Below are 111,733 nucleotides of genomic sequence, written 5' to 3'. Positions count from 1 at the left end.
ATCCGGCTTGAAGTCATCAAGTATCTTCCGAACACCGGGATACGATCTGATTTTTGACCTTATCCAAAAAGGTGCAATTTTTCTGTACGGAAGCCTTATTACACGAGCACCATCAGAACCTATATAATCACCAGTATCTGTATAACTTATTTTTCCGTTTTCATCGTATATTTCTGTAGAAGCAACAACAAGGACATTGTGACCATCCCTTACATGTTGATCAACAAGTTGATTTTCCTGATATGCAAGATCATCAATATAAAAATTAGACAAGCACGCATGCACTATTTTCATGCAAAATTCCCACATTCACTAGGGCGATGAGGCGGAAATGTTCCGCCACGCTGAAAATCAAGCGGATGTGAAGCCCCGCCTATGGTCACGCCATTGGCGATCGAACAATAGGCGCCAATCTCGCAGTCAATGATCGTGCAGTCATAGGCACAATAGGAATGACGACCCATATCCACATCGACAAGCTGGCAACCCGACTGATGCATGGCGCCGTGCGCCAGCCTCGTGCGCAGCAGCGCGCTTGGGCGCAGCTTCTTCGCCAGCCGGCCGATGCCATAGCGCAGCCGCCCCGCCATGCCGCCCCCCCTGTCCATCTCCGAACTCATGCCCTTCCTTTTCCGCTTTCAGCCACAAGGGCAAGGTTGGCAGCCCTGTGCAGGCCAAAGCGCACCCCATAGCCCGCCAGCATCACGAGCGCTGCCCCCAGAAGCGCCATCCAGGCAGGCTGCCCGGCGCGCGCCAGAACTGCAAAGACAAGCGCCGATGCCGCCAGGGCCATAAGATCGGCCCAGAGCTGCCAATGCTGCTTTCCATAGACCATCAGGTGCGTGGTAGGGCTGAAAACGATCATGCCGACAAGAAAGGGCGTGATGGCGGCCAGCAGGTGCCCGGCACCGCTCCATTCCTCCCGCCCGAACAGGGCAGGAATGTATAGAGGAGCCGCGATAAATACGGGAATGGCAAGTGCCGCCAGCACCGAAAGCCGTTTCACCGAGCCAAGATAGAAACGCCAGAGCTTCTCCGGATCACGGCGGGCGAGATCGGCGGCATCCGCCCAGAAGCTCATGGAAACCGCAGTGGTGACTATCCCGATGGGTGCTGTCGCTACCCTGAAGACAAGCCCGTACCAGCCGACGATGACATCGTCATAGAAAAGTATGAGCAGAAGTGTCGGCGCTGAGAGGAAGGCTGTATTAGCAAGCGCAAGGCCGGTCGATGCCGACATCAGACGCCGCTTTCCGGCCAGCGCACGCGACACCCCGGCGAAACCATGGCGAAACAGGGCATCAAGCCCCGCAAGCAGATCCTTGCGGAGCATCAGCACAAGCATGAGAAGCCCGCAGACATAGCCAAGCACGAGGCCATTGCCCGACGGCAGCATGAACCCGAGCGCGACGCTCACCGCAAGCGTGGTGACAGCCTGCCCAAGGCGCGCCAGATTCACGGGCGCCAGCCTTCCGCGCCGGACATTGCGGGCCTGCAGCAGCAGATGAAGCCCGCCAGCCAGCAGCCCCGCCGCGAGAAGCGGAACCATTCCCTGCCCTGCCGGCAGACCGACCCGCGGGGCGGCCACATCCTCAAGCGCAAGGCCCGCCAGAAAAAGGATGAGGATATTGCCGAAAAGCAGCAGCATTCCGGCAGCAACCAGCCTGTCGGCTGCCCCGTCGGAACGGCTGTTGGGCACGAGCCATTCCACCCGGAAGGTCACCAGGGCCAGCCCCAGTCCATGGACGAGCGTGAAGGCCGCCAGAATGGCGAACTGTTCGGGCGCATACAGGCGGGACAGCAGCGGCAAGGATGCCAGCCCGATGAACTGCGCGGCAAGATTCGCGGCAGACGCACCGAAGACATTGCGGCGGAAACGCGCGCTTCCGCCGAGAAGCTTCTCCATCAGGGACATGGCTGTCCTTTGTTGGTGCCGGCTTGCCTGCCCTGCCCCGCCCCACGCAGTGCCGGGCGGCAAGGCATGTCAGCCATGAGAGGCTATTGCAGCCACAACCCGGTCCATCTGGCTGTCGGTCATTTCCGCGAAGATCGGAAGTGACAGGATCCGGGACTGGTTCGCATGCGCCACCGGAAAATCCTCGGGCTTGTGCGCAAAGCGCGCATAGGCCGGCAGGAAAGGCAGGGCTACCGGATAGTTGATCACGGTCTGCACGCCTTTGGCTTCCAGATGCGCCTTCAAAGCATCGCGCTGCTCGCTGCGCACTACGAACAGGTGCCACACATGCTCCCGGTCGGGCATTACCTGTGGCAGGCGCAGCCCTGAAAGGTGCGCCAGCTTCTCAAGATAAGTAGCGGCCAGCCGCTGACGGGCGCGGGTCCAATCTGGCAAGTGGCGAAGCTTGACGGACAGGATCGCCGCCTGCAGCCCGTCGAGCCTGCTGTTGATGCCCTCGATCCGGTGATCGCCCTTGCGAAGGCCGCCATGCCGGGCGAACATCGCCATGCGTTCTGCAAGCGCCGTATCGGCCGTGACAATCGCGCCGGCATCGCCCATCGCCCCGAGATTCTTGCCCGGATAGAAGGAAAAGGTGGCCGCAGCCCCGAATGTGCCGACCTGCCGGCCCTTGTAGCGTGCAAGGTGCGCCTGCGCGCAATCCTCGATGACCCACAGATTATGCCGGCTGGCGATCTCCATGATCGGGTCCATATCGGCTGGCTGGCCATAGAGATGGACCGGAATGATCCCGACCGTGCGCGGCGTGATTTTGGCGGCGATCTGGTCAGGGTCGATGGTGAAGCTGTCCGGCAGCGTATCGACGAAAACGGGGACGGCGCCTGCCTGGCTGATGGTTTCCGATGTGGAAATCCAGCTGTGCGCAGTCGTGATGACTTCGTCGCCCGGCTTCACGCCAAGCGCATGCATGGCGATGTAAAGCGCGTCAGTGCCGTTCCCGCAGGAAACGCAGTGCGGGCGATCGACGGCAGCGGCAAACTCTTCCTCGAAGCGCTCGACATGCGGGCCGCGGATGTAGGCGGAACTGGCAATGACATCGGCGATGGCAGCGTCGATATCGCCCTTGATCGAAAGATATTGTGCGTGAAGATCTGCGAAAGGAACAGTCACGGTCATCCCCTGAATGCGGTCAGCCGGCAGCCGGCTCGAGAGAGCGGATCAGCCTGGCGGGATTGCCGGCATAGATGCCGGGCTTGTCAATCGAACGCGTGACCACGGCACCGGCCCCGATCACGACATCGTCACAAATGCTGACAGGCAGGATGGTGGCATTGCTGCCGATGGAAACACGGTTCCCGATCCGGGTTTCCTCCCACAGTTCCTTGCGGCCGCGGGCCGGCCCGCCTGTTGCGAAACGGTCGTTCACGAACATCACGCCATGGGCGATCATGCAATCCTCGCCGATGGCCACGAGCTCGCAGATGAAGCTGTGGGACTGGATGCGGGTGCGGGCACCAACGACAACGCCGCGCTGGATTTCCGTGAAGGGGCCGACGAAGCAATTGTCGCCGAGTTTGCAGCCATAGACATTGGCTGGCTCCACGATCACGACACCCGAACCGAAATGGACATCGCGGATGCCTGCCACCCGCAACTCGGGCGCGTTGGTCACGCCGGGCGCTCCCCCAGCCGGCAAAGCTTGGGCTGGAACCTCAGGTCGACATCCCGGCCTGTCTCGATCGATTCATAGATCGCCGATATCAGTTCCAGGCTCTTGCGGCCCTCCAGCCCGTCAACGAGGGCGGCCCTGTCATTCCTGAGGCAATCGAGCACATGCTCGTAATAGGCCTGATGCCCAAAGCCATAGACGTTTGGCGGATTGGTGGAAAAACGCTCCATCACTTCCGAATCCCCCGGCTCTTCGGAAGCGAACTGCCAAGTCTGCATCCGGTTGACGGCAAAGCCACCGATCACGACGGCGCCGTCGCTTCCAAGAACGGACAGCGAGCCCTCGAGATCCTTGGGGCGCGCGGCGTTCGTTGCCTCGATTATGCCCAGCGCGCCATTACGGAACCTGAGCGTCGCAACCGCCGTGTCTTCCGCCTCGATATCGACAAGGGCCGTGATGCCGCGTGCATGCACGCTTTCGACCGGCCCCATGAACCATTCCAGAAGATCGATGTGATGGCTGGCCTGATTGGACAGAACGCCGCCATCCTGTGCCCAGGTTCCGCGCCAGCTGTCCTGATCGTAATAGGATTGCGGCCGGCACCAGCGCACGCGCACGGTGCCCATCACCAGCTTGCCGAAACGCCCGGCATCCAGTGCCTCGCGCGCCTTCAGCACCGGCACGTTGAAGCGGTTCTGCTTCACTACGAAAAGCTTGACCTTGGCCCGGTCGCAGGCCTCGATCATGGCGTCGGCATCCTCGAGCCTGAGCGCCATGGGCTTTTCCACCACGACATGCTTCCCGGCGCCTGCGGCGGCGATCGCATGCTCGGCATGCATGCCGCTGGGCGTGAGGACAGAAACCGCATCGACATCGGAATGGGCAAACATGTCGTTCATGTCGAGGAAGTGGGGAACGCCATATTTTTCACCGAAGGCGGCTGCCCGTTCAGGCTTCACATCGCAGACCGCCACAAGCCGCGCACCGGGGATCTGCCCGCTGGACAGGACATCGGCATGGCGGCTCGCAATCCGCCCACATCCCAGAAGGGCAAATCCAATCATCTTGAAACATTGCTCCTGATAAACGGCAGTCGACCCCCGGAACGTATCACGGACTTCTCCATACCAGATTCCGGCAGGTCACATGACGCCGCCAGAAAGGACTGGCAAGCCCCCTAACTAACGTTCTAGCGAACGGAATTAACCATCCAGCGACAGAAGGCTCGCATTGCCGCCGCTCGATGTCGTGTCAATGCTGACAGCGCGTTCGGTGGCGAAACGGGGCAGATAATGGGGGCCGCCGGCCTTGGGGCCGGTGCCGGAAAGGCCTTCGCCGCCGAAGGGCTGGGCGCCGACGACCGCGCCGATCATGGCGCGGTTCACATAAAGGTTGCCCACCCGCGCCGTGCGCCTGACAATCTCCGCGGCGCCCGCGATCCGGCTGTGCAGGCCCATGGTCAGGCCATAACCATTTGCATTGATGCGCCGCACCAGCGTCTCCAGCTCCCCGCTTTTCCAGGTCGCGACATGAAGGATCGGGCCAAACCACTCCTCGCCCAGTTCCTCCGGCGCATCCAGCCTTATCAGGGTTGGCGGCACGAACCAGCCGTCTTCCGGCACATCCAGCTGGTGGATGATGCGCGCGGCCTGGCTGCCCGCATAGCCCATCAGCCTGTCACGCGCCTCCCGGTCGATCACCGGGCCGATGTCCGTTCTGCGGTCGAGGGGATCACCGATCACGAGGCAGTCCATCGCGCCCTTCAGCATGTCGAGGATGGCGGGCGCGACCTCCTCCTGCAGCATCAGCAACCGCAGCGCCGAGCAGCGCTGACCGGCGGAACGGAAAGCCGAAGTGATGACATCGGCCACCACCTGCTCGGGCAGGGCCGTGGTGTCGACGATCATGGCGTTCACGCCGCCGGTCTCGGCGATCAGCGGCACGAGGGGGCGCGTTTCATCCGCCAGCAGGCTGCGGGCGATCCGTCGCGCCGTGCGGGTCGAGCCAGTGAAGGCGACGCCCGCCGTCCGCCTGTCGGCGGTGAGCGCTGCGCCCACTTCGCCACCCCCGGGAAGATACTGCAGCACATCCGCCGGGATCCCGGCCGCATGGGCATGGCGGATCGCGCGCATGGCAATCAGCGGGGTCTGCGGCGCCGGCTTGGCGATGACGGCATTGCCAGCAACAAGGGCGGCCACCGACTGGCCTAGGAAGATCGCCAGCGGAAAGTTCCAGGGGGCGATGGTCACGAAGACGCCACGGCCGGCAAGTTCGAGGCTGTTTGCCTCACCGGTCGGCCCCGGCAAGGCCATTGGGGCGAACAGACGCCGCGCCTCGACGGCATAATAGCGGCAGAAATCCACGGCCTCGCGCAGGTCGGCGACGGCATCGGCCAGTGTCTTGCCGGCCTCTGCCTGCAACAGGGCGAGGAAGGGCGTCTGGTCGGCCTCCAGCCTGTCGGCGAGCCGTTCGAGGGCAGCTGCCCTGTCGGCGACGGGGGTCGCGGCCCAGCCCGGGGCGGCTTCCACCGCGATCGCAAGGGCGCGCTCCACATCGGCGGGGCCGGCTTCCACCACATGCCCGATTTCGCGTGTGGGGTGGGCCGGCATGAACAGCGGGCGCGCCACGCCTTCGACCAGCCTGCCCCCGATTAGGGGCGCTGCCGCATGGCGTTCCGTGAGGCTCGCGTGAACATCCGCTTCCAGCCTGTCCAGTTGCTCCGGGTCAGCAAGATCAAGACCGGAAGAGTTGCGGCGACCGGGAAAGATATGGACCGGCAGCGGAATGGAGGGATGCGGCGCGCAGGCGGTGACCGCAACCTTCTCGACCGGATCGGCGAGCAGTTCCTCCTCGCCGATGCTGCTGTCCGCCAGCTGGTGCACGAAGCTGCTGTTGGCGCCATTCTCCAGCAGGCGGCGGACAAGATAGGCCAAGAGGTCGCGGTGGCCGCCGACGGGCGCATAGAGGCGGCAGCTGTAGCCCTCCTCGCGCACCATTCGCTCGTAAAGGCCGGCGCCCATGCCGTGCAGGCGCTGGAATTCGAAATCGCGCGAACCGCCGGCCATTTCGGCGATGGTCGCCACTGTCAGCGCATTGTGGCTGGCAAACGCCGGGCGGATATTGGGCGCATCGAGCATGGCGCGGGCGCAGGCAAGGTAGGAGACATCGGTGGCCGCCTTGCGGGTGAAGAGCGGATAGCCCTGAAGCCCCTGTTCCTGCGCGCGCTTGATCTCGCTATCCCAATAGGCGCCCTTCACCAGCCTGACCTGCAGGCGGCGGCCGCTCTCCTCGCCCAGCGCCTGCGCCCAGTCGATCAGGGGGCGGGCGCGCTTGCCATAGGCCTGAGCAGCCATGCCAAGCCCGTCCCAGCCGCGCGTCGCTTCATCCCGGGCCAGTGCCGCGATGATGTCGAGCGACATGAGAAGGCGGTCCTGTTCTTCCGCGTCGATGGTGAAGCCGACGCCCAGCTCCGCCGCACGGCGGGCCATGGGCAGCAGGCAGTCCACCAGAAAGGGCACGGCCTCGGCGGCCTGGGCCGTTTCGTAACGGGGGTGCAGGGCGGACAGCTTAACCGATATGCTGTGCCCGCGCCTGTTGCCGCCCCGGCCGACGGCCTCGAGGGCGGCTGCATAGGCATCCAGATAGCGCCGCGCATCCGTCCTTGTGCGCGCGGCTTCGCCCAGCATGTCGAAGCTTGCCGAAAAATCGCGATAATCCCTGTCGTCGGCGCGCTTCAGGGCTTCATCGATGGTGCGGCCCATCACGAAGATCTGCGCCATCAGCCGCATGGCGGCCCCCACCGCACGGCGAACGAAGGGCTCGCCGGCCCGGCCAAGCAGCCGCCGCAGCGCCCCGCCCTCTTCCTTTACCAGCGCCCGCGTGACGACAAGGCCCCAGGTCGCCGAATTGACCAGCGTCGATTCGGACTGCCCCGCGAAACGTTCCCAGTCGGTCTCGCCCAGCTTGTCCCGGATCAGCAGGTCGGCCGTCTCGCTGTCGGGCACGCGAAGGAAGGCTTCCGCAAGGCTCAGCAGCGCCTTGCCCTCATCCGTATTGAGCCGGTATTGCTGCATGAAGCGGTTGACCCAGCCCTCCATGTCGGCAGCGCGGATCTCGGCCAGCAGACCCGACGCGCGGGCCACGGCCGCTGCGCGGGCATCATCCGGCACGCGGGCCTCTTCCAGCAGCGGGGCAAGCACATCCGGTTCCGGTGCGCGGTGAAAGGTGCGCATCCGGGTCAGCGGATCAGCGGATATCTGGGTGTGGGCCATGGTATCGCCTGCTCCCGGAATGAGGCCGGAGAGGAAACTGGACCAGCTATTGGCCCCTGGTCAAGCTGGAGGGCGGCCAAGCGGGGCGGTCGAATTCGAAAAGGTGAGCGGCACGCCCCGGCGCTCTGGCAGGGTCATGCGCGGGCGATCAGGCAGCCGCCGCGCTCAGCGGCTGGCGATGATCGCGAAAACCATTGCCAGCATGTCGTACACATAGGGCGCCATGCCCGCGACAGACACGGCGACAAAGGCCGCGAGCAGGCCATATTCGGTGGCTGTGGCGCCGCTGCAGTCCCGGCCTAGCCGCTTCAGGATTGGCAGGACAGTCCTTGCACCCATGGCGTCTTCTCCCCGGGGCGCAAGGTAGCGCCCCCGTCAGATAACGGCGCGATAGCCGGATCATTCAGCGCCGGATTGCAAGGATGCTGGCGGGCTGGCCTCAGCCGCCGGAGACGGCGCGCAGAACGGCCTGTGCCACGCAATCGGCTGCCCGGGTGCCGAGTTCGGCCAGCAGCAGAGGGTCGACCATGGCGGGTGTGTCTTCGTGCAGGCCCATCACGAACAGGCTGTCACCATCGAAGGGCGTGTGGATGGGGCGGATGGTGCGCGCCAGACCATCATGCGCCATCATCGCGATGCGCCTGGCCGCCACGCGGTTGATGGCCACATCCGTCGCGATCGCGCCAATGCAGGTGCTGGCGCCCGCAAGCTTGCGGCCGGTGTCGCGCTTGGGCATGGGCACCGGCCCCGAAAGCGGCGGACCGCCGGGCACGACTTCGCCGAAACTGTTGACCGCGACGAGCGCCGCGACCGTGCCGCCATCATCGAGCCTGGCCGTGGCGAAACCGACCCCACCTGCCCTGCTTCCCGCGCGCGCGCCATGGCCGGCACCGACAGGCCCTTCCGCGACCTCCGGCCCCAGTGCGGCATAGGCGGCGCGCGCCAGCGCCCGATAGGGCGGCTCGCCGCCGCCGGCGCGCGCCCAGCCCTTGTCTCCGCCATTGACGAGATCGAAGAGGATGGCGGCGGGCACCACGGGCACGCTCAGCGCACTCGCTCCCTCGCCCATGGGAAGCCCATGCCCCGCGCGCGCCAGCAGCAGCGCCAGTTCATCGGCGGCGGCGAGGCCGAAGACGCTGCCGCCGGCAAGCACAAGGCCATGCACGCGCTCGACCAGATTGGACGGGTCGAGCGCATCCGTTTCCCGCGTCCCGGGGCCGCCGCCGCGCACATCCGCCGCCATGATGACGGGCCTTTCGGGCACCAGCACGGTCACGCCCGTCCTTGATTCGGGGCAATGGGCGTGCCCGACCGAAAGGCCCGCAATCATCAGGCGAAGAAGCCGACGGCTTTGCGCACGTCGCGCATGGTTTCGCGGGCCGTTTCGCGCGCCCGCTCGGCGCCTTCGGCCAGCGCGCGGTCGATCAGTTCGGGGCTGGCCAGCAGATCGCGGAAACGCTGATTCATCGGTGCGAGATGCGCCACCACCACATCGGCCAGCGCCGGCTTGAACTGGCCGAAGCCGTGCCCGCCGAAGCGGCCGAGAACCGCGTCCACGCTTTCGCCCGAAAGCGTCGCGTAGATCTCGACGAGGTTGCGCGCCTCAGGCCTGCCTTCCAGCCCGGCAGCCGTTTCGGGCAGCGGCTCCGGGTCGGTCTTCGCCCGCTTCAGCTTGTTGCGGATCTCGTCCTCGCTGTCGGTCAGGTTGATGCGGCTCTGGTCCGACGGGTCCGATTTCGACATCTTGGCGCCGCCGTCGCGCAGGCTGCGCACGCGCGGGCTGGATGGCGGGATCGTCGGTTCGGGCAGCGGGAACAGCTCGACGCCATAATCCGTGTTGAACTTGGTGGCGATGTCGCGGGCCAGTTCCAGATGCTGCTTCTGGTCGTCGCCCACGGGCACATGGCTTGCCCTGTAGAGCAGCACATCGGCTGCCTGCAGGACAGGATAGGTATAAAGGCCGACCGAGGCGCCCTCCCGGTCCTTGCCGGATTTTTCCTTGAACTGCGTCATCCGGTTCAGCCAGCCGATCCGCGCCGTGCAGCCCAGCACCCAGGCAAGCTCGGCATGCTCCGGCACGCGGGCCTGGTTGAAGAGGATGGAGCGCGCCGGATCGATTCCGGCAGCCATGAGGGCGGCCGCGATCTCGCGGGTGTTCTGCCGCAGTTCAGCCGGTTCCTGCCGGAGCGTGATGGCATGAAGGTCGGCGATGAAGAACCAGGCCTGATCGCCCGCGTTCAGCGCATCCTGCATCAGCACCCAGTTGCGGATGGCCCCCAGGTAATTGCCCAGGTGCAGGCTGCCCGTCGGCTGGATTCCGGATACGATGCGCATGTCATTTGCCTCTGCGAACTGCATTGATAAGCTGGCGCGGATTATAGGCCCCCAGAAGGAAGCCGGCGCCGAAATAGACGATGATGCCCCCGCCGATCAGCCCGGCAAGCGTGGCTGCCCTTTCAAGGCTGCTGCCGGCCGCCCAACCCATCACATGGCCCGACGCAAGGGCGAGTGCTGCCGCCATCAGGGCGCCGGCGGCTGCCATGCGCGGCACCGCGCGCCTGAGGGCGGCATCGGCGCTGTAATCGCCCCGGCGGCGAAGGAAAAGCCACAGGAGGCCGACGTTGAGCCATGCCGAAAGCGCCGTTGCCAGCGCGATGCCCACATGCTGGAACCACCAGATGAGGGTGAGGTTGCCGACCAGGTTGGCGGCTATGGCGACAAGCGCGATGCGCATCGGCGTGCGGGTATCGCCGCGCGCATGGAAGCCCGGTGTCAGCACCTTGATGAGAACATAGGCGGGCAGCCCCAGCGCAAAGGCCTGCAGCGCAGTATAGGTGCCGATGCTGTCATCCCGGCCGAATTCCCCATGCTGGAGAAGCGCCGTGATGATCGGCTCTGCGGCGGCCACCAGCGCGAAGGCCGCCGGCAGCGACAGCAGCAGCACGAATTCGATGGCGCGGTTCTGCTGGTGGATGGCGGCCCCCGCGTTCCCGGCCCCCAGAAGCCGGGACATGGTGGGCAGGAGCGCCACGCCCATGCCGACCCCGATCATCCCCAGCGGCAACTGGTTCAGCCGGTCGGCATAGTAGATGAACGAGACCGAACCCTGCGGCAGCAGCCGTGCCGCAATCATCGTGGACACCAGCAGGTTCACCTGTGTCGCCCCGGCCCCAAGCGCGCCCGGCCCGATCCGCCCGAGCAGCGTGCGGACTTCAGGGGTCATGCGCGGCCAGCGCAGGCGTGGCAGCATTCCGGCCTTGTGGCACCCCCGCGCCAGCCACAGAAGCTGGAGCACGCCGGCAATCGAAACGGCAATCGCCAGCGCCCGCGCCGTTTCCAGCGCAGTGTCGCCGCTGAAGAACAGAAGTGCGGCAATCAGCGCGATATTGAGCAGGATGGGCGCCGCCGCATTCACCCAGAAACGGCCCACCGCATTCAGCAGCCCGCCCAGCAGGGCAACGAGCGAAATGAGCGTGAGATAGGGAAAGGTAAGCCGCGTCAGTTCGGTCGTCAGCGCAAGCTTGGCCGGGTCGCGATCCTCGAACCCACCGGTCATCACCATCACGATCGGTCCGGCGGCCAGCATGAAAAGCGCTGAAAAGAGGATGAGCACGGGAACGAGGAAGGCCAGCGCCTGTTCGGCGAAATCCATGGCCGTCGCTTTCTCGCCGCCCCTCCCGTCTTTCCCCAACCGGGAAGAGACCATCGGCACGAACGCGGCCGCAAACGCCCCCTCGGCAAAGAGGGAGCGAAAGAGATTGGGCAACCGGAAGGCAACCAGAAAGGCGTCGGATGCGAACCCCGCGCCCAGATAGCGCGCCATCAGCAGGTCGCGGGTGAAACCCGCGAACCGCGACAGAAGGGTGAAGCCCCCGACAGTGGTGGCGGCGCGAATCAGCGACATGGATAAGGATCAGCCGCCAGCAGCTGGATCGGGCGTTAATTCAGACGCTGGTTCAGGCGTTGCCCATGGGCTGCTCGCCCTCGCCCTGGCGCGCATCGAGCTGCTGCAGATAGAGGCCGCCGAAGTCGATCGGCTCCAGCATCAGCGGCGGGAAGCCCCCATCGCGCACGGCGTCGGCGATCACCCTGCGGGCGAAGGGGAAGAGGATGCGCGGCGCTTCCACGATGAGGAACGGCTCGATCGCTTCCTGCGGCGCGCCGGCGAGACGGAACAGGCCAGCGTACAGCAGCTCCACCTGGAAGGCGATGCGATCATCCTGGCCACGGGCGGTGGCGTCGATCTTGAGTTCGACTTCGTACATGTCCTGCCCGCCGGAGCGCGCGTTGACATTGACGTTCACCTCGATCTTCGGCTGCCCCTGCATCTGCAGCGAAGCCGGCGCATTCGGGTTCTCGAAGGAAAGATCCTTCACATATTGGGCGAGAATGCCGGCCTGGGGCGCAAGATCGGCGCCATTGGCAAGCGCTTCGGCTGCTTCCTGGGAAATCTCGTTCATAATCTCTCTCGTCTGCTCGGGAAGCGCCGCCCGCGCGGGCGGCCTTCATGCCCCACATGATCGGCTGAAGCGGCTAGCAGGCGCGGCCAGCAGCCGCAAGCACGGCCTTGCGCCCCGGCCCGCAACGCCTATCTGGAACAGCACGGTTGCATATGTCACCCCGGCACCCGTAAACCGGCAACAGGGCCTTCACGGCCCATGGGGCATGAAGGCCGGCACAGGGGGTGCCAGCGGAAATGAGGCAGCGGATCATGCAGAGCGGTTGGGTCGAAATCTTCTTTCTGGCGATGCTTGCCGGGTTCATCGGCCTGCGCCTCTATCATGTCCTCGGGCGGCGCACCGGTCCGGACAAGCCGGTCAGTGATCGCCTGCGCCCCGTTGGCACCGATGTCGCCCCGGCAGCGGGCCGCCCCCAGCGCGAGCCCGAAGCCCCCATCGTGATCGACCTTCCGGCCGACATCGCGCCCGAAGTGCGCCCCGGGCTCGAAGCCATCGCCCGCGCCGATGGCGGTTTTTCGCCCGAACGCTTCCTGGCCGGGGCGCAGGGCGCCTATGCCATGGTGCTCGAATCCTTCTGGAAGGGCGAAGCCGACAGCCTGCGCGAGCTTGTTTCCGATGAAATGCTCGCCAATTTCCGCGCCGCCATCGAGATGCGCCGCGAATCTGGCGAAACGCTCGACAACCGCCTGCTCCAGGTCGACAACAGCCGCATCGTCAGCGCCGCGATGAACGGCACCATGGCCGAAATCACCGTATTGTTCGATGCCGAGATCGTGAGCGTCACCCGCGATGCCGAAGGCCGCGTGATCGCGGGCGACCCGGCCAGCACCGTGCAGACCCACGACCTCTGGACCTTCAGCCGCCACACCGCCTCGCCGGATCCGGCGTGGATTCTCGTGGCGACCGACGAAGAAGCGTGAAACCCGACAGGCGGCGCCACCTGCCGCATCGGCGCTGGCATCTTCCGCTTCTGGCGGCGCTTGCCCTTGCCTCCTGCGCCGCGCCCGAGCGCCCTGCCCCCGAAGCCGCGCGCCTGGTGCCCGAAGCGCCGCCGAAGCCTGTCGCGCGGTTGCTGCCCCCGGATGAAGCGCCCGCGATCCTGGCCGATGCCAGGGCACTCGAAGCATTCCGCCGGGCCTGCCCGCGCCTTTCGAGGCGTGTGGATGCCTCCGGCCTGACCCGGCCGGAAGACTGGGCCGCCGCCTGCGCCGACGGGGAAAGCAACCCAGCGGCCTTTTTCGCACGGCATTTCCGCGCTGTTCGCCTCAATGATGGCCGGGGCCTCGCGACCGGCTATTTCGAGCCGGAAATCCCCGCCCATGACCGCGCCGTCGAAGGCGCGGCCCCCATTCTTGCCCGGCCGCCGGAACTGGTGGACATCAGGCTGGCGGATTGGGGGATCGAGGGCGGAACGCTGCGCGGCGTGGTAAAGAGGAACCGGATCCTCCGCGCGCCAGACAGGGCCGCCATCGAGCGGGGCGCCCTTGCCGGGCGCGGGCTGGAACTGGCTTGGGCCGCCAGCCCCGTGGACCTCTTCTTCCTGCAGATACAGGGATCGGGCCGGCTGCGCATGGCTGACGGCTCGGTCATGCGAATCGGCTATGATGGCCAAAACGGCCATGCCTATGTGCCGATCGGACGACTGCTGCGGGAAAGAGGCCAGCTCGAAAAAGCCGGCATGGCCGAAATCCGCGCCTGGATCGCCGCCAACCCCGAGGGTGGCGCGGCGCTGATGCGGGAAAATCCCAGCTACATCTTCTTCCGCCGCCTGCCGGACACGCTGGATGGCCCGATCGGTGCGCTTGGCGTGCCGCTACTGGCCGAAGCCAATGCCGCCGCCGATCCCGCCACCCTGCCGCTTGGCACACCGGTCTGGCTTGAAACGATGGTCGAGGGGCAGCCCTTCCGCCGCCTGCTCGTGGTTGCCGACACGGGCGGCGCCATAAAGGGGCCCAATCGCTTCGACATCTTCTTCGGCCCGGGCGAAGCAGCCGGGCGCAAGGCCGGCGCACTCGCCGCCCCCCTGCAGGCAACGCTGATGCTGCCCATGGCCGCCGCCGCCCGGCTGGCTTCGCCGCCAGAGCCAAGACCAGAACCATGATCAGGCGCCTCGGGGCCGAGGAGGAAGCCCTCTGGGCCCGCGTGACGGCCACGGTTCGCCCGCTTCACCCGGCGCGCCCGGCGCCGGAAAGGCCGGCCGGCGCGGAACCGGCCCCTCCCCTTGCGCCACGCCGCAGCGCCGGCCCGACCCTTATGGGTCATGGAAAAGGCAGCGCCCTGCCGCCGGCACAGCCTGCCACAAGGCCACGGACCGGATCGCTTCCCGCAAGGGAAGAGCTTCAGGGCGAAAACCTCGACGGCGCGTGGGACAGGCGGCTTTCCAGCGGCCGTGTCCACCCCGAAATGGTCATCGATCTGCACGGCATGAACCGCGAGGCAGCGCGGCATCTTCTCTACAGGCGGGTGCATGATGCCGAGATGCGTGGCCTCAGGGTCATCCTCGTGATCACCGGCAAGGGTCACCAACCCGGCCCCGCCGCCGCCGATCTCATGCCGGGCCTTGGCGGCCAGGGGGCAATGCGCGGCGCGATACGGGCCGACCTGCCACGCTGGATAGGCGAGGAAGGGCTTTCGACGCGCATCGCCGCCATCCGCCGCGCCCATCCCCGCCATGGCGGCGCGGGCGCTGCCTATCTGATCCTGAAGCGCAGGCGCGCCTGATGCACGGGCAGTCAGCAACAAGGCCCTGATCCGGCAATTTCAGCGCAGCAGGAACTGCATGAAAGCCATGTGCCAGGCGCGAGGACCAGCCCGCTTGCACCACCATGGGGGCCATGCTAGGGCGCACGCCCAAGCGGCGGGGGCCAACCCTTTGGTCCCGGCCGGCTACCTGTTTCATGCCTGGGCGCCCGTTTTCCGCTGGTGCTCACATGGGCTCGGACCATCCGCCTGCCGGTAATATGGTGTCAGGCGGGCAGAAGATGAGGCTGCTGGTGGATTTGACGAACATGCGCGTTTCGGTTGCTGCGGCTGGCCTGCCCGGTCGCTATGCGGCCGCCCTGTTCGATCTGGCGCAATCGGCGAATGCGCTCGATGCGACTGCATCTGACATGGCGACCCTGAAGGCAGCCCTTGCCGAATCAGCTGATTTCCGTGCGCTGGTCGGTGCGCCGCAGCTTGGACGTGATACAGCCCGCAAGGCGGTCACTGCTGTTGCCGGGCTTCTTGGCCTTGGCGATCTTGGCCGCAATTTCCTCGGCGTGCTCGCCGGCAATGGCCGCCTGTCGGCCCTTCCCGCCATCATCCGCCAGTTCGAATCCATGCTGAACGCCCATCGCGGCAGCGCCACGGCAGAGGTCATCAGCGCCCATCCGCTAACGGCCGCCCAGACGGCCGAGCTTGAGGCGAAACTGAAGGCGCGCACTGGCAGCGCCATGTCGGTCGACCTCACGGTCGACCCTTCCATTCTGGGCGGGCTCATCGTCCGCATCGGTTCCGAACAGATCGACAGCAGCGTCAAGACCCGCCTCGAGCGGCTGGGTCAGCAAATGAAAGGCCAATAAGAGATGGACATCCGCGCCGCGGAAATCTCCCGCGTTATCCGCGACCAGATCGCCAGCTTCGGCACCGAGGCGGAAGTTTCGGAAGTCGGTCAGGTCCTTTCGGTCGGTGACGGTATCGCCCGCGTCCATGGCCTGGACAAGGTGCAGGCTGGTGAAATGGTCGAATTTCCCGGCGGCATCAAGGGGATGGCCCTCAACCTCGAGGCCGACAACGTCGGGATCGTGATCTTTGGCTCCGACACCACCATCAAGGAAGGCGACACGGTCAAGCGTACGGGAACCATCGTCGACGTTCCCGTCGGCCGCGGCCTGCTGGGCCGCGTGGTCGATGCGCTCGGCAACCCGATCGACGGCAAGGGCCCGATCGAAGCCGCCGAGCGTCGCCGCGTCGAAGTGAAGGCGCCCGGCATCATCCCGCGCAAGTCAGTGCACGAGCCGATGCAGACCGGCCTGAAGGCGCTCGACGCCCTCGTCCCCGTCGGCCGTGGCCAGCGTGAGCTCATCATCGGCGACCGCCAGACCGGCAAGACCGCCGTCGCGCTCGACACCTTCATCAACCAGAAGGCCGTCAACGCCTCGGGCGATGAATCCAGGAAGCTCTACTGCATCTATGTCGCCGTGGGCCAGAAGCGCTCGACCGTCGCCCAGATCGTCCGTGCGCTCGAAGAAAACGGCGCCATGGAATATTCGATCGTGGTCGCCGCAACCGCTTCCGAGCCGGCGCCGCTGCAGTTCCTTGCGCCCTACACGGGCTGCACCATGGGCGAATTCTTCCGTGACAACGGCATGCATGCCGTCATCGTCTATGACGATCTGTCGAAGCAGGCCGTGGCCTATCGCCAGATGTCGCTGCTGCTGCGCCGTCCGCCGGGCCGCGAAGCCTATCCGGGCGACGTCTTCTACCTGCACAGCCGCCTGCTCGAGCGCGCCGCGAAGATGAACGACGACAATGGCGCCGGCTCGCTGACCGCCCTTCCCGTCATCGAAACGCAGGGCGGGGACGTGTCGGCCTATATCCCGACCAACGTCATCTCCATCACCGACGGCCAGATCTTCCTGGAAAGCGCGCTGTTCTACCAGGGCATCCGTCCGGCCATCAACGTCGGTCTTTCGGTCAGCCGCGTCGGCTCCGCGGCCCAGACCAAGGCGATGAAGAAGGTCGCCGGCTCGATCAAGCTCGAGCTTGCCCAGTATCGCGAAATGGCGGCCTTCGCCCAGTTCGGCTCTGACCTCGACGCTTCGACGCAGAAGCTGCTGGCGCGCGGCGAGCGCCTGACGGAACTGCTGAAGCAGCCGCAGTATCAGCCGATGCCTTTCGAGGAACAGGTCATCTCGATCTTCGCCGGCGTGAACGGCTTCCTTGATACCATCCCGACTTCGGCCGTTGGCCGCTTCGAGGCGGGCCTGCTGGCGGACATCAAGGCCAATCACCCTGCAATCCTCACCGACATTCGCGAGACCAAGGACCTGTCCGACAAGACTCGTGACGCGCTGAAGGATGCCATCGCCGCCTTCGCCAAGACCTTCGCATAAGGGTTAGACCATGCCTTCGCTGAAGGATCTGAAGGTCCGCATCGACTCGGTGAAATCCACGCAGAAGATCACCAAGGCGATGAAGATGGTGGCAGCCGCCAAGCTGCGCCGGGCACAGGAGCGGGCCGAACAGGGCCGCCCCTATGCCCAGCGCATGGACGCCGTAATCGCCAGCCTCGCGACCAAGGTGAAGCCGGGTCCGCAGACCTCGCCCCTGCTTGCCGGCACCGGACGCGATCAGGTGCACATGCTGGTTGTCGCCACCGCAGAGCGCGGGCTCTGCGGCGGCTTCAACACCAACATCGTGCGTGCGGCCCGCCGCCGGGCTGATGAACTTGTCGCCCAGGGCAAGACGGTGAAGCTCTACCTGATCGGCCGCAAGGGCCGCGCGGTCCTTATCCGCACACACCGGTCCGCCATCGTCGAATCTGTCGACCTGAGCGGTCACAAGCAGGTCGGCTTCGACGTTGCGCAAGGCATCGCTGCCGATCTGATCGCCCGGTTCGATGCCGGCGAATTCGATATCGCCACCCTCTTCTATTCGCAGTTCCGCTCCGCCCTGGTGCAGGAGCCGACGGCGCAGCAGATCATCCCGGTGAAGATTCCCGAAGTTCCGGCAGCAACCACCGCCGGCGCCGTGGTGGAATATGAACCGGACGAGGAAGCAATCCTTGTCGACCTGCTGCCTCGCAACGTGGCGGTCCAGCTCTACCGGGCGCTTCTCGAGAATGCTGCATCCGAACAGGGCGCGCGCATGACCGCGATGGACAACGCCACACGCAACGCCGGGGACATGATCACCCGCCTGACCCTGACCTACAACCGCACCCGTCAGGCCGCGATCACCAAGGAACTCATCGAAATCATTTCGGGCGCCGAAGCGCTCTAACCGACAGGAAGACCCATGGCCACGCAACCCACCACCAACAACATCGGCCGGATCACCCAGGTGATCGGCGCCGTCGTCGACGTCGCCTTCGAGGACAGCCTGCCTGAGATCCTGACCGCGCTCGAAACGCAGGTCGAGAGCCGCCGCCTCGTGCTCGAGGTTGCCCAGCACCTCGGCGAGAACACCGTCCGCACCATTGCCATGGACTCGACCGACGGTCTCGTCCGCGGACAGGAAGTGGTCGACACCGGTTCCCAGATCCGCGTTCCGGTCGGCCCCAAGACCCTTGGCCGCATCATGAACGTGGTGGGCGAGCCGATCGACGAACGCGGCCCCATCGGCGCTGCCCAGACATCGCCGATCCACGCCCCTGCCCCGGAATTCGTCGACCAGTCGACCGAATCCTCCATCCTTGTCACGGGCATCAAGGTCGTCGACCTGCTCGCCCCCTATGCACGGGGTGGCAAGATCGGCCTGTTCGGCGGCGCCGGCGTCGGCAAGACCGTGCTCATCCAGGAACTCATCAACAACATCGCCAAGGGTCACGGCGGCTATTCCGTGTTCGCCGGCGTCGGCGAGCGGACCCGTGAAGGCAATGACCTCTATCACGAATTCCTCGACGCAGGCGTCATCGCCAAGGACGCCGATGGCAATGCCATTCCGGAAGGCTCCAAGGTTGCCCTCGTCTTCGGCCAGATGAACGAGCCGCCGGGAGCCCGTGCCCGCGTCGCGCTTTCGGGCCTCACCATCGCCGAATATTTCCGCGACGTCGAAGGCCAGGACGTGCTCTTCTTCGTGGACAACATCTTCCGCTTCACCCAGGCAGGCTCGGAAGTGTCCGCCCTTCTTGGCCGCATTCCTTCGGCCGTGGGCTATCAGCCGACTCTCGCCACCGACATGGGCGCGCTTCAGGAACGCATCACCACCACGACCAAGGGCTCCATCACCTCGGTCCAGGCCATCTACGTTCCCGCCGACGACCTTACCGATCCGGCGCCGGCCACCTCCTTCGCCCACCTCGATGCCACCACCGTGCTGTCGCGCCAGATCGCCGAGCTCGGCATCTACCCTGCCGTGGACCCGCTGGATTCGACCAGCCGCGTTCTCGAGCCGCGCACCGTCGGCCAGGAGCATTATGACACCGCCCGCGCCGTCCAGTCGGTGCTGCAGAAGTACAAGTCGCTCCAGGACATCATCGCCATCCTCGGGATGGATGAACTGTCCGAAGAGGACAAGCTGGTCGTCGCCCGCGCGCGGAAGATCCAGCGTTTCCTGTCGCAGCCCTTCCATGTGGCCGAAGTGTTCACCGGCACGCCCGGCGTGTTCGTCCAGCTCGAAGACACCATCAAGGGCTTCAAGGCCATTGTGAACGGCGACTACGACCACCTGCCGGAAGCCGCCTTCTACATGGTCGGCACCATCGAGGAAGCCGTCGCCAAGGCCCAGAAGCTGGCGGAAGCGGCCTGATCCGATGGCTGACCTTCACTTCGAGCTCGTGAGCCCGGAAAAGCTCATCCGGTCCGGCAGCGTCCACATGGTGGTCGTGCCGGGTTCGGAAGGCGATTTCGGTGTGCTCGCGGGTCATGCCCCGATGATGAGCACCATCCGCCCGGGTGAAATCGCCATCTATGCGACCGCTGGCGCCACGCCGGAACGCGTCCGCATCGAAGGCGGCTTTGCCGAGGTCAATGAAAAGGGGCTCACCATCCTCGCGGAAAAGGCCGAGCCGATCACGACGCACTGATGCCAGCCCGGCATCAGGCCTGACATCAGGGGCGGACCGGTCATTCCCGGTTCGCCCCTTCTGTTTTCGCCCCCTGGTGTTCGAACATGCCTGCAGCCCCGCGAGGGGTCCGCCGCGCGGCGCATGGCCGCATGGTGCGCAGGCTGCCAACCCGAACAGGTTGACCACGCCGCCCGCTGTGGCAATCGCTCCAGGCAAAGGAGACAGACATGCTCGACATCAGCCGCCGCACCGCCTTCAACGAAGACCACAACGCCTTCCGCGACCAGGTCCGCAAATTCTTCGCCAAGGAACTCGTCCCCAACCTCGACCGCTGGGAAGAGGAAGGCGTGGTTGACCGGAACTTCTGGCGCGCCTGCGGCGACGCCGGCCTGCTCTGCCCCACCGTGCCGGCCGAATATGGCGGCCTTGGCCTCGACTTCGGCTACAACGCCGTCATCGACGAGGAACTGGCCTATGCCGGTTCGTCGGCCGGCATCACGCTCCAGTCCGACATCGTGGCCGACTATATCGTCAACTATGGCTCGAACGAGCAGAAGGCGAAGTATCTGCCCAAGATGATCTCGGGCGAATGCATCACCGCCATCGCCATGACCGAGCCGGGCACCGGCTCCGACCTGCAGGGCATCCGCACCACCGCCAAGCGCGACGGCAATCATTATGTGCTCAACGGCTCCAAGACCTATATCACCAATGGCCAGAACGCCGACCTGGTGATCGTCGTCGCCAAGACAGAGCCGGACAAGGGCGCCAAGGGCATGAGCCTCATCCTCGTCGATGCCGGCACCCCCGGCTTCAAGAAGGGCCGCAACCTCGACAAGATCGGCCAGCATTCGGCCGACACGTCCGAGCTCTTCTTCGAGGACGTGCGCGTTCCCATCACCAACTGCCTCGGCGAAGAGAATCAGGGCTTCATCTACCTGATGAGCCAGCTGCCGCAGGAGCGCCTCGGCATCGCCATCTCGGCCATGGGCGGCGCCCAGCGCGCCTTCGACGAAGCCGTGAACTTCGTGAAGGAGCGCAAGGCCTTCGGCAAGACCGTGTTCGATTTCCAGAACACACGCTTCGTTCTCGCCGACCTGAAGGCGAAGCTGCAGGTGGGCTGGGCGCACCTCGACGTCTGCCTCAAGAAGCATATGGCAGGCGAACTCGACGCCTTTGAAGGCGCAGCCGCCAAGCTGTTCCACACCGAACTGCAGTGGGAAGTGTGCGATGCCGCCCTTCAGCTGCATGGCGGCGCAGGCTACATGAATGAATATATGATTGCCCGCCTGTGGCGCGACGCCCGCGTGACCCGCATCTTCGGCGGCACGTCCGAGATCATGCGCGAACTGATCGGCCGCTCGATCTGATCCGCATCGGGGAGGGCTCTGCCCTCCCCTTTCCGGCAGAAACGAAAAGGGGCCCGTGGCAATCGCCACGGGCCCTTTTTCTGTGCGACACACACAGGCCATCCGGCCACGGGCGGCCTGTCACTCCCCGGTCAGAAGGTCCCGCACATAGGATGCCAGGCCACGCTGACGCTCGCGGCGCAGCCGTTCGGCCGTCAGGATGGAGCGGATCTCGTGCAGGCACTGGCCCGGGTCATCATTCACAAGGATGTAGTCATATTCCGCCCAGTGGCTGATCTCGTCTGCGGCGCGGCTCATGCGGCCGGAGATGACTTCAGCGGAATCGCTGTTGCGGCTTTTCAGGCGCTTCTCCAGCTCTTCGATGCTGGGCGGCAGCAGGAAGACGGAAACAAGATCCCCGCCCGACTGCGACTGGCGCAGTTGCTGGGTGCCCTGCCAGTCGATGTCGAACAGGATGTCATTGCCTTCGGTCAGCGCCTGTTCGACCGGCCCGCGCGGTGTTCCATAGCGGTTGCCGAACACATGCGCCCATTCGAGCAACTGGCCCATGGAAACCATTGCATCGAACTGGTCGTTGGTGACGAAATGATAATCCTGCCCGTTGATCTCGCCCGGCCGGGGCGGCCGCGTGGTGACGGAAACCGACATGGAAATCTGCGGGTCACCCGCAAGAAGGCGTTTCGACATTGTAGTCTTGCCCGCGCCCGAGGGCGAAGACAGGACAAGCATCAGGCCACGACGGCCCTGGGACGGTGCGGTCAAACCATGGTCTCCGGTTTCACGAGGCGGCGGAACTGCGCCTCGGTCACATGGCCGAGAGCAAGCCCCGCTTCAAGAAGCGTCGTGCCATCCGCATGAGCCTTGCGTGCCATTTCGGCTGCCTTGTCATAGCCGATTTCCGGAACAAGCGCCGTCACCAGCATCAGGGATCGTTCGAGCAGTTCGGCCAGGCGGGCCGGATTGGCAGTCATGCCGTCCACGCAGCGCAGACGGAAGCTGTCAGCCGCATCGGCAAGCAACTGCAGCGACTGGAGCACGGCATCAGCGATCACTGGCTTCATCACATTGAGCTCAAGCTGGCCCTGTGCGCCGGCGAAGGCGACGGTCACCTGGTTGCCCATCACCCGTGCGGCCACCATAGTCATCATCTCGCACTGCGTCGGGTTCACCTTGCCCGGCATGATCGAACTGCCCGGCTCATTCTCGGGCAGGTTGATTTCCCCCAGGCCAGACCGCGGGCCTGATGCCATCAGCCTGATGTCATTGGCGATCTTGTTGAAAGACGCTGCCACGGTTGCAAGCACGCCGGCAAGCTCGACCATGGTGTCGTTGGATTGCAGCGCTTCGAAAAGATTGGGCGCCGGCTCGAAGGGCTCGCCAGTCAGCTCGGAGAGTTCCGCTGCCATGTCGGCAGCGAAATTTGCGGGCGCGTTCAGGCCGGTTCCGACCGCCGTGCCCCCCTGCGCCAGCCTGTGAAGCCGCGGCAGCACGCCTTGCACCCGTGCGATTCCGTCGCGAAGCTGGCGGGCATAGGCGGACATTTCCTGCCCCAGTGTAACAGGCGTCGCATCCTGCAGATGAGTGCGGCCGATCTTCACCAGCCCGGCCCATTCAAGCGCCCTGGCCTCAAAGGCCGCCGCCAGCGCCGACAGGGCCGGCAGCAGACGCCTTTTCACCATCAGCGTTGCGGCTATGTGCATGGCTGTCGGAAAGCTGTCGTTGCTGCTCTGGGCGCGGTTTACATCATCATTGGGGTGAACGGGGGCCTTGCCGCCACGGGTGCCGGCAAGCCTTTCATTGGCGATTCCGGCAATCACTTCGTTCACGTTCATGTTGCTCTGCGTGCCGGAGCCCGTCTGCCAGACGACAAGGGGAAAATGCGTGTCATGCCGGCCGGCGGCGACTTCGGCCGCTGCCGCGATGATGGCATCCGCCCTGACAGCCGGCAGGGCGCCCGAGCGCTTGTGGATGATGGCGGCGGCCTGTTTCACCAGCGCAAGCGCATGGATGACAGCAATCGGCATCCGTTCGTTGCCGATGGGGAAATTGGCGATCGAACGCTGTGTCTGTGCGCCCCAGAAGGCATCATCGGGCACTTCGATGGTGCCCAGACTGTCCTTCTCGATGCGCACCTATTTCTTGCGCTTGAAATCGAAGCTGACGACGTTCGAGCCCGGTTCCACATCCGTTTCCGGTTCCGGCGGCTCTTCCTCGACCGTTTCTTCCACGGGCACCACAAACTGGAGCGCGAAATTCACGGCCGGGTCCACGAAGCCGGTGATGGCCTTGTAGGGAATCGACAGCTTTGCCGGCACCTGGTTGAAGGTGAGGCCGACCTCGAAATGGTCTTCTGCAACGAGCAGATCCCAGTAGCGGTGCTGCAGCACCACGGTCATTTCCTCGGGGTAACGCTCCAGCAGATGCTTCGGCAGGTCCACGCCCGGATAACGGGTGCGGAAGGCGATGAAGAAATGATGGTTTCCGGGCAGGCCACCGGATGCCGCCACATCGGTCAGCACGCGCCGGACAACAGCACGCAGACTGTCCTGGACGATCTCGTCATAGGGAATGAGGCTGTCAGGCGGTTCCTGGTTTTCTGGCGGCTCGGTCATGCGGTCGCTTTCAGTGCCCTTCCCTCGGGCAAGCCGTCGTGGCCCGCCCTTCCCTTTGGTGCCAGGCCCGCACCAGCCCGCAGGAGCGAAACCGGGCAGCCGGGCTAGTGGGGGGCTTCTGTTGCCCGGCGCCCCCCGAACCGCTGGAATCCGATTCTGTTACCGGGTTCGGCCCGAACCCTGCTCAGGCGTTGTAACGTTCAGCCGTTGGGCTTCTCGTTACGCAGCGATCGCAAATGCCTCGTTGTCGTTGGCATTTATCGGTTTTGAACGGTTTTACGGCGCATTCAGGCCGGGCAAAAATACCGTCTTTGAGCACACGTCTATCCTGGTTCGGCCCCGTCAGGCCCTGCGCGTACGCAAGATCTGGTGGAGCCGCCGGGTACTGCCCCCGGGTCCGCTGTACCTATTCCACGGCATCGTTCATCGCCATCTCCGCCCGAAGGCGGCAAAAGCAACATAGGGGCGGCCGTGCCGCTTTTGAAGTCCCTAGCGTGCGCCGTGCCCGAGAATTTCGAAATAGCGGTCAAGCACGCTGTCGTTGATGGCGTCCCAGTCATAGGCGCCGGCGCGCGCCAGGCTTTCGGCGCCATGGGCTGCCCTCAGCGCCGGGTCGCGGGCATAGGCCTCGAGGGCATCGGCAAAGGCGCCGATATCGGCCGGCGGCACAAGCCTGCCGGAAATGCCATCGGCCACGAGCGAACTGCTGCCGGTTGCCCGCGCCGCCACGGGCGGCACAGCAGATGCCATGGCCTCCAGCGTCACATTGCCGAATGTCTCGGTGATGGAAGGGTTCAGGAACATGTCCGACGAGGCATAGGCCCGCCCCAGCGCCGCGCCGGTCTGGAAGCCGATGAAACTGGCGCCGGGCATACGCTCCTCGAACCACTGGCGCGCCGGCCCGTCGCCAACGACCAGCATGTGGTGCGGCACCCCGCGCCGCCTGAGCTCTTCACCGACGGCGGATACGATATCGAGCCCCTTTTCCAGCACCAGCCTGCCGACAAAGACAATGACCGGCGTCCCGAGGGCGATGCCGAGGCTGTCGCGCCAGGCCATGTCGCGGGCTTCCGGCCGGAAGATGTGGCGATCGACGCCACGGCTCCAGATATGGATCCGTTCGGAATACCCTTCGTCGCGCAGCACGGCGGCCATGCTTTCGGATGGCGCATAGATTTCGGCGAGATCCGCATAGAAGCGCTTGAGCAGCCTTTCGACGCCCCGCCTGATGAAACCGATTCCATAATAATCGAAATAGGTCTCGAACCGCGTGTGGACAGAAGCGACGACCGGCACGCGGCTGGCCTGCGCCCAGCGCTTGGCGGCATGTCCAAGCCAGTCGGGCGCTGAAAGATGCACGATATCCGGCTGGAAGGCCTCCAGATCGCGGCGCTGGGCCGGCGGCAGCCCAAGGGCGAGCCGGTATTCACCCCGCCCCGGTATCGGGATGGAAGGCACCCCCACAAGCGTGCCCGTTGGCGGGAAGGCAGGCTTGCTGACGACTGCCGAATAGACACGCGGCTCGATCCCGCGCGCCAGCATGCGCCCCACGAGGCGGTTGAGCGCCTGGTTGGCGCCATCCTTCACATAATTGTAATTGCCCGAAAAGACGGCGACGCGAAGCGGCGCGGGGCAAGGCTTGCTGGTCATGATGGGGGCGCTAGCGCGGGAGTGTGGCACCCATTGGGCACCCGCTGCGCTTTTCACGATACAAGACTATCCTGGCAATCATGCGCAACAGGAAAGGGCCCGGCGGCGTGTGCCGCCAGGCCCCTCCCCCGTTTGACCGCTAATCCGATCAGGCAGCGACGTGCGACACGCGACGGCGGCGGGCCGCGAAGCCCACGAGGCCGAAGCCCGTGATCAGCATGGCCCAGGTAGCCGGCTCGGGAACACCGCCCGGCGTTGCCGAACCGAAAGTGATATCATCGAAACCGGTCTGGTTGGCGGTGCCGCCGAAGTCGATGGAATAGGCGGTGCCCGCGAAGTTCACGCCGACTGCCGTCCAGTTGCAGAAAGCACCGGTCGGGTCACCGGAGCAGTTGTCGAAGCCCTGCGCATCAAGCTGCAGCGTGGCCAGGACATTGCCGGTTCCGCCAGCGCCGTCATAGACTGTGACCGAAGCCGCCGTGGACGAGGAATAGAAGAAGCTGAAGCCGGTGGTGAAACCATTGGTCACATCGAGGATGGAGTCGTTCGAATCGAGGAAGAACATGATGGTGTTCGAGCTCGGCTCATTGGCGAAGTTGCCGTCCCCGCCATCATCGGCATCAACGAGCGCCAACGTGGTGTCGGAGAAGATGTAATCCGGTGCATAATAATTGCCGACCGGGTTGTAGTTACCGACACCCTCGAAATCGAGAACGACGACCGATGCCGATGCTGGCGCCGCAATGGCGGTGGCGACAGCGGCTGCAAGTGCAAATTTTTTCATGGATGCCCTCCTGTTCAAACAAGCCCCATGAAGGGGACATTGGAACAGTCAGCATGAATCATGCCAAATAAGATATTCGGGGTTTTTTCATTCCCTGCAAGCAACTTGCCACAAACATATCTCGAACCACCACCAGGCAAACTGTAAGGATTCCCGACAGTCCCCTTGGTTAATGGACGACCCGCCTGTGCTCGCAGCCCATGAAAAAGGCCGCCCGGACCATCTGATCCGGGCGGCCATATTCAGTTTTCGATGTAGTGCAGGAAGGGCGATCAGCCCTCGTCTGCGGGGCTGGCGGAAACCAGCGCCTTCTGCTGGGCGCGCAGCGCTGCATCCCGCGAGGAGGCCACAACCTGCAGGCGGCGATGCGCAGCGCCCGTCCCGGCGGGGATCAGGCGGCCGACGATCACATTTTCCTTCAGGCCGATCAGCGTGTCGGTCTTGCCCTGCACGGCCGCTTCCGTGAGCACGCGGGTCGTTTCCTGGAAGGATGCGGCCGAAATGAAGCTGCGCGTCTGGAGGCTGGCCTTGGTGATGCCCAGCAGCACCGGCCTTCCTTCGGCCGGGCGCTTGCCATCGGCCACCAGCTTCGCATTCACTTCGTCCATTTCCTCGCGGTCGACCTGCTCGCCCTTCAGCAGCGTGCTGTCGCCCTCGTCGGTGATTTCCACCTTCTGCAGCATCTGGCGGACGATCACTTCAATATGCTTGTCGTTGATCTTCACACCCTGCAGTCGATAGACTTCCTGGATTTCCGCGCAGAGATATTCGGCCAGCTTTTCCACGCCAAGCACGTCCAGAATGTCGTGCGGGTTGGCCGGGCCATCGACGATATAATCCCCCTTGCGGACGAGATCGCCCTCCTGGACGGAGATGTGCCTGCCCTTCTGCAGCAGGTAGACGATCGGCTCCGAGCCATCCTCGGGGTGCAGTTCCACGCGGCGCTTCGCCTTGTAGTCCTTGCCGAAGACAACCCGCCCGTCGACCTTGGCAATGATCCCATTGTCCTTCGGGATGCGCGCCTCGAACAGCTCGGCGACGCGCGGCAGACCACCGGTGATGTCGCGCGTCTTGGCGGCTTCGCGCGGCATGCGGGCCAGCACGTCGCCGGCTTCCACCCGCTGGCCGTCGGACACCGAGATGACGGCGCCCACCGGAAGCAGGAAGCGGCCGCTTTCGCCCGATTCCTCGTCAAGAAGGGTGATGCGCGGGCGGAGGTCGTCCTTGGTGCGGCCGGCCTTGTATTCCGACACCACCTTGTTGGTGATGCCCGTCGCTTCGTCCACTTCCTCGCGCAGCGTCTGGTTCTCGACGAGATCCTGATACTTAACCACGCCCGATTTGTCGGTGATGATCGGGCGTGTGTAGGGATCCCACTCGGCAAGCCGCTGGCCCTTGGTCACATCGACGCCATCGGCAACCGAGAGCAGTGCGCCGAACGGAATCTTGTGCACCGAACGCTCGCGACCCTCGGCGTCGAGGATTGCAATCTCGCCGCCGGTCGGCGCCATGCCGATGTTGCGGCCACGGCTGTCCCTGATGACCGGCAGGTTGCGGTAGCTGACCTTGCCGTCGATCGGGCTGTCATGGGTGGACTGTTCCGACACCTGGGCAGCGCCGCCGATGTGGAAGGTCCGCATGGTGAGCTGGGTGCCCGGCTCGCCGATCGACTGGGCCGCGATCACGCCGACGGCCTCGCCGATGTTCACCGGAGTCCCGCGGGCCAGATCCCGGCCATAGCAGCGGCCGCACACGCCCTGCTGGGCTTCGCAGACCAGCGGGGAGCGGATCTTCACTTCTGCGACACCGGCGTCCTCGATGGTCTTCACGTCACGTTCGTCGAGAAGGCTGTCACGCGCGAACAGCAGTTCGCCCGTCTTCGGATCGAGGATGTCCTCGCCCACGGTGCGGCCGAGGATCCGTTCGGACAGGGCGACGATGGTCTGGCCGCCTTCGACGATGGCCTTCATCATCAGGCCGCGGTCGGTTCCGCAATCCTCTTCCAGCACCACGCAATCCTGGCTCACGTCCACCAGGCGGCGGGTCAGGTAACCCGAGTTCGCCGTCTTCAGCGCGGTGTCGGCAAGGCCCTTGCGGGCGCCGTGCGTCGAGTTGAAATATTCAAGGACGGTCAGGCCTTCCTTGAAGTTCGAGATGATCGGCGTCTCGATGATTTCGCCCGACGGCTTGGCCATCAGGCCGCGCATGCCGGCAAGCTGCTTCATCTGCGCCTGCGAGCCACGGGCTCCGGAGTGGGCCATCATGTAGATGGAGTTGATCTGCCGCTCGGTCCCCGTTTCCGGGTCGACAGGCTTGGCGGAGATTTCCTTCATCATCTCGTCGGCAACCTTGTCGCCGCAACGGGACCAGGCATCGACGACCTTGTTGTATTTCTCGCCCTGGGTGATCAGGCCGTCCTGATACTGCTGCTCGAAATCCTTCGCGAGCGAGCGTGTCTCTTCGACCAGTTCATCCTTGCGGCCCGGAATGATCATGTCATCCTTGCCGAAGGAAATGCCGGCCGAACAGGCGTGGCGGAAGCCCAGCGACATGATGGCGTCGGCGAACAGCACCGTCTCCTTCTGGCCGGTGTGGCGATAGACGGTGTCGATGACATCGCCGATCTCCTTCTTGGTGAGAAGGCGGTTGACGGTCTCGAACGGGACCTTGTGGCTCTTGGGCAGGCACTCGCCGATAAGCATCCGCCCGGCCGTGGTCACGAAGCGCCGCATGCGCGTCACGCCGTCCTCGTCCGTCTGGGGCACGCGGGCCATGATGCGGGTGTGCAGCGTCACGGCCTTCGATGTCAGCGCATGGTGCACTTCGGCCATGTCGGCGAAGACCGGCAGCTTTTCATGACGCGTGCCGTCGGGCAGCTCGATATATTCGGGGTGCTTTTCCTGCCGCTCCATCGAGAGGTAGTAGAGACCCAGCACCATATCCTGCGAAGGCACGATGATCGGCTTGCCGTTCGACGGGCTGAGGATGTTGTTGGTGGACATCATCAGCACGCGCGCCTCGAGCTGCGCCTCGAGGCTGAGCGGGACGTGCACGGCCATCTGGTCGCCGTCGAAGTCGGCGTTGAAGGCGGCGCAGACCAGCGGGTGAAGCTGGATGGCCTTGCCCTCGATCAGCACCGGTTCGAAGGCCTGGATGCCGAGGCGGTGCAGCGTAGGCGCACGGTTCAGCAGAACGGGGTGTTCACGGATCACCTCGTCCAGGATGTCCCAGACCTCCTTGCGCTCCTTTTCCACATATTTCTTGGCCTGCTTCAGCGTCATCGACAGGCCCTTGGCGTCAAGCCGGGCGTAGATGAACGGCTTGAACAGTTCGAGCGCCATCTTCTTGGGCAGGCCGCACTGGTGGAGCTTCAGTTCCGGGCCGGTCACGATGACCGAACGGCCGGAATAGTCGACGCGCTTGCCCAGCAGGTTCTGGCGGAAGCGGCCCTGCTTGCCCTTCAGCATGTCGCTGAGGGACTTCAGCGGGCGCTTGTTGGCGCCCGTGATGGTGCGGCCGCGGCGGCCATTGTCGAACAGGGCATCGACGGCTTCCTGCAGCATGCGCTTCTCGTTGCGCACGATGATGTCGGGCGCGCGCAGTTCGATCAGACGCTTCAGGCGGTTGTTGCGGTTGATGACCCGGCGGTAGAGGTCGTTCAGGTCGGACGTGGCGAAACGGCCGCCATCGAGCGGCACCAGCGGGCGCAGTTCGGGCGGGATCACCGGAATGACCGTCAGGATCATCCATTCCGGCCGGTTGCCGGATTCCAGGAAGCTCTCGACGATCTTCAGCCGCTTGATGATCTTCTTCGGCTTCAGTTCGGACTTGGTGGTGGCCAGTTCCTCGAGCAGCGCTTCCTTCTCGGACGCGAGGTCCAGGTCCATCAGAAGCTCGCGGATCGCCTCGGCGCCGATGCCGGCGCGGAAGCTTTCCTCGCCATACTGGTCCTGGGCGTCGAGAAACTCATCCTCGGAAAGAAGCTGGAACTTCTTCAGCGGGGTCATGCCCGGCTCGGTGACGATGTAGTGCTCGAAATAGAGGACGCGCTCGAGATCCTTCAGGGTCATGTCGAGCAGCATGCCGATGCGGCTCGGCAGGCTCTTCAGGAACCAGATGTGGGCAACCGGCGCCGCCAGTTCGATATGGCCCATCCGCTCGCGGCGGACCTTCGAAACCGTCACCTCGACGCCGCACTTCTCGCAAACGACGCCCTTGAACTTCATGCGCTTGTACTTGCCGCACAGGCACTCATAGTCCTTGATGGGACCGAAGATGCGGGCGCAGAACAGGCCGTCGCGTTCGGGCTTGAACGTCCGGTAGTTGATCGTCTCAGGCTTCTTGATCTCGCCGAATGACCAGCTGCGGATCCTGTCCGGCGATGCGATCGAGATCTGGATCTGGTCGAAGGTCTCCGGCTTGGCGACCGGCGAAAATGCGTTGTGGACCAGTTCGTTCATATCAGCTCCTCACCCCGTCCGGGGTCGGTCAAGATCTTGTGCTCAGGCTTCGGCGTCGATGTCGGAAGTCTTCAGCTCGACGTTGAGGCCGAGCGACCGCATTTCCTTCACCAGCACGTTGAAGCTCTCGGGGATGCCGGCCTCGAAGGTGTCGTCGCCCTTGACGATCGCCTCATAGACCTTGGTGCGGCCGACGACATCGTCCGACTTCACCGTGAGCATTTCCTGGAGCGTATAGGCAGCGCCATAGGCCTGGAGCGCCCACACTTCCATTTCCCCGAAGCGCTGGCCACCGAACTGCGCCTTGCCGCCCAGCGGCTGCTGGGTGACGAGGCTGTACGGCCCGATCGAGCGGGCGTGGATCTTGTCGTCCACGAGGTGGTGCAGCTTCAGCATGTAGATGTAGCCGACGGTCACCTTGCGGTCGAATGCCTCGCCGGTGCGGCCGTCAAACAGCTCCACCTGTCCCGAGCTGTCGAGCCCGGCCAGTTCGAGCATGTTGCTGACATCGCTTTCCTTTGCGCCATCGAACACCGGCGTGCCCATGGGAACCCCAGGCACCAGGCTTTCGGCAAAGGCCATCAGCTCCTCGTCGGAGATGGAGGCGACATCGACCTGCGTGCCATAGATCGCACCCAGCTTCTGCCGCAGCAGATCGAGATCGCCCTTCGCCTCGGCAACGGCCGTCTCGTTCTTGTGGCGGATGTCCTCGAGCAGCCCGTTGATCTGGCGGCCAAGGCCACGTGCGGCCCAGCCGAGATGGGTTTCGAAGATCTGGCCGACGTTCATGCGGCTGGGAACGCCCAGCGGGTTGAGCACGATATCGACCGCAGTGCCGTCTTCGAGGAAGGGCATGTCTTCGGAAGGCAGGATGCGGCTGATGACACCCTTGTTCCCGTGGCGGCCGGCCATCTTGTCGCCCGGCTGAAGCTTGCGCTTCACCGCAACGAACACCTTCACCATCTTCAGCACGCCCGGCGCCATGTCGTCACCACGCTGCAGCTTGTCCTTGCGGTCCTCGAGGCGGGCCGCAATCGATTGCAGCTGCGCGTCATACTGCGCGCGCGATGCTTCGAGGTTCGCCTGGACCTGATCGTCTGCAACGCCGAACTTCCACCAGTCGCGGCGGGCGACGGACGAAAGCAGTTCCTCGTCGATGAGAACACCCTTCTTCACGCCCTTGGGGGCAGCCACGACCGTCTGGCCGAGAAGCATGTCCCTGAGGTGGGCAAAGGTCGCGCGGTCGAGAATGCTGCGTTCGTCCTCGGCGTCCTTCTCGAGGCGGGTGATCTCCTCGCGCTCGATCGAGAGGGCGCGTTCGTCCTTGTCGATGCCGTGGCGGTTGAACACACGCACCTCGACGACGGTGCCGGCAACGCCCGGCGGCAGACGCAGGGACGAATCCCGTACATCGGACGCCTTTTCGCCAAAGATGGCGCGCAGCAGCTTTTCTTCCGGCGTCATCGGGCTTTCGCCCTTGGGCGTGATCTTGCCGATCAGGATGTCACCCGGCTCCACTTCGGCGCCGACATAGACGATCCCGGCTTCGTCGAGATTGCGAAGCGCTTCCTCGCCGACATTGGGAATGTCGCGGGTGATGTCTTCCGGCCCGAGCTTGGTGTCACGCGCCATCACTTCGAATTCCTCGATGTGGATCGAGGTGAAGATGTCTTCGCGGACAATGCGCTCGTTGATGAGGATGGAATCCTCGTAGTTGTAGCCGTTCCAGGGCATGAAGGCGACGAGCGCGTTCCTGCCGAGCGCCAGTTCGCCATATTGGGTGGACGGGCCATCGCAGATGATGTCGCCCTTGGCGACAAGGTCGCCCACCTTCACCAACGGGCGCTGGTTGATGCAGGTGTCCTGGTTCGACCGCTGGAACTTCATCAGCGTGTAGATGTCGACCATGGACTTGCCCGGCTCGACATCCTCGGTCGCGCGGATGACGATGCGGCCCGCGTCGACCTGGTCGACGATGCCGGCGCGGCGCGCGGCAATCGCGGCGCCGGAATCGCGCGCCACCGTTTCTTCCATGCCGGTGCCGACAAACGGCGCCTCGGCCTTCACAAGCGGCACCGCCTGGCGCTGCATGTTGGAGCCCATGAGCGCGCGGTTGGCGTCATCGCTTTCGAGGAAGGGGATAAGCGACGCGGCGACGGACACCAGCTGCTTGGGGCTGACGTCCATCAGCGTGATCTGCTCGCGCGGGGCGATCAGGAATTCGCCGGCCTGACGCGCGGAGACCAGTTCGTCGACGATCCGGCCTTCGGCGTCCAGCTCCACATTCGCCTGGGCGATGGTGTGGCGCGCTTCTTCCATGGCCGAAAGATAGTTGACTTCGTCCGTGACCTTGCAGTCGATCACCTTCCGGTATGGCGTTTCGATGAAGCCATATTTGTTCACGCGGCTGAAGGTGGACAGCGAGTTGATAAGACCGATGTTCGGGCCTTCCGGCGTTTCGATCGGGCAGATCCGGCCATAGTGGGTCGGGTGAACGTCGCGCACCTCGAAGCCCGCACGCTCCCGCGTGAGGCCGCCCGGCCCAAGGGCCGAAACACGGCGCTTGTGCGTCACTTCGGACAGCGGGTTCGTCTGGTCCATGAACTGCGAAAGCTGCGAGGAGCCGAAGAACTCGCGCACGGCGGCAACGGCCGGCTTGGCGTTGATGAGGTCGTTCGGCATCACGGTGGAGATGTCGACCGAGCTCATCCGCTCCTTCACCGCGCGCTCCATGCGCAGCAGGCCGACGCGATAGCTGTTCTCCAGCAGTTCGCCGACGGACCGGACACGGCGGTTGCCGAGATTGTCGATGTCGTCGATCTCGCCCTTGCCGTCCTTCAGGTCGACGAGGGTCTTCACGACGGCGAGGATATCCTCGTTGCGCAGCGTCGTCAGGTCGTCGGGCGCATCGAGGCCGAGGCGCATGTTCATCTTGACGCGGCCCACGGCCGAGAGGTCATAGCGCTCCGCATCGAAGAAGAGTCCGGCGAAAAGCGCTTCGGCCGTTTCGCGCGTCGGCGGCTCGCCGGGGCGCATCACCCGGTAGATGTCGGCAAGCGCCTGGTCACGCGTGCTGTCCGCAGCCGTCGCCTTGTCGGCCTTCATGGTGTTGCGGATCCAGGGACCGACATTCACATTGTCGATGTCCAGCACGTCGATATGGGCGAAACCGGCTTCGGCCAGCGCATCGAGATGCTCCTGCGCGATCTCGTCGCCAGCCTCGATGTAGATGGCGCCCGTCTGCTCGTTGATGAGGTCATGAGCGGAATAGCGGCCGATGATCTCGTCATTGGGGACAAGCAGCGTCTGCACGCCATCCGTCTGCGCCTTGCGCGCCGTGCGCGGCGTGACCTTCTGCCCTTCCGGGAAGAGAAGCTCGCCCGTCTCGGCATTCAGCACGTCATAGCCGGGCTTCACGCCACGCCACTGCTCGGCGACATAGGGCATGCGCCAGCCATTGAGCCTGGCGTCACGCTCCCAGCGCACCTGGCCATAGAAATGATGAAGCACTTCCTCGCTGTTCAGCCCGAGGGCGTAGAGCAGCGCCGTGACCGGAAGCTTGCGCTTGCGGTCAATGCGGACATTCACGATGTCCTTGGCATCGAATTCGAAATCGAGCCAGGAACCGCGATAGGGAATGACGCGCGCGGCAAAGAGATACTTGCCCGAGCTGTGGGTCTTGCCACGGTCATGGTCGAAGAAGACGCCCGGCGACCGGTGCATCTGCGAGACGATGACCCGCTCGGTGCCGTTGACGAGGAAGGTGCCGTTCTCCGTCATGAGCGGCATGTCGCCCATGTAGACATCCTGCTCCTTGATATCGATGACGGAGCGGGTGCCGGTGTCGGGATCCACCTCGAACACGATGAGGCGCAGGGTCACGCGCATGGGCGCGGCAAAGGTCATGCCCCGCTGGCGGCATTCTTCCTTGTCGTATTTCGGATCCTCGAGCTCGTAGGAAACGAAGTCGAGCTCGGCCGTGCCGGCGAAGTCGCGGATGGGGAAGACGGAGCGCAACGTCTTCTCGAGGCCGGAAACATAGGCGTCCTGCGGGCGCGAAAAGAGAAACTGGTGATAGCTCTCGCGCTGGACCTCGATGAGGTTCGGCATCTGCACGGCTTCGCCGATGCTGCCGAAGATCCGGCGGATCCGCCTTGTGGAGCGGAAGCGATTCGCGGGGGTGGAACGGACGGGGTCAGCGGCCTTGGTCGCCATGTGGCACGGGTCCTTCGTTCAAAATCCGGTGCGCTGCAAAGACACGAAAAGCCGCAGTGCCAAGGCTTTTCCTGGCAAGCGGCGTCGCATCCCGAAAAGCCATGCCCCCCATGCCTGAAGGCCACTGCGCGACGGCGGCCCCTGTCCCGGAGGATGACTTCAGGCCGCCCTGTAGGCGAAGCTCCGCCGGCTGTCAAAGGGCGTGAAGCCAGCAGGGTGTCGGCAAGCACGGCCAGCCTGCACCCCCAGCCTGCACCCATTGTCGCAGCTTCCGCATGGCTGTAAACAGGTCGGCGCTTCGGGCGGCGGAGGGGCCCACCCGCAAGCAGGGGGCCTCAGGGCATGGAGTTTGTCAGGCGCAGGATACTCGTGGCCGGTGGCGCCGGCTTCATAGGCGCACATCTTGCCCGCCGGCTGGCGGACATGGGCCATGACGTCCGTCTTCTGGACAATTTCGCCCTGCTCTGGTCGCTTCCCCTGCCCCCCTTCTTCCAGTACTCCATCGATCACCGAACAGATGTGCTACTGCGCGGCATTTCCTGCCAGCGCGGCAATCTTCTCCAAGACGGGGACATCGCGCGCGCCCTCGATGCCTTCGGGCCGGAGATCCTCGTCAATCTTGCCGCCCTGCCCCTCGTCGGCCTTGCCGAGGAACATCCCGAAGAGGCCGAAGCCAGCATCGCCGGGCCGGCACGCGCCCTGGTGAAGGCCCTGCCCGGCTCATCCGTCCGCAGGCTTGTCCACGTCTCATCCTCGATGGTCTATGGGCATTTCGCCTCGGACCCGAACCCGGAAGATGCGCCGACCCGCCCGCTTGGCCTCTATGGCCGCTACAAGCTGGAAAGCGAGACAATCGTGCAAGAAGGCCTTGCTGGAACGGCCATCGAATGCGTGATCGTGCGCCCTTCGGGTGTCTATGGCCCGACGGACGTGAACGGGCGCGTTCTGCAGCGCTTCTGCGAGGGAGCACTTCTCGGCATGCCCCTGCGCGCCGAAAACCCGGACGCAACGGCCATAGATTTCACCTGGGTCGAGGATCTCGCCGACGGGCTGGCGCGTGCCGCCCTCATCCCCGAGGCCGCCAGCCAGGTCTTCAACATCGCTTCGGGAACGGCGCGAACCCTGTCGGAAGCACTGCGGATCCTCGCCAGCCTCAATCCCGGCCTGGGTGTCCGGGTATCGCGAAAGTCCGATCCAGTCCGGCCAAGGCGCGGTGCGCTCGATATCGGCAAGGCGCGGGCAATCCTTGGCCTGCCTGCCCCCCGTCCGCTCGAAGCCGGCCTGCCGGCCTATCTTGAATTTCTGGCAGGTCTGCTGCCGGGGGCGCAACGCCTGTCCGGCACACATGCGGTGGCTGCCGGCCATGCCTGAGGGCGGGATGGATTTTTTCGCTGCTGCCCGCGAAGCCGAGGCCCTGAAGGAAGCGATTCTGGCCCGGGTCGAGCAAGTCCTTCTTTCGGGCAAGGTTCTGCAGGGGCCTGCCGTTTCCCGGCTGGAGAGCCGGATCGCCCGCCACTGTGGCCGGCGCCACGCAGTCGCCGTCGGATCCGGCTCGGATGCTCTGCTGTTCGCGCTGCAGGCTCTTGGCATCGGACCGGGGGACGATGTGCTCTGCCCGGCCGTCTCCTTCGTGGCCACGGCGCTCGCCATAAGCCGCGCAGGCGCGCGCCCGGTCTTTGTCGATGTTGTGCCGGGTGATTGCATGATGGATCTCAGCAAGGCTGCCGATGCCCTTTCGCCGCGCTGTCGCGCCATGGTCTTCGTGCAGCTTTTCGGGGCGATGCGCCCCCCGGCCGAAATCGAAGCCTTCGCCGAACGCCACGGGCTGCTGCTGGTGGAAGATGGCGCACAGGGCTTCGGCGCCAGCCACAATGGCCGCGCCTGTGGCGGCACGGGCGCGGCATCCGCCATCAGCTTCGACCCGACGAAGGTGCTGGGCGCCCCCGGAAGCGGCGGAGCGGTGCTGACCGATGACCCGATGCTCGCCGAGGCCGTGCGGCGCCTTCGCTACCATGGCCGCGCGGACGGGATCAGCCTAAGCGCGGGCGGCAACAGCCAGATGTCCTCCATAGTGGCCGAAGTGCTGGACCTGAAGCTCGACCATCATGAAGCCTGGACACACCGTCGTGATCGGATCGCCGGGCGCTACCGGGATGGCCTGCGCGATACCGGCCTTGCCCTCCCCGCCCCCGCACCATCCGGGGGCGTTCATGCCTGGCACAAGTTCGTCGTGCACAGCCCGGCACGCGATGCCCTTGCCGAGGCGCTTGCCGCGCGCGGCGTGCCCACCGCCATTCATTACCCGCGCCCTCTTCCGCGCGAACCGGTCTTCGCAGAGGAATGGCAGGCGGCGGCCTTTCCCGTGGCCGACGCCCATGCCGGAACCGCCCTGTCACTGCCCATCCACGCCATGCTGCGGGATGCGGAGGTCGCGCATGTCATCGATGCAGTGCGCGACGCGGCGCGTCCGCTGCCGCCCTACTGCGGGGCCCCTCTCGCGGGCACCATCGCCTCATAGGCCGCAACGAGCTTGGCGGCTTCCGTCTCCCAGCGGAAACGCGCCCGCGACAGCGCGAGCGCGGCCCTCGCCTTCTCCAGGTGCAACATCGGGTCATCAAGCAGGCGCAGGGTGGCGCGGGCAAGGTCTGCGGGGGTCGGCCCTTCGGCATAGGTTCCGGCATCGCCAAGCAGGCGGCATGTTTCCGCCAGCGGATAGGAAACGCTGGGAATGCCGAGCGCGGAATATTCGAACACCTTGTTCATGGGGATGATGTCGTTGAAACCATTGGGCGGGTCGGGGATGATCCCGATGTCGAACTGCTGCAGGATGGCGCGCAAGGGTTCGCCCGTCAGGAAGCCGTGGAACGCGATGTCATCCGGGCCGAGGCCCAGCGCCTGTGCACGGGCGCGGGCCGCCGGAAGCGCCGGGCCATCGCCCACAAGCAGCGCCTTCACCTGAGCCTGCCCCAACGGCCCCTTCAGTTCCGCCACCATGTCGATCAGATGGTCGATGCCATCCTGTTCCCCCATGATACCCAGATAGCCGAGAATGCGAGGCCGGACCGGCGCTTCGAGCGCACGCGGCGTGCCCAGAAACGCCGTTTTCGGAGTGGTGTAGCAGGTATCCACCCTGTCTGGCGCGACCGGGCAGCGGGCGAGGATGCGGTCGCGGAAACTGTCGTTGGAAACGAGCAGGCGGTCGGCGAGGCGGGCCGACAGCCATTCTGCCGCGCGGACCATGCGGCCGATCAGCCGGCGCTGCCCGAAGCGGGCCTCGAATAACTCGGGCACAAGGTCATGCACATCATAGAGGATGCGCGCCCCCAGGAGGCGGAACGGGGCTGCCACGAGGAACAGAAGGTCGGGCGGGTTGCAGACATGGACGACATCGACCGGCCCCTCGATGCGGAGGCCAAGAAGAAGCCGCGCCTCCTCGAACAGGGCGACTGCATATTCCGCCAGCAGGCCGAAAAACCCATGGCCCTCGGCAGGCAGCCAGTGCCGGCGGATGTCGATTCCATCCAGCATCAGGCGCCGTTCGGGGTGGGCGGCCGTGGCAGGGCAGATCACGCTGACAGCCCAGCCGGCATCCCGGAGGGCAAGCGCCATCTGCCAGACATGGCGGTCCAGCGGCACCGGCAGATTCTCGACTAGGATCACCGCCCGACGGCGTCTGCCTTCCATCCCTGCCCCCGCTTGTGATCTGCCGTCTCTAGGGCAGCCTCCCCCGGCCCGGCAAGCGCGCCCATGGCATGAAGGCGCATCATCTCCGGCTTGCCCCCGGCGCGCCGGCGCGCCATCGCATGGGCCATGCAGACACCAGCCGCAGACGCAGACTTCATCGGCATCGGCACCAGCCCGCTGATGCTGTTGCGCGCCATCGCCCTGGCCGGCGAAGGCCGCCGCGTGCTGCTGCTGGACAGGGCCGCCCTGCCTGGCGGGGCATGGGCGGCGCCAACGCTGTTCGGCCACGCCAATGTCGAGAATGCCGCCCACCTGATCGAGAACAGGCCTGCCCTCCATGCCCTCCTCCGCGACGATCTCGGCATCGCGCTGGCGCCCGACCCCTGCATCGGGTTTCTGGCCGGGCGGCGCCTTTCCATGGGGTTCACCCGTATTGCCTTTCACGCCATGGTGGCGCTGAAATCGCTCACCGCCGGAGAAGGCGACAAGGCAAGGCGCCTCGCTGCCAGCGCAATGCGGGCCGCAGCAAGCCTTGGCACACCCTTTCTCTATCCCGTGGGCGGGTCTGCCGCGCTCAACCGCGCGCTGCTCGCCCGGTTAGGGGCGCTGGGCGGCAGGGTGGCGTTCGGGGAAGATGTCCTGTCGATCCATGTCGAGCGCGACGGGGTCGCCGCGCGCGTGCGGTTAGAGACACGGCAAAGCGGCGAACATGCCCTGCATGTCCGCACGGCGTCCCGCGCCCTGATGGCCTCGCGCGCCTTCGCGCCTGTTCATGTCGGCGGCAAGGCCCTTCCGCTCGAAACCGAAGCCGGGGAAACGCTGACCCTCATCCTCCATGTCCATCGGGCCGGGCAGCTGGCATTCTCCTATGCGGAGATTGTCGGGGACCGCCTGCTGAAACGCCTCCGTGATGTCAGCGCCTTTGCATCCCCTGCCCTGCCAGCGGATCAGCGCCTGCTGTGTGTACAGATCAGGCCGGCCCTACTTGGGCACGCTCCGGCAGACAGCGGCGGGGAAAGCGCGGGCACGCTGGCCCTTGAAGCCCTGAAAAAACTGGGACTCCTGCCGCATGACGCCATGCTCATGGGCGAGGACAGAAGCTTCCTGCGCTTTCATACCCTCACCAACAGGGCGCTCGGGATGATCCACCGCGCAACCGACGGCCTGGTCGAGGCCTTGCCGACGACCGATTTTGCAGACGGCTTTCTGGATCAGCAGCAAGACGGCACGAAAAAGGGGCGGCGCCGGATGGCGCCGCCCCCTTCGAAATCGTGAAGCGCGTGCGCTGGCCTGGCCAGCGCACGGTCACGGTCGGGCTTACTTCAGCTCGACAGTGGCGCCGGCTTCTTCCAGCTGCTTCTTGACCTTTTCGGCCTCTTCCTTGTTCACGCCTTCCTTCACGGCCTTCGGCGCGGACTCGACCAGCGCCTTGGCTTCGGTCAGGCCGAGGCCGGTGATGGCGCGGATTTCCTTGATGACGTTGATCTTCTTGCCACCGTCGCCGGTGAGGATCACGTCGAACTCGGTCTTTTCCTCGGCGGCAGCGGCGCCAGCGCCAGCGGCCGGAGCAGCGGCGACGGCCACGGCAGCAGCGGCGGACACGCCCCACTTTTCTTCGAGAAGCTTGGCCAGTTCAGCGGCTTCGAGGACGGTGAGAGCCGAAAGTTCTTCGACGATCTTGTTGAGGTCAGCCATTTCGATAACTCCAATCTGTCAGGATATTGCTTCAGGCAGCCTGGCTGTCGCCATAGGCCGCGAAAACACGCGCAAGCTTGGCCGCCGGCGCATTCGCCAGCTGGGCCACCTTGGTCGCCGGTGCCTGCAACAGGCCAACCAGCTTTGCCCGCAGTTCGTCGAGCGACGGAAGTTCGGCCAGCGCCTTCACTCCGTTCACGTCGAGAACAGTCCCCGCCATCGCGCCGCCGACGATTTCGAACTTGTCGGTGGTCTTCGCGAACTCGACCGCAATCTTCGCAGCTGCGACCGGGTCGACGGAGGTAGCAAGCCCGACGGGACCAACCAGCATGGAGCCGATGTCCTGATAGGGCGTGCCTTCGAGGGCAATGCGGGCAAGCCGGTTCTTCGTCACCTTGAACTCGGCGCCCGCCCCACGCATCCGCGTGCGCAGGTCGGTCACCTGCGCCACCGTGAGGCCATGGTTGCGGGTAATCACAACCACCTGCGTCTCGGCGAGCGTCTTCGCGAGATTGGCGACCAGCTCTTTCTTCTGGTTCCGATCCATGCTCACTCCATTCACTGCGGCACCCTCCCGGTAAAGGAGTGCGCCAGTTGAGCCATGGAGCCAGGATATCCGGGCCCCGATGGCCCGTCCGAAAAGGATCGCCGGCAGGGAAGCTGCGCTTCCTGCAGATCCCCCCGCAAGGCCTGGGCCATGGGAGGGCAATATCGTTCCTCGTCTCATGCAGGCCCCGAAGGCTTAAACGCCCATTCAGAAAATGGCCGCACCTGCAATCTCGGACGGTGCCGCAGACGCGGACGCCTGCAGACAGAATGCGCGCCTATACAGGCTGGAGCGCCAGGGTCAAGAGCGGCGCCACCAGCAATGGCGGCGCCGGTTCCACATGGCCGCGCATGACGGCAGGGCTTTCAGCCAGTCGCCACGGACTTGCGCCCTTCTGCAGCCCGGCTTTCCGCGGCGGCGATCCTTGCGCCCACGCGCGAGAAGCGCTTGCGTTGCAGCAACACGGGCTTTTCGATGCTGTGCCAGCTGAACATGGCAAAGAGTGTCACAGGCGCCAGCCCGGCCGCAAGCAGAACCGGCCAGGACTGGAAATCCAGTTTCATCTGCATCAATTGCAGAATGGGAAAATGATAAAGATAAACGCCGTAGCTATAGTCCCCCCGGTCAAACAACGGCAGCTTCGGAAGACGGACAAGGCCCAGCCAGACAACAAGATAGGTCAACGGAAGCACCGATGCTGCAATGAAGATGGGATTATCAAACCAGGCAGGGGGCGCGAAAAGGCTGAGAGCAACCAGCCCCATGGCCACAACCCCGGCTATCCGGCCATCGAAGGGCAGGAAATCCCGCATGAGATAGACAGCTGAACCGGCCAGAAAACAGGGTATCAGACTGGCGCCCTTGCTGAAGAACAGGAAGTTCAAGAATTTGCCGGCCAGCGGTTGGGCCGGTTGCACATCTGCCAGATAAAGCGCCGATGCGGTCGTCGTGATGATCAGCACAAGCCCGATAACAAGCTTCCAGTTTCGCACCAGACCAAGGGCTATCAGCGCCGACATGATGATATAGCAGAGAATCTCGTAAGGAACTGTCCAGAGCGCGCCGTTCACTACGGAAGGATAGCTGTTGTTCTCGAAAACGCCGGGCAATTCATAATGAATCCAACCGATTATGTTCAGAAAATATCTGAAGAATTCCGGGTCTGAAAAATAGATGCTCAGACCAACGCTGGTAATCAGAGGCCCCAGAAACAAGGCACAGAACACGATATCGACTGCAAGTGCCGGCACGATCCGGAATGTCCGGTTCAGGACATATTCGCGCAATGGCAGGCGAAGGGCCGAGCCAGTGACAAGAAAACCCGAAAGGGCGAAGAACATGGGCAGAATCGAGAATGCAAATGGCCACGCCATACTGTCCCGGGCGCTGGCCGTACTGCCTTCGACAATGGCGACACAATGCCATGCCATGACCCCGAAGGCCAGCGCGATCCTTATGAAATCAAAGCCCGGCCCGAAGCCGCCGCATTCTTCCAGCCGCTGCGATATTGTTTTCATGACTGCCCCCTGAACGCATACACAAACAACAGGAAACAACAGAGTTTCCTGAATGGCAGCCTACACGCGAAAATGACCTTGAATCAAGGTATTCAGGATCATGAATCAAGCGCCCATGTAATGAATTGGATCTATGAATTTAAGAATATGATGATCCGGGCATTTTCATGATCTGCATTAATGGAACAAAAAAAGGCCGGGGTTTCCCCCGGCCTTTTCCTGTCTGGCTGTGTGGCCGTCTCAGGCGCCGAGCGCCGTAGCCGGGTCCACCTTCACGCCCTTGCCCTGGGTGGACGAAAGCGCGATCTTTTCCACATATTTGCCCTTGGCGCCCGACGGCTTGGCCTTCACAAGCGCATCGAGGAAGGCGTCGAGATTGGCCTTCAGGTCTTCCTGCGGGAAGCTCGCCTTGCCGAGCCCGGCATGGATGATGCCGGCCTTCTCGACGCGGAACTCGATCTGGCCGCCCTTGGCAGCCTTCACGGCTTCGCCGACGTTCATCGTCACGGTGCCGAGCTTCGGGTTCGGCATCAGGCCCTTGGGGCCCAGCACCTTGCCGAGGCGGCCGACGAGGCCCATCATGTCCGGCGTGGCGATGCAGCGATCGAAATCGATCGTGCCGCCCTGGACGATTTCCAGCAGATCCTCGGCGCCAACGACATCGGCGCCGGCAGCCTTGGCTTCATCAGCCTTGGCGCCGCGGGCGAAGACGCCCACGCGCACGGTCTTGCCGGTGCCCTTGGGCAGGGTCACCATGCCGCGGACCATCTGGTCAGCGTGGCGCGGATCGACATTGAGGTTGACGGCAACTTCGATGGTTTCGTCGAACTTCGCGGTTGCGTTCGCCCGCACCATCGAAAGCGCTTCATCCACGGGGTAGAGCTTCAGCGGCTCGACAGTCGCGGACAGAGCCTTCTGCTTCTTGGTCAGCCTGGCCATGGGATCAGCCCTCCACCACTTCGAGGCCCATCGAGCGGGCAGAACCTTCGATCGTCCGCATCGCCATCTCGATATCGTTGGCGTTCAGATCCTTCATCTTCGTTTCCGCGATCGCCCGGATGTCGGACTGCTTCACGGTGGCAACCGCCTTGCCCTTGCCCGGAGTCTGGCTGCCGGACTTCAGGTTGGCGGCCTTCTTCAGAAGGAAGCTGGCCGGGGGCGTCTTGGTGACGAAGGAAAAGCTGCGGTCGGCATAGACGGTGATGATCGTCGGGATCGGCATCCCGGCTTCCATGCCGCCGGTCTGCGCGTTGAAGGCCTTGCAGAATTCCATGATGTTGACACCGCGCTGACCGAGCGCGGGGCCGATGGGCGGGCTGGGTGTCGCCTTGCCGGCGGGCACCTGCAGCTTGATATAGCCCGTAATCTTCTTTGCCATATCGTTTCACTCCATTCAGGGTCGGGCTCGGGCGCCCTTCCCTCCGACTGTGCGGCCGTGTGGTCCGAACGGCTGGGGCATATGCCCTGCCTCCCACGATGTCTGCCAGCGCCCGACCGCGGTACACCGGCATGTCCCGCCACCCGCAGGTGGCGTGAAACCTATTTCGCCTTCTCGACCTGGTCGAAATCCAGCTCGACCGGCGTTGCGCGGCCGAAGATCGAAACGGAAACCTTCACGCGGCCCTTTTCATAGTCGATTTCCTCGACAAGGCCGGAGAAGCTGGCGAAGGGCCCGTCGAGCACCTTCACTGAATCCCCGATCTCGAAGGAAACCTTCTTGCGGGCCTTGGGCTGGGCGATTTCCGCCTCGGCCTTGGTGCTGAGGATGCGGGCCGCTTCGGATTCGCTGATCGGCTGCGGCTTGCCCGAAGCGCCGAGGAAGCCTGTCACCTTCGGGGTGTTCTTGACCAGGTGATAGACCTGATCGTTCATTTCCAGCTTGGCGAGCACATAGCCGGGGAAGAACTTGCGGTCGCTCTGCACCTTCTTGCCGCGACGCACTTCCGTCACCTTTTCGGTGGGCACTTCGACGGCCTCCACCATCGGCTCCAGACCGAGGCGCGCGGCATCGGCGAGGATCTGCTCGCGAACCTTGTTCTCGAAGCCGGAATAGGCATGAATGATGTACCAGCGCGCCATGAATCAGGCCCCCAGGCCAAGAAGGAAACGGATGGCGCGGCCCAGCACCTGGTCCACGCCGAGGAAGAACAGCGCGAGAATCGCAGTCATGATGAGGACGAGGATGGTCGTCTGCACAACCTCCCGGCGCGACGGCCAGGTGACCTTCGCGGTTTCTGCCCTGACTTGACGGACGAATTCGCCCGGGCTGACCTTCGCCATCGTTTCCACCAACAGTTCCGCCCGGCAGACACCCCGTTTTACAGGCATCGGCCGGGCCGCCAAAAAACAGTTCCCGCCGCATTCCAGTTCCTGATCCGGCCGGAAGGGCCAGGATCAGGCGCTGGCAGGAGTGGAGGGACTCGAACCCCCGGCCCTCGGTTTTGGAGACCGATGCTCTACCAACTGAGCTACACTCCTGCAGAGCGCGAGAGGCGCGGCTATACGTAAGCTCCGGCCGCCATGCAAGCGGATGTTGCGCCCTTCCCTGACGGCCAGTTCGACATAGCGCCCGGCATGCCGCTGCGGAAAAGAAGGAGCCGCCCCGGTCGCATATGGCCGAAACACATGTTTCAGGGAAAGAGCCTGCCGAAGCATGCGCCAGGTGGTTGACAAGCCCCGCGTCATTCGCCATGTGCCCCGCCTCCAGACCGGGGTTCCGGAGGGGTGGCCGAGCGGTCAATGGCAGCAGACTGTAAATCTGCCGGGTTTTCCCTACGTTGGTTCAAATCCAACCCCCTCCACCACCGGTCTGGCCCCGCGCAACCCCACGCCCAGGCACGGGTGTCACGCGCACGGGCGTCACAGTGGCGGGCGGGTATAGCACAATGGTAGTGCAGCAGCCTTCCAAGCTGAATACGCGGGTTCGATTCCCGCTACCCGCTCCAGCCCCCCGCTCCCCCTGCCCCCGTTTCCGCCGGCGCCCCCTTGCGCCACGGCCCGGATCACCGAACCGATAAACGCCTGCAGTGCGCATGAGGCGCAATCCCGCCAGGCCATTCCAATGAATTTCGGGCGCTGCCGGACATGGATGGAACGCCGCATGGCCTGGCGCGCGCGCCCGATGAATCACGTCATGGCGGCAAGCTGTATTTTTTATTGAAAATCAGTTGCAACAAGGCCGGAATGGTGCAAATGGCCGCAGACTGTTTCTGCGAATCATTTGCATTTTATGATGGAGCCTGCCCTTGCGACCAGCAGCCAGACCAGCGGAATTATCCGGACTCGCCCTGCTCTTCATGGCCTGCCCCGCCATGGCGGCAAGCCCGGAAATCCCGACGCAGCTGTCGGTTGGCGGCATGTTCGCGCAGGCAGACTGGGTGGTGAAGACTGTCATGATCGGGCTTGTGATTGCCTCGATCATTACCTGGACGGTCTTCATCGCCAAAAGCATCGAACTGCGACGAGCCCGACAGGAAGCCGAAGGGCTGCTGGCGGGCCTGAATGCGGCACGCTCGCTTTCCGCTCTGCCGACAGAGACTGCTGCTGATGAACTCGTCGCACATGCAAGGGCGGAAATAAGCCAGTCGGCCGAAGCCCTCCATGACCGCGATGGTCTCAAGGAACGCATCATTTCCCGTCTCGAACGTCATGAGGCGCTCGTCAGCCGCAGGATGACGCAAGGGGTCACCATCCTTGCCACCATTGGTGCAACCGCACCGTTCGTTGGGCTGTTCGGAACTGTCTGGGGCATCATGAACGCCTTCATCGGCATTGCCGAGAAACAGACAACGAACCTGTCGGTCGTCGCGCCCGGCATCGCCGAGGCGCTGCTGGCAACGGCGCTCGGGCTGGTGGCCGCCATTCCGGCCGTTGTCATCTACAATCATTTCGCCCGCCAGATCGCCGCCCATCGCGCCATCGTCAGCGACAGTTCGGCAACGCTCCTGCGTCTTGTCTCCCGCGATCTCAGCCGCGGCACCCTGCAGGCAGAGGGGGACTGACCATGGCGCTGCGCCTGTCTTCCGGCAGCGAGGATCTCGCGGTCGCACATGAAATCAACGTCACGCCCTTCATCGACGTCATGCTGGTGCTGCTCATCATCTTCATGGTTGCGGCACCGCTGGCGACGGTTGACGTGAAGGTTGACCTGCCTGCCTCCAATGCCGCTCAGGCCCAGCGGCCGGAGCAGACCGTGTTCCTGACGATCCGGGCGGATGGCACCATGCTGGTCGGCGATGACCCGGTAACAGCCGGCACGCTCGGAACGGCCATCATCCAGGCAACCGGAGCTGACCGCGGGCAGCGCATCTTCCTGCGCGCCGACAAAAGCATCACCTACGACAGCATCATGGCGGCCATGAACACCCTGCGCGCTGCCGGCTATCTGCAGATCGGCCTCATGGGAGCAGAAGCGGCCGGGGCGGCATGATTCTGGCATCCGGCATCGCCATGAACAGGCAGTGGGCTTTAGCTGGCGCTCTGGCGCTGGTGGCACATGGCGGCGCCATCGCGCTGGCCGTGGCGGCCGGCGCAGACAAACGCCCCGCCCCTTATCCGGAGCCCGCTATTCTGGTGACGCTGCCACCAGCAGGCGATACCGGGCAGAACAGGGCAGAACCGGCAGGCGCCACGCAAGCGGCCGCCATGGACAAGCCAGGCCTGCCGCAGGAACCGAGGCCGCAGCCGGCTGATGCCCGGCAGCCCGAAGCGCCGCTGTCCGATGGCGCCGTAACCCAGCCGCAGCCAGCGCCGCCCCCGGAACCGGTCACGCAACCCCTTGCCCGGATCCCGACCACAGCGTCGCAGCCCACGACAGGCGTTCAGGCCGTCACGCCGCCCGGCCCAGGCACAGGTCCGGTGGCCACAGGGCTCGCTTCGGGAACCGAAGGCGAACCCGGCGAAGCCCATGGCAGCGACCCGAAGGCCAGACAGCGCCAGGCCGACTATTTCTCCATGGTCAGCGCGCATCTGAACCGCCGGAAGACCTATCCGGCGGAAGCGAAGAAGGCGCGGCAACAGGGCATCGTCACTGTCCGCTTCACGGTGGCGCGCAATGGCGATGTATCTGCCGTGTCCATCAAGCGCAGCAGCGGCCACGAACGGCTCGACCTGGCGACGCTGGACCTGATGCACCGGGTCTCCCCCTTGCCGCCCTTCCCGAAATCCATGCGGCAGGACAGCGTCACCCTGTCCTTGCCGATAGACTATTCGCTTCGAACATACTGAAGAAAGGAATGTTTTTGATGAACAGCCCGAAAGGCCGGGTGCTTCGCCCTGTCAGCCTGCGTGCCCTTGGTGTCACTGCGGCCGTGCTTGCAAGCCCGGTGCAGGCCCAGAATGCCGAGGAAGTGGAACTGGACACGCTGAAGATCGAGGATTCGACGGCGGACATCAACCCCAATGCCCAGAGGGGCGCGCCCTACAAGGCGCGTATTTCCGGCGACGTGCGCCGGGTGAAGCCGCTGGCTGAAACCCCGGCCACCATCACCGTGCTCACCGAAGCCCGGATCGAGGAACAGGGTGTCAGCGACCTGCGCGCGGTTCTCGTCAGCCAGCCGGGCATCACCCTTGGCACGGGCGAAAATGGCAATGCCTTCGGGGACCGTTACATCATCCGCGGCCATGAAGCGCGAAGCGACGTTTTTGTAGACGGGCTTCGCGACCCGGGCATGACCACGCGGGAAACCTTCGTGGTCGACCAGATCGAAATCACCAAGGGCCCGAGTTCGTCCTTCGCCGGGCGCGGCGCGACTGGCGGCGCGGTGAACGCAATCACAAAGCAGGCGAGCACGGACCATGGCTTCCATCGCGTCGACGCCGGCCTAGGCACCGACAATTATTACCGCGTCACGCTCGACAGCAACCTTCCCCTTTCGGAGAGCCTCGCCGTCCGCGCCAACCTTCTCTATGGCCATGAGGACATTCCCGGGCGCGGCTTTTCCGACCGGGAGCGCATCGGCGCGGCCCTGTCGGCAGCCTACCAGCCCAGTGACAGCTTCAGGCTTGTGCTGGATTATTATCACCTGACAGCCAAAGACCTGCCGGACCTTGGCGGCTATGTGCCCCGCCCGACCGGAACAGGCCCCGGCAATGTGACAGTCTACCGCCCGTGGGACGATGTGCCCAACTACGCCCAGTCCGAGGATTTTCTCGAATCCGATGTGGACAGCGTCACGGCCAGCATCACGCTTGCGCCATTCGAGGGCTTCACCATCCGGAACGCGACGCGCTACGGGGAAACGTCGAACGGCTATGTGCTGACGGGCCTGCGCGGCGGCGCCTATGATCCGGCGACAGGCAGCTACGGGCCGCTGACGCTCAGCACCCACCAGGGCAACCAGTCGGTCGACTATTTCGTCAACCAGCTCAACCTGATCGCCGACTTCAGGACAGGCGGAATAAGGCACAATCTGGTGACCGGGGCGGAATATTCCGACCTTCGCGTCGCCAATGGCACCTACAATCTGACGACGAACGGCCCCTCCAACTGCACTGTTGCCGGGCGCGGCGGGCTGCAGCCGGGCTGGTGCATCACCGACGCCAGCCGGCAGGTCAGTGTGGGCGACATCCACAATATCCTGCAACGCGACATCAGCTTCGGTGTCATCGACAGCGACTGGAATGTCGAAACCCTGTCGGTCTATCTGATGGACACGGTGGACATCACGCCCTGGCTGTCCGTTCACGGCGGTGTGCGGGTGGATGCCTTCACCTACAGCAACGCCGTGCTGAGCGGTGGAAACAGGACCGACTATCGCTACAGTGACACGCTGTGGAACGGCCATGCCGGCATCGGCGTGAAGCCGGTCGAGAATGTCTATCTCTACTTCAACTGGGGCACGGCAAAGTCGATCAACGGTGGTGAATCCGACCTTGGCGGCAACTGCGGCTATGGCGGCATCTGCGTGGCGGAGGGAACCGACATCGGTGATGGCCGCCCCGAGGGCACGGAAAACCTTGAACTTGGGGTCAAGGCCGACCTGTTCGACAACCAGCTCCTGCTGACGGCTGCAGCCTTCCAGATCACCAAGTCCGATGTCTTCGAATCCGCCGGTGACGGCTACAGCACGGGCGGCAGCCTCAACACCGGCAAGAACCGTGTGCGCGGAATCGAGCTGGGCCTTGTCGGCAACATCACCGCACGGCTGAGTGGTCAGGTCGGCATCACTGTGATGGAATCCGAAATCCTCGAATCCGGCAATGCTGCAACGATCGGCCGCAAGCTCAGCAACTTCGCCGACACACAGGCGAATGCGCAGCTGCGCTATCAGCTCAGCGACGCCTTCGCCTTCGGGGGCGGCGCCACCTACAAGAGCGCAATGTTCGCCGGACAACCCGATGCGGCCGCAAGCTATGATACGGCGCTTGGCGTCTATACCTACCGCATCCCCTCCTACTGGACGTTCGACGCCTTCGCTTCCTACAAATTCAGCGAAAATATCTCGGCGCGGGTGAACATCACCAACCTGAGCAACGAGGATTATTATCTCGCCGGCTATCAGAGCGGCCATTTTCTTTACAAGGGGGATGAACGCCGCGCGATGCTGACGCTGACAGGCCGGTTCTGATCCTGTGGCGCGGGGGCAGCCCGGTCTGCCCCCGACGTCCTCCCAGCCACATCGACGCCACCCCATTCAGGAGCCCCATTCAGGAGCCAAGCGACATGCTCACCATCATCGAAAAGCTGCTCGACAGGGACGAGGTTCTGCGGTTCCGCAAGGAACTGGCAGGCGCGGCATGGATCGACGGCAATCAGACCGCCGGAACGCGCTCGGTCGCGGTGAAGCAGAATCTGCAGCTCGACCTGCAGGATGAACTGGGCCGCCGGCTGGGCACGGAAATCCTGCGCCGTCTGGGCCACAACGCCCTCTTCCTGTCGGCATCGCTTGCCGAAAAGATCTGGCCGCCTGTCTTCAACCTCTATCAGAATGGCGGCCATTACGGCACGCACAGCGACGCAGCCCTCATGCGGCTGCCCGGCTCCGGCCTCAGCATCCGAAGTGATCTTTCCGCCACCCTCTTCCTGAGCGACCCGGAAGACTATGACGGCGGCGAACTGCTGATCGAGGAACAGTTCGGCGCACAGGCAGTGAAGCTCGAAGCCGGGGACATGGTGCTCTACCCATCCTCCAGCCTGCACCAGGTGACAGCGGTAACGCGCGGCCAGCGCATCTGCGCCATCACATGGATGCAGAGCGCTGTCGCGGACACCTCTGCCCGCGCCCTGCTCTTCGATCTCGACCAGTCGATCCAGTCGCTTTCGGCGGGGCGTGCGCCGGATGACCGAGACATCGACCGGCTTGTGCATGTCTATCACAATCTGCTGCGGCGATGGGCGAAGCCCTGAAGCCCTGAAGCCCTGAAGCTCTGAAGCGCGGCTGTCGCGGCTGCACGGCCACCCCTTTGCTTTCGGCTGTCCAAGGCCGGCTTTCCTGCTAAGGGCGGGCCATGGGACGACGACCGAACAAGCGCCACGGGACCGCCAACCGCCCCGATCCGAACCGCCCGCGTTTCTATGGACGCCATGCCGTCTATGCAGCGCTCGACAACCCCGAGCGCAAACTGCGCAAGCTTTACGGCACCCATGAGGAACTGGCGAAGATCGTCATTCCTGAAGGGTTGCGGGTGCAATATGGGGATGCGCAGGATCTCGCCCGCCTCGTGCCGCACGATGCGCCGCATCAGGGCCTCGTGCTCGAACTCGAGCCGCTCGAAGACCCCTGGCTCGACGAGGTGCTTTCCGATCCGGACCCGATGGCCCCCCTCGTCCTTCTCGATCAGGTGACAGACCCGCACAATGTCGGGGCAATCATCCGCTCGGCCGCGGCCTTCGGGGCGCGCGCCATCATCACCCAGGATCGCCACAGCCCGCCCGAATCCGGTGCGCTGGCGCGGGCGGCTTCCGGCGCGCTCGAAATCCTGCCCTGGATAAGGGTGGTGAACCTTGCCCGCGCGCTCGATGAAATCGCCGAAGCGGGCTATTGGCGCGTTGGCCTTGCCGGAGAGGCAGACCTGCCGCTGGCCGAAGCGCTCACGCCTGCCCCCATCGCCCTCGTGCTGGGCGCGGAAGGCGAAGGCATGCGCCACAACACCCGCGAACATTGCGACGTGGTGGCACGGCTGCCCATCCGCCGAACGGTGGAAAGCCTGAACGTCTCCAACGCCGCCGCAATCGCGCTTTACGCCATCGCAGCGCGCTGAAGGAGATATCTGCAAGGGGGCACCTGTAAATGGCGCCCCCTGATGGGCCTCAGAAAAGCGCTTCGTCCCAGATCGGGTCGATCTTGCCGCCCCAGCGGCCGTGGAAGGCTTCGAGGTGGCGGTCGGCAAGGGTCAGGCCGCTTTCCGCGATTTCGTGAAGGGGGCTGAGGAAACCGGATTCGCTGTCCCCGATTCCGTTCTGCCGGGCACGGCGGTCGAGGCCGTCGCCGGCGATCGCAAGCACCTCTTTCGCAAGGGCGCGCAGCAGCCGGCCATCGGGGGCCGCAGCACCAAGCGCCAGCCGCGGCACCTCATCGCGCATCTGCTGCTGGCCCTCGATCGACCAGCCCTTCACCAGATCCCAGGCCGCATCCAGGGAAACCTGGTCGTAAAGCAGGCCGACCCACAGGGCCGGCAGCGCGCAGATCCGGGATTGCGGGCCGGAATCCGCGCCCCGCATCTCGAGATAGCTTTTCATGCGCACTTCGGGGAAGGCGGTGGAAAGATGATCCTTCCAGTCACCGATGGTCGGCCTTTCGCCGGGCAGCGCCGGCAGGCGGCCTTCGAGAAAGTCGCGGAAGCTCTGGCCCGCTGCATCGATGTAGCGGCCGTCGCGATAGACGAAGTACATCGGCACATCGAGGGCATAGTTGGCATAGCGCTCATAGCCGAAGCCCTCGTCGAAGACGAAGGGCAGCATGCCCGTGCGCGCCGGGTCCGTATCCGTCCAGATATGGCTGCGGAAGGACAGGAAGCCATTGGGCCTGCCCTCGGTGAAGGGGGAGTTGGCGAACAGCGCTGTCGCCAGCGGCTGCAGGGCGAGCGAGACCCGGAACTTCCGCACCATGTCCGCTTCGCCGGCATAGTCGAGGTTGGTCTGGACCGTGCAGGTGCGCAGCATCATGTCAAGGCCAAGGCTGCCAACGCGCGGCATGTGGCGCAGCATGATGGCGTAGCGGCCCTTGGGCATGACGGGCAGATCGGCGCGCGCAGCCGTCGGGTGAAAGCCGAGCCCGAGGAAACCGAGGCCGAGTTCGGCCCCGATCTCCAGGCACTGCTGGCGATGGCGGCCGGTTTCCTCGCAGGTCTGGTGCAGCGTTTCCAGCGGCGCGCCGGAAAGCTCGAACTGGCCGGCCGGCTCAAGGCTCAGGCTGCCATCCGGGCCTTTCATGGCAATGACCTTGCCGCCCTCTTCCACCGGTTCCCAGCCATGGCGCGTGAAGGCCATGAGCAGGTCGCGGATTCCGCCCGCCTCTTCATAGGAGGGGGCGCGATGATCCTTCAGGCGGAACACGAATTTTTCATGTTCGGTGCCGATCCGCCAGCTTTCGCGCGGCTTCTCGCCGCCCTCGAACAGGGCGATCATGTCGTCCATGCCGCTGATCGGCGCGCTGTCGCCGGCAGTTTCGCTCTTGTTGCTCATGGGCCGGCCTTAGCCGCGCGCCGCTGCATGCGCCAGACGGATTCGAGCAGCGCTCAGGCGCCCGCGAACGCCTGGAACTGGGCAATGGCGGCAACGACGGCCGTATCGGCGCGCAGGATGCGGGGGCCAAGCGAAAGCCTGGCCACGCCGCCCACCCGCAGGATCGCGGCGCGCTCGGTCGGCGAAAAGCCGCCCTCAGGCCCGATCAGAAGGGCAGCCGGAAGGCGCGGCGACAGGCTTGCCATGGGCGCCCCGCCATCTTCATCTGCAAAGAGAAGCTGGCGGCCGGGCTGCCAGCCATCGAGAAGCCCGGCGAGCGGAACGGGGGCAGAAAGCTCGGGAAGCGCCGTGCGCTCGCACTGTTCGGCGGCCTCCACCATATGGGCGCGCAGCCGGTCGAGGTTGAGGCGCTCGCGGTTGGTCCGCTCGGTCAGCACCGGCTGGATTCGCGCCACGCCAAGCTCGGTCGCCTTCTCGACGATCCATTCATAGCGTTCCCGCCGGATGGGCGCCGCCAGCAGCCAGAGATCGGGCGGGGTTTCGCGCGGCGCGACATTCCGGGCAAGCGTCAGCGTCAGAGCGCGCTTGCGCACATCGAGGATGGTCGCCGCCCATTCGCCGGTCGCGTCATCGAGCAAGCGCACTTCGGCGCCGGGGCCAAGCCGCAGCACCGTGCCCAGATAATGGGCCTGCCCCCCCTCAAGCGTGAGGGACGCACCCGGCGCAAGCGGCTGATCGACGAAAAGGCGGGGAATCTGGCGCATGGAAACTGGCTAGCATGGCGCTTACATGGGTTCCATGGCGCTTACCCTTGCAATCACCGGCGGAACCGGATTCGTCGGCGGCCACACACTGGAACAGGCCGTTGCCCGCGGCCACCGCGTGAAGGCCCTTGCCCGCAGGGCGCAACCCCCGCGCGATGGCGTGGAATGGGTGGCGGGCGATCTTGCCGATCAGGACGCGCTCGACCGCCTGACACGGGGCGCTGATGCGGTGATCCACATCGCCGGCGTCACCAATGCGCCCGACCGCGCCGGCTTCCTTGCCGGCAATGTACAGGGCACGGCCAGTCTCAGGGCGGCAAGCGGGGATCGCCCTTTCGTCCATGTCTCGTCCCTTTCCGCGCGGGAGCCGCGCCTCAGCGCCTATGGCGCATCGAAGCTGCAGTCTGAGCATGTGGCGCGCGGCGCCGGCGGGCCTGTGGCGATCGTCCGGCCGCCAGCCGTCTATGGCCCGGGCGACATGGAATTCCTTGCCCTCTTCCGGGCAGCGCGCACGGGGTTCGTGCCGATACCGGCCCGTGCCCGTGCTTCCATGATCTTCGGCCCCGACCTTGCCGAAGCCCTGGTGGCGCTTGCCGAGGATCTGGCCGGAACCGCTTCCAGCGCCGGGCAAAGCTACGAGATCGACGATGGCGCCGGCGGCCATGCCCAGCCTGACATCGCGAGGGCCATGGCGCGGGCGCTGGGCGTGAATGCAAGGCCCGTGGAACTTCCGGGCGGCCTCATCCGGCTGGGCGCCGCGCTCGACACGGGCGTCAGCCGCATGCTGGGCCGGCAGCCGAAGCTGAGCTTCGACCGCGCCGGCTATTTCGCCCACCCGGACTGGACCGCCGACAGCAGTGCCCTGCGCGCACTCGACATCTGGCACCCTGCGACCGGTCTTGCCGAGGGCATGGCCCTGACGGCCGGCTGGTATCGCGCCAAAGGGCTGCTCGAAGGCCGGCCCTAGCCGATCCTGGCCGGTTTGAGCCGGCCCTCGCCGATCCTGTAACCAAACCCGTCTGCATATTGCCACATTCGCGTGACAAGCGCGGCCCCGACCTTGCATATGGAGCCCATGATGGACCGTGCCGAAACCCTTTCCCGCCTGCTGGACCTGATCGCCCCCTTCAACCGCAAGGGCATCGCGCTGACCGAAGACACCAGCTTCGCCGACGATCTGGAACTGGATTCGCTGACGGTGATGGATCTCGTCGCGAACATTGAGGACGAGTGGGACATCAACATGCCGCTCAACATCCTTCCCGATCTCGAAAGGATCGGCCAGCTTGCCGACGCCGTCGTGAAGCTGAAGGGCTGAGGCCATGACTGATCTTCTCTCCAAGTTCGACGCCTATATCGCCGAGCATCAGGGCCTGCTGGCCACGGGCGTGAACGACCCTTTCGGCGTGGTGATGGAAAAGGTGCTTTCCCCCACGCGCGCCATCATCAACGGGCGCGAGACGATCCTCGTCGGCACCTACAACTACATGGGCATGACCTTCGACCCGGACGTGATCGCAGCCGGCAAGAAGGCGCTGGAAGAGTTCGGGGCAGGCTCCACCGGCAGCCGGGTGCTGAACGGCACCTTCGCGCCGCACATCGCCGTGGAACAGGCGCTGAAGGATTTCTACGGCACCCGTTCGGCGATTGTCTTTTCGACCGGCTACCAGGCCAATCTGGGCATGGTCTCCACGCTTGCAGGCAAGGGTGACTACATCATCCTCGATGCCGACAGCCACGCATCCATCTATGATGGCTGCAAGCTGGGCAATGCCGAGGTCGTGCGCTTCCGCCACAACAATGTCGAGGATCTCGACAAGCGGCTGGGCCGCCTGCCGGAAGGGGCCGGCAAGCTGGTCATCCTCGAGGGCGTCTATTCCATGCTGGGCGATGTCGCCCCGCTGCGGGAACTTGTGGCGGTCGCGAAGAAGCATGGCGCCATGACGCTCGTGGACGAAGCCCATGCCATGGGCTTCTTCGGCAAGCATGGCCGAGGCGTCTATGAGGAACTGGGCCTCGAGGATGACGTCGATTTCGTCGTCGGCACCTTTTCGAAGTCGGTGGGCACGGTGGGCGGCTTCGCCGTTTCCAACCATCCCAAGTTCGAGATCCTGCGGCTGGTGTGCAACCCCTATCGCTTCACGGCATCGCTGCCGCCAGCCGTTGCCGCAACCGCCGAAGCCTCCATCCGCAAGCTGATGACGGCACGCGAAAAGCGCGACAATCTCTGGGCCGTCTCGCGCAGGCTGCATGCCGGGCTGAAGGATGCCGGCTTCCAGATGGCGACCGGAACACCGGAATCCGCCATCATCGCCGTGCTTCTGCCCGATCAGGTCAGCACGGTCGCCATGTGGCACCAGCTGCTGGAGCATGGCATCTACTGCAACATGAGCCGTCCGCCCGCCACGCCGGCCGGCATCTTCCTTCTGCGCTGTTCGCTCTCGGCGGCGCATACGCTGGCCGATGTCGAGGAGATCGTGCGCCGCTTCATTGCCGCGCGGGAAAGCCTTGCCTCCGTGAAAGCTGCCTGATGGACTCCTTCCCCTACCCCTTTGCCGTCCTGGCGACCGCCCTTGCCCTGTTCGTCTATGTCTGGACCGGCGCCGTCGTCGGCAAGGCGCGCAAGGCCCATGGCGTCAATTATCCGGACACCAGCGGGCCGGATGCCTTCAACCGCATCTGGCGCGCCCACCAGAATACGCTGGAGCAGCTGCCGCTGTTCCTGCCGTCGCTTTGGCTGTTCGCCCTCATCGTCTCCGACCTGTGGGCCGGCGCGCTGGGGCTGGTCTGGTCGATCGGGCGTGTGATCTATGTGAAGGGCTATGCCCGGGCCGCCGAAAAGCGGGAAACCGGCTTTGTCATCGCCACCCTCGCCACGGCCGTGCTGCTGTTCGGCGCGCTGGGCACCACGATCTGGCAGATGCTCGGCCGGTAATGGCCGGCAGCGACCTGCTTGCTCCCTGCTCCCGCGCCTTCTAGAGGGCGAAAAAAGGGTTCAGGGAGCGATCATGGCCACAGGCACCGAAACCGACCAGCCGCTGGAAATCCGGCGGGACCGGCTCGTCATCACCGCGTCATCGCTCGGCACTGTCTTCGAATGGTATGATTTCTTCCTCTATGGAATCCTCGCCGCGCTGATCGGCAAGCTCTTTTTCCCCATAGACAATCCGACAGCGGCGACCCTCGCCAGCCTTGCCACCTTCGGCGCCGGCTTCGGTGTCCGGCCGCTGGGCGCCATGCTGTTCGGCCATTATGGCGACCGCATCGGCCGCAAATACACATTCCTCGTCACCATCACCCTGATGGGCGGGGCAACAGCTGCCATCGGCCTGCTGCCAACCTATGAAAGCGCCGGCCTCTGGGCGCCGGCCCTTCTGGTGCTGCTCAGGCTTCTGCAGGGGCTGGCGCTGGGCGGGGAATATGGCGGCGCCGCCATCTATGTCGGCGAACATGCCCCGAAAAACCGACGCGGCGAATATACCAGCTGGATCCAGATCTCGGTCGTCGGCGGCTTTCTCCTGTGCCTTGTCGTGGTGCTGGCCACACGTGGCCTGATGACGGAAGAGGCGTTCGAAGCCTGGGGCTGGCGCGTTCCCTTCCTTCTCAGCCTGCTGATGCTGGCCATCTCCATCTACATCCGCATGCAATTGTCGGAGAGTCCCGTCTTCCAGGCGATGAAGGCCGCCGGCACGACCGCGAAGAACCCCATCGTCGAGGCCTTCTCCGACCGGGGCAATATCGGCCGCGTGCTCGTCGCCCTGTTCGGTGTGGCCGCCGGGCTCACCGTCATCTATTACACCAGCCAGTTCGGCACCCTCTATTTCCTTACCGGCACAGCCGGCGTCGGGGAGCGCGAGGCCCTCATCTACCTGGCCGCCGGCGCGCTGGTGGCAGCCCCGCTTTACGTCGGCTTCGGCATGCTGTCCGACAGGATTGGCCGCAAGAAACTGCTGCTGGCGGGCTATGCGCTTTCGATGCTGCTGCTCTTCCCGCTGTTCCACATGATGGCCGATGGCGCGAACCCGGCACTGGGGCGCGCCACGGCGCAAAACCCTGTCACGATCGAGCTGCCTGCCTGTGATTTCAATGTCTTCGCCCGCAAGCAGACGGAACCCTGCGCGCTTGCGCTCGGCCTGCTGACGAAGCGCGGTATCGCCTATTCCAAGGTCGAGGCGGACGAAGTTGCGCTGGTGGTGGGCAATGCCCGCATCGAAGGCTTTGACGAAAAGGCCTATCTCGATGCGCTGAAGTCCGCAGGCTATCCGGAAAAGGCCGACCCGGCTGAAAAACAGCGCTGGAAGATCATCCTTGCCGTCTTCGCAATGGTGGCGCTTTCGGCCATGACCTACGGGCAGGTGGCAGCCATTCTCGTGGAAATGTTCCCGGCCCGAGTCCGCTACACCTCCATGTCGGTGCCCTATCACATCGGCACGGGCTATTTCGGCGGCTTCCTGCCCTTCATCCAGCAGCTGATCGTGGTGAACACGGGCGACCCTTTCGCCGGCCTGTGGTACACGGTGGGCGTGGTGGCCATGGCCTTTGTCGTCACCCTCTTCTTCCTGCCCGAGACGCGCGGCCGCGACATCAGCGCCTGAGCGCAGCGGGGCCGCCTGCCCGGATGGGCAGGTGGCAGCCGGCCCGCTCTGCTGGCAAGACCTGAGGACAGCAAGGGAGGGATATCTGCATGGGCCCGATGGCCGGAATCCGCGTGCTCGACATGAGCCAGATCGTATCCGGACCGATGGCGGCCGCATGGCTGGTCGACCAGGGGGCCGAATGCATCAAGCTGGAAAGCCCGGCCGGTGACCCGGTGCGCAGCTTCGGCGTGCGCAAGGGCAACATGTCCGCCATCTTCATCAGCGTGAACCGTGGCAAGCGCGGCGAGACGCTCGACCTGAAGAACCCCGCCCATCACCGCCGCTTCGAGGATCTTGTGCGCTGGGCCGATGTGCTGGTGGAGAATTTCCGCCCCGGCACGATGGAGCGTCTTGGCCTCGGCTTCGAGCGCTGTTCGGAATGGAACCCACGCCTCATCTGGTGCTCGATCACCGGCTTCGGCCCTGATGGCCCCTACAGCAACATCCGCGCCTATGATCCGGTGGCGCAGGCAGCCTCGGGCATTGCCGCCACCCAGGCCGATGCCGAAGACAGGCCCGGCCTTGTCCAGACCCTGATCTGCGACAAGGTAACCGCCCTGACGGCGGCACAGGCCATCACCGCTGCCCTGTTTGCGCGCGAACGCAGCGGCAAGGGGCAGCGGATCGACGTGTCGATGCTCGATTCCGCCATCGCCTTCAACTTCCCCGAGGGGATGTACAACCATGCCTTCGTCGAACCGGCCGACCCCTTCCCCGAATATGGCAGCATGGGCCGCCTGTGGGAGGCGAAGGACGGGCGCGTCAGCCTCGCCAGCCTGCAGGACAGCGAATTCCTCGCCATGCGCGAAGCGCTTGGCCACCCCGAGAGCCTTGCTGACCCGGATTTCGAGACCCAGGCCGGCCGCTTCGCAAAACGCGACGCCCTGATGGCGGCCATTGCAGGCGAAGTGGCAAAACGGACCCGTGACGAACTGATGCAGGGCTTCACCGCCGCCGGCGCCGTGGGCTGCCGCGTGAACAGCCGCGCGGAAGTGCTGGACGACCCGCAGGTCATCCACAATGGCTGCATCCTGACAGTGGACCAGGGGGCGCTGGGGCCGGTGCGCGTCGCCCGTCACCCCATCCGCTTTTCGACAACACCTGCCTGCGACAGCCCCGGCCCCGCGCCCGAACTCTCACCCCCGGCCTGAAGGCCGGAAACCGTTTCTCGCGGGCGCCTTTCGCGGGAATCAGGGTTAGCGGCCGCGGCGGTGATTGCATGGCCCGGAACAGCACCCCATATTGCCCCTATCATGAATGCACCCGAGACCATGACCCGCCCCGTTCTGCCCCTGCGCGACATCGTCGTGTTCCCGCAGATGATCGTTCCGCTCTTCGTCGGCCGTGACAAGTCGGTGAAGGCGCTTGAAGCGGTCATGCAGACCGACAAGACCATTTTCCTCCTGTCCCAGAAAAACCCGGCTGACGAGGACCCGAAGCGTGACGGCCTCTATGATGTCGGCACGCTGGCGACAGTCCTGCAGCTTCTGAAGCTTCCCGACGGCACGGTGAAGGTGCTGGTGGAAGGCCAGCAGCGCGCCAGCCTGTCGAGCCTCGATGAAAGCGGCGAACATCTGGTCGGCGAAGTGGCCGCCATCGCCGACGAGGAGCTTGAAGGCCCCGAGGGCGAGGCCCTGCTGCGTTCGGCGCAGAAGCAGTTCGAGCATTATGTGAAGGCCGCGAAAAAGACCTCGCCCGAGGTCGCCCTTCAGATCAGCCAGATCGAGGAGCCGGGGCGCTTCGCCGATTCCGTTGCCGGAAACCTGAACCTGAAAATTGCCGACAAGCAGGCCCTGCTTGCCGAAACCAGCGTCGCGAAGCGTCTGGAAATGATCTTCGGCTTCATGGAAGGCGAAATCGGGCTTCTGCAAGTCGAGAAGAAGATCAAGAGCCGGGTCAAGCGCCAGATGGAGAAGACCCAGCGCGAATACTATCTGAACGAGCAGCTGAAGGCGATCCAGCGGGAGCTTGGCGACGGCGAGGAAGGCGCCGACGAGGCTGCCGAATATGAAGCGCGCATCAAGAAGGCGCGGCTGACCAGGGAGGCGCGCGACAAGGCGCTCGCCGAAGTGAAGAAGCTGCGGTCCATGTCGCCGATGTCGGCCGAGGCGACTGTCGTTCGCAACTGGCTCGACGTGCTGCTTGGCCTTCCCTGGGGCAAGTCCTCGAAGGTGAAGCGCGACATCGTGGCGGCGCAGCAGGTTCTGGACGCCGACCATTATGGCCTGGAAAAGGTGAAGGACCGGATCATCGAGTATCTCGCGGTCCAGGCCCGAACCAACAAGCTGAAGGGGCCGATCCTGTGCCTCGTCGGGCCTCCGGGTGTCGGCAAGACCTCGCTCGGCCGCTCGATCGCCAAGGCGACGGGGCGGGAGTTCATCCGCCAGTCGCTGGGCGGTGTGCGCGACGAAGCCGAGATCCGCGGCCACCGTCGCACCTACATCGGCTCCATGCCGGGCAAGATCGTGCAGAACCTGCGCAAGGCCGGCACGAACAACCCGCTGTTCCTGCTGGACGAAATCGACAAGCTGGGCCAGGATTTCCGTGGCGACCCGGCTTCGGCCCTGCTCGAAGTGCTGGACCCTGAACAGAACAGCAAGTTCAACGACCATTATCTCGAAGTCGATTTCGACCTTTCGAACGTCATGTTCGTGACCACGGCCAACAGCTACAACATGCCCCAGCCGCTGCTGGACCGCATGGAGATCATCCAGCTTTCGGGCTACACCGAGGATGAAAAGGTCGAGATTGCCAAGCGCCACCTGCTGCCCAAGCAATATGAAGCCCATGGCCTGAAGCCCGAGGAATTCGCCGTCACCGACGAGGCGATGCGCGACCTGATCCGCTATTACACGCGCGAAGCAGGCGTCCGCACGCTGGAGCGCGAGCTGGCGAAGCTGGCCCGCAAGTCGCTCAGGCAGATTCTCGAGAAGAAGGCCGAAAGCGTCACCGTCACGGCCGACAATCTCAAGGATTTCTCGGGCGTCCGGAAATTCCGCTTCGGCATGAGCGAAGCGGAAGACCAGATCGGCATGGTGACCGGCCTTGCCTGGACCTCCGTCGGCGGCGACCTCCTGACCATCGAAAGCGTGACAGTGCCCGGCAAGGGCGTGATCAGCACGACGGGCAAGCTCGGGGACGTGATGAAGGAATCGATCACGGCGGCCTTCAGCTTCGTGAAGGCACGTGCCGAGGCCTATGGCATCGATCCGGCAACCTTCGCCAAGAAGGATATCCACGTCCATGTGCCCGAAGGCGCCACGCCCAAGGATGGCCCCTCGGCCGGGATCGCGATGGTCACCTCGATCGTCTCGACCCTGACCGGAATCGCCGTTCGCCGCGACGTCGCCATGACCGGCGAAGTCACGCTGCGCGGGCGCGTGCTTCCCATCGGCGGGCTGAAGGAAAAGCTGCTGGCGGCCCATCGCGGCGGCATCAAGACCGTGCTGATACCGGCGGACAATGTGAAGGATCTGGATGACATCCCGGCCAATGTGCGCGAGGGGCTGGAGATCATAGCCGTAACGCATGTGGACGAGGTGCTCGCACATGCCTTCACCAGGCCCCTGACACCTCTGCCGCTGGTCGCACCCGATGCCCAGGCGGTTGCCCCTGCCTCGGCCGAGGCAGCACCGCCGCCGCCCGAGGCGCTGACGACCCACTGATATGAACCCGATGATGCCCGGGCCGGGCGGCGACGGCTGGCCCGGGCTGCAAAAAGCATGCGGGAAGCTGTGCAAGAGATGTTGACAGGCGGCGGGGCTTCCCTTACCCGCCGCACTCCACCGGATGGCAATGGGCGCGTAGCTCAGCGGTAGAGCACTGCTTTCACACGGCAGGGGTCACAGGTTCAATCCCTGTCGCGCCCACCATCCGGTCTCTTCCCCCTTCCCTCACGCCAGCCATAGCCTGCGAACAGGCATCCGGCGCTGGTCCTGCTATCAGAAGCGCCAAGCGCCCCGGCATCGCTTTTTCCCTAATCTTGGGCACAGTGGGCCATTGGCCCGGCGGGCAATGACCCGTGGCGGATAACAGCCTGAAGGCAAGGAGGAGGCGCGCACCATGAAGAACCTGTTCGATCTCAACGGCAAGGTGGCGCTTGTCACCGGCGGCAACAACGGCATCGGCCTTGGCATGGCCGAAGGGCTGGCCATGCATGGCGCCACCGTCGTCATCTGGGGCACCAATGCCGAGCGCAACGAAAAGGCCGTCGAGCGGCTGAAGGCGCAAGGTGGAGAGGTGATGGCTGCGCGTGTCGATGTTGCGGATGAGGCCGCCGTGAAGGCGGGCATCGAACAGATCCTCGAACGCTATGGCCGTCTGGACCAGGCAATCGCCAATGCCGGCATCTCCATCCCGGCCCGCGACATGTTCTCCATCTCCGACGCCGATTTCCGCCGCGTGCAGGACATCAACGTGAACGGGGTTTTCTACACCCTGCGCGAAGCCGCGCGGCACATGGTGGCCCGCGCCGATACAGGCGACAAGGGCGGCTCGCTCGTGGCGGTCGCTTCCACCGCCGCCATCCATGGCGCGGCGCGCAACGAACATTATGGCGCCAGCAAGGGGGCTGTCGTTGCCATGGTGCGGGCCATGGCGGTCGAGCTTGGGCCGAAGGGCATCACCGTCAACAGCATACTTCCGGGCTGGACCCGCTCAGGCATGACGGAAAAGAGCCAGGGCTGGGACAAGTTCAACGAAAAGGTGATCAGCCGCGTGCCGATGGGCGGCTGGGCCGATGGCGAGGATTTCGCCGGCATCGCCGTCTATCTCGCCAGCAAGGCCTCGCGTTTCCACACCGGGGATTCGCTGGTGATCGACGGCGGCTACGTCATCTACTGAAAAACGGGCCACGCTGCAGCCCCGGAAGACGGCGCCCCTTACGGGGCGCCGCCATCGGCTCAGCGCCCCACGAACTGCCCGGGCCGGCGCTCGGCCACGGCGCGCAGGCCCTCGGCATGGTCTTCCGTCGGGCGCAGCCGCATCTGGGCGGCATGTTCGCGCACCAGCGCCGCGCGCACGTCTTCCTGCATGCCGGCCCGCATGGTCGCCCGCGTCTCGGCCAGGGCAAGGGGCGCGTTCACCGCGATTTCCTCGGCCAGAAGCCGGGCGCCCTGCCGGAGGAAGGAAAAGGCCGCGATGCGGTCCACCAGCCCCCAGGGCAGCACCTCCTCGGCCTTGTAGCGGTTACCGGTCAGCATCATCTCGGCCGCGCGCTGCTGGCCGATCAGGCGGGGCAGCGTGTAGCTGAGCGCGAAACCGGGGTGAAAACCCATCTTCACGAAATTGGCTGCAAAGCGCGCCTCGGGCGCCGCCACACGGAAATCCGCCATCACGGCCAGACCCAGGCCCGCCCCCACGGCCGCGCCCTGCACCGCCGCCACGATCGGCTTGCCAAAGGCGAACAGCCGCTCGGCCTGGTCATAGAATTCGCGCACCGGGTCATCGCCCGCACCGCCCAGCCCGCCGGGGGAAACAAGATCGCCGCCAGCGCAGAAGACCTTCCCTTCGGACGCGATGACGACGACGCGGCAGTCCGGGTCGCGGTCAAGTACGTCCAGCCTGTCGGCAAGGTCACGCAACAGGCCGACAGTGGCATGATTGCTGGGCGGGTTGGAAAAGATCAGTTCGGCGACATGGCCACTCAGGGTAAGTCTGACGTCTGCGGTCATGAAGTAACGCTCCGGTTGCTGCTGGGGCCCGCTGGGCTGCCGGGCAATCCTGCCGTCCCCGTTCCGGCGCGTCAAACGAACGCGAAAGCTGAAAGGCGTCGCTTCCCCCTGCCGCCACCCCTTGCCCCCCCTCTTGCCCTCGCGCGCGGTGGCGATAGGGTCCGGCCTCATGCTGAAGCTCTCGCAATTCCTGCCCTACCGCCTTTCGCTTGCGTCCAATGCCGTTTCCGAACGGATCGCCGGGGTCTATCGCGCCCGCTTCGGCCTCAGGATCCCGGAATGGCGGCTTCTGGCCGTGATTGCCGAACGAAAACACGCCACCCAGGCCGAACTGGCCGTCGCAACCCGCATGGACAAGATGACGATCTCGCGCGCGGCGGCAGCGCTTGTCGATCGCGGACTGGTGAAGCGGACCCGAAGCGACGACCGCCGTACCCTGGACCTGTCCCTCAGCGAGGAGGGCGCGCTCCTCTATGCAGAGGTCGCCCCCCTTGCGATCGAGATGGAAGCGGAGCTTTTCCGGGTCTTCACGCCCGAGGAGAAGCGCCTGCTGGGCGATCTGCTCGAACGTCTGGATGCTTGCGCCAGATCGTAACAGGGGTTACGATAAAGGCCATTACATCAATCTGGAGCAGTAGCAATGCCCAGCACAGCAGGAGCCGCGCGCGCCGATGCCGCGGCTATCGGAACAACGACGACCGCCGGCAACCAGAGCCAGGGCAATTTCATGGGGCTTGACGGCTTCGAGTTCGTCGAGTTCACCGGCCCCGATCCCGATGCGCTCGGCGCGTTGTTCGAGAAGCTGGGCTTCACCCATGTCGCCACGCACCGGTCGAAGAATGTCCGCCGCTATGCGCAGGGCGACATCAACTTCCTGCTGAACTTCGAGCCGGAAGGCCAGGTGGCCGAATTTCGCGCGAAACGCGGGCCGAGCGCCAATGCCATGGCTTTCCGCGTGAAGGACGCGCGCGCCGCCTTCGAGGAAGCGCTGAAGCGTGGTGCAGAGCCTGTCAGCGGCAAGGTCGGGCCGATGGAGCTCAACATCCCGGCGATCCGCGGCATCGGCGGCGCCAACCTCTATCTCGTCGACCGCTACGGGGCGGCGGAAATCTATGATGTCGATTTCGTGCCGGTGCCCGGCGCCACCAGGGCCGACAGGAGCGCCGGCCTGCACACGCTCGACCATCTCACCCACAATGTCGGGCGCGGGGAGATGGCGCGCTGGGCCGATTATTACGAGCGCATCTTCGGTTTCCGCGAAATCCGCCACTTCGATATCCAGGGGCAGGCAACCGGCCTCTTTTCCAGGGCCATGACCGCACCCGATGGCAAGATCCGCATTCCGCTCAACGAAAGCCAGGACGAGCACAGCCAGATCGAGGAATTCCTGAAGGCCTATAATGGCGAGGGAATTCAGCATATCGCGCTGGCGACTGACGATATCCTGAAGACGGTGGACCAGCTGAAAGCCAATGGCATCCGCTTCCAGGACAGCCCCGACACCTATTTCGACATGATCGACGCACGGCTTCCCGGCCATGGGCATGATGTGGAAGAATTGCGCCGGCGCCGGATCCTGATCGATGGCGCGCCAGAAACGGGCGGTGGCCTCCTGCTGCAGATCTTCACCGAAAACATGGTCGGCCCCATCTTCTTCGAGATCATCCAGAGAAAGGGCAATGACGGTTTCGGCGAAGGCAATTTCAAGGCGCTTTTCGAAAGTCTGGAGCTTGACCAGATGCGCCGGGGCGTGATCCCGGCGGGGATGCGCAGCTGATGCAAAGCGGCTTCGGGTCGGAATTCCAGTCCGAAATCAGGCCGGGGGTTCTGCCTGTCGGTCGCAACTCCCCGCAGCGCCCGGCCTTCGGCCTCTATGCCGAGCAGCTTTCGGGCACCGCCTTCACGGCGCCGCGCCATGAAAACCGGCGCAGCTGGCTCTATCGCCGGCGCCCCTCGGCCCAGCATGGCCCGCTCGTGCCGCTGGCCCATGGCGGGCTGGCGGCCCCGCCGCTTGACGATGGCCTGCTTGACCCGAACCGCCTGCGCTGGGATCCGCTGCCCCTGCCTGCCCACCCGGTGGACTGGCTGGACGGGCTGCACACGCTTGCCTGCAACGGTTCCGCCGAGGAGGGCGCAGGCGTTTCCATTCACCTCTATGCCTGCAACCGCCCCATGGCGGGCCGTGCGCTGCGCAATGCCGATGGCGAGATGCTCTTCGTGCCGCAACAAGGCGCGCTGCATCTCACCACCGAGCTTGGCCGGATGACGGTCCCGCCCGGCCATGTCGCCCTCGTGCCGCGCGGCATGGCGATGCGGGTGGATGTCGAGGCGGACGCGCGTGGCTGGTGCCTTGAAAACCATGGCGCGCTGTTCCGCCTGCCCGAACTGGGTCCGATAGGCTCGAACGGGCTGGCGAACGCGCGCGATTTCGAAACACCCGATGCCGCAGTGGAAGCGGATGCGCCGACTGAGCTTGTTTTCAAGCTTGGCGGCCGCCTGTGGCGCACGGCCCTGCCCCACACGCCGTTTGATGTTGCCGGATGGCACGGCAATCTGGTGCCCTGGCGCTATGATCTGGCGCGCTTCAACAGCATCGGCAGCATCAGCTACGACCATCCCGACCCGTCGATCTTCACCGTCCTCACCTCCCCCTCCGGGCAAGCGGGCGTGGCGAGTTGCGATTTCGTGATCTTCCCGCCGCGCTGGATGGTGGCCGAGGACACCTTCCGCCCGCCATGGTTCCACCGCAACCTGATGAGCGAATATATGGGCCTGATCCACGGCAGCTACGATGCAAAGGCCGGCGGTTTCGTGCCCGGCGGCGGTTCGCTCCACAACCGCATGGCAGCCCATGGGCCGGATGCCGCAAGCTGGGCAGGCGCCAGCGCGGCGGATCTCGGGCCGGAACGCTTCGACGGCGGGCTGGCCTTCATGTTCGAAAGCCTGCGCCCCTATCGCCTGACACGCTGGGCAAGGGAGACGCCATTGCTGCAAAGCGGCTATGACGATGTCTGGTCCGGATTCGAAAGAGGTGCGCTGTGAGCTGGTGGCAACTGGATGAAACCCATGATCCCGGCGCGCGGAGCTGGGTGGAAGGCGCTGACGGGCATGCAGAGTTCCCCGTGCAGAACCTGCCGCTGGGGCTGTTTTCCGATGGCGATTCCGGTCCGCGCGCCGGGGTGGCGATTGGCGGCTTCGTCTTCGATCTCGCCGGCGCGGTGGATAATGGCCTGCTGCCCGGCCTCGATTTCCTGGCCGATGTCGCCCATGAACAGCTGAACGAGCTTCTGGCGCTCGGGGCCGAGGTGCGACAGGATCTGCGCCGCGCACTGTTCGGGCTTTTCACCGATGCCGATCATGCAGATGCCGCCCGCCCCTTCCTCGTGCCGATGGCGGCGGCTGATCTCTACCTGCCCTGCCAGGTGGGCGACTACACGGATTTCTATGCCGGCATTCACCATGCCACCAAGGTCGGCAGCATCTTCAGGCCCGAAAATCCGCTGCTGCCCAATTATCGCCACGTACCCATCGCCTATCACGGGCGGGCATCCTCGGTGGTGCTGTCGGGCACGCCGGTCGCGCGGCCGTCCGGGCAGCTCGCCGGCCCGGACGGGCCGAGGCTCGCGCCCACCGCCCGGCTGGACATCGAGCTTGAGCTTGGCGTCTGGATCGGGCCGGGCAATCAGCTGGGCAGCCCCGTTCCCATCAATGAAGCTCATGCCCATGTGGCGGGCTACTGCCTTCTCAATGATTGGTCGGCGCGTGACATCCAGGCCTGGGAATATCAGCCGCTGGGGCCGTTCCTCGCCAAGAATTTCCTCACCAGCGTCAGCCCCTGGATCGTGACGCCGGAGGCGCTCGCCCCCTATCGCGCGCCAGCCTTTCCGCGCGGCGAGGGCGAACCCCAGCCCCTGCCTTATCTGCTCGATACGGAGGACCAGGCCCATGGCGGCCTCGCGCTCGAGCTCGGCATCTGGCTGCAGACGGCGAAGATGCGCGAAGCCGGTATTCCCGAGAAGCGGATCTCGACCGGCCATGCAACCGCCCTCTACTGGACCGCGCAGCAGATGGTCGCCCACCACACGGTCGGCGGCTGCAACCTGAACCCGGGCGACCTCTTTGGCACCGGCACCATTTCGGGGATGGAAAGCGGCAGCGAGGGTTCCTTCCTCGAACTGACATCAGGCGGTGAACATCCCATCGCCCTGCCCGGCGGTGAAACCCGGCGCTTCCTGGAAGCGGGCGACCATGTCCGGATCGGCGCAATGGCGCGGCGGCCGGGGCTGGCGCCCATCGGTTTCGGGGATTGCAGTGGCGAGATCCTGGGCTGAAGGACGCCAGGGAAACATCATTTCCGCCAATTGCTTCCATAAGCGCATTTTATTTGGCTCATGTAATCTTGTTACTACATGCCTCCCGCATAGCCTGACCCACCCATTCCGGATGAGCAGGAACTGTGATGAGAGGGAGAAGATCGACATGACCATCAATGCCGAAGCCACGGACTGCTGCGCGCTCGACAGACGGCGCATGCTCGGCCTTTCGGCGCTTGGAGCTGCGGCGCTTGCCGGCGGTTTCGGCATGGCTTTCCCCGCCCATGCAGCAGGGCTTACCAAGGCCCAGCGCGATGCGATGACACCGGCGCAGGTGCTCGACATGGTCATGACAGGCAATGCCCGCTTCGTGCGCGGCGAGCGCAAGACCCGCGACTGGCTGGCCGAACAACGCAGCACGGCTGCCGGTCAGTATCCGGCCGCCGTCTTCCTCAGCTGCATCGACAGCCGGGCGCCTGTCGAGGTGATCTGCGACCTCGGGATCGGCGAGGCCTTCAACGCCCGTGTCGCCGGCAATGCCGTCAATGACGACATTCTCGGCTCGATGGAATTCGCGACTGCTGCCGCCGGTGCGAAGCTGGTGATGGTGATGGGCCATTCGGCGTGCGGCGCCATCAAGGGCGCGATCGACAATGTCCGCCTCGGCAATCTGACGCTGCTTCTGGGCCGCTTCGGCAACGCCGTCGAAGCGACCCGCTACGAGGGCGACCGCAGCAGCGCCAACGCGGCCTTCGTCGATGCCGTGGCAAAGACCCATGTGCAGCAGACGATCGAACTGATCCGTGACCGTTCGCCTGTCCTTCGCGGGATGGAGCGCGATGGCAAGATCATGATCGCCGGCACCTTCTACGACCTCGAAAGCGGCAAGGTCTCGAAGGTCTGAAAAGCCTGATCCATCGCCCTGCTCCCGCGGCTTGATCGAGGTCATGGCGGCTTTCGGGCAAGGCTGCTCTTTGCAAGTGGTTACGGCATCTGCATTATGCGGCCTTACGATGAGGCAAGGGAGTGGGGCGATGAAATCGATTCTTCTGCATTGCGGCGATGACGCCCATTTCGAGGCACGCCTTCAGGGCGCCCTCGATCTGGCGCGTTTCACCGGTGGGCATCTCGAACTTCTGCAGACCCGGCGCGTGCCGGCCTTCCTGGGCGCGGACGCCGCAGGTTTCGCAGGCAGCGCATCGATGGTGGTGCAACTCATCGAGGATGAAGCGAAACTCGCCGAGGATTCGCGCAAGGCCCTTTCCGAAAGGCTCGCCAAGGAAGGGGTGCCCTTCAGCTTCACCGAGGCCATGGGCGAACCGGGCCAGACCCTCGTGGATCGGTCGCTTCTGTCCGATGTCATCGTCATGACCCTGCCCTCGGAAGGCGAACGCGAACTGCTGCATTCCCTGCATGCGGTCGTCACCCATGCCGATGCGCCGGTGCTGGCGGTTCCCGGCGGCGCCCACAGGCTGGAGCTTGAAAAACCGGTGCTCGTCGCCTGGAAGCCGACGGCCGAGGCCGCCCACGCCGTGAAGCGCGCCATGCCGCTCCTGCAGAAGGCGAGCCGGGTCGACATCGTGACCATCGATCCGCCCGGCGTCGGGGATTTCCCGCCGCTTGCCGTTGCATCCTATCTGTCGCGCCATGGCGTGAAGGCAGAACTGCACGAGCGCTCGGCCGGCGGGCAATCGACCTCGGACACGCTGCTCGCCACGGCACAGGAACTGGGCAGCGGCCTTGTCGCAATGGGTGGTTATGGCCGCAGCCGGGCGATGGAGTTCCTCCTCGGCGGCGTGACCCGCCGCCTGCTGTCCGCCAGCCGGATACCTCTGCTTCTGGCGCACTAAACGCACGCCAAGGCCTTTGCGCCATGGTCAAGGGGGGCATTCCAGCCCCCCTTTTTCGTTTCAGCCCGCAGCTGCCATCAGGGCCGCCAGGTGGGGTTGCCCGCTATGAGCCATCAGCCCGCCATCCACGGGAATGTTCGCCCCGTTCACGAAGGCAGCGTCATCGGATGCCAGGAAGGCGATCACGGCGGCAATCTCCTCCGGCCGGGCGAATCGACCCATGGGCACCAGCCCCTCCCAGAGGCTGCGCGCGCCCGGCATGTCGTCCACCCCGGCAAGGATGGGCGTATCCACCGGGCCCGGGCTTACAGCGTTCACCCTTATCCCCTCACGGGCATGATCGATGGCTGCCGCGCGCGTGTAGTTGATGACGCCGGCCTTGGCGGCATTATAGGCGGCAAAGCCATAATCGCCGGCCATGCCCGAAATGGAGGCGACATTGACAATGGCGCCTGACCCGCGCGCCCGCATCCTCGGAATGACAGCCTTGCAGCCGAGGAACACGCCCTTCAGATCGACCGCGAGAACCCGGTCCCAGGCCTCAGGCTCAAGGTCGGGCGTGGTGGCGAAACTGCCGATCCCGGCACTGTTCACCAATATGTCGATATGCCCGAATCGGGCTTCGGCGGCATCCGCCATGGCTGATACGGAAGCCCAGTCGGCCACATCCACGCGCTGAAAATGCGCCCTGCCCTCGCCCAGCTCATCGGCGAGCGCCTGTCCTGCCTCCTCGGCAAGGTCGGCAACAAGAATAGCGGCCCCTTGCGCATGCAGGCGCCTTGCCGTTGCCGCGCCGATTCCCGAAGCCCCGCCCGTGACGATCGCCACCCTGCCCTTGAACCGCATGCACATGTCTCCCTTCCCATTCTTTCCCAACAGGCAGGATGGGGACGGAAAAAGCGGCAAGCCAGCCTGACGATATGGGGAAGGCCATGGCGATCATGGCCACGGCCGGATCAATTGGGTGGAAAGGCCACCTGGCCTGCTGCGCGCCCTGCCTTGAGAGAGCTGCCTTGAGAAATCTGTCTGAAGAAAGCTGACTGAAGAGACCCGGCCCAGGAGGCCTGACCGAAGATTTGGCCCAGAAAAGGCATGGCCGGAGGGCAGGCGAAGCAAGTGCCACCTGTGTTGCTGGCAGCATATGCGTTCATGATGTCAGCTATTGGTAAGGTGGTGGAGCCGAGGGGGATCGAACCCCTGACCTCTACAATGCCATTGTAGCGCTCTCCCAGCTGAGCTACGGCCCCGTTCACCTTTTCGCTTCGGCCCGCCTGGGGGCGGGAGCGGTCGCCTACCGCATGGGCGATGTGGGTGCAAGCCCCAAATCGCCCAGGGGCAGGATTTTTTTAGCGATCCTCCTCGCGGCTCTCAACCACGACTTCGGACAGGTCGTCGTCGCCGCCGATATCGACGTCATTGTCATCCGACGGTTCATCGCTGTCGGCGTCGATGTCGAGATCGTCGGTCTCCAGCGCGGGTTCGCTCTTGTCCTCGCCGCCTGCCTGCTTGCTGGCGTCGAACGGCAGCGTCTGCTTGGACTTCAGGATCGGCTCCGGAGTCCAGCTGTTGCCGCAATCGATGCAGGTGACAGGGTCATCCTGCGTCAGATCATAGAAGCGTGTTCCGCATTTTGGGCACTGGCGCTTTGTGCCCCATTCGGCCTTGATCACCTTGGAAAACTCCCAATGGGGGCGAGGATGGTGCCTGGCCCGTGAATATGGCCCGGCACATCTTCGAAACGTCTCCGGAAGGGGCGCGCCTTGCCATAGGCGCGCCCCCCTGTCAAAGCCCCCGCCATCATGAGAGAGACTGCGCACCCCACCGCCACATCGCTCAGCCTTCGCGCGGATGGCCCGCTTGGCGGGCATGTCGCCATCCCGGGGGACAAATCCATATCCCACCGCGCCATCATGCTTTCGGCGCTGGCGGTCGGCACGAGCGAGATCCGCGGGCTTCTGGAAGGCGAGGACGTGCTGGCAACCGCTGCGGCCATGCGCGCCATGGGCGCGACCGTCGCTCGCATCGGGGACGGCCACTGGCGTGTCGATGGCGTTGGCGTCGGCAGCCTGCTGCAACCGGCAGGCGCTCTCGAGATGGGAAACAGCGGCACCTCCACGCGGCTGCTGATGGGCCTGCTGGCCAGCCACCCGCTCACCGCCACCTTCACCGGAGATGCATCGCTCTCGCGCAGGCCGATGGGCCGGGTCATCGAACCGCTGAGCCGCATCGGCGCGGATATCCAGGCCTCTCCCGGCGGCCGCCTGCCCCTGATGCTGCGCGGAACCGCCCAGCCGCTTCCCATCCGCTATCGCCTCCCTGTTGCTTCGGCGCAGGTGAAATCCGCCATCCTTCTCGCCGGGCTCAACATCGCCGGGGAAACGGTGGTGGAAGAGCCGGTGCCCACGCGCGACCATTCCGAGCGCATGCTGCGCGGCTATGGCGCCGATCTTTCGGTCGAGCCGATGGCGGGTGGCGGCAATGTCATTTCCATCCGTGGCTGGGCTGATCTGAAGCCGCAGTCCATCACGGTTCCGGGTGACCCGTCCTCGGCCGCCTTCCCCCTCGTGGCAGCCCTGATCGTGCCGGGCAGCGAAGTGCTGATCGAAAGTGTCGGGGTGAACCCCACAAGAGATGGCATCATCCGCGTGCTGGGCATGATGGGGGCCGACATCACCCTGCTGAACCCGCGGGACGTCGGCGGCGAGCCGGTTGCCGATCTCAGGGTCCGGCATTCGGCGCTTGAAGGCATTGAAGTGCCGCCCGACGTCGCCCCCTCGATGATCGACGAATATCCTGCCCTGTTCGTGGCGGCAGCCTTCGCGAAAGGCCGAACCGTGATGCGGGGACTCGAGGAACTGCGCGTGAAGGAAAGCGACCGCATCGCGGTCATGGCTGAAGGCCTGCGTGCCGCCGGCGTGCGGGTGGAAGAACTGCCGGACGGCCTGATCGTCGAGGGCAGCGACGGCGACCCTGTGCCGGGCGGGGTGACTGTTGCCGCCCATCTCGACCATCGCATCGCCATGAGCTTTGCGATCCTGTCGCTGGCGGCGCGCGCGCCCGTGACCGTGGACGACCGCAGCCCCATCGCCACCAGCTTCCCGGGTTTCACGGCGATGATGGAAGGGCTTGGCGCACGCCTCGGCTGAGGGCCGCTTCAGCCTGCCATGTCCAGCACCTCCGACTGGAAAGCCTTCCGGTCTCCCCGCCTCAGGAAGTCGAGCAGGATGGTGCATATCCGCCCGGCCGCGCGACCGTCCCCGAAAGGGAAACGTGGCGCCAGCTTCGGGCGTGAAAGCTGCCGCCATGCAGCAGCAGCAATGGCTTCCGGCTCTATTGGCACCAGTTCCGATGCGCCGGCATCCACGGCTTCGCTCCGCTCCGTCCTCTGGCGCAGCACGAGCGTCCTCAGCCCGAGCGCCGGCGCTTCTTCCTGCAGGCCGCCCGAATCGGTGATGAGGAGCTGGCTGCGGCGCATCAGCCAGACCATCGTCGCATGATCGACAGGGGGCAGCAGGTGCACGCCTGCAAGATGCCCGAGGCTGGCGCGCAGGAGCCTTTGCACCGCCGGGCCGGGGTGCAGGGGCAACACCATCTCCACCCCTCCGGAAGCGGCGATGTGCGCCAGCCCTGACGCAATGGCGGCAAGGCGCTCGCCATGATTTTCGCGCCTGTGCACCGTGGCCAGGATCATCGGCCGGCCGGGACGGACCGGGAAGCGCGCCTCCAGGGCGGCGCACAGGTCTGGCGACGCAATCAGCCTGGCGTTGGTCTCCAGAAGAGCGTCGATCCCGCTGTTCCCCGTGACATGCACAGTGCCGGGGTTCACGCCCTCGCCGATCAGCGCTGCCGCCGCCCGATGCGTCGGGGCGAAATGCAGGCTGGCCAGCGGGGCAATCAGCCGCCTGTGCATTTCCTCGGGGTGCGGCTCCGCCATGTCACCGGTGCGCAGCCCGGCTTCGACATGGGCCAGCGGAAGCCCCGCATAGGCGGCAGCCAGCGCGCCCGCGAGGGTTGAAACCGTATCCCCCTGGACCAGCGTGACCGCCGGGCGATGCGCTGCGAACACGGGCGCCAGCGCATTGATGATGGCAGCCAGCATCTGTTGCGGCGGAAGCCCCGCTGGCGGCACGGGCAGTTCGATATCCGGCTCCAGGCCGAGTTCACGCAGCATCTGCGGTGCAAGATCCGGATGCTGGCCCGTGAAGAGCAGCAGCACATCCTGCCCGGCATCGCGCAGGCGCCCGACAACAGGCGCCATCTTCACGACTTCGGGCCGTGTTCCGCACACGGCAAGAATCAGCGATCGGGCTGGCACAGCCGGAAACTCCCCCACGGGCCGCGCCCCCACGCGACCTCAAGCATCCGACCTTCCTGGGTGGCTAGCAGGATAAAAGCGCGCCCTGCAACGCTTTTCTGGAGACCATGCCGGGCGGCACACCGACCACGCCAGGGACATCAGGAATCAGCTTGCAGAGTCCGAAACTATTGCATATCATTCTCAACATCACGCAAACGGCTCAAAGGGCAGCCACTGCCATGATCGTCTGTTCCTGCAATTGCATCTCTGACCGGGAAATCCGCGCCATTGCATCCGAAGGGGTCGAATGCCCCGTCGAAACCTATGCAAGGCTCGGATGCGCGCCCCAGTGCGGCCAGTGCCTCGATCATGCACGTGACATTCTTGATGAAAACAAGGTGAAGGTCGCAGCCTGAAAACCGCCGGGCAGCTTCCGGCAAGCCAGGGCCACCGCTTCGCCCTCCTGAAAAGGCGTGACAACGTGAGAAGGCAGGCCGGGGATGGCCGGGCTTATGATGTCAGCTTGTGCGGCTCAGGGTGATCGCCTCGCGCGCCATCACCACATCCACCTCGATCTGCACCTTCAGGCTCTCCAGCCCATCGAACCAGAGTTCGGGCCGCAGAAAGGCGATCAGTTCGACAGCGACTTCCTGTCCGTAGAGGTCGCCTGACCAGTCGAGGATCCAGGTTTCCATCAGTTCGCGCGGCGGATCGAACATCGGCCTGATGCCAAGGCTGGCCACACCGGAATGGCGGCTGCCGTCGGGAAGTTGCACGCGCACGGCATAGACACCGTATCGCGGCCGCATATAGGGCCCAAGTTCCTGGTTTATCGTGGGAACGCCGATGGTCCGGCCCTTTTTCTCGCCATGGATGACCGGCATGCGGATGGTGAATGGGCGGCTGAGAAGACGGGTGGCTTCAGCCATGTCCCCGGCGGCGAGCGCCTCACGGATTCTGGTGGATGAAATCACCGCCCCGGCACCCGGCACATCGGTGACAGGCGACAGCGCCTCGGCGGTAAAGCCGAGGCGGCGGCCCATTTCGGCAAGGCTGGCCGTGTTGCCCGATCGGCCCTTGCCAAAGGTGAAATCCTCGCCAGTCACGACGTGGAAGGGGGCAAGGCGTCCGGCCAGCCAGTCCTGCCCGAAGGCTTCGGCGCTCAGGCTCGCGAAGCCCGCGTCGAAGGGAATGACGACAGCCGCATCGACTCCGAGCTCCGCGAAGAGATCCAGTCGCTGGTCGATCCGCGTCAGGGCAAAGGGCGGCGTATCGGGCCGGAAGTGGCGCGATGGATGGGGATCAAAGGTTGCCACGAGCGCAGGGCGTCCGGCCGCGCGCGCCGCCTTCACGGCAGCCCCGATGACAGCCTGGTGGCCACAGTGAACACCATCGAAATTGCCGAGCGCGACGGCCCCGCCCTTCAGTGCCTCGGGCACCTGGCAATCGCCGGAAATCCGTATCATGGCGCGCTCGTTAGCGGCTTCGCGCCATCAGGACCAGTGGCGGCATCACGCCGCACGAAAGTGATGAAGGCATGGGCGGGAACCCCCCCCTCCGCTGCATGGGTCTCGCGCGCAACCTCAGCCCATGCCGCCGGATCAGGCTCCGGAAAGACGGTATCCCCTTCCGGGCGGACATGAATTCTAGTCAGTTCGATGCGTGTCGCCACCGGCATCACGAGGCCGTAGATTTCGGCGCCGCCGATCACCATGATCTCGGGCGCGCGGGCACGTGGGTCGAGCCCCGCCGCCGCGATCGCCTCGGCGAGATTCCGGACAACGGTCACGCCATCGGCCGTCCAGTCGCCGCTTCGGGTCAGCACGATATTGTGGCGGCCCGGCAGGGGCTTGCCGATGGAATCGAATGTCTTGCGGCCCATGATGACGGGCTTGCCCACTGTCATCCGGCGAAAGCGCCTGAGATCGGCGGGCAGATGCCAGGGCATGGCGCCATCGCGCCCGATCACGCCATTGTCGGCGGCAGCCACGACCAGAACGATTTGCGGGCGCATGCGAGCCTCAGGCCTTTCGCGTATCGAACAGGATGCGGGCCAGCCGCGCGAAGAAGCAGATCCACAACAGCCCCAGAACGGCGGATGCGGCCGCCATCACGGTTTCGAACATCCAGCGGCCGACACCCCAGCCTTCGGTCGGCTGCTCGGTTGCGATGGTTGAGATGACGCCAATTGCAGCGCCGATGCCCGATATGCCGATGGTGATGAGAAGAAAGCCAAGGGCCAGCATGCTCATCATGCCGAGGATGCGCAAGGAATTGCCCGATGTCAGGCGCCAGCTTTCCTTCAGGGCAAGCACCGGATCGGGCTGGACGGATGCAAGTATCGGCATGGCCAGAATCAGCCGCGAAACCAGCCAGATGCCGGGCAGGACAAAGAGAAGAAAGCCGAAGCCGAAGGCGATCGCCTGCATCAGAGACGCGGCGAATGCCGGCAGCAGGAGAAGGGCCGAACGGCGCAGCAGTTGCCCGAGGGTGAAGCCCGCCGTGCCATCGTTGAAAGAGACAAAGCTGATGGTGAGCTGGCCGAGGAAGGAAGCCAGCAGCACCGGCAGGAAGACGAGAAAGTCGCCGGCAAGGCGATCCCCACGGAAAAGTTCGCCCGGTGTGGCATCCCCCAGTCGCCAGCCAAAGATCAGCTGCGGCAGGAACATGAAGGCCGCCGCCACGGGCACGAGTATCTCGGCGTGGCGGCGGGCCGTGGCAAGGGTCTCCTGCCAGATCCGGGCGAATGCGAGCTGGTCCAAGAGTCAGGGCCGCCCGGTCGGAAAAATGCGCAAGATCAGCTGCCCGAACCGATGCCGGAATCGGCCATCAGCGCCTGCAGTTCACCGGCCTCGAACATTTCCATCATGATGTCCGAACCGCCCACGAACTCCCCCTTCACATAGAGCTGAGGAATGGTGGGCCAGTCGGCATAGTCCTTGATGCCCTGGCGGATGTCCTGATCCTGCAGCACGTCGACGCTGTGGAAAGGCACGTCCAGATGCTCGAGAATGGCGATTGCGCGGCTTGAAAAGCCGCATTGCGGGAAAAGCGGCGTGCCCTTCATGAACAGCACGACGTCGTGGCTCTTCACGATCCCGCCGATACGATCCCTTGTCGATTCCATGCCATTCATCCTTTGTGGTGAAGCCCGGCTCGCGGCGCGGCCTTTCAGCGCCCGGACGCGCCGGGCGGGGTTGCCGTGGTAAGTTGCAGGGCGTGCAGCACGCCCCCCATGCGGCCGCCAAGGGCCGCATAGACGATCTGGTGCTGCTTCACGCGCGACAGGCCCTGAAAGCTTGCCGAAGTCACATGCGCTGCCCAGTGGTCGTCATCCCCGGCAAGGTCGGTCAGCCGCACCTCGGCATCGGGAATCGCGGCCTTGATGGCGGTTTCGATTTCGCTTGCCGTCATCGGCATCGGGTCAGCCTTCGGATTCGATCTGATGCCGCGCCTGATCCGTCATCTTCGACAGCATCTCGCGGATTTCGATCTCGCTCACCTCGATCCCGCGCATCAGCAGGTCTCCGATGAGCTTGCGGACGACATCGGCATCGCCGGCTTCCTCGAAATCGGCCTGGATGACGGATTTCGCATAGGCTTCGGCCTCGACATCGGTCAGGCCCAGCTTCTGGGCGGCCCAGAGCCCGGCAAGCCTGTTGCGGCGGGCCGTGACACGGAACGCCTTGTCGGCATCATGCGCGAAGCGCGCCTCGAAAGCCTTTTCCCGATCTTCGAACGTGCTCATGCTGGCCCTTCCCGACGCAGTTCATTCCCCAGCCCGCAATCCGGGCTATAGTGTGCCTGCGCGAGATAGGCCGCGACGACGGCGGATTCAACCAGCGCTTTCATGTGGCAGGCGCTGTCGGCCCATGCCTGCCCCATGCCGGCGCCGGGATCAGCCGATGCGCGACGGGCCGGGCTTCGTCGCCAGTTGCGCCGCCAGTTCCTCAAGTGCGGCGCGCAGCCTTTCATCGCCGACATCGCCGAGGTTGGAAACAGGGCTGGCGCCACTGGCGGGCGCGGCTTGAGGCGTCGCCGCCTCCCGCACGGCCGGGCGAGGCACATCCCCCTGAACCAGCCTGATGCGCGCCACGGCATTGTGGCCGATGATGCGGTTCGCCCGCTCCATGATCTGCGGGGCAACCTGCTGCAGCTGGAGGGAAAACGGACCCTCGACCCTGATGGTGAGCGTGCCGCCGCTTTTTTCGCCGCGCGGCATGCGCAGCGATTCGGGAACCGACCAGCGGGCATAGACCGGCCCCACCACATCCCTCCAGCGGCCCAGCAGCGCGCTGTGCAGGAAACCGAACTTGCGAAAGGCCGTGCCGCCCACCTGCGGCAGAAGCGAGCCGACATCGCGCACACCGCCACGGCGCGGCGCATCGGCTTCGGGCCGGGGCGGACGCGGCCTGACCGAAGCAGGCTTGCCGCCAGCAGCGGCTGGCGATGCCCCGGAACCGGGTGGACCCTTGGATGTGGGAGGCTTCGCCATAGGCCGGGGATGTGCCAGAGAGACCCCATGCCCGTCGACAGTATTTCTCGCCCGCTGCTCGACTGGTACGATCATTCGGCAAGGGCGCTGCCATGGCGCAGCCCGCCAGGAAGCGCACCACCAGACCCCTATCATGTCTGGCTGTCGGAAATCATGCTCCAGCAGACGACGGTTGCGGCAGCGGCGCCCTATTTCCAGCGCTTCCTTGACCGCTGGCCCAGCATCGAGGCGCTGGCAGCCGCTGACGACGAGGAGGTGATGCGCGCCTGGGCAGGCCTTGGCTATTATGCCCGCGCACGAAACCTGCTTGCGGCTGCCCGGATCGTCGCTGCGCGAGGCGGTTTCCCGCAAACGGAATCGGCTCTTCGCGCCCTGCCGGGGATTGGTGCCTATACGGCCGCGGCCATCGCCGCCATTGCCTTCGGCGAGCCCGCCACCGTCATCGACGCCAATATCGAGCGGGTGGCGAGCCGGCTGTTCGCGATTCACACCCCCCTGCCCGCCGCCAGGACCGCCATCGCCGAGGCGCTTTCAGCCCATGTGCCTGCTGAACGGCCGGGCGACTTCGCGCAGGCGATGATGGACCTCGGCGCGAGCATCTGCACGCCCCGCGCGCCTCGCTGCCTCGCCTGCCCCCTGCGGAAAGCCTGCACCGCCCATGCCTGCGGCACGCCCGAGGCCTTTCCGGTCAAGCCACCGAAAAAGCCGCGTCCGCTGAAGCTGGGCACGGCCTGGTGGATCGAACATGACGGCAGCATCGCCCTTGTCCGCCGGCCGCCGCGCGGGCTGCTGGGCGGCATGCCGGCGCTTCCCGGCACCGGCTGGGCAGAAACGGAAGACGACAGCCTGCCCTTCGGTGGGCAGTGGCACAGGCTCGATACGCGCGTCCGCCATGTCTTCACCCATTTCGAACTGCGGCTCACCCTGGCCACTACCAGCGTCGCGGAAAGGCTGCCGGAGCTTGCGGGCCAGCAATTGCGCTGGGTTCCACGCAGTCGGATTCTGGATGAAGGTCTGCCAACCCTTTATGCACGCGCCGTCCGACTGGTTCTCGAGTCCCCTCAACCGCAGATGAAACCGGAGATGCCATGACCAAAGCCCAGACCCCGGGGTTCACCGGAAACCCGCTCGACCGGGCCGATCATCTCCGTCGGGATGCGGCGGCCCTTCAGGCTGCCCGGCTGCACCCTGCCGCGCGCTTCCTGATCCTCGATGATCTGAAGCCGCTGATGACGGAGGATGGCACCGATCTCTACTGGGCGCGCCGCAGCGATTCACCCGAAGGCACGACCATTTTTCTTGGTCTCGATGAAGAGGGCGCGCCCCGCTTTGCCGTCGATGGCAAGCCCTTCGACGACCTGCCCGCCCGCGCCACCGATGCGCGCATGGCGGGCTCCGTCCTTGCCGATGGCCGCGCCGGAATCATCGCCCAGGCCCGCTCCATCCTCGACTGGCATCGCCGCCATGGCCACTGCGCCAATTGCGGCGCCCCCACACGAATCGAGAAGGCCGGCTACAGCCGCCAGTGCGAGGCCTGCGGCACCGAACATTTCCCCCGCGTCGATCCCGTCGTCATCATGCTGGCCGAAAAGGATGGCATGGCCCTCGTCGGCCGTGGCCCGCAATTCCCTGCCGGCTTCTTTTCCGCGCTGGCCGGCTTCGTGGAGCCGGGCGAATCGCTCGAGGAAGCCGTGGCCCGGGAACTGCACGAGGAAGCCGGAATCCGGGTGAGCGATGTGCGCTATGTCGCGAGCCAGCCATGGCCCTTCCCGGCCAGCCTGATGATGGGCGCGTTCGCCAGCGCGCAGGGCTTCGAACTGAGGCTCGATGAAAGTGAAATCGCCGAGGCCCGCTGGGTCAGCCGCGATGAGGTCAGGGCAGCACTGGATGGCAAGGGGGACTGGCAGGCGCCGCCCCCCTTCGCCATCGCGCACAATCTGCTCAGCCTTTGGTCGCGGAAAGACTGACAGGGGCCGCAACAGGGGCCATCAGCGCCGGCGCCAGCTCCACCAGCGGGCGGGTGCGGTCAATCAGCCGCTCCGCGTCATCCGCGCTCATCGGGGCGCCGAAATAATAGCCCTGCACCTGCGCGCAGCCGAGCCGCCGCATCGCCTCGAACTCGGCGCGTGTCTCGGTGCCCTCGGCCGTTGTTTCCATGCCGAGGCGATCCGCCAGGGCCACGATCGCCTCTATGATGGCCATGGATTCGCCGCCGCCGCTGGTGCTGGCGCGCACGAAGCTGCGGTCGATCTTGATGCGCCGGAAGGGGATCTTCCGCAGATAGCCGAGCGATGAATAGCCGGTGCCGAAATCATCCAGCGCGAATCCGACCCCCATGGACTCAAGCTGTTCCAGCAGAGCGATCGTCTGCGGCCTTTCCTCTAGGAACAGGCTTTCGGTCAGCTCCAGTTCCAGTCGTTCGGGCTGGATGTTGTAGCGGGAAAGGGTATGCGAAACGATGTCGGCGAAGGCCGGGTCGTCGAACTGGATGGGCGACAGATTGACCGCCAGCCTGATGTGGCGGGGCCAGCCGGCGGCAATGCGGCACGCTTCCGCCAGCGCCCAGCTTCCCAGCTCTCCGATCAGCCCGGCCTCTTCAGCAATGGGAATGAAAGTCGCCGGCGGGATTTCGCCATGCTGCGGGTGACGCCAGCGCATCAGCGCCTCGAAACCGACGATGCGCTCATCGAGCGCATTGACGACAGGCTGGAAGGCCAGCCGCATCTGCCCGCCCGCCAGCGCGTTGCGCAAATCCAGCTCCAGCGCGCGCCGGGCCTCGGCACGACGGTGCATGGCGCGGTCGTAATGGCGCACCGTGCCCCTGCCCTTGGCCTTCACGTCGTAAAGCGCAAGATCGGCGGCGCGCATCAGGCCCTCGACATCGGCGCCATCGGCAGGCCCGACCGCGAGGCCGATGCTTGCACCGATGATCGCCTGCTTGCCGCCCAGCACATAGGGCCGCGAGACTGTGGCGATGATCTCTTCCCCGAGTGCCGTCGCACGGGCAAGATCGCTGTCTCGGACGACAACCGCGAACTCGTCCCCGCCCAGCCGGCCGACCAGCGCATCCGCGCCCATGCGCCGTGCCACCACATCCTGCAGCCGGTAGCCGACTTCGTGCAGCAGCTTGTCTCCGGCGCCATGGCCAAGGCTGTCATTCACCGCCTTGAACCTGTCCAGGTCGACGAACAGCAGGCATGTGCCCCGCACCGATACGAGGCCATCGGCGAGCGCCTGATGGATGATGCGCCTGTTCACCAGCCCTGTCAGCGTGTCGAAGGTGGCAAGCTCGGCAATGCGTTCGGCCGAACGCTGGCGCTCCGTCACGTCGCAGCCGACACCGCGATAGCCTACCAGCCGCCCGTCCCGGTCCCGTTTGGGCGTTCCCGAAAGCGACCACCAGCGGCTTTCGCCGTCCACTTCCACACGCAGCATAGTGTCCCGGAAGGGCAGCCCGCGCCGCACGATGGTGAAGAACTCCGAGGCAGCCGAAAGATCGGTCAGGAAATCGGTCCAGTGGCGGCCGAGGATCGCTTCCACGGGCTGGCGCACGGCTTCGGCAAAGCGGGGGGACGCAATGCTGAGCCGGCCGGCCGAATCGAACTCGAACAGCCATTCCGAGCCGTTCGTCTCGAACTCGTTCAGCAGCAGGCGCAGAACCTCTTCCTGCTCCGTCAGCCGCTCCCTGGCATGCCGGCGCGCCATGAAGCTCCTGGCGCTCAGCATGTTGCCGCGGATGGTGACGATGAGAAAACTTCCCATCACCACATGGACCATCCAGTTGCCGGCCCAGTCGCTGGCGGCAAGGCCCCAGACCGTGCCGGCCATCATCGGCCCGGCAAGCAGGATGGCGCCCAGCGGAAAGATGGAGGTGGTGAAGGCCGAAACCCCCATGGCGGTCATCGCCATGGCCAGCACCAGCATCGATTCCGTCGGCGGCACGCGGCCAAGGACATCGGCGAACAACAGTCCCCAGGCGAGGCCCACGACACCCAGTTCCGCAGCCGCCCGCCGCACGAAGCCGGGGGTCGGCTCGGTCAGGCGGCCGGCAAGATGCTCGCGCACCGCCCGCACCAGCCAGGCCAGGATCATCGCCAGCTGCGCGAAGAACCAGAAGAACAGCACCGGCGGCGAAGCCTCGTCGGCCATGGAGGCAAGGACAACGGCGCCATTGCTGACGCAGACGAGGATCGCAAATGGCAGGCAGCGATAGAGAAAGGCCATCTGCTGGCCACGCACCTTGTGCCGGAACGGATCGTCGGCATCGCCGATGGAGAGCAGGTCGCGCCATCCGGCATCCATCACCACCGGTCGGGGCGGGGGAAACATCGCCGTCATGGGCGCAAACCCGATATCGGCCCTGATATCGGCCCTGATGTCGGGCCCGATATTGGTCTGGCCCGGCGTTCATGCACTCGCATCTGGGCGCTTTCCCTCTCCCGGAAACATCGCCCGGGAAAACGGCGGCATCACGCGCGCCTTTAGCGGGAAGCCCGCGCCGGCACCCTCAGGTGGTTGCGAGTTCGGGCGGCACCATGGGGTAGCATCCCAGGATGCGGACCCATTTGGAATGGAAGGCAAGTTCGTCGAGCGCCCTGGTGACGGCAGGATCGGTCGGTCGGCCCTCGATGTCGATGAGGAATTCGGCCGCCACGAAGGCGCCGCCGCGCAGGTGGCTTTCGAGGCGCGTGATATTGACCCCGTTGGTGGCGAACCCGCCAAGCGCCTTGAACAGGGCAGCCGGCACGTTCTTCACCTCGAAGGAGAGGCTGGTCTTTGCACGCCCCTCGATTTCGGCAGGGTCGCGCGGCGTTCGTTCCAGAATGAGGAAGCGGGTGCGGTTGTGATCGGCATCCTGCAGGCCCTCCATCAGCAGCGCGCAGCCATAAAGGCTTCCGGCAAGCGCCGAGGCAACAGCAGCGACAGCAGTATCGCCGGTGCCGGCCACCTCGGCGGCGGCGGCGGCCGTGTCGGCATGGGTCACGGGCTTGATTCCCAGCGCCTTCAGGCGCTTGCGGCACTGCCCAAGCGCCTGCGGGTGGGACATCGCCTCGCGCACGTCGGAAAGCCGGGCGCCGGGCGCGCCCAGAAGGCAATGTTCCACCTTCACATAATGTTCGCCAGTTATGGAAAGCCCTGATTCGGGAAGCAGGAAATGCACGTCGGCAACACGGCCATGCAGGCTGTTTTCCACCGGGATCACGGCAGCATGGGCCTGCCCGTCCGAAACGGCGGCCAGCGCATCCTCGAAGCTGTAGCAGGGCAGCGGCAGGCCCTGCGGAAAGGTTTCCCGCACTGCCTGGTGCGAATAGGCGCCCGGCGCCCCCTGAAAGGCGATGGCGCGGGCGGGCTCTGCAAGGGCTTCGGCGCGAAGGGAATCAACGAGCGTCTGCGCAAGAGGAGGATAGCTCTGCATGGCGCTGCGCTTGCCCCCCGCGACCCCGGCCGTCAATCCGTGGACAGGCGCCACCGCCTGCCAGCGCGGCCGGGCGGCCACCTGCGGGAAGGGCTGAACCGGCCCTGAACATGCGCCAGAAGATGGCATCTTCCTGCCGTTCCTCTCGTCGCACGCCCCGCGCGGGCCATTGCCAAGCGGTTCAGCCCTTTCTATGAGGCGCGCGGACGCCCGGACTGCAGGCGCAGTTCTGGCGCGCGGCCATGGAAAAGTTTCGGAGACCAGGACCAGTGGACAGCTACGAGTGGAACAAGATCGCCGGCTGGGTGCTTACCGCAGCCATTGCCGTGCTCGGCCTGTCGATCATCACTGGCTATCTCTTCCCGACCACGGCGCCGGAAACCCGCGCCTACGTCGTTGAAGGCGTTGAGGAAGAAGGCGGGGCTGCCGGGCCTGCCGGCGCGGCCGAGCAGCCGATCGCCGTGTTCCTCGCCACGGCCGATCTCGCCAAGGGCGAAAACCAGTTCAAGAAATGCGCCGCCTGCCACACCATCGACAAGGGTGGCGCAAACGGCATCGGGCCGAATCTTTACGGTATCGTCGGCGCCAAGCACGCCCACATCGCCGGCTTCGGCTACTCCGACGCCATGAAGTCCACCGGCGACAAGGTGTGGGACTGGGAAGGCCTTTCCGCCTGGATCGCCAACCCGCGCAAATATATCCCGGGCAACAAGATGAGCTTCGCCGGCATGGGCAAGCCGCAGGATCGTGCCGACCTCATCGCCTATCTCAACAGCAAGAGCGATGCGCCCCTGCCAATGCCGGCCGTGCCGGTGGCCGAGGAAACGCCGGCCGAAGTCGCCCCCGACGGCGAGCCGGCTGCCGAAACGACGGACATGGCGGCACCCGCCGCCTGAACCGATGCCCCATAAGGGGCCTGTAGGGCAAAAGCCTCCGCACTGAAAAAAGGCCCGTCCGGCATTCCGGACGGGCCTTTTTCATGGCTGCATCGGATCGGGCCTTTCGCCCGGGCCAAGCCGCTCGTCTCAGCCCCGCTCCGCTGTTTCGCCAATGCAGCCGCAGACGATCTCCCACGCCTCCTCCGCCGTTTCCACGAAACGGAAGAGATCGAGATCATGCGGGGAAATCACCCCCTCTTCGGCCAGCGCGTCGAAATCGACGACCCGGTTCCAGAAATCGCGCCCGAACAACAGGATCGGAACCGGCTCCATCTTTTTCGTCTGCACGAGCGTAAGCAGTTCGAACAGTTCATCAAAGGTGCCGAAGCCACCGGGAAAGACCGCAACGGCCTGGGCCCGCATCAGGAAATGCATCTTCCTGAGCGCAAAATAATGGAACTGGAAGCTCAGGCCCGGCGTCACATAGGCGTTGGGCAGCTGTTCATGCGGCAGCACGACATTCAGCCCGACCGATGGCGCGCCCGCTTCATGCGCACCCCTGTTGGCTGCCTCCATGATCGACGGGCCGCCACCGGAACAGACCACCAGTTCGCGCTGTCCCGGAGCGCAGGGACGGCTGGAGGCGAGATGGGCAAGCTTCCGGGCCTCTTCATAATAGCGGGCCTTGGCCGCCAGACGCTCCACCACCTTGCGCCGTTGCGGCGTGTCAGCCGAGGCCTGCAGCGCTTCGATTTCATGCGGGCCGGGTATGCGCGCCGAACCGTAAAAGACGAAGGTCGAGGCGATGCCGGCTTCGGCAAGCAGCAGTTCCGGCTTCATCAGCTCAAGCTGGAAGCGGACTGGGCGCAGCGCATCCAGAAGCAGGAAATCCGGATCCTGGAAGGCCAGGCGATAGGCCGGATGCTCGGTCTGGGCCGTGGGTGTGGGGTGGGCAGCGAAATCCGCCTCGCGCGCGGCAGGCTTGAAGGGCCTTGTCATTTTCTTCTCACTCATAATTCTGCGCCTAGCCGGGTCCGGCGAAAAGCCCAACCATCCGCGCCCTGAAATGCGCCCGGCGGCATGGAAAAATGGCCTGGAACCGGCCCGGAAGCAGGGGCGTGGCTGCAAGCATGCATGGCTGAATGCTTGACAGGCAGGCCTGCGTCTCTATGTCGAACGCGGGCCACGCCGCCCCAACGCGGCGCGAGCTCTCTGAGAGGAGAGAATATGACTGCCAAGCCTACCGCGCGTCCCGCGCGCCCGCATTTCTCGTCCGGCCCCTGCGCCAAGCGCCCCGGCTACGAACTGGCCGCCCTTCCCATCGATTGCCTCGGCCGCTCCCACAGGGCGAAGATCGGCAAGGTGCGCCTTCAGGACGCGATCGACCGCACCCGCGCCATCCTCCAGGTGCCGGAAACGCACCGAATCGGCATTGTGCCGGCATCCGACACCGGCGCCTATGAAATGGCGATGTGGACCATGCTCGGCGCCCGCCCTGTCACGGCCCTTGCCTGGGAAAGCTTCGGCGAAGGCTGGGTGACGGATGCCGCGAAGCAGCTGAAGCTCGACCCCACCGTCATCAAGGCCGATTACGGTCAGCTGCCCGATCTTTCCGCCGTCGATCACGGGCATGATGTGCTGTTCACCTGGAACGGCACCACCTCGGGCGTGCGCGTTCCCGACGGCAACTGGATTTCCGACAATCGCGAGGGCCTGACCCTGTGCGATGCGACCAGCGCCGCCTTCGCCCAGCCGCTTCCGTTCGAGAAGCTCGATGTCACCACCTTCTCCTGGCAGAAGGTGCTTGGCGGCGAAGGTGCACATGGCATGCTCATCCTCGGCCCGCGCGCGGTCGAGCGGCTGGAAAGCCACACGCCGGCATGGCCGCTGCCCAAGATCTTCCGCCTGACCAAGGGCGGAAAGCTGATCGAGGGCATCTTCGTGGGCGAAACGATCAACACGCCCTCCATGCTTGCGGTCGAGGATTATCTCGACGCGCTCCGCTGGGCCGAATCGGTGGGCGGCCTCAAGGGCCTGCACGCCCGCGCCGATGCCAATGCGGCTGCGCTCAACGCCTGGATCGATCGCACGCCCTGGGCATCGAACCTCGCGGTCGATCCGGCCACCCGGTCCAACACCTCGGTCTGCATCCGGATCGATGGCCCGGCCGATCTTCCGAAGACAATGGCATCGCTTCTGGAAAAGGAAGGCGTCGCCTTCGACATCAACGGCTATCGCGATGCGCCGCCGTCGCTGCGCATCTGGTGCGGCGCGACCGTCGACACCGCCGATATCGAGGCGCTGACGCCCTGGCTCGACTGGGCCTACGCCACCGCCACTGCCGCCTGATCCAGACAAGAAGGCCCAAGCCATGACGAACAAGGCTCCGCGAGTCCTTATTTCCGACAAGATGTCCCCTCTCGCGGCGGAAATCTTCCGCGCCCGCGGTGTCGAGGTGGACGAAAAGCCCGGCCTTTCGAAGGACGAGCTGATCGCCATCATCGGCCAGTATGACGGCCTCGCCATCCGCTCCTCCACCAAGGTGACGACGCAGATTCTCGAAGCCGCCACCCGGCTCAAGGTTGTCGGCCGCGCCGGAATCGGCGTCGACAATGTGGACGTGCCCGCCGCGACGGCGCGCGGCGTGGTCGTGATGAACACGCCCTTCGGCAACTCCATCACCACGGCCGAACATGCCATCGCCCTGATGTTCGCCCTTGCGCGCCAGATCCCCGAGGCCGATGTCTCGACCCAGGCCGGCAAGTGGGAAAAGAACCGCTTCATGGGTGTCGAGGTCACATCCAAGACACTTGGCCTGATCGGTTGCGGCAACATCGGCTCGATCGTCGCCGAGCGCGCCCTCGGGCTGCGGATGAAGGTCGCTGCCTTCGATCCCTTCCTCACGCCCGAGCGGGCGCAGGACCTGGGTGTCGAAAAGGTGACGCTGGACGAACTGCTGGCACGGGCGGATTTCATCACCCTGCACACGCCTCTGACCGATTCCACCCGCAACATCCTTTCGGCGGACAACATCGCCAAGACCAAGAAGGGCGTGCGCATCATCAACTGCGCCCGTGGCGGCCTGATCGACGAGAAGGCGCTGAAGGCCGCGCTCGACAGCGGCCATGTCGGCGGTGCGGCGCTCGACGTCTTCGAGGAAGAGCCCGCCCACGAACATCCGCTGTTCGGCACGCCCAACTTCATCGCCACGCCCCACCTTGGCGCCTCCACTTCGGAAGCGCAGGTCAATGTCGCGATCCAGGTGGCCGAGCAGATGTCGGATTTCCTGCTCACCGGCGGCGTCACCAACGCGCTCAACATGCCATCGCTCTCGGCCGAGGATGCGCCGAAGGTGAAGCCCTACATGGCGCTTGCCGAACATCTGGGCCATCTCATCGGCCAGCTCGAATCCGAGGAACTGCGCGCCGTCACCGTGGAAGTGGAAGGCGCTGCCGCCCACCTCAACATCAAGCCGATCACCAGCGCCGTGCTCGCCGGCCTGATGCGCACTTTCTCCGATACGGTGAACATGGTGAACGCGCCCAGCATGGCGCGTGACCGCAACATCGAAGTGGCCGAAGTGCGGCACGAGCGGGAAACCGATTACCAGACGCTGCTGCGCGTTCGCGTGCGCACTGCCTCGGGCGAGCGTTCGGTGGCCGGCACCCTCTTCGGCCATGCCACGCCGCGCCTCATCGAGATCTTCGGCATCAAGGTCGAAGCCGATTTCGCGCCGCGCATGCTCTTCATCGTGAACGAGGACAAGCCGGGCTTCATCGGCCGCCTCGGCACCACGCTGGGTGAGGCGGGTGTCAACATCGGCACCTTCCACCTCGGCCGCCGCGACGCCGGTGCGGAAGCGATCCTGCTGCTCTCGGTCGATCAGCCAGTCGGCGAATCGCTGCTGAAGGCCGTTTGCGCGCTTCCGGGCGTGAAATCGGTGAAGGCGCTGAAGTTCGGATGAGCGACGCGGCGAAGACAGGCGGGCGCCAGCCCGGCGTCGGCGCCCTCCTGCCGGTGGGCTTCCGGGATCGGCTGCCCCCGGCAGCCGAAGCCCATTCCATCCTGACCCGCACGATCGTCGATGCCTTTGCCGCGCACGGCTATGAACGTGTGGCGCCGCCTCTTGCCGAGCATGAGGCGTCGCTTGCGCGCTGGCTTGGAAAGCCGCTGGGCGCCGCCCTCTTCCGCTCGCCCGATCCCATGACAGGTGACGCCCTTGCCCTGCGCCCGGACATCACCGGCCAGGTCGCCCGCATTGCCGCGACCCGGCTTTCGCAGGCGCCCCGGCCGCTGCGCCTGGCCTATGCCGGGCCGGTGCTGCGTGCCCGCTCCGACCAGCTGGACCCGGCGCGCGAACGAACACAGGCCGGGGCCGAGCTGATCGGCAATGACAGCGTTGCAGCGCTTGCGGAGCTGATCGGCGCCGCCGTCGAGGGGCTGACGGCAGCCGGCGTCCGCAACATCTCCATCGACCTGACCACCCCGGAACTGGTGGCGCAGCTTGCATCGGTGCGCTGGCCCGTGGCAGACAGCGACGCCCTCCTTGCCGCGCTCGACGGCAAGGACTGGGGCGCCCTTTCCAGCCCCGAGGCCATGCCCTACCGGGCGCTTCTCGAAGCGGCCGGGCCGGCGGAAGACGCGCTGCCGAAGCTTGCGGCGCTCGCGCCGGACCTCGCGAAGCGCCTCTCGAACCTGGTGGAAACGCTTCCGCCTGTCCGCGTGACGATCGACCCGACGGAACGGCACGGCTTCGAATATCAGAGCTGGGTCGGATTTTCGCTGTTCGGCGAAGCAGAAGATGCACCGCTGCGCGGCGAGATCGGGCGCGGCGGCACCTATCTCGTCCGCCATCCAGACGGCGGCACCGAGCCTGCGGCCGGCGTGTCGCTCTATGTCGATGCGCTTGTCGATGCCGGGCTGGGCGCTTCGGTCAGGCAGCGCGTTTTTCTGCCCATGGGCACCCCGGCCGATGCCGGTGCGCGCCTCAGGGCGGAAGGCTGGGCGACGGTACCGGCGCTGTCTGTGCAAGATCGCCCGGATGGCTGTTCCCACATCTGGGACGGTACCCGGCCTGTGGCGCGCGGCTGAACCCCGCCCAATCCCCTTCAAGCCCCTTCAAGGAGCATCTATCGTGGCCAATGTTGTTGTGATCGGCGCCCAATGGGGCGATGAGGGCAAGGGCAAGATCGTTGACTGGCTGTCGGCCCGCGCCGATGTCGTCGTGCGTTTCCAGGGCGGGCACAATGCCGGTCACACGCTTGTCGTGGGCGAACAGGTCTACAAGCTTTCTCTGCTGCCATCCGGAATCGTGCGCGGCACGCTCAGCTGCATCGGCAATGGCGTCGTGCTCGACCCATGGGCCCTGAAGGATGAAATGGCCCGGCTGCGTGGCCAGGGGGTCGTGATCACGCCCGAAAAGCTGATGATCGCCGACAATTGCCCGCTGATCCTGCCCTTCCACCGCGATCTCGACGCCCTGCGCGAGGATGCGAGCGGCGCCGGCAAGATCGGTACCACGCGGCGCGGCATCGGGCCGGCCTATGAAGACAAGGTCGGCCGCCGCGCCCTGCGCGTCTGCGACCTTGCCGACCTCGATTCGGCTGCCCCGCAGATCGACAGGCTGCTTGCCCACCACAATGCGCTTCGTTCCGGCTTCGGCGTCGATCCGATCGACCGCGCCGCCCTGGTGGCGGACCTGCGGGCGATCGCGCCGGAAATCCTGCCCTATGCCGCCCCGGTCTGGAAAACGCTTGCGTCCAAGCGCCGGCAACGCGCGCGCATCCTTTTCGAAGGCGCGCAGGGTGTCCTTCTGGATGTCGATCACGGCACCTACCCCTTCGTCACCTCGTCCAATGTGGTCGCCGGGCAGGCGGCTGCCGGCTCGGGCATGGGGCCGGGCGCCATCAACTATGTGCTGGGCATCGTGAAGGCCTACACGACGCGCGTCGGCTCCGGCCCCTTCCCGACAGAACTCGAGGATGAAACCGGCGAGCGCCTTGGCCAGCGCGGCCGCGAATTCGGCACGGTCACGGGGCGCAAGCGCCGCTGCGGCTGGTTCGATGCAGCGCTGGTGCGCCAGTCGATCGCGCTTTCGGGCGTCGATGGCATCGCCCTCACCAAGCTCGACGTGCTCGATGGCTTCGAGGAGCTTCTGGTCTGCACGGGCTATGAAGTGGATGGCGAGATGCTCGACCACCTGCCCTCTTCCACCCGCGCGCAGGCAGCCGCGAAACCGGTCTATGAGCGGTTCGAAGGCTGGCAGGACAGCACGCAGGGCGCGCGCAGCTGGGCCGATCTGCCGGCGGCCGCCATCAAATATATCCGCCGCATCGAGGAGCTGATCGACTGCCCGGTGGCTCTCGTCTCAACCAGCCCCGAGCGCGACGACACCATCCTCGTGCGCGACCCCTTCCGGGACTGAGGCGGCAGGAAACCGGCCGAATCAGGCGGGGCGGATCAGGCCATCAGGGTCGCGACACCCAGCCCGGCGAAGATGAGGGCCGCGGCAAGGCGCAACAGCTTCAGCGGCAGGATTTGCAGCAGCTTCTGGGCGAAGACAACGGCTGGAACATTGGCCAGCAGCATGCCGATCGTGGTGCCCAGTGTCACGGCGATGACAGCATCATAGCGGGCGGCAAGCGCCACGGTCGCGATCTGGGTCTTGTCCCCCATCTCGACGATGAAGAAGGCCACAAGGGTCGCCAGGAACGGCCCCCAGGCGCCCTGCCCCACCGGCCCTTCATCCGCCTTGTCGGGCACGAACGCCCAGATGGCCGTGGCGAAGAAGCCGGCCGCCAGAAGCCAGCGCAGGATCGCAGGATCGACCAGCCCCGCAACCAGCACGCCGGCAGACGCTGCGAGCGCATGGTTGAGCACGGTGGCGGCGGCAATCCCGGCGATCACGGCAAGCGGTTTTCCGAAGCGCGCCGCCAGCAGGATTGCCAGAAGCTGGGTCTTGTCCCCCATCTCGGCGATGGCGACCGTAAGGGTGGAAACGAGGAACGGCTCTAACATGGCTTGCCTGTGCGCGCTGGCAAAGCCGGTTGCAAGGCCGGCCCGTGCGCCGTAACCGGCTGGCATGAGCATGATGTCCAAGGATCTCGAGAACCTCGTCACCCTCCTCGATGTCGAGGAAATCGAGGTGGATCTCTACCGCGGCCGCAACACGGACGAAGGCTGGGTGCGCGTCTATGGCGGCCAGGTGGTGGCGCAGGCGCTTGCCGCCGCGCAGCGCACCGTTGCGGCCGACCGTCCCATCCACTCGCTGCACAGCTATTTCATCCGCCCCGGCGAACCGCGTATCCCGATCCTCTACAAGGTCGACCGCGAACGGGACGGCGGAAGCTTCACGACGCGCCGTGTCACCGCGATCCAGCATGGCCGGGCCATATTCTCGCTCGCCGCAAGCTTCCAGGTGATGGAACAGGGGCTGGAACATCAGGACCGCATGCCCGAGACGCCCGGCCCCGAAGGCCTGCTGAACGAGCGGGAATGGAACGAGAAGATCGGGGAGCGCATCCCTGAACCCTGGCGCACCACCTGGACGAAGCGCGCGCGGCCCTTCGAATTCCGCGCGGTGTCGCACCAGAATCTGTTCAAGCCAAAGAAGATGGAGCCGGCCGCACGCAACTGGTTCCGCGCGGATGGCGCTGCACCCGAAGGCATGGCGCTGCGCGCGGCGCTTTTCGCCTACGCGACCGACATGACGCTGCTCGATACCTGCATCCTGCCTCATGCGGTTTCCTGGACGGACCCCGCCCTGCAATCGGCGTCGCTCGATCACAGCATCTGGTTTCACCACCAGCCCGATCCGTCGGAATGGCATCTCTATGATCAGACAAGCCCGGTCGCTTCGGGCGGGCGCGGCCTCAACATCGGCAAGATCTATCGCCAGTCGGATGGCCTGCTCGTCGCGACCGTGGTGCAGGAAGGGCTTATCCGCTACCGCGCCCCGCGCTGAGGCGGATTGTCTGCGGCAGGCGCCGCCATCTGCTCCACGGCAACGGGGCGCCGGGCGACCGCTTCGCGCGCAAGCTTCTTGCGAACAGCCTCGACATGGGTCGCAAGCCACGCTTTGTCCCCTGTGCGGATCTGCCGGATGAGACCGGACACCAGCCGGGACGTCTTCTGGGAGTGCGCCGTGACGGCAAGCGGGGCCAGCAGCCTTTCAGCACTGTCCGGCCTGCCCGCAAGGGCCAGAAGCATGGCGCTTTCCAGGGCGATATCCGCTACCTGGGGGGCAAGGCGCTGGGCCTTCAGCAGGGTCATCATCATCTCGTGCGGCACAGGCCCGGCCTGAGGCGCGCCATGATCCTGCTCATGCTTCCAGATGACCCACTGCACCCATGCCAGCGCATGCAGGCTGCGCCAGTCATCCGGTGCCGCGCGCACGGACGCTTCCAGCAACTGCCGCGCCCTGGCCACCGTTTCCGGCCCGGCGGATGCGGCATAGGGCTTCAGCGACAGGGCGTGCCAGCGAAGAAGGTCGGGATCATCCGGTGCGTCGCGCAACAGCGCCTCCAGCGAGGCGGCAGCCGCATCCGTGCTTCCATGCTGCAACTCGGCCAGCGCAAGCGTGCGGCGCGCCAGCGGATCATCCGGATGGCGGGATGCAAGGCGGCGGATCTCGTCAATCACGCCGGTCCGCCAGCGCGGATCCACGCCATGCTCCAGTGCTACCATTTGCATCAGCAGATCTTCGGCGGCCGGGCCCAGCAACCGCACGCTCACGACAGGCGGGGGTTCGGCGCGCGGCATCGTGCGCCGCCCGCTTTCAAGACCATGGCGGGCGTGGTGCTTCAGGGCGCGGTTGAAGGCTGCGAAGTCCTTCGCGACATGCCGGCGGAAAGCCTCCACCCTGTCCTCGCCGGCGCGCACGGCTTCCAGATAGCTGTGCAGCTTCGGTCGCATGGCGGGGCTGTGCATGAGATGATGCACCATCAGCCAGCTCTGGGCGTAAAAGGCTGCCGTATCCGCGCCGCTCTTGCCGGACGATTCCCATGCCAGCAGCTTTTCGAGCGGCATCCAGTCGCGCCTTGAAAGCCAGACCGCATGCGCCTTCACCGGCGCGCCAAGCACCACCTGCCGGGCAGTGAAGCCGGCGGTGGCGACATATTCCGCATAGCCTTCCAGATACCAAGGCGGCAGGTCGCCGGCGCCCGCCGAAAACATCACATGGTGGGCGACTTCATGCAGCAGGATACGGCGCACCCCGGCAGTATCCGGTGCGCCCGCGCCGGCATGATCGAGTGCGATGACGGACATGCGGCCGCTGTCCGCCCGGTACATCCCGGCGACACCATGTGGCAGCGCCTGCCAGGGCGTTGCCTTTTCCATGTCCGGCACCAGAAAAAGGTCAAGCCGGGGCGCACGGACGGATTTGCCGCTGCCATCGGTGAAAAGCCCGCGAAATTCCTCGAGCAGGACCGCATGCTCGGAAACACGCCCCGTATCGCCCCGGCCATAGACGCGGAAGCTCGCCGTTTCCGCGACAGCCCATTGCGATGCCGCATCCTGGCCATTCCTGGCCGCAGCCGGCAGGGCCAGAAGGACGGTCAGGAACAGAGCCAGAAAGACGCGCAAAAAATCATTCTCCTCCGCCCCGGTGAATTCCTTAGGCAGCTTGTGGTCTTGCGAGAAGATGAAAGGCCTGCCGTAATTGTGAAGGAAGGTGAACCATGTTGGCCAGGACGGCCCTCAGGCCGTCAATTTCTCTGGGCGGCCCTCCAGGCCTTCAGCGGGCCATGGCCGCCAGCGCCGCCACGCTGTCCGCTTCCCCGGCGGGCTTTTCGGTGCGGATGCGGCTGATGCGGGGAAAGCGCATGGCAAGGCCTGACTTGTGGCGCGCGCTCGGCCCGATGGAATCGAAGGCGACTTCCAGCACCAGCGATTTCTCGACTTCGGCAACCGGGCCATGCCGCGCGACCATGTGCGTACGCACCCAGCGGTCGAGCCACTTCAGTTCCTCGTCGGTAAAGCCGAAATAGGCCTTGCCGACAGGAAGCAGCTGCCCGTCGCTCCAGGCGCCGAAGGTGAAATCGGAAAAGAAGCTGGAACGGCGGCCATGGCCGCGCCGCGCATACATCAGCACGCAATCCGCCCTGAGCGCATCGCGCTTCCACTTGTACCACAGGCCAGCGCGCCGCCCTGAGACATAGGGGGCATCGCGGCGCTTCAGCATCAGGCCTTCGATCAACGGGTCGGGCGGGGAATCGCGCAGCGCCGAAAGCGCAGCGAAGCTGCCCGCTTCCAGGGCCGGGGACATGTCGAAACGCTGCGGGTCAAGCTGGCCGACAAGAGCCTCCAGCCGTGCCCGCCGCTCGTCGAGCGGGCGATCGCGCAGATCCTCGCGCCCATCGAACAGAAGGTCATAGCAGCGCATGAAGACGGGAGAGTCGCGCAGCATCGCACCCGGCACACGCTTGCGCCCCAGCCGCTTTTGCAGGGCATTGAAACTGGCCACGCCGTCTCCGGCGCGCACGAGAAGCTCGCCATCAAGCACGGCATCGACCGACTGGGCCGCCGATATTTCGGGGAAGGCAGCCGAAATCTCGTTCCCGTCACGCGAGTAGAGCCGCGCCTGACCGCCGGCGCGCACGGCCATGGCGCGGATGCCATCCCACTTCCACTCGGCGCTGTATTCGGCCAGGTCGAGCATCTCGGGCGCTTCGAGCGGATGCGCCAGCATGAAGGGCCGGAAAAGCGGCTGCGCGCCCGCGTCAGGGCGTGGCCCCGCCCCCGTTGCCCAGTGGAACAGCGGGCCATAGGGCGGCTCAACGCCGTGCCACAGTTCCTCGACGTCGCTTTCGGGAACGTCGAAGGCACGGGCAAAAGCCATCCGCGCCAGCCGCGCGCCGGCCCCCACGCGCAGATTGCCGGTGGCAAGCTTCAGCAGCGCATGGCGGCCGCGCTCGTCCAGCCGATCGAGAAGGGCTGAAAGCCGCGCGGGCGCATCCGCGCGACCGGGTGATGAAAGCGCTTCCACCACCTGCCCCAAAGAAAGCTGGGCCACGGCGCCATCCGCGCCCTGCCCCGGCCACAGCAGGGCGACCGTTTCGGCAAGATCCCCGACATAATCATGCGACAGGCGAAACAGCAGCGGATCCACCCGTTCCTCGATCAGACCGCGGATGAGGGCGGGCTTCACCGCCGGCAGGTCGAGTTCGCCCGCAAGCGCTGCAAGCCCCCAGCCGCGATCCGGGTCGGGCATGTCGCGCAGCCAGCGCCCGATCAGGTCGAGCCGCGCATTGCGGCCCGGCGCAAAGGCAAGCCCTTCGAGCAGGTCGGCAAAGGCCCGCATCAGCCCGACGCCCTCATTCGGCCTCGTCCTCGCGGCCGACAAGATGCAGCGCCCGCGCGCTGATCCCGTTCAGCCCGCACCAATGGACCAGCGCATCGTCGCGCCCATGCGTCACCCAGACTTCGCCGGGGCGAAGCTCGGCGAGCGTCATGGTCAGTTCGTCCCAGTCGGCATGGTCGGAAATCACGAGCGGCAGCTCCACCCCGCGCTGCCGCGCCCGCGCCCGGACCCGCATCCAGCCCGAAGCCATGGCGGTGATCGGGTCCGGCAGTCGGCGTGACCAGCGATCGGCCAGCGCCGATGGCGGCGCGATGAGGATATGGCCCGCCAGTTCTTCGGCAGGCACGCCGGCTGCCGGGCGGATATCGCCGAGGTCGACCCCGTGGCGCTGGTAAAGCGCCATCATCTTCACCATCGCCCCGTGAAGATAGACGGGCCGGTGATGACCCGCCGCGCGAATGAGGGCCAGGATCCGCTGCGCCTTGCCCAGCGCATAGGCCCCCAGCAACAGGCAGCGCCCGGGGCTTGCCGCCAGCCGGTCGAGCGCGCGGGCAATCTCTGTTTCCGCCGGGGGATGGCGGAACACCGGCAAGGCAAAGGTCGCCTCGGTCACGAATATGTCACAGGCAAGCGGCTCGAAAGGCGCGCAGGTCGGGTCGGGGCGGCGCTTGTAGTCCCCCGAAACCACGACGACTGTGCCGTCCCGCTCCAGCCGCACCTGTGCCGAGCCAAGGACATGGCCGGCCGGATGCAGGCTGATGCGGACGCCGCCCAGATCGACCGTCTGGCCATAGGCCAGCGCGCTGCCGCCCGGCTGCGGGCCGATGCGGGTTTCCATGATGTCGAGCGTCGGCGCCGTGGCCAGCACCTCTCCATGGCCGCCGCGCGCATGATCGCTGTGGGCATGGGTGATGATGGCGCGCGCCACAGGTCGCGCCGGATCGATCCAGGCATCGGCAGTCGGCAGATACAGCCCTTCGCGCTCGATGCGCAGCCAGTCCCTTGCGTCAGCCACCATGGGCCGGAGATGGCGATGCCCGGCATGGCCAGCAAGAGGGCTGGCGGCGGGTGCGGCAATGATCCACCGGAAAGCGCGTTGCTGCATGGACAGGCCCGGGCGCCAAGGCTAGCTGTTAAGGAGCAGCATCGCCAACCCAGACGGAGACGCCCTTGCCCCGACAGATGCCCCGACCGACGCCTCGAAATCGCCATCCACGGCGGCTGACAGCCCGGTCGGAACAGGCATGACCATCCTCGATCGCGGCATAGACGCACTTTCCGCCTTCGTCTTCATGTCCGTACCCGTTGGCGGGGTCGAGGTGCAGCTCATCGTGCTGTGGCTGGCCCTTGCCATGGTCTTCACCACCGTCTGGCTCGGGTTTCCGCAGTTCCGGGGTTTCCGCGAGGCATGGAATGTCGTGCGCGGGCGCTACCATGACCCTTCGGCGCCCGGACAGGTCAGCCAGTTCGCGGCTTTGGCCACGGCGCTTTCCGGAACAGTCGGGCTTGGCAACATCGCGGGCGTGGCGGTCGCGCTGTCGATGGGCGGGCCGGGCGCCATCTTCTGGATGCTGGTGATCGGCATCTTCGCCATGTCCCTCAAGGCGTCCGAAGTGACATTGGGCCTGATGTACCGCGAGGTGCTGCCCGATGGCCGGGTGCGCGGCGGCCCGTTCCTCACGCTCAGCAAGGGCCTGGCGCAAGCCGGTTTCCCCCGGCTTGGCCGCTTCCTCGGGCTTTTCTATGCCATCTTCCTGCTTGGCGGCTCGCTGGCGCTTTTCCAGGTGAACCAGAGCCACGCGCAGGTCGCATCCGTCATCGGCCTCGAGAACCCGCTCGTCTATGGCATCCTCTTCGGACTGGCCGTGGCGCTGATCCTTCTTGGCTCCATCCGCTGGATCGCACGGGCGACGTCCATTCTCGTCCCGGCCATGGCCTTCATCTACATCAGCGGCTGCCTCGTGATCCTCGGGACGAACGCCGGGGCCATTCCGGGCGCGGTCATGCTGATCGTGACGGAAGCCTTCAACATGGAAAGCGCCTTTGGCGGCATTCTTGGCAGCTTCGTCGCCGGCATGCGCCGCGCGGTCTATTCATCGGAAGCCGGTGTCGGCACCGCCGTCATCGCCCATGCGCAGGCCCGCACCCGCGAGCCGGCCTCCGAAGGGCTTGTGGCGCTGCTCGAACCCTTCATCGATACCGTCATCGTCTGCACCCTGACGGGGGTGACACTCGTTGTCGCCGGCACATGGGATCCGGCCACCAATGGCGGGCTTGAGGGCATCGCCATCACATCCGCAGCCTTTGCAGCCGTCGCGCCCTGGTTTCCGGTGGTGCTTGCCATCGCCGTTTTCCTGTTCGCCTATTCCACGGTCGTCGCCAACGGCTTCTATGGGGCGGAAGGCTTCCAGTTCATCTTCGGCCACGGCCGGGTTCAGGAACTGGTGTGGAAAATCGGTTTCTGCTTCCTGCTGCCCCTTGGCGCCATCATCGACATGGGGCGGATCGTGGATTTCATCGATTCCGTCTTCTTCCTGATGGCAATACCCAATGTGCTTGCCATCTATTTGCTGGCGCGCCCCCTGCGCGCCGAAATGAAGGGCTATCTGAGCCGGAAAGGGAAAGGCTGACCATGGCAAAAGACCTCACGACCGCCGAAATCCGCGAGACGGGCCTGTCACCCTATGCTGTCGCCATCAGCGTTTCGGGCTTCGACCTGGTTGGCGACGAGCCCCTGGACTTTGGCGGCGGCAACACCGGGCCGGCGCCTTATGACCTTCTCACGGCAGCGCTGGGCGAATGCACGGCCATGACCGTGCGCTGGTATGCCATCCAGCAGAAATGGCCGCTGGACCATGTCGAGGTGACCATGACGCACCGCAAGGGCGGCGAAGGCGCATCAAGCCCGCGTCAGGATGTCTTCACCAAGACCATCCGCATCACCGGCCCGGAGCTGACGGACGAACAGCGCCGCAAGCTTGTCGAGGTGGCAGCGAAATGCCCTGTCCAGCGCACGCTGGAAGGCACCCCGCTGATCGTGACGGACGCAGCTTCGGGCTGATTCTCAGACGCGAGCCGATGCTCAGGCCGGGAGCGCGCCAGCATCGCCGACGGTATCGCGGCGACGCTCCCACAGCCTTTCATGAAAATAGAAGACGACGGCCTGCACGGTCGGCTCAAGCAGGCCGATCGCCATGGCGGCCGCCAGATTGCCCGTCAGCGCCCAGGCGAGCGTGACCGCGACGATGATGTGCGTGACCCAGTAGGTTCCTGTCTTGGCGATCTGTCGCATGGCTGGCTTTCCTTTCCGCAAGCAAGGGATGCCACGAAGGCAGGAAGCTGATCCAGCAGTTTTTGCGAATAACTCTCATGTGCATACTCGATGATGCACATGGTACCCCCGGCCGGACTCGAACCGGCAAGCCTTGCGGCACGCGATTTTGAGTCGCACGCGTCTACCAATTCCGCCACGGGGGCAAAGCCAGGCTGCGGCTAGCGCAAGCAAGGCCGGAGTGCAACGAAATGCGGCATCAGCCGCGGATGGAAAACCCCGGCCTGGACTAGCCCGGCCGGGGTCTTCATTCAGCCACCCCTTGCATCGGCGCAAGGGACGGAAGCGATCATCAGAAGCCGACGACCACGGTAGCGCTGATGGTACGGGGCGCACCGATCTGCACGAACGGCACTGCGGTTTCGCTCAGATTGCCGCCGAAGCCGCCGACATAGAGCTTATCGAACACATTGGTGATGTTCAGCTGGAAGTAGCTGTTCCGCAGGAAGGTCACGTCATCGAGCGAAATGCGGGCGTCGAGGTCCACGAGCGTATAGGCCGGAACCGTTGCCGAGCCCCACACGGCAAGCGGCAGATTCTGGTCGTTGATCCAGCGCTTGCCAGTGCGCTTCGCCTGCACGCCGAGGGTCGCCGGGCCGATTTCACCCTGCACCCGGCCGCCGAAAGTATATTCCGGCGCACCCGACTCCCGCTTGCCCTTTGTCGGGGCGAAGCTGTTCGGCCCAAGCTGAACATCTTCCTTGATCTCCGACTTCAGATAGGAACCAAAGACATAGAAGACCAGCTCGCGGATCGGGCTGTAGGTGATGCTTCCGTCGATACCATATTTGTCGACTTCACCGAGGTTCCGGTAGATGCTGCGATCCAGTTCGGGGTCATAGGCCGAGGCCAGGCGATCCTGATAGCGCGTGAACCAGCCGGAGACCTGTGCCTGGAACTGGCTGCTGGAATAGCGCAGGCCAAGGTCGAAGTTGTTGGTCGTTTCCGGGTCCGGCTTCGCTTCTTCCTGATCGCGCGAGAAGAAGAAGGCATTGTAGAGCGCATCCGTTCCCGGAACCTGGAGGCCCTTGGAATAATTGGCGAAAACCGTGACATTGTCGGTTGCGCGCACCGTGAAGCCAAGGTTCGGGAGCAGCTTATCATAATTGTAGACGCGCTGCTGCGGTCCCTGCACGGCCGGGTTGGCTGCCGCATAGGCGTCATTGGCGGCGGGGTTGTCGCCGAAGCAGTCAACGAAGCCGGTGACCGAAGTGGTGAAGCAGTAGTTGTTGAGGTTGCGCCTGAAGAAGGGCGCACGCAGGCCAGCCGTGAAGGTCACCGCATCATCGAAGAACTTGCCGCGATATTCGCCGGACACCTGATTGAGAATGGCCTTCGAGAGCCGGTCCCGCTTCTGCAGGACAGTGCCGGTCACATCCGCAAGCGGATCGTTCACGGGGAACGGATCGACAGCCGATCCATCGTTGTTCAGGAATCCAACCTGGCCGGTCTGGCGGTGGCGGCCATAATCCCAGCTGTAGGACGCCCGCAGGGCATGCTGGTCGTTGAATTCGTAACGCAGCGAGGCAATGACGCCATAGCGGCGGGTCTGGGTCTGGCTGGGTGCCAGTACGCGCACGGTGTCGAGGAGATCGCCATCGCCGTTGAGGTCGCGGCCGAAATAGGGCGAGCCGCCCAGATAACCCGGAAGCTCGAGAATGGCAGCGCCCGGCGCCACATCGCGCAGGCCTTCGCGACCGACAGCCGTGCCGCCGCCATTGGCCTTCACATACTGGAAGCTGGGATCAACGGTCAGCACCAGGCCATCGGCCAGGGTGAAACGCGAGTTGATCCGCACATTCCCGGTGTTCGAAGGGTTCATGCGCTCGTCGAACGTCGAACCGCAGCTGTTGGCGGCATCGGCTACGCCCGGCGTCGCGGGAACTTCAGTGGAGCATGCCGCGACATAATAGAAGCGATCATCACGGGTTTCCGGGAACCCGCTGGGCACGTCGCGATCCTTGCGCAGGGCAACCGAGCCGAAGAAATTGTTGCGGTTCTGGTTGTAATGGCCCGAGATCGCAACGAAGTCGCCATTGTCACCGATGGGCTGATAGATCTTGGCGTTGTACTGCTGCTTGTCGATCATGCCGATGTTGTTGAACGGCACTTCGTTCTTGGTGCGCGCAGCCGAGACATAGGCACGGGTGCCAAACGACGTGATGACGCCCGTGTCAATCACGCCGAAGACGCGCCAATAGCCATATTCCCCGACCGAAAGCGACGCCTGGACACCCAGATCCTCGCGCGGGTTGCGCGTGCGGTAGTTCACGGTGCTGCCGGATGCGGCGGCCGTCGGGCTGTCGACATCGGTTGAACCGAGGTTGACATTGACCTGTTCGATCAGTTCGGGATCGAGCTGCTGGTTGGAATAGATCGCGTAGTTGCCGGTGTCGTTCAGCGGAATGCCGTCGAACGTCAGGGAGATACGATCTGCGGAGAAGCCCCGGATGCTGAGCGTGCCGCCGGCCGAGCCATAGCCGTCGTTGTTCTGGAAGCTCACGCCCGGAAGCAGGTTGATGGTGTCGAGGATGGTGGCGCCAGCACGCTGCCGCTGGATCATCTCGGCATCGAGCGCTGCCTTTGCCTTGGTGGTGTCGGGCAGGACGACCCCGGCCATGCCTTCGCTGGTGCGGGAGCCGGTGACGATGATGGTGGAATCGAAGTCCATCGTGCCGGTGGACTGGGCGTTTGCGCTTCCGCCAAAGGCCATCGAGAGGGCAAGCGCACCCAGCGCCGACCCGGAATACAATCTGATCATCATCACCATCCTGCTGGAAATGCAAAAAAGTTCGTAACACTCATGGCATCGAGCATGGATGCTGCATGAGCATGCAGCGGCTAATGCTGGCCAAATACGACAATTTTGTTACGAAGAGGAGGCATGCGGATGAAGCTTGGCCCGCAGCCGCCGATTGCAGCGGAGTGTTGCACTGCAACAACACCGTGAAGGCCGGCTTGAGGAGGCTGGTGGGCGGCGAGGGTTTCGAACCCCCGACCCTCTCGGTGTAAACGAGATGCTCTACCGCTGAGCTAGCCGCCCTTCCCGGATAAACCTGCCCTCACCGGAGGTTTCCGCAGCTTTCCAGTCCTGTGCTTGGCTGCTAGCCATTTCCGACCGGGGATGCAAAGGGGAGTTTTCAGACACGATGCCGCTCAATCGCGACCGCCTCGCCAGGATCGACAGCTTCCTGAAGGAGGCCTATCTCGACACGAATCGCCTGCCCTGCGCGCTGGTGAAGGTGCTGCACCGTGGCGAAGAGGTGCACAGCTCGGTCCAGGGCCATGCCGATATCGCCAGCGGGCGGCCCATCGCCGAAGACAGCATCTTCCGCATCTATTCCATGACCAAGCCGATCGTGTCGGTGGCGTTGATGATGCTGGTGGAAGATGGCCTCGTGCAGCTGGATGACCCGGTTCACCGCTACATCCCTTCCTGGAAAAATCTCAGGGTCTATCAGTCGGGCACGATCAAGACCGGCTGGATGACGACCGCGCCTGACCGCCCGATGCTGGTGATCGACCTTCTGCGCCACACGGCGGGCCTTACCTACGGCTTCCAGCTGAACACCAATATCGATGCCGCCTACCGCCGCCTTGGCATCGGCGAGATCGAGAAAGGCGACATGACGCTCGAGCGCATGATCGACCTGCTCTCGACCCTGCCGCTGGAATTTTCCCCGGGTGCGGCGTGGAACTATTCCGTCGCCACCGATGTCGTCGGCTGGCTGGTGCAGGTGATCTCCGGCATGCCGCTGGAGGATTTCCTGGCCGAGCGCATCTTCCGCCCCTGCGGCATGGTCGATACCGGCTTTCACGTTCGCGATGGAGAGGGGCACCGTTTCACCACCTGCTACCAACCCGCGCGCGGCGGCGGCATGGACGTGCAGGACGAAGCCTCAGGCTCCGGCTTCCTGAAGCCGCCGAGCTTCATCTCGGGCGGCGGCGGCCTCGTCTCGACTGCGGCCGATTATCTGCGCTTCGCCGAGGCCCTGCGCTCCGGAAAGCCGCGCCTCATCGGCCGCAAGACACTGGAGCTGATGACGGCCAACCACCTGCCCGGCGGCGCGGACCTGCCGCAGGCCTCACGCTCGGCCTTCTCGGAAGCCGCCTATGAAGGAATCGGATTCGGCCTCGGCTTCGCCATGACCACGGCTTTTCACAAGGCCATGATCGCCGGAAGCAACGGTGATTATTTCTGGGGCGGCGCCGCCTCCACCTTCTTCTGGGTGGATCCTGCCGAAGATCTGACAGTGCTGTTCCTCACCCAGCTGCTGCCTTCCTCCACCTGGCCTGTCCGGCGGCAACTGCGCACCATCATCTATTCGGCGCTGGACTAGGCCCGCGTTTCAACCGGAGACGCCATCGGGAGCCCGGCGCAAGCCAGGCTGCCGATGGGCCCGCCCGCCAGGGCTGGCGGTCCGTCAGTCCGGCCGGGGAAGAACCTGCCGCCAGACCGTGACCGCGACGCTGGCGAACAGGCCGGCGCGCGAATAGGGATCATTGGCAGCAAAATCGACGGCCGAGCGCCTGTCGGGGAATTCCATCAGGATCATCGAGCCGATCGGCGCGCCCTCGTCATCGAGAAGCGGCCCGGCCACCAGAATCTGGCTGATCGCCGATTCCAGATAGGCGAGATGGTCCGGCCGCGTGGCGGCGCGCAATTCCTGCTGCAGCGGCTTGTCGATGCAATGTATGGCATATATTGGCACCTGGCCTTATTGGCATGGCTTCTGCCGCCGGTCCAGCACAGACACACGCAGAACTCCGATAACCGGGCCGGACAGTGCGGGGCCCCGGAACACCGTCTGCGGAAGCCTGCGGGACAGGCAGGCAGGGAAAGCCCCTGTCCATGCTTGACTGAGGAGCGCCCCAAGGCTATGGCCCGCGCTCATTTTCCGGTTTGCCGGCAGGCAGCCGCATCGCTTCAAACTCGAGGAACGTCACATGTCGCGCGTTTGCGAAATCACGGGCAAGGGTCGGCAGATCGGCCACAATGTCAGCCATGCCAACAACAAGACCAAGCGCACCTTCCTGCCCAACCTGCAGAATGTGACGCTGATGTCGGAAGCGCTCGGCCGCTCGGTTCGCCTGCGCGTCTCGACCCACGGCCTGCGCTCGGTCGAGCATGTCGGTGGTCTGGACAACTGGCTGCTCAAGACTCGCGACGAGAGCCTCAGCCTCCGCGCCCGTCGCCTGAAGCGCGAAGTGGCGAAGAAGGCTTCCGAAGCCACCGCCTGATCCCGCGGCGCCCGGCTCCGGCCGGGCACAGCCCCGGCCTGACCGGCCCGGCTTCAACGCCCCGCTTGCGGGGCGTTTTGCCATGTCTGCAACCCGCATGTCTGCCACCCGCCTGCCTGCATCCCGCCATGCCTTTGGGCAGGCTTCATTCCGGCGGCAACAGCTCGAACTTCATCAGCAGCGTGCGCTGCAGCGGGCTGAAATTATTGTCGGAGGCCAGATAGACGAAGCGGCGCGCGCCTTCCGCACGCACGGCGACAGCCTCCATATTGTCCACCGTCATGGGTGTCGAAAGGCGCGCCACTTCCTCATGGTCCACGGCTGCGCCGCTGCCGTCAATTCGGGCAAGCGCAAGGCTGGCCGAAACACCTGCCATCGGCGAAAAACGGCGGTGCAGCACCAGCATGCGTCCATCCTCTCCGCCGGGGTCGAGCGGGTCCATCGCTGTCGGCTGATGCGCCTTGGGCGGGCGGTAGGAAAAGGGCTGCATCGGCTCCCCCGGTTGCCCGGCAAGCCCTGCCCTGCCGCCCAGCGCGCCCGGCACGCGCTCCGTCAACAGCAGCAGGCCATTTGCGCCGGCGGCTGCCGCTTCGATCCCGCCATTGGCCGGCCAGGCGTGGCTGTCGGGAACCAGCCAGCGGCGGTGCGGCGCCTGCGACAGCGTCTCGGGCTGGCAGGCGCTGATGCCCTCGAAGCGCTCGCCGCGATGATCCTGCTCGTAAAAGACCCAGATGCCGCCTTCCCGGTCACGGGCAAGGCTTTCCGAATCCGCGGTCCGCTTTGAAACCGGCATCTGCCCGCCGGGGCCGCGCACATCGGCAACGAAGGCAGACGAAATGCCTGTCAGCCGCTCGCCCGCCTCGCGTGGCTCCAGGATGAACCAGGCGCCGGCATCGCTGATCGCCAGCAGCCTGCCGCACGCCGGCTCCCACAGCATCGCCGAAATGCCACCGAAACGCGGCTCGGCCGCGCGCAGCTCCAGACCGCCCAGATATCTGAGCCGCCCGACCCTGTCTGCGCGGGGATCGCGCCGGTCGAGGGGAACCGGCTCGGCAAGAAGGGCAAGCGATTCGACCCCGGGTTCAGGCCCGCCCTTGTTTCCCGTGCCAGCAAAGAGGGCAAAGGCGACCGCAAGGCCGGCGGCCATTCCCAAGCCCTTCAGCAAATGGCCTTTCAGCCTATGGCCTGATCCAAGCATGATGCACCCCTAGCATCGCGGCCCGCAGCTGTCGCGCCCGGCCGGTCTCTTCCGCCGTTGAATGACAGGCAGATGAACGCGCACTTCAGAAACCTGTCAGCCGAATCATCGCATGATGTGCGAACCAATCGGGAAGGACCGGAACCATGAAGACAGGACTGATCGCAATCACTGCCGGGCTGGCTACCTTGACCCTCGCGACACCGGCCCTTGCCGGTGACCGCAACGACCGGGGCGACAGGCGCGAATGGCGCGACGATCGCCGCGACAATGCAAGGGCCTATCAGCGTGGCTATCGCGATGGCGTGCGCGCCGACAAGAAGCGTGAACGGGAACGCTATCGCTATCAGAGCCGCAACAGCAACTGGCGCGGGCCTGCATCCTCGGTGCCCTATACGAACAACAGCCGCTGGAACAACGGCTATGGCGTGGGCCAGCCGGTCTATTACGGCAACGCCTACCCCCGGAATGTGAACAGCAACTATTACTGGGGTGACAGAGGCCACGTCTATTGCCGCCGCTCCGATGGCACGACGGGCGTGATCGTGGGCGCACTGGCAGGCGGAACGCTCGGCAATGTGCTTGCCCAGCAGGGTGACAAGCGCCTCGGCAGTGTGATCGGTGGTACGCTTGGCGCCATCATCGGCCGCGAAATCGACCGCGGCAACGCCCGCTGCCGCTGAACCTCGCTGCCCGATCCTGATTGCCCGCGCTCCTCCCCCGGGCAAGTCAGCCAGTCGCCCGGTAACGGGCGATGAAGAAGCCGTCCGCACCGCCCGCTTCCCCCCAAAGCGAAGGCAGGGTGCGGACGGCACCTTCCCTGGTGGGGACAAGGCCGTCAGGCAATTCGCCCGCCTGCACCGGGTCGGGGGTCAGAGCGGGCGGCGGCGCATGCGCCTCACCCTCCTCCGGTTCCAGCGAGCAGACGGCATAGACGAGCCTGCCACCCGGCTTCAGCCAGCCGGCAGCGCGCGCCCGCAGATCCGCCTGCAGCGCCAGAAGCGGGCCGAGATCAAAACGGCCCTTGAGATACAGGAGATCAGGATGCCGGCCAAAGGTTCCTGTCGCCGAGCAGGGGGCATCGAGCAATATGGCATCGAATGGCGCATCGGGCGCCCATGTCCTCGCATCCGCTTCCACCACATGCGCGGATAGCCCGGTCCGCTCCAGATTGGACCTCAGCCGCTTCAGCCGCGAGGCGCTGATGTCCACGGCCGTCACATCGGCACCGGCAGCAGCCAGCTGCATGGTCTTGCCGCCCGGCGCCGCGCACAGGTCAAGCACGCGCAGGCCCCGCACATCCCCCATCAGGCGCGCGGGCAGGCTGGCGGCAATGTCCTGCACCCACCAGGCGCCTTCCTGAAAGCCCTCCAGCGCTTCGACAGAATGTGAACCCTCGAGCCGGACATGGCCGGGCATCAGCGAAACCCCGCCCAGCCGGGCGCACCAGTCATCGGTGGCAGACGTATCCGCGAGGCACAGGTCGGTCGGCGGAATGGTGGCCAGCCGGCGTGCCCCAGCAAGCGCTTCATCAGGCCCCCAGGCTTTCGCCCAGCGCTCGCCCCAAGGATCGGGCAGCGCGGGTTCGGGCAGGGTCGCCTGTTCCCGGAACAGGGTGGACAGCACGCCATGGGCAAGCCGGCGCGGCCCGCCTTCCAGCAGCGGCAGGGTCGTGGCGATGGCCGCATGGGGCGGCGTATCGAGAAGCAGCCTGCCGGCAAGCGCCACGCGCAGAGCCAGCCGGGCGCGCGCGTCGGGCGGGAGCGGCCGCCTGCAGGCGGAATCGATCAGCGAATCAAGGCCCGGCATATGCCGCAACACCCCGCCGACGAGCGCACGCGCCAGCGCCCTGTCGCTCGGCTCAAGCCCCTTCAGCGCGGCATCGAGCATCGGGTCGAGCGCCCGGCCCAGCACCGTGACCCCGTGCAGAAGGCGCACGGCTGCCTGGCGCGCGGGCAGGCCCGGCACGCCACCTTCCCGCCGCACACGGGCGGGGGGCCGCTCAGCCCCAGGGATTGCGCTTGTCCGGCTTGCGGGGAAGCCCCAGCGCGCTTGGCCGGCGGGCCGGGTAGCCTGCATCAGGCCGCGCGGAAACACTACCCCCACCGCGCGGAGCCAGCGGGGTATCGGCCAGCATTTCAAGCGCCGCGATCCGGTTTTCGGCTGCCGGGTGCGTGCTGAACAAGCTGTCGCGAACGCCGCCTGCGCCCTGCCCCATGATGTAGAGGGAAGCCGCCGCTGGATTGGCCTGGGCAACCGGGTTGGGGATGCGCTGCGCTGCCCCCTGGAGCTTCGCCAGCGCCGAGGCGAGCTTCAGGGGCTGTCCACTGATCTCGGCCCCCATGGCATCCGCGCCATATTCCCGGGTCCGGCTGATCGCCATCTGCACCAGCGCCGCAGCGACCGGTGCGACGATCATCGCCACAAGGGCAATGAGGGCATTCGAATTGTTCTGGCGGTTCCCGCCAAGGAAGAAGGCGAAATTGCCGAGCATCGAAATGGCGCCGGCAAGGGTTGCCGTCACCGTCATCACCAGCGTGTCGCGATTCTTCACATGGGCCAGTTCATGCGCCATCACGGCCGCCACCTCGTCCCTGTCCAGCATGCGGAGCAGCCCTGTCGTTGCAGCGACTGCGGCATTCTCCGGGTTGCGGCCGGTGGCGAAGGCATTGGGCTGCGGCTGGTCCACGATATAGACGCGCGGCATCGGCAGCTGCGCGCGCTCGGCCAGCGGGGCCACGATCCGCCACAGGCTATGGTCGGGCCCCACTTCCTCGGCCCGGTGCATGCGCAGCACCAGCTTGTCCGAGTTCCAGTAGGCGAAGAAGTTCATGGCGAGCGCGATGGCGAGCGCCACAGCCATGCCGCCACGGCCGCCCAGCATGAAGCCGAGGCCCATGAACAGGGCGACCATGGCCGCCATCAGCATGAAGGTGCGAATGCGGTTCATGCTGGTCTAGATGGCGGAACCCTCGGGAAATTCAACGCCCGGCGCAGGCTATTTCGAGCCACCCCCCAGAAAGGTGCCGATCCGCTTCATGTAGGTGACGGGGAAAAGCCGTACCATCCAGTCGATGAAGCGCGCATCCGGGCCGATCAGCACACGGTGCTGCGCCCTTTCCATGCCGCGAATGATCGTTTCGGCGGCATCCTCGGGTGTGGTGCGCGCATTCTTCTCGAACTCGGCGGCATGGTCGGCCGATGGATCGGAGCCGGGGAAATGTGCGATCAGCTTCGAGTTTCGGGCGACATTGGTCTTGATGCCGCCAGGGTGGACACGAATCACGCAGATGCCCGGATCAGTCTGGCCCATTTCGATGTGCAGCGCTTCAGACAGGCCGCGCACTGCATATTTCGATGCGTTGTAGGCGCTCTGGCTGGGATAGCCCATCATGCCGAAGACGGACGAGATGTTCACGATCCAGCCACTGCCATGCTTGCGCAGGTGGGGGATGGCGAGCCGGCAGCCTTCGGCCACGGCATCGAAATTGACCGCCATGACGCGGGCGAAATCCTCGCGCGGGGTGTCCGCGAACGGCGCGATGACGGACAGGCCGGCATTGTTGATGATGCCGTCCAGCGTGCCGAACTCTTCCGCCGCACCGTCGACCCATGCCTTCAGCGCATCATGGTCGGTCACGTCGAGAACATGCTGGCTGTGCGGGTAGTTACCAAGCATTCGCCCGGTTTCGGCCAGCCCTGCCGCATCCCTGTCCGTCATGGCGACGGTTGCGCCGCGCCGTGCGAGGCCCAGCGCCAGGGCGCGGCCGATGCCGCTTCCGGCACCGGTCACGGCAATTACCTTGCCCTTCAGATCACGCATTGTCTCACCCCTTATCCTTGTTGTTCACACTCTCCCGCGTGGCATGCTAGTGACAGGCCCATGCAAGGAAAAGAGACCCGCCAAAAGCATGAGGGTGAAAGCCCCGCGCAGGATGAATCCACCCGGCCGGCCCCGGAGGGCCGGGAACAGGACAGCCGCGAAGAGGATGATACCAGCGCCGGGGCGACGGCCGGCGAAGTCGGCGGCCGCGCCGGCCCGGAACCGACCCGCTACGGCGACTGGGAAGTGAACGGAATCTGCTCCGACTTCTGAGGCGCCGCTCCGGTCTCAGGCGAGCGCCCGGCGGGCCTCGGCAAGGCGGCTGACAGCCGCATCCAGCGTCTCGCGGGATTTCGCGTGGCAGAAACGCACGACGCCCGCCGGGGCATCCGCGCCCTCGAAGAAGGCGGAAACCGGTATGGCAGCGACGCCATGGCTTTCAATGATCCGCTCGCAGAACGCCCGGTCGTCGAGCCGGATGCCCGATGCCGCGAGATCGACGCAGAGAAACCAGGTCGCGCCCGACGGGAGCAGATGATAGCCCGCGCGTGCCAGCCCGTCCGACAGAAAGGCACGGCCTGCGGCGATGTCGTGGCGCATCCGCTCCAGCCAGGCCCGCTCCGCCGACAGCCCCTCGGCCACGGCCTGCTGCAGGGCGGGAGCGGTCGTGAAGGTCAGGAACTGGTGGGTTGCCGCGATGCGGGCGGCCAGCGGCTGCGGGGCAAGCGCCCAGCCGACCTTCCAGCCCGTCAGCTGGAAGATCTTGCCGGCCGACCCGATCTTGACCACGCGCCCGGCAAGCGCCGTGTCGGCGGCGAGCGAGACATGGGCGCTTCCCGGCGGTCGCACCTCCTCCCACACCTCGTCAGCCAGGATGACGAGGCCATGCGCCAGCGCCACATCCCGGATGATGGCGCGCTCATCGGCATCGAGGGTGCGGCCCGTCGGGTTTGCCGGGTCGTTCACGATCAGCAGTTTCGTCGAAGGTGTGATGGCCGCTTCCAGCGCGGCGCGTTCCAGCCGCCAGTCCGGCGGCGCCAGCCGAACGAAGGAAAGGCCGGCGCCGGCCCGACGCACCAGCGGGGCATAGGCATCGTAGGCCGGCTCGATGAGCACGGCATGGTCACCCGGCGCCAGCAGGGCGAGAATGGCCGAGGCCAGCGCCTCCGTCGCGCCACTGGTCACGACGATCTCGCTGGCCGGGTCGAATGTCAGGCCCTGTGTATCGGCATAGAAGCCCGACAGTGCCGACCGCAGCGCATCGGTTCCACGCATGCGCGGATAATGGTGCGGCCCGTCGACAATCGCGCGGGCGGCGGCCTGCCGCACGGA

General features: G+C 65.2%; 103 protein-coding genes, 7 tRNA genes and 1 other RNA gene (2 of these 111 running past the window's edge). 51 read left to right on the top strand and 60 right to left on the bottom strand.

The window, feature by feature from the left end; genetic code table 11:
- The 12 genes from ACUJ46_RS05175 to secB all read right to left on the bottom strand — a co-directional run.
- A protein-coding gene (locus ACUJ46_RS05175; RefSeq protein WP_445389354.1) for a glycosyltransferase family 4 protein crosses the window boundary here: on the bottom strand, positions 1–294 show its start. It extends 852 nt beyond the left edge of the window; the window shows 294 of its 1,146 coding nt (coding positions 1–294); its start codon is at positions 292–294; its stop codon lies off the left edge, out of view.
- Positions 291–620: a hypothetical protein gene (locus tag ACUJ46_RS05170; protein WP_445389353.1), complete on the bottom strand. Its 330-nt coding sequence runs from the start codon at positions 618–620 to the stop codon at positions 291–293. The genes ACUJ46_RS05175 and ACUJ46_RS05170 overlap by 4 nt, the downstream gene beginning before the upstream one ends.
- On the bottom strand, positions 617–1,906 hold the full coding sequence (locus tag ACUJ46_RS05165; RefSeq protein WP_445389352.1) for a lipopolysaccharide biosynthesis protein: 1,290 nt from the start codon (positions 1,904–1,906) through the stop codon (positions 617–619). Before ACUJ46_RS05165 ends, ACUJ46_RS05170 begins: the two co-directional genes overlap by 4 nt.
- 78 nt (positions 1,907–1,984) lie before the next feature.
- Positions 1,985–3,085 carry a DegT/DnrJ/EryC1/StrS family aminotransferase gene (locus tag ACUJ46_RS05160; RefSeq protein ID WP_445389351.1) on the bottom strand — a complete coding sequence of 367 codons (1,101 nt, stop codon included), beginning with the start codon at positions 3,083–3,085 and terminating at the stop codon, positions 1,985–1,987.
- Between the two features lie 19 nt (positions 3,086–3,104).
- Complete coding sequence (locus ACUJ46_RS05155; protein ID WP_445389350.1) at positions 3,105–3,587, bottom strand: acyltransferase; 483 nt, start codon at positions 3,585–3,587, stop codon at positions 3,105–3,107.
- Complete coding sequence (locus ACUJ46_RS05150) at positions 3,584–4,648, bottom strand: Gfo/Idh/MocA family protein (protein ID WP_445389349.1); 1,065 nt, start codon at positions 4,646–4,648, stop codon at positions 3,584–3,586. The genes ACUJ46_RS05155 and ACUJ46_RS05150 overlap by 4 nt, the downstream gene beginning before the upstream one ends.
- Positions 4,649–4,786: 138 nt before the next feature.
- Positions 4,787–7,855, bottom strand: coding sequence for a bifunctional proline dehydrogenase/L-glutamate gamma-semialdehyde dehydrogenase PutA (gene putA / locus ACUJ46_RS05145; protein WP_445389348.1), 3,069 nt, complete (start codon positions 7,853–7,855; stop codon positions 4,787–4,789).
- 165 nt (positions 7,856–8,020) lie between these two features.
- Complete coding sequence (locus tag ACUJ46_RS05140; protein WP_445389347.1) at positions 8,021–8,194, bottom strand: Flp family type IVb pilin; 174 nt, start codon at positions 8,192–8,194, stop codon at positions 8,021–8,023.
- Between the two features lie 100 nt (positions 8,195–8,294).
- Positions 8,295–9,185, bottom strand: coding sequence for a P1 family peptidase (locus tag ACUJ46_RS05135; RefSeq protein ID WP_445389346.1), 891 nt, complete (start codon positions 9,183–9,185; stop codon positions 8,295–8,297).
- On the bottom strand, positions 9,185–10,189 hold the full coding sequence (gene trpS, locus ACUJ46_RS05130) for a tryptophan--tRNA ligase (RefSeq protein WP_445389345.1): 1,005 nt from the start codon (positions 10,187–10,189) through the stop codon (positions 9,185–9,187). Before trpS ends, ACUJ46_RS05135 begins: the two co-directional genes overlap by 1 nt.
- A 1-nt stretch (position 10,190) precedes the next feature.
- Positions 10,191–11,759: a murein biosynthesis integral membrane protein MurJ gene (gene murJ, locus ACUJ46_RS05125; protein ID WP_445389344.1), complete on the bottom strand. Its 1,569-nt coding sequence runs from the start codon at positions 11,757–11,759 to the stop codon at positions 10,191–10,193.
- Between the two features lie 52 nt (positions 11,760–11,811).
- Entirely contained in the window at positions 11,812–12,315 is a 504-nt protein-coding gene (gene secB / locus ACUJ46_RS05120; RefSeq protein WP_445389343.1) for a protein-export chaperone SecB, read from the bottom strand.
- Positions 12,316–12,566: 251 nt separating this feature from the next.
- Here secB and ACUJ46_RS05115 point away from each other — a divergent pair, with 251 nt between their 5' ends.
- The 9 genes from ACUJ46_RS05115 (at position 12,567) to ACUJ46_RS05075 (ending at position 21,396) form a co-directional block, all read left to right on the top strand.
- Complete coding sequence (locus ACUJ46_RS05115; protein WP_445389342.1) at positions 12,567–13,235, top strand: Tim44/TimA family putative adaptor protein; 669 nt, start codon at positions 12,567–12,569, stop codon at positions 13,233–13,235.
- Positions 13,232–14,416, top strand: a complete 1,185-nt coding sequence (gene mltA / locus ACUJ46_RS05110; protein WP_445389341.1) for a murein transglycosylase A — start codon at positions 13,232–13,234, stop codon at positions 14,414–14,416. Before ACUJ46_RS05115 ends, mltA begins: the two co-directional genes overlap by 4 nt.
- Positions 14,413–15,036 carry a Smr/MutS family protein gene (locus ACUJ46_RS05105; RefSeq protein ID WP_445389340.1) on the top strand — a complete coding sequence of 208 codons (624 nt, stop codon included), beginning with the start codon at positions 14,413–14,415 and terminating at the stop codon, positions 15,034–15,036. The genes mltA and ACUJ46_RS05105 overlap by 4 nt, the downstream gene beginning before the upstream one ends.
- Positions 15,037–15,323: 287 nt before the next feature.
- On the top strand, positions 15,324–15,878 hold the full coding sequence (locus tag ACUJ46_RS05100; RefSeq protein WP_445389542.1) for a F0F1 ATP synthase subunit delta: 555 nt from the start codon (positions 15,324–15,326) through the stop codon (positions 15,876–15,878).
- A gap of 3 nt (positions 15,879–15,881) precedes the next feature.
- A complete protein-coding gene (gene atpA / locus ACUJ46_RS05095) occupies positions 15,882–17,411 on the top strand; it encodes a F0F1 ATP synthase subunit alpha (protein WP_445389339.1) in 1,530 nt (509 codons plus the stop codon).
- Between the two features lie 10 nt (positions 17,412–17,421).
- On the top strand, positions 17,422–18,300 hold the full coding sequence (locus ACUJ46_RS05090; RefSeq protein ID WP_445389338.1) for a F0F1 ATP synthase subunit gamma: 879 nt from the start codon (positions 17,422–17,424) through the stop codon (positions 18,298–18,300).
- 15 nt (positions 18,301–18,315) lie between these two features.
- On the top strand, positions 18,316–19,767 hold the full coding sequence (gene atpD, locus ACUJ46_RS05085; protein WP_445389337.1) for a F0F1 ATP synthase subunit beta: 1,452 nt from the start codon (positions 18,316–18,318) through the stop codon (positions 19,765–19,767).
- Positions 19,768–19,771: 4 nt separating this feature from the next.
- A complete protein-coding gene (locus ACUJ46_RS05080; protein ID WP_445389336.1) occupies positions 19,772–20,044 on the top strand; it encodes an ATP synthase F1 subunit epsilon in 273 nt (90 codons plus the stop codon).
- Between the two features lie 209 nt (positions 20,045–20,253).
- On the top strand, positions 20,254–21,396 hold the full coding sequence (locus ACUJ46_RS05075; RefSeq protein ID WP_445389335.1) for an acyl-CoA dehydrogenase family protein: 1,143 nt from the start codon (positions 20,254–20,256) through the stop codon (positions 21,394–21,396).
- A gap of 120 nt (positions 21,397–21,516) precedes the next feature.
- On the opposite strand, the gene gmk is transcribed toward ACUJ46_RS05075, so the two are convergent.
- From gmk to rpoB, 8 genes are all read right to left on the bottom strand, one after another.
- On the bottom strand, positions 21,517–22,125 hold the full coding sequence (gene gmk, locus ACUJ46_RS05070; protein ID WP_445389541.1) for a guanylate kinase: 609 nt from the start codon (positions 22,123–22,125) through the stop codon (positions 21,517–21,519).
- Between the two features lie 29 nt (positions 22,126–22,154).
- Positions 22,155–23,528, bottom strand: coding sequence for a class II fumarate hydratase (fumC, locus tag ACUJ46_RS05065; protein WP_445389334.1), 1,374 nt, complete (start codon positions 23,526–23,528; stop codon positions 22,155–22,157).
- Positions 23,529–24,008, bottom strand: coding sequence for an SspB family protein (locus tag ACUJ46_RS05060; protein WP_445389333.1), 480 nt, complete (start codon positions 24,006–24,008; stop codon positions 23,529–23,531).
- A gap of 145 nt (positions 24,009–24,153) precedes the next feature.
- Positions 24,154–24,497: a transfer-messenger RNA gene (gene ssrA / locus ACUJ46_RS05055) on the bottom strand.
- On the bottom strand, positions 24,498–25,658 hold the full coding sequence (locus ACUJ46_RS05050; RefSeq protein ID WP_445389332.1) for a glycosyltransferase family 4 protein: 1,161 nt from the start codon (positions 25,656–25,658) through the stop codon (positions 24,498–24,500). It lies immediately after the preceding tmRNA gene.
- Between the two features lie 148 nt (positions 25,659–25,806).
- Complete coding sequence (locus ACUJ46_RS05045) at positions 25,807–26,442, bottom strand: PEPxxWA-CTERM sorting domain-containing protein (protein WP_445389331.1); 636 nt, start codon at positions 26,440–26,442, stop codon at positions 25,807–25,809.
- 272 nt (positions 26,443–26,714) lie between these two features.
- Positions 26,715–30,902, bottom strand: coding sequence for a DNA-directed RNA polymerase subunit beta' (gene rpoC / locus ACUJ46_RS05040; protein WP_445389330.1), 4,188 nt, complete (start codon positions 30,900–30,902; stop codon positions 26,715–26,717).
- Between the two features lie 42 nt (positions 30,903–30,944).
- On the bottom strand, positions 30,945–35,117 hold the full coding sequence (rpoB, locus tag ACUJ46_RS05035) for a DNA-directed RNA polymerase subunit beta (RefSeq protein WP_445389329.1): 4,173 nt from the start codon (positions 35,115–35,117) through the stop codon (positions 30,945–30,947).
- Between the two features lie 342 nt (positions 35,118–35,459).
- On the opposite strand from rpoB, the gene ACUJ46_RS05030 reads away from it, so the two are divergent.
- Positions 35,460–36,488, top strand: coding sequence for an NAD-dependent epimerase/dehydratase family protein (locus ACUJ46_RS05030; RefSeq protein WP_445389328.1), 1,029 nt, complete (start codon positions 35,460–35,462; stop codon positions 36,486–36,488).
- A 7-nt stretch (positions 36,489–36,495) separates the two neighbouring features.
- Positions 36,496–37,635: a DegT/DnrJ/EryC1/StrS family aminotransferase gene (locus ACUJ46_RS05025; RefSeq protein WP_445389327.1), complete on the top strand. Its 1,140-nt coding sequence runs from the start codon at positions 36,496–36,498 to the stop codon at positions 37,633–37,635.
- Here ACUJ46_RS05025 and ACUJ46_RS05020 read toward each other — a convergent pair.
- Positions 37,596–38,801 (bottom strand): glycosyltransferase family 4 protein, encoded by a 1,206-nt coding sequence (locus ACUJ46_RS05020; RefSeq protein WP_445389326.1) that lies wholly within the window; start codon positions 38,799–38,801, stop codon positions 37,596–37,598. The two genes, ACUJ46_RS05025 and ACUJ46_RS05020, sit on opposite strands and share 40 nt — an antisense overlap.
- Before the next feature lie 126 nt (positions 38,802–38,927).
- Between ACUJ46_RS05020 and ACUJ46_RS05015 the strand changes: the two genes are divergently transcribed.
- Positions 38,928–40,076, top strand: coding sequence for a hypothetical protein (locus ACUJ46_RS05015; RefSeq protein ID WP_445389325.1), 1,149 nt, complete (start codon positions 38,928–38,930; stop codon positions 40,074–40,076).
- 42 nt (positions 40,077–40,118) lie between these two features.
- On the opposite strand, the gene rplL is transcribed toward ACUJ46_RS05015, so the two are convergent.
- The 8 genes from rplL to ACUJ46_RS04975 all read right to left on the bottom strand — a co-directional run bounded on the left by rplL (position 40,119) and on the right by ACUJ46_RS04975 (position 45,038).
- Positions 40,119–40,496, bottom strand: coding sequence for a 50S ribosomal protein L7/L12 (rplL, locus tag ACUJ46_RS05010; protein WP_445389324.1), 378 nt, complete (start codon positions 40,494–40,496; stop codon positions 40,119–40,121).
- Between the two features lie 31 nt (positions 40,497–40,527).
- Positions 40,528–41,043: a 50S ribosomal protein L10 gene (rplJ, locus tag ACUJ46_RS05005; RefSeq protein WP_445389323.1), complete on the bottom strand. Its 516-nt coding sequence runs from the start codon at positions 41,041–41,043 to the stop codon at positions 40,528–40,530.
- Between the two features lie 365 nt (positions 41,044–41,408).
- Positions 41,409–42,599 (bottom strand): acyltransferase family protein, encoded by a 1,191-nt coding sequence (locus tag ACUJ46_RS05000; RefSeq protein WP_445389322.1) that lies wholly within the window; start codon positions 42,597–42,599, stop codon positions 41,409–41,411.
- 201 nt (positions 42,600–42,800) lie between these two features.
- Positions 42,801–43,499 (bottom strand): 50S ribosomal protein L1, encoded by a 699-nt coding sequence (gene rplA / locus ACUJ46_RS04995; RefSeq protein ID WP_445389321.1) that lies wholly within the window; start codon positions 43,497–43,499, stop codon positions 42,801–42,803.
- A 4-nt stretch (positions 43,500–43,503) separates the two neighbouring features.
- On the bottom strand, positions 43,504–43,938 hold the full coding sequence (rplK, locus tag ACUJ46_RS04990) for a 50S ribosomal protein L11 (protein WP_445389320.1): 435 nt from the start codon (positions 43,936–43,938) through the stop codon (positions 43,504–43,506).
- A gap of 161 nt (positions 43,939–44,099) precedes the next feature.
- Positions 44,100–44,639 (bottom strand): transcription termination/antitermination protein NusG, encoded by a 540-nt coding sequence (nusG, locus tag ACUJ46_RS04985; protein WP_445389319.1) that lies wholly within the window; start codon positions 44,637–44,639, stop codon positions 44,100–44,102.
- Between the two features lie 3 nt (positions 44,640–44,642).
- Complete coding sequence (gene secE, locus ACUJ46_RS04980) at positions 44,643–44,840, bottom strand: preprotein translocase subunit SecE (protein ID WP_445389540.1); 198 nt, start codon at positions 44,838–44,840, stop codon at positions 44,643–44,645.
- A 122-nt stretch (positions 44,841–44,962) separates the two neighbouring features.
- Positions 44,963–45,038 (bottom strand) — tRNA-Trp (locus ACUJ46_RS04975).
- Between the two features lie 240 nt (positions 45,039–45,278).
- Between ACUJ46_RS04975 and ACUJ46_RS04970 the strand changes: the two genes are divergently transcribed.
- The 8 genes from ACUJ46_RS04970 to rlmB all read left to right on the top strand — a co-directional run bounded on the left by ACUJ46_RS04970 (position 45,279) and on the right by rlmB (position 51,761).
- Positions 45,279–45,364, top strand: a tRNA-Tyr gene (locus tag ACUJ46_RS04970).
- Positions 45,365–45,431: 67 nt separating this feature from the next.
- Positions 45,432–45,505 (top strand) — tRNA-Gly (locus tag ACUJ46_RS04965).
- Between the two features lie 351 nt (positions 45,506–45,856).
- Entirely contained in the window at positions 45,857–46,561 is a 705-nt protein-coding gene (gene exbB / locus ACUJ46_RS04960) for a tonB-system energizer ExbB (protein WP_445389318.1), read from the top strand.
- Between the two features lie 2 nt (positions 46,562–46,563).
- The gene (gene exbD / locus ACUJ46_RS04955) at positions 46,564–46,989 is read left to right on the top strand and encodes a TonB system transport protein ExbD (protein WP_445389317.1); all 426 of its coding nucleotides are present in this window, start codon (positions 46,564–46,566) and stop codon (positions 46,987–46,989) included.
- The gene (locus ACUJ46_RS04950; RefSeq protein WP_445389316.1) at positions 46,986–47,786 is read left to right on the top strand and encodes a TonB family protein; all 801 of its coding nucleotides are present in this window, start codon (positions 46,986–46,988) and stop codon (positions 47,784–47,786) included. The genes exbD and ACUJ46_RS04950 overlap by 4 nt, the downstream gene beginning before the upstream one ends.
- A gap of 17 nt (positions 47,787–47,803) precedes the next feature.
- Positions 47,804–50,128 (top strand): TonB-dependent receptor, encoded by a 2,325-nt coding sequence (locus ACUJ46_RS04945; protein WP_445389315.1) that lies wholly within the window; start codon positions 47,804–47,806, stop codon positions 50,126–50,128.
- Between the two features lie 95 nt (positions 50,129–50,223).
- Positions 50,224–50,907, top strand: coding sequence for a Fe2+-dependent dioxygenase (locus ACUJ46_RS04940; RefSeq protein ID WP_445389314.1), 684 nt, complete (start codon positions 50,224–50,226; stop codon positions 50,905–50,907).
- Between the two features lie 101 nt (positions 50,908–51,008).
- Positions 51,009–51,761, top strand: coding sequence for a 23S rRNA (guanosine(2251)-2'-O)-methyltransferase RlmB (gene rlmB / locus ACUJ46_RS04935; protein ID WP_445389313.1), 753 nt, complete (start codon positions 51,009–51,011; stop codon positions 51,759–51,761).
- Positions 51,762–51,810: 49 nt separating this feature from the next.
- On the opposite strand, the gene ACUJ46_RS04930 is transcribed toward rlmB, so the two are convergent.
- Both ACUJ46_RS04930 and ACUJ46_RS04925 read right to left on the bottom strand, forming a co-directional pair.
- Entirely contained in the window at positions 51,811–53,184 is a 1,374-nt protein-coding gene (locus ACUJ46_RS04930) for a glutamate--cysteine ligase (protein ID WP_445389312.1), read from the bottom strand.
- Between the two features lie 53 nt (positions 53,185–53,237).
- A complete protein-coding gene (locus ACUJ46_RS04925; RefSeq protein ID WP_445389311.1) occupies positions 53,238–53,948 on the bottom strand; it encodes a 16S rRNA (uracil(1498)-N(3))-methyltransferase in 711 nt (236 codons plus the stop codon).
- Positions 53,949–53,982: 34 nt separating this feature from the next.
- On the opposite strand from ACUJ46_RS04925, the gene ACUJ46_RS04920 reads away from it, so the two are divergent.
- The 9 genes from ACUJ46_RS04920 to ACUJ46_RS04880 all read left to right on the top strand — a co-directional run bounded on the left by ACUJ46_RS04920 (position 53,983) and on the right by ACUJ46_RS04880 (position 63,427).
- Positions 53,983–54,915 (top strand): NAD-dependent epimerase/dehydratase family protein, encoded by a 933-nt coding sequence (locus ACUJ46_RS04920; RefSeq protein WP_445389310.1) that lies wholly within the window; start codon positions 53,983–53,985, stop codon positions 54,913–54,915.
- Positions 54,916–55,023: 108 nt separating this feature from the next.
- Positions 55,024–55,266, top strand: coding sequence for an acyl carrier protein (locus ACUJ46_RS04915; protein ID WP_445389309.1), 243 nt, complete (start codon positions 55,024–55,026; stop codon positions 55,264–55,266).
- Positions 55,267–55,270: 4 nt separating this feature from the next.
- Positions 55,271–56,479, top strand: a complete 1,209-nt coding sequence (spt, locus tag ACUJ46_RS04910; protein WP_445389308.1) for a serine palmitoyltransferase — start codon at positions 55,271–55,273, stop codon at positions 56,477–56,479.
- Complete coding sequence (locus ACUJ46_RS04905) at positions 56,479–56,883, top strand: MAPEG family protein (protein WP_445389307.1); 405 nt, start codon at positions 56,479–56,481, stop codon at positions 56,881–56,883. Before spt ends, ACUJ46_RS04905 begins: the two co-directional genes overlap by 1 nt.
- A gap of 73 nt (positions 56,884–56,956) precedes the next feature.
- Positions 56,957–58,543, top strand: a complete 1,587-nt coding sequence (locus ACUJ46_RS04900) for an MFS transporter (protein WP_445389306.1) — start codon at positions 56,957–56,959, stop codon at positions 58,541–58,543.
- Positions 58,544–58,632: 89 nt separating this feature from the next.
- Complete coding sequence (locus ACUJ46_RS04895; protein WP_445389305.1) at positions 58,633–59,736, top strand: CaiB/BaiF CoA transferase family protein; 1,104 nt, start codon at positions 58,633–58,635, stop codon at positions 59,734–59,736.
- 102 nt (positions 59,737–59,838) lie between these two features.
- On the top strand, positions 59,839–62,250 hold the full coding sequence (lon, locus tag ACUJ46_RS04890; protein WP_445389304.1) for an endopeptidase La: 2,412 nt from the start codon (positions 59,839–59,841) through the stop codon (positions 62,248–62,250).
- Between the two features lie 132 nt (positions 62,251–62,382).
- Positions 62,383–62,457: transfer RNA gene (locus ACUJ46_RS04885), tRNA-Val, on the top strand.
- A 190-nt stretch (positions 62,458–62,647) separates the two neighbouring features.
- Entirely contained in the window at positions 62,648–63,427 is a 780-nt protein-coding gene (locus tag ACUJ46_RS04880; RefSeq protein WP_445389303.1) for an SDR family NAD(P)-dependent oxidoreductase, read from the top strand.
- Positions 63,428–63,486: 59 nt separating this feature from the next.
- On the opposite strand, the gene ACUJ46_RS04875 is transcribed toward ACUJ46_RS04880, so the two are convergent.
- Positions 63,487–64,257, bottom strand: coding sequence for an enoyl-CoA hydratase/isomerase family protein (locus ACUJ46_RS04875; RefSeq protein ID WP_445389302.1), 771 nt, complete (start codon positions 64,255–64,257; stop codon positions 63,487–63,489).
- 169 nt (positions 64,258–64,426) lie between these two features.
- Between ACUJ46_RS04875 and ACUJ46_RS04870 the strand changes: the two genes are divergently transcribed.
- The 6 genes from ACUJ46_RS04870 to ACUJ46_RS04845 all read left to right on the top strand — a co-directional run bounded on the left by ACUJ46_RS04870 (position 64,427) and on the right by ACUJ46_RS04845 (position 70,420).
- A complete protein-coding gene (locus tag ACUJ46_RS04870; protein ID WP_445389301.1) occupies positions 64,427–64,852 on the top strand; it encodes a MarR family winged helix-turn-helix transcriptional regulator in 426 nt (141 codons plus the stop codon).
- Positions 64,853–64,984: 132 nt separating this feature from the next.
- Positions 64,985–66,034, top strand: coding sequence for a 4-hydroxyphenylpyruvate dioxygenase (hppD, locus tag ACUJ46_RS04865; RefSeq protein WP_445389539.1), 1,050 nt, complete (start codon positions 64,985–64,987; stop codon positions 66,032–66,034).
- Entirely contained in the window at positions 66,034–67,299 is a 1,266-nt protein-coding gene (gene hmgA, locus ACUJ46_RS04860) for a homogentisate 1,2-dioxygenase (protein ID WP_445389300.1), read from the top strand. The genes hppD and hmgA overlap by 1 nt, the downstream gene beginning before the upstream one ends.
- On the top strand, positions 67,296–68,588 hold the full coding sequence (gene fahA, locus ACUJ46_RS04855) for a fumarylacetoacetase (protein WP_445389299.1): 1,293 nt from the start codon (positions 67,296–67,298) through the stop codon (positions 68,586–68,588). The genes hmgA and fahA overlap by 4 nt, the downstream gene beginning before the upstream one ends.
- Positions 68,589–68,736: 148 nt before the next feature.
- Positions 68,737–69,474 (top strand): carbonic anhydrase family protein, encoded by a 738-nt coding sequence (locus tag ACUJ46_RS04850; protein ID WP_445389298.1) that lies wholly within the window; start codon positions 68,737–68,739, stop codon positions 69,472–69,474.
- A 130-nt stretch (positions 69,475–69,604) separates the two neighbouring features.
- On the top strand, positions 69,605–70,420 hold the full coding sequence (locus ACUJ46_RS04845; RefSeq protein ID WP_445389297.1) for a universal stress protein: 816 nt from the start codon (positions 69,605–69,607) through the stop codon (positions 70,418–70,420).
- A gap of 60 nt (positions 70,421–70,480) precedes the next feature.
- On the opposite strand, the gene ACUJ46_RS04840 is transcribed toward ACUJ46_RS04845, so the two are convergent.
- The 3 genes from ACUJ46_RS04840 to ACUJ46_RS04830 form a co-directional block, all read right to left on the bottom strand.
- Positions 70,481–71,266 (bottom strand): SDR family NAD(P)-dependent oxidoreductase, encoded by a 786-nt coding sequence (locus ACUJ46_RS04840; protein WP_445389296.1) that lies wholly within the window; start codon positions 71,264–71,266, stop codon positions 70,481–70,483.
- Between the two features lie 325 nt (positions 71,267–71,591).
- Positions 71,592–71,667 (bottom strand) — tRNA-Ala (locus ACUJ46_RS04835).
- A gap of 99 nt (positions 71,668–71,766) precedes the next feature.
- A complete protein-coding gene (locus tag ACUJ46_RS04830; protein ID WP_445389295.1) occupies positions 71,767–72,090 on the bottom strand; it encodes an FYDLN acid domain-containing protein in 324 nt (107 codons plus the stop codon).
- Between the two features lie 129 nt (positions 72,091–72,219).
- Between ACUJ46_RS04830 and aroA the strand changes: the two genes are divergently transcribed.
- The gene (gene aroA / locus ACUJ46_RS04825; RefSeq protein ID WP_445389294.1) at positions 72,220–73,566 is read left to right on the top strand and encodes a 3-phosphoshikimate 1-carboxyvinyltransferase; all 1,347 of its coding nucleotides are present in this window, start codon (positions 72,220–72,222) and stop codon (positions 73,564–73,566) included.
- 8 nt (positions 73,567–73,574) lie between these two features.
- On the opposite strand, the gene wecB is transcribed toward aroA, so the two are convergent.
- Positions 73,575–74,708 carry a non-hydrolyzing UDP-N-acetylglucosamine 2-epimerase gene (wecB, locus tag ACUJ46_RS04820; protein ID WP_445389538.1) on the bottom strand — a complete coding sequence of 378 codons (1,134 nt, stop codon included), beginning with the start codon at positions 74,706–74,708 and terminating at the stop codon, positions 73,575–73,577.
- 248 nt (positions 74,709–74,956) lie between these two features.
- Here wecB and ACUJ46_RS04815 point away from each other — a divergent pair, with 248 nt between their 5' ends.
- Positions 74,957–75,133 carry a (2Fe-2S)-binding protein gene (locus tag ACUJ46_RS04815; protein WP_445389293.1) on the top strand — a complete coding sequence of 59 codons (177 nt, stop codon included), beginning with the start codon at positions 74,957–74,959 and terminating at the stop codon, positions 75,131–75,133.
- Positions 75,134–75,235: 102 nt separating this feature from the next.
- Here ACUJ46_RS04815 and ACUJ46_RS04810 read toward each other — a convergent pair whose 3' ends face one another.
- The 7 genes from ACUJ46_RS04810 to ACUJ46_RS04780 form a co-directional block, all read right to left on the bottom strand.
- Positions 75,236–76,183 carry a bifunctional riboflavin kinase/FAD synthetase gene (locus ACUJ46_RS04810; RefSeq protein ID WP_445389292.1) on the bottom strand — a complete coding sequence of 316 codons (948 nt, stop codon included), beginning with the start codon at positions 76,181–76,183 and terminating at the stop codon, positions 75,236–75,238.
- Positions 76,180–76,731: a dihydrofolate reductase gene (locus tag ACUJ46_RS04805; protein WP_445389291.1), complete on the bottom strand. Its 552-nt coding sequence runs from the start codon at positions 76,729–76,731 to the stop codon at positions 76,180–76,182. The genes ACUJ46_RS04810 and ACUJ46_RS04805 overlap by 4 nt, the downstream gene beginning before the upstream one ends.
- Positions 76,732–76,738: 7 nt before the next feature.
- Positions 76,739–77,479, bottom strand: a complete 741-nt coding sequence (locus tag ACUJ46_RS04800; RefSeq protein ID WP_445389290.1) for a glycerophosphoryl diester phosphodiesterase membrane domain-containing protein — start codon at positions 77,477–77,479, stop codon at positions 76,739–76,741.
- 35 nt (positions 77,480–77,514) lie between these two features.
- Positions 77,515–77,844 carry a Grx4 family monothiol glutaredoxin gene (gene grxD / locus ACUJ46_RS04795; RefSeq protein WP_445389289.1) on the bottom strand — a complete coding sequence of 110 codons (330 nt, stop codon included), beginning with the start codon at positions 77,842–77,844 and terminating at the stop codon, positions 77,515–77,517.
- Between the two features lie 44 nt (positions 77,845–77,888).
- Positions 77,889–78,137, bottom strand: a complete 249-nt coding sequence (locus ACUJ46_RS04790) for a BolA family protein (RefSeq protein ID WP_445389288.1) — start codon at positions 78,135–78,137, stop codon at positions 77,889–77,891.
- A gap of 4 nt (positions 78,138–78,141) precedes the next feature.
- Positions 78,142–78,465, bottom strand: a complete 324-nt coding sequence (locus ACUJ46_RS04785) for a DUF1476 domain-containing protein (protein ID WP_445389287.1) — start codon at positions 78,463–78,465, stop codon at positions 78,142–78,144.
- A 150-nt stretch (positions 78,466–78,615) separates the two neighbouring features.
- Positions 78,616–79,212: a DUF721 domain-containing protein gene (locus ACUJ46_RS04780; RefSeq protein ID WP_445389286.1), complete on the bottom strand. Its 597-nt coding sequence runs from the start codon at positions 79,210–79,212 to the stop codon at positions 78,616–78,618.
- Between the two features lie 27 nt (positions 79,213–79,239).
- On the opposite strand from ACUJ46_RS04780, the gene ACUJ46_RS04775 reads away from it, so the two are divergent.
- Positions 79,240–80,304 (top strand): A/G-specific adenine glycosylase, encoded by a 1,065-nt coding sequence (locus ACUJ46_RS04775; protein WP_445389285.1) that lies wholly within the window; start codon positions 79,240–79,242, stop codon positions 80,302–80,304.
- Positions 80,301–81,179 carry an NAD(+) diphosphatase gene (nudC, locus tag ACUJ46_RS04770; RefSeq protein WP_445389284.1) on the top strand — a complete coding sequence of 293 codons (879 nt, stop codon included), beginning with the start codon at positions 80,301–80,303 and terminating at the stop codon, positions 81,177–81,179. The genes ACUJ46_RS04775 and nudC overlap by 4 nt, the downstream gene beginning before the upstream one ends.
- Here the strand turns inward: nudC and ACUJ46_RS04765 are convergent.
- Together ACUJ46_RS04765 and ACUJ46_RS04760 are read right to left on the bottom strand one after the other, a co-directional pair.
- Entirely contained in the window at positions 81,154–83,550 is a 2,397-nt protein-coding gene (locus ACUJ46_RS04765) for a putative bifunctional diguanylate cyclase/phosphodiesterase (protein WP_445389283.1), read from the bottom strand. The genes nudC and ACUJ46_RS04765 overlap by 26 nt on opposite strands.
- 169 nt (positions 83,551–83,719) lie before the next feature.
- A complete protein-coding gene (locus ACUJ46_RS04760) occupies positions 83,720–84,628 on the bottom strand; it encodes a prephenate dehydratase (protein ID WP_445389282.1) in 909 nt (302 codons plus the stop codon).
- A 269-nt stretch (positions 84,629–84,897) separates the two neighbouring features.
- Between ACUJ46_RS04760 and ACUJ46_RS04755 the strand changes: the two genes are divergently transcribed.
- The gene (locus ACUJ46_RS04755; RefSeq protein ID WP_445389281.1) at positions 84,898–85,524 is read left to right on the top strand and encodes a c-type cytochrome; all 627 of its coding nucleotides are present in this window, start codon (positions 84,898–84,900) and stop codon (positions 85,522–85,524) included.
- Between the two features lie 129 nt (positions 85,525–85,653).
- On the opposite strand, the gene ACUJ46_RS04750 is transcribed toward ACUJ46_RS04755, so the two are convergent.
- Positions 85,654–86,520 carry an LOG family protein gene (locus ACUJ46_RS04750; protein WP_445389280.1) on the bottom strand — a complete coding sequence of 289 codons (867 nt, stop codon included), beginning with the start codon at positions 86,518–86,520 and terminating at the stop codon, positions 85,654–85,656.
- A gap of 213 nt (positions 86,521–86,733) precedes the next feature.
- Here ACUJ46_RS04750 and ACUJ46_RS04745 point away from each other — a divergent pair, with 213 nt between their 5' ends.
- The 4 genes from ACUJ46_RS04745 to ACUJ46_RS04730 are packed head-to-tail and all read left to right on the top strand — an operon-like array spanning position 86,734 to position 91,930.
- Positions 86,734–87,855, top strand: a complete 1,122-nt coding sequence (locus ACUJ46_RS04745) for a phosphoserine transaminase (protein WP_445389279.1) — start codon at positions 86,734–86,736, stop codon at positions 87,853–87,855.
- 22 nt (positions 87,856–87,877) lie between these two features.
- Positions 87,878–89,470: a phosphoglycerate dehydrogenase gene (gene serA, locus ACUJ46_RS04740; RefSeq protein WP_445389278.1), complete on the top strand. Its 1,593-nt coding sequence runs from the start codon at positions 87,878–87,880 to the stop codon at positions 89,468–89,470.
- On the top strand, positions 89,467–90,597 hold the full coding sequence (locus ACUJ46_RS04735; RefSeq protein ID WP_445389277.1) for an ATP phosphoribosyltransferase regulatory subunit: 1,131 nt from the start codon (positions 89,467–89,469) through the stop codon (positions 90,595–90,597). The genes serA and ACUJ46_RS04735 overlap by 4 nt, the downstream gene beginning before the upstream one ends.
- A gap of 43 nt (positions 90,598–90,640) precedes the next feature.
- The gene (locus ACUJ46_RS04730) at positions 90,641–91,930 is read left to right on the top strand and encodes an adenylosuccinate synthase (protein WP_445389276.1); all 1,290 of its coding nucleotides are present in this window, start codon (positions 90,641–90,643) and stop codon (positions 91,928–91,930) included.
- A gap of 35 nt (positions 91,931–91,965) precedes the next feature.
- On the opposite strand, the gene ACUJ46_RS04725 is transcribed toward ACUJ46_RS04730, so the two are convergent.
- A complete protein-coding gene (locus tag ACUJ46_RS04725) occupies positions 91,966–92,523 on the bottom strand; it encodes a TMEM165/GDT1 family protein (RefSeq protein WP_445389275.1) in 558 nt (185 codons plus the stop codon).
- Between the two features lie 64 nt (positions 92,524–92,587).
- Here ACUJ46_RS04725 and ACUJ46_RS04720 point away from each other — a divergent pair, with 64 nt between their 5' ends.
- On the top strand, positions 92,588–93,469 hold the full coding sequence (locus ACUJ46_RS04720; RefSeq protein WP_445389274.1) for an acyl-CoA thioesterase: 882 nt from the start codon (positions 92,588–92,590) through the stop codon (positions 93,467–93,469).
- Here ACUJ46_RS04720 and ACUJ46_RS04715 read toward each other — a convergent pair.
- The 3 genes from ACUJ46_RS04715 to ACUJ46_RS04705 form a co-directional block, all read right to left on the bottom strand.
- The gene (locus ACUJ46_RS04715; RefSeq protein ID WP_445389273.1) at positions 93,451–95,091 is read right to left on the bottom strand and encodes a hypothetical protein; all 1,641 of its coding nucleotides are present in this window, start codon (positions 95,089–95,091) and stop codon (positions 93,451–93,453) included. The genes ACUJ46_RS04720 and ACUJ46_RS04715 overlap by 19 nt on opposite strands.
- Before the next feature lie 151 nt (positions 95,092–95,242).
- Complete coding sequence (locus ACUJ46_RS04710; RefSeq protein WP_445389537.1) at positions 95,243–96,808, bottom strand: cisplatin damage response ATP-dependent DNA ligase; 1,566 nt, start codon at positions 96,806–96,808, stop codon at positions 95,243–95,245.
- 13 nt (positions 96,809–96,821) lie between these two features.
- Positions 96,822–97,826: a ligase-associated DNA damage response exonuclease gene (locus ACUJ46_RS04705; RefSeq protein WP_445389272.1), complete on the bottom strand. Its 1,005-nt coding sequence runs from the start codon at positions 97,824–97,826 to the stop codon at positions 96,822–96,824.
- Between the two features lie 226 nt (positions 97,827–98,052).
- Here ACUJ46_RS04705 and ACUJ46_RS04700 point away from each other — a divergent pair, with 226 nt between their 5' ends.
- A complete protein-coding gene (locus tag ACUJ46_RS04700; protein ID WP_445389271.1) occupies positions 98,053–99,438 on the top strand; it encodes an alanine/glycine:cation symporter family protein in 1,386 nt (461 codons plus the stop codon).
- Between the two features lie 2 nt (positions 99,439–99,440).
- The gene (locus ACUJ46_RS04695) at positions 99,441–99,869 is read left to right on the top strand and encodes an OsmC family protein (protein ID WP_445389270.1); all 429 of its coding nucleotides are present in this window, start codon (positions 99,441–99,443) and stop codon (positions 99,867–99,869) included.
- 21 nt (positions 99,870–99,890) lie between these two features.
- Here ACUJ46_RS04695 and ACUJ46_RS04690 read toward each other — a convergent pair whose 3' ends face one another.
- From ACUJ46_RS04690 to ACUJ46_RS04675, 4 genes are all read right to left on the bottom strand, one after another.
- On the bottom strand, positions 99,891–100,100 hold the full coding sequence (locus tag ACUJ46_RS04690) for a DUF2061 domain-containing protein (protein WP_445389269.1): 210 nt from the start codon (positions 100,098–100,100) through the stop codon (positions 99,891–99,893).
- Positions 100,101–100,200: 100 nt separating this feature from the next.
- Positions 100,201–100,285 (bottom strand) — tRNA-Leu (locus ACUJ46_RS04685).
- A gap of 146 nt (positions 100,286–100,431) precedes the next feature.
- Positions 100,432–102,903 (bottom strand): TonB-dependent receptor, encoded by a 2,472-nt coding sequence (locus tag ACUJ46_RS04680; RefSeq protein WP_445389268.1) that lies wholly within the window; start codon positions 102,901–102,903, stop codon positions 100,432–100,434.
- A 204-nt stretch (positions 102,904–103,107) separates the two neighbouring features.
- Positions 103,108–103,182, bottom strand: a tRNA-Val gene (locus tag ACUJ46_RS04675).
- A 106-nt stretch (positions 103,183–103,288) separates the two neighbouring features.
- Here ACUJ46_RS04675 and ACUJ46_RS04670 point away from each other — a divergent pair.
- The gene (locus ACUJ46_RS04670) at positions 103,289–104,479 is read left to right on the top strand and encodes a serine hydrolase domain-containing protein (protein ID WP_445389267.1); all 1,191 of its coding nucleotides are present in this window, start codon (positions 103,289–103,291) and stop codon (positions 104,477–104,479) included.
- A gap of 84 nt (positions 104,480–104,563) precedes the next feature.
- On the opposite strand, the gene ACUJ46_RS04665 is transcribed toward ACUJ46_RS04670, so the two are convergent.
- Entirely contained in the window at positions 104,564–104,851 is a 288-nt protein-coding gene (locus ACUJ46_RS04665) for a YciI family protein (protein WP_445389266.1), read from the bottom strand.
- A gap of 235 nt (positions 104,852–105,086) precedes the next feature.
- Between ACUJ46_RS04665 and rpmB the strand changes: the two genes are divergently transcribed.
- On the top strand, positions 105,087–105,380 hold the full coding sequence (rpmB, locus tag ACUJ46_RS04660; RefSeq protein WP_445389265.1) for a 50S ribosomal protein L28: 294 nt from the start codon (positions 105,087–105,089) through the stop codon (positions 105,378–105,380).
- Between the two features lie 145 nt (positions 105,381–105,525).
- Here rpmB and ACUJ46_RS04655 read toward each other — a convergent pair whose 3' ends face one another.
- Entirely contained in the window at positions 105,526–106,527 is a 1,002-nt protein-coding gene (locus ACUJ46_RS04655; RefSeq protein ID WP_445389264.1) for an esterase-like activity of phytase family protein, read from the bottom strand.
- A gap of 197 nt (positions 106,528–106,724) precedes the next feature.
- Between ACUJ46_RS04655 and ACUJ46_RS04650 the strand changes: the two genes are divergently transcribed.
- Complete coding sequence (locus ACUJ46_RS04650) at positions 106,725–107,261, top strand: glycine zipper 2TM domain-containing protein (RefSeq protein WP_445389263.1); 537 nt, start codon at positions 106,725–106,727, stop codon at positions 107,259–107,261.
- 46 nt (positions 107,262–107,307) lie between these two features.
- Here the strand turns inward: ACUJ46_RS04650 and ACUJ46_RS04645 are convergent, their stop codons facing one another.
- From ACUJ46_RS04645 to ACUJ46_RS04635, 3 genes are read right to left on the bottom strand one after another with little or no spacing between them, the layout of a single operon-like run.
- The gene (locus tag ACUJ46_RS04645; protein ID WP_445389536.1) at positions 107,308–108,657 is read right to left on the bottom strand and encodes an RsmB/NOP family class I SAM-dependent RNA methyltransferase; all 1,350 of its coding nucleotides are present in this window, start codon (positions 108,655–108,657) and stop codon (positions 107,308–107,310) included.
- Complete coding sequence (gene htpX, locus ACUJ46_RS04640) at positions 108,581–109,528, bottom strand: zinc metalloprotease HtpX (protein WP_445389262.1); 948 nt, start codon at positions 109,526–109,528, stop codon at positions 108,581–108,583. The genes ACUJ46_RS04645 and htpX overlap by 77 nt, the downstream gene beginning before the upstream one ends.
- A gap of 48 nt (positions 109,529–109,576) precedes the next feature.
- On the bottom strand, positions 109,577–110,401 hold the full coding sequence (locus ACUJ46_RS04635) for an SDR family NAD(P)-dependent oxidoreductase (RefSeq protein ID WP_445389261.1): 825 nt from the start codon (positions 110,399–110,401) through the stop codon (positions 109,577–109,579).
- 60 nt (positions 110,402–110,461) lie between these two features.
- Between ACUJ46_RS04635 and ACUJ46_RS04630 the strand changes: the two genes are divergently transcribed.
- Positions 110,462–110,674 carry a DUF1674 domain-containing protein gene (locus ACUJ46_RS04630; protein WP_445389260.1) on the top strand — a complete coding sequence of 71 codons (213 nt, stop codon included), beginning with the start codon at positions 110,462–110,464 and terminating at the stop codon, positions 110,672–110,674.
- Between the two features lie 15 nt (positions 110,675–110,689).
- On the opposite strand, the gene ACUJ46_RS04625 is transcribed toward ACUJ46_RS04630, so the two are convergent.
- Positions 110,690–111,733, bottom strand: partial view of an aminotransferase class I/II-fold pyridoxal phosphate-dependent enzyme gene (locus ACUJ46_RS04625; RefSeq protein WP_445389259.1) — the 3' portion only. 132 nt of this gene lie beyond the right edge of the window; only the last 1,044 of its 1,176 coding nucleotides appear in the window; its start codon lies beyond the right edge, outside the window; its stop codon occupies positions 110,690–110,692.

Source organism: Sandaracinobacteroides sp. A072 (assembly GCF_052616365.1).
The sequence above is the reverse complement of the archived record's forward strand: the minus strand, read 5'-3'. Positions and strand labels throughout refer to the sequence as shown.

Excerpts from the sequence above, each read along its gene's own strand:
- ACUJ46_RS04870 (WP_445389301.1), top strand. The coding sequence starts at position 64,427 with ATGCTGAAGCTCTCGCAATTCCTGCCCTACCGCCTTTCGCTTGCGTCC.
- atpA (WP_445389339.1), top strand. The coding sequence starts at position 15,882 with ATGGACATCCGCGCCGCGGAAATCTCCCGCGTTATCCGCGACCAGATC.
- exbD (WP_445389317.1), top strand. The coding sequence starts at position 46,564 with ATGGCGCTGCGCCTGTCTTCCGGCAGCGAGGATCTCGCGGTCGCACAT.
- ACUJ46_RS05045 (WP_445389331.1), bottom strand. The coding sequence starts at position 26,442 with ATGAAAAAATTTGCACTTGCAGCCGCTGTCGCCACCGCCATTGCGGCG.
- ACUJ46_RS04745 (WP_445389279.1), top strand. The coding sequence starts at position 86,734 with ATGACTGCCAAGCCTACCGCGCGTCCCGCGCGCCCGCATTTCTCGTCC.
- ACUJ46_RS04645 (WP_445389536.1), bottom strand. The coding sequence starts at position 108,657 with ATGCAGGCTACCCGGCCCGCCGGCCAAGCGCGCTGGGGCTTCCCCGCA.
- rplL (WP_445389324.1), bottom strand. The coding sequence starts at position 40,496 with ATGGCTGACCTCAACAAGATCGTCGAAGAACTTTCGGCTCTCACCGTC.
- rplJ (WP_445389323.1), bottom strand. The coding sequence starts at position 41,043 with ATGGATCGGAACCAGAAGAAAGAGCTGGTCGCCAATCTCGCGAAGACG.
- ACUJ46_RS04750 (WP_445389280.1), bottom strand. The coding sequence starts at position 86,520 with ATGAGTGAGAAGAAAATGACAAGGCCCTTCAAGCCTGCCGCGCGCGAG.
- ACUJ46_RS05030 (WP_445389328.1), top strand. The coding sequence starts at position 35,460 with ATGGAGTTTGTCAGGCGCAGGATACTCGTGGCCGGTGGCGCCGGCTTC.
- ACUJ46_RS04790 (WP_445389288.1), bottom strand. The coding sequence starts at position 78,137 with ATGCCGATGACGGCAAGCGAAATCGAAACCGCCATCAAGGCCGCGATT.
- ACUJ46_RS04875 (WP_445389302.1), bottom strand. The coding sequence starts at position 64,257 with ATGACCGCAGACGTCAGACTTACCCTGAGTGGCCATGTCGCCGAACTG.
- ACUJ46_RS04850 (WP_445389298.1), top strand. The coding sequence starts at position 68,737 with ATGACCATCAATGCCGAAGCCACGGACTGCTGCGCGCTCGACAGACGG.
- secE (WP_445389540.1), bottom strand. The coding sequence starts at position 44,840 with ATGGCGAAGGTCAGCCCGGGCGAATTCGTCCGTCAAGTCAGGGCAGAA.
- ACUJ46_RS04945 (WP_445389315.1), top strand. The coding sequence starts at position 47,804 with ATGAACAGCCCGAAAGGCCGGGTGCTTCGCCCTGTCAGCCTGCGTGCC.
- rpoC (WP_445389330.1), bottom strand. The coding sequence starts at position 30,902 with ATGAACGAACTGGTCCACAACGCATTTTCGCCGGTCGCCAAGCCGGAG.
- ACUJ46_RS04630 (WP_445389260.1), top strand. The coding sequence starts at position 110,462 with ATGCAAGGAAAAGAGACCCGCCAAAAGCATGAGGGTGAAAGCCCCGCG.
- ACUJ46_RS04635 (WP_445389261.1), bottom strand. The coding sequence starts at position 110,401 with ATGCGTGATCTGAAGGGCAAGGTAATTGCCGTGACCGGTGCCGGAAGC.
- ACUJ46_RS05060 (WP_445389333.1), bottom strand. The coding sequence starts at position 24,008 with ATGACCGAGCCGCCAGAAAACCAGGAACCGCCTGACAGCCTCATTCCC.
- ACUJ46_RS04895 (WP_445389305.1), top strand. The coding sequence starts at position 58,633 with ATGGGCCCGATGGCCGGAATCCGCGTGCTCGACATGAGCCAGATCGTA.
- ACUJ46_RS04900 (WP_445389306.1), top strand. The coding sequence starts at position 56,957 with ATGGCCACAGGCACCGAAACCGACCAGCCGCTGGAAATCCGGCGGGAC.
- ACUJ46_RS04690 (WP_445389269.1), bottom strand. The coding sequence starts at position 100,100 with ATGCGACAGATCGCCAAGACAGGAACCTACTGGGTCACGCACATCATC.
- rplK (WP_445389320.1), bottom strand. The coding sequence starts at position 43,938 with ATGGCAAAGAAGATTACGGGCTATATCAAGCTGCAGGTGCCCGCCGGC.
- ACUJ46_RS04940 (WP_445389314.1), top strand. The coding sequence starts at position 50,224 with ATGCTCACCATCATCGAAAAGCTGCTCGACAGGGACGAGGTTCTGCGG.
- rlmB (WP_445389313.1), top strand. The coding sequence starts at position 51,009 with ATGGGACGACGACCGAACAAGCGCCACGGGACCGCCAACCGCCCCGAT.
- ACUJ46_RS05090 (WP_445389338.1), top strand. The coding sequence starts at position 17,422 with ATGCCTTCGCTGAAGGATCTGAAGGTCCGCATCGACTCGGTGAAATCC.
- ACUJ46_RS05115 (WP_445389342.1), top strand. The coding sequence starts at position 12,567 with ATGCAGAGCGGTTGGGTCGAAATCTTCTTTCTGGCGATGCTTGCCGGG.
- ACUJ46_RS05015 (WP_445389325.1), top strand. The coding sequence starts at position 38,928 with ATGCAGACACCAGCCGCAGACGCAGACTTCATCGGCATCGGCACCAGC.
- ACUJ46_RS04760 (WP_445389282.1), bottom strand. The coding sequence starts at position 84,628 with ATGCAGAGCTATCCTCCTCTTGCGCAGACGCTCGTTGATTCCCTTCGC.
- nudC (WP_445389284.1), top strand. The coding sequence starts at position 80,301 with ATGACCAAAGCCCAGACCCCGGGGTTCACCGGAAACCCGCTCGACCGG.
- rplA (WP_445389321.1), bottom strand. The coding sequence starts at position 43,499 with ATGGCCAGGCTGACCAAGAAGCAGAAGGCTCTGTCCGCGACTGTCGAG.
- exbB (WP_445389318.1), top strand. The coding sequence starts at position 45,857 with ATGGCCTGCCCCGCCATGGCGGCAAGCCCGGAAATCCCGACGCAGCTG.
- ACUJ46_RS04780 (WP_445389286.1), bottom strand. The coding sequence starts at position 79,212 with ATGGCGAAGCCTCCCACATCCAAGGGTCCACCCGGTTCCGGGGCATCG.
- trpS (WP_445389345.1), bottom strand. The coding sequence starts at position 10,189 with ATGCGCATCGTATCCGGAATCCAGCCGACGGGCAGCCTGCACCTGGGC.
- ACUJ46_RS04805 (WP_445389291.1), bottom strand. The coding sequence starts at position 76,731 with ATGCGCCCGCAAATCGTTCTGGTCGTGGCTGCCGCCGACAATGGCGTG.
- ACUJ46_RS04725 (WP_445389275.1), bottom strand. The coding sequence starts at position 92,523 with ATGTTAGAGCCGTTCCTCGTTTCCACCCTTACGGTCGCCATCGCCGAG.
- serA (WP_445389278.1), top strand. The coding sequence starts at position 87,878 with ATGACGAACAAGGCTCCGCGAGTCCTTATTTCCGACAAGATGTCCCCT.
- aroA (WP_445389294.1), top strand. The coding sequence starts at position 72,220 with ATGAGAGAGACTGCGCACCCCACCGCCACATCGCTCAGCCTTCGCGCG.
- ACUJ46_RS05140 (WP_445389347.1), bottom strand. The coding sequence starts at position 8,194 with ATGGGTGCAAGGACTGTCCTGCCAATCCTGAAGCGGCTAGGCCGGGAC.
- ACUJ46_RS05105 (WP_445389340.1), top strand. The coding sequence starts at position 14,413 with ATGATCAGGCGCCTCGGGGCCGAGGAGGAAGCCCTCTGGGCCCGCGTG.
- ACUJ46_RS04680 (WP_445389268.1), bottom strand. The coding sequence starts at position 102,903 with ATGATGATCAGATTGTATTCCGGGTCGGCGCTGGGTGCGCTTGCCCTC.
- ACUJ46_RS04670 (WP_445389267.1), top strand. The coding sequence starts at position 103,289 with ATGCCGCTCAATCGCGACCGCCTCGCCAGGATCGACAGCTTCCTGAAG.
- ACUJ46_RS04700 (WP_445389271.1), top strand. The coding sequence starts at position 98,053 with ATGACCATCCTCGATCGCGGCATAGACGCACTTTCCGCCTTCGTCTTC.
- ACUJ46_RS05135 (WP_445389346.1), bottom strand. The coding sequence starts at position 9,185 with ATGATTGCGGGCCTTTCGGTCGGGCACGCCCATTGCCCCGAATCAAGG.
- ACUJ46_RS05020 (WP_445389326.1), bottom strand. The coding sequence starts at position 38,801 with ATGGAAGGCAGACGCCGTCGGGCGGTGATCCTAGTCGAGAATCTGCCG.
- ACUJ46_RS04720 (WP_445389274.1), top strand. The coding sequence starts at position 92,588 with ATGAGCATGATGTCCAAGGATCTCGAGAACCTCGTCACCCTCCTCGAT.
- ACUJ46_RS05025 (WP_445389327.1), top strand. The coding sequence starts at position 36,496 with ATGGATTTTTTCGCTGCTGCCCGCGAAGCCGAGGCCCTGAAGGAAGCG.
- ACUJ46_RS04650 (WP_445389263.1), top strand. The coding sequence starts at position 106,725 with ATGAAGACAGGACTGATCGCAATCACTGCCGGGCTGGCTACCTTGACC.
- nusG (WP_445389319.1), bottom strand. The coding sequence starts at position 44,639 with ATGGCGCGCTGGTACATCATTCATGCCTATTCCGGCTTCGAGAACAAG.
- rpoB (WP_445389329.1), bottom strand. The coding sequence starts at position 35,117 with ATGGCGACCAAGGCCGCTGACCCCGTCCGTTCCACCCCCGCGAATCGC.
- ACUJ46_RS04915 (WP_445389309.1), top strand. The coding sequence starts at position 55,024 with ATGATGGACCGTGCCGAAACCCTTTCCCGCCTGCTGGACCTGATCGCC.
- ACUJ46_RS04880 (WP_445389303.1), top strand. The coding sequence starts at position 62,648 with ATGAAGAACCTGTTCGATCTCAACGGCAAGGTGGCGCTTGTCACCGGC.
- ACUJ46_RS04775 (WP_445389285.1), top strand. The coding sequence starts at position 79,240 with ATGCCCGTCGACAGTATTTCTCGCCCGCTGCTCGACTGGTACGATCAT.
- hppD (WP_445389539.1), top strand. The coding sequence starts at position 64,985 with ATGGGGCTTGACGGCTTCGAGTTCGTCGAGTTCACCGGCCCCGATCCC.
- ACUJ46_RS04735 (WP_445389277.1), top strand. The coding sequence starts at position 89,467 with ATGAGCGACGCGGCGAAGACAGGCGGGCGCCAGCCCGGCGTCGGCGCC.
- ACUJ46_RS05100 (WP_445389542.1), top strand. The coding sequence starts at position 15,324 with ATGCGCGTTTCGGTTGCTGCGGCTGGCCTGCCCGGTCGCTATGCGGCC.
- ACUJ46_RS05050 (WP_445389332.1), bottom strand. The coding sequence starts at position 25,658 with ATGACCAGCAAGCCTTGCCCCGCGCCGCTTCGCGTCGCCGTCTTTTCG.
- ACUJ46_RS04845 (WP_445389297.1), top strand. The coding sequence starts at position 69,605 with ATGAAATCGATTCTTCTGCATTGCGGCGATGACGCCCATTTCGAGGCA.
- ACUJ46_RS04950 (WP_445389316.1), top strand. The coding sequence starts at position 46,986 with ATGATTCTGGCATCCGGCATCGCCATGAACAGGCAGTGGGCTTTAGCT.
- spt (WP_445389308.1), top strand. The coding sequence starts at position 55,271 with ATGACTGATCTTCTCTCCAAGTTCGACGCCTATATCGCCGAGCATCAG.
- ACUJ46_RS04840 (WP_445389296.1), bottom strand. The coding sequence starts at position 71,266 with ATGCGGTTCAAGGGCAGGGTGGCGATCGTCACGGGCGGGGCTTCGGGA.
- grxD (WP_445389289.1), bottom strand. The coding sequence starts at position 77,844 with ATGGAATCGACAAGGGATCGTATCGGCGGGATCGTGAAGAGCCACGAC.
- lon (WP_445389304.1), top strand. The coding sequence starts at position 59,839 with ATGAATGCACCCGAGACCATGACCCGCCCCGTTCTGCCCCTGCGCGAC.
- ACUJ46_RS05170 (WP_445389353.1), bottom strand. The coding sequence starts at position 620 with ATGAGTTCGGAGATGGACAGGGGGGGCGGCATGGCGGGGCGGCTGCGC.
- ACUJ46_RS04920 (WP_445389310.1), top strand. The coding sequence starts at position 53,983 with ATGGCGCTTACCCTTGCAATCACCGGCGGAACCGGATTCGTCGGCGGC.
- atpD (WP_445389337.1), top strand. The coding sequence starts at position 18,316 with ATGGCCACGCAACCCACCACCAACAACATCGGCCGGATCACCCAGGTG.
- ACUJ46_RS04930 (WP_445389312.1), bottom strand. The coding sequence starts at position 53,184 with ATGAGCAACAAGAGCGAAACTGCCGGCGACAGCGCGCCGATCAGCGGC.
- htpX (WP_445389262.1), bottom strand. The coding sequence starts at position 109,528 with ATGAACCGCATTCGCACCTTCATGCTGATGGCGGCCATGGTCGCCCTG.
- ACUJ46_RS04705 (WP_445389272.1), bottom strand. The coding sequence starts at position 97,826 with ATGGTGGCTGACGCAAGGGACTGGCTGCGCATCGAGCGCGAAGGGCTG.
- secB (WP_445389343.1), bottom strand. The coding sequence starts at position 12,315 with ATGAACGAGATTTCCCAGGAAGCAGCCGAAGCGCTTGCCAATGGCGCC.
- gmk (WP_445389541.1), bottom strand. The coding sequence starts at position 22,125 with ATGCTTGTCCTGTCTTCGCCCTCGGGCGCGGGCAAGACTACAATGTCG.
- putA (WP_445389348.1), bottom strand. The coding sequence starts at position 7,855 with ATGGCCCACACCCAGATATCCGCTGATCCGCTGACCCGGATGCGCACC.
- ACUJ46_RS05150 (WP_445389349.1), bottom strand. The coding sequence starts at position 4,648 with ATGATTGGATTTGCCCTTCTGGGATGTGGGCGGATTGCGAGCCGCCAT.
- ACUJ46_RS05075 (WP_445389335.1), top strand. The coding sequence starts at position 20,254 with ATGCTCGACATCAGCCGCCGCACCGCCTTCAACGAAGACCACAACGCC.
- ACUJ46_RS04905 (WP_445389307.1), top strand. The coding sequence starts at position 56,479 with ATGGACTCCTTCCCCTACCCCTTTGCCGTCCTGGCGACCGCCCTTGCC.
- ACUJ46_RS04655 (WP_445389264.1), bottom strand. The coding sequence starts at position 106,527 with ATGGCCGCCGGCCTTGCGGTCGCCTTTGCCCTCTTTGCTGGCACGGGA.
- ACUJ46_RS04695 (WP_445389270.1), top strand. The coding sequence starts at position 99,441 with ATGGCAAAAGACCTCACGACCGCCGAAATCCGCGAGACGGGCCTGTCA.
- ACUJ46_RS04815 (WP_445389293.1), top strand. The coding sequence starts at position 74,957 with ATGATCGTCTGTTCCTGCAATTGCATCTCTGACCGGGAAATCCGCGCC.
- ACUJ46_RS04785 (WP_445389287.1), bottom strand. The coding sequence starts at position 78,465 with ATGAGCACGTTCGAAGATCGGGAAAAGGCTTTCGAGGCGCGCTTCGCG.
- ACUJ46_RS04925 (WP_445389311.1), bottom strand. The coding sequence starts at position 53,948 with ATGCGCCAGATTCCCCGCCTTTTCGTCGATCAGCCGCTTGCGCCGGGT.
- ACUJ46_RS05165 (WP_445389352.1), bottom strand. The coding sequence starts at position 1,906 with ATGGAGAAGCTTCTCGGCGGAAGCGCGCGTTTCCGCCGCAATGTCTTC.
- ACUJ46_RS04810 (WP_445389292.1), bottom strand. The coding sequence starts at position 76,183 with ATGATACGGATTTCCGGCGATTGCCAGGTGCCCGAGGCACTGAAGGGC.
- ACUJ46_RS04710 (WP_445389537.1), bottom strand. The coding sequence starts at position 96,808 with ATGCGGGCCTTTGCCGACCTGCTCGAAGGGCTTGCCTTTGCGCCGGGC.
- murJ (WP_445389344.1), bottom strand. The coding sequence starts at position 11,759 with ATGTCGCTGATTCGCGCCGCCACCACTGTCGGGGGCTTCACCCTTCTG.
- ACUJ46_RS04765 (WP_445389283.1), bottom strand. The coding sequence starts at position 83,550 with ATGACGGCGATGTTTCCCCCGCCCCGACCGGTGGTGATGGATGCCGGA.
- hmgA (WP_445389300.1), top strand. The coding sequence starts at position 66,034 with ATGCAAAGCGGCTTCGGGTCGGAATTCCAGTCCGAAATCAGGCCGGGG.
- rpmB (WP_445389265.1), top strand. The coding sequence starts at position 105,087 with ATGTCGCGCGTTTGCGAAATCACGGGCAAGGGTCGGCAGATCGGCCAC.
- ACUJ46_RS05080 (WP_445389336.1), top strand. The coding sequence starts at position 19,772 with ATGGCTGACCTTCACTTCGAGCTCGTGAGCCCGGAAAAGCTCATCCGG.